82 protein-coding genes and 1 pseudogene (2 of these 83 running past the window's edge) are annotated in these 115,343 nt (G+C 61.7%); 39 read left to right on the plus strand and 44 right to left on the minus strand.

What is annotated here, in order from left to right; genetic code table 11:
• Positions 1-623, plus strand: partial view of an RtcB family protein gene (locus tag N688_RS09395; protein ID WP_052889040.1) — the final stretch only. It extends 841 nt beyond the left edge of the window; 623 of the gene's 1,464 nt are visible here — the last part of the coding sequence; the start codon falls outside the window, past its left edge; its stop codon occupies positions 621-623.
• Positions 624-725: 102 nt separating this feature from the next.
• Here N688_RS09395 and N688_RS09400 read toward each other — a convergent pair whose 3' ends face one another.
• Positions 726-2,213 carry a glycosyltransferase 87 family protein gene (locus N688_RS09400; RefSeq protein ID WP_052889041.1) on the minus strand — a complete coding sequence of 496 codons (1,488 nt, stop codon included), beginning with the start codon at positions 2,211-2,213 and terminating at the stop codon, positions 726-728.
• Positions 2,214-2,586: 373 nt separating this feature from the next.
• Here N688_RS09400 and N688_RS09405 point away from each other — a divergent pair, with 373 nt between their 5' ends.
• The 3 genes from N688_RS09405 (at position 2,587) to N688_RS09415 (ending at position 5,838) form a co-directional block, all read left to right on the plus strand.
• Positions 2,587-3,087, plus strand: coding sequence for a redoxin domain-containing protein (locus N688_RS09405; protein WP_052889042.1), 501 nt, complete (start codon positions 2,587-2,589; stop codon positions 3,085-3,087).
• A 487-nt stretch (positions 3,088-3,574) separates the two neighbouring features.
• On the plus strand, positions 3,575-5,020 hold the full coding sequence (locus N688_RS09410) for an NfeD family protein (RefSeq protein ID WP_052889043.1): 1,446 nt from the start codon (positions 3,575-3,577) through the stop codon (positions 5,018-5,020).
• Entirely contained in the window at positions 4,999-5,838 is an 840-nt protein-coding gene (locus N688_RS09415; protein ID WP_052889044.1) for a slipin family protein, read from the plus strand. The genes N688_RS09410 and N688_RS09415 overlap by 22 nt, the downstream gene beginning before the upstream one ends.
• A 171-nt stretch (positions 5,839-6,009) precedes the next feature.
• Here the strand turns inward: N688_RS09415 and N688_RS09420 are convergent, their stop codons facing one another.
• Positions 6,010-6,669: an orotate phosphoribosyltransferase gene (locus N688_RS09420; protein WP_052889045.1), complete on the minus strand. Its 660-nt coding sequence runs from the start codon at positions 6,667-6,669 to the stop codon at positions 6,010-6,012.
• Positions 6,670-7,839: 1,170 nt separating this feature from the next.
• Here N688_RS09420 and N688_RS09430 point away from each other — a divergent pair.
• Positions 7,840-9,837 carry an ABC-F family ATP-binding cassette domain-containing protein gene (locus tag N688_RS09430; RefSeq protein ID WP_052889047.1) on the plus strand — a complete coding sequence of 666 codons (1,998 nt, stop codon included), beginning with the start codon at positions 7,840-7,842 and terminating at the stop codon, positions 9,835-9,837.
• Between the two features lie 47 nt (positions 9,838-9,884).
• Here the strand turns inward: N688_RS09430 and N688_RS09435 are convergent, their stop codons facing one another.
• Positions 9,885-11,720 carry a caspase family protein gene (locus tag N688_RS09435; protein ID WP_052889048.1) on the minus strand — a complete coding sequence of 612 codons (1,836 nt, stop codon included), beginning with the start codon at positions 11,718-11,720 and terminating at the stop codon, positions 9,885-9,887.
• A 248-nt stretch (positions 11,721-11,968) separates the two neighbouring features.
• Between N688_RS09435 and coaE the strand changes: the two genes are divergently transcribed.
• Positions 11,969-12,586 (plus strand): dephospho-CoA kinase, encoded by a 618-nt coding sequence (coaE, locus tag N688_RS09440; RefSeq protein ID WP_052889049.1) that lies wholly within the window; start codon positions 11,969-11,971, stop codon positions 12,584-12,586.
• Between the two features lie 176 nt (positions 12,587-12,762).
• On the opposite strand, the gene N688_RS09445 is transcribed toward coaE, so the two are convergent.
• Together N688_RS09445 and N688_RS09450 are read right to left on the minus strand one after the other, a co-directional pair.
• The gene (locus tag N688_RS09445; protein WP_052889050.1) at positions 12,763-12,948 is read right to left on the minus strand and encodes a hypothetical protein; all 186 of its coding nucleotides are present in this window, start codon (positions 12,946-12,948) and stop codon (positions 12,763-12,765) included.
• A gap of 78 nt (positions 12,949-13,026) precedes the next feature.
• Complete coding sequence (locus N688_RS09450; protein ID WP_052889051.1) at positions 13,027-14,349, minus strand: TolB-like translocation protein; 1,323 nt, start codon at positions 14,347-14,349, stop codon at positions 13,027-13,029.
• A 267-nt stretch (positions 14,350-14,616) separates the two neighbouring features.
• Here N688_RS09450 and N688_RS09455 point away from each other — a divergent pair, with 267 nt between their 5' ends.
• Positions 14,617-14,919, plus strand: coding sequence for a GlsB/YeaQ/YmgE family stress response membrane protein (locus tag N688_RS09455; RefSeq protein WP_052889052.1), 303 nt, complete (start codon positions 14,617-14,619; stop codon positions 14,917-14,919).
• A 183-nt stretch (positions 14,920-15,102) separates the two neighbouring features.
• Here N688_RS09455 and N688_RS09460 read toward each other — a convergent pair whose 3' ends face one another.
• The gene (locus N688_RS09460) at positions 15,103-16,137 is read right to left on the minus strand and encodes an extracellular catalytic domain type 1 short-chain-length polyhydroxyalkanoate depolymerase (protein WP_052889053.1); all 1,035 of its coding nucleotides are present in this window, start codon (positions 16,135-16,137) and stop codon (positions 15,103-15,105) included.
• A gap of 356 nt (positions 16,138-16,493) precedes the next feature.
• Here N688_RS09460 and N688_RS09465 point away from each other — a divergent pair, with 356 nt between their 5' ends.
• Both N688_RS09465 and N688_RS09470 read left to right on the plus strand, forming a co-directional pair.
• Positions 16,494-18,371: an ATP-binding protein gene (locus tag N688_RS09465; protein WP_081838685.1), complete on the plus strand. Its 1,878-nt coding sequence runs from the start codon at positions 16,494-16,496 to the stop codon at positions 18,369-18,371.
• On the plus strand, positions 18,368-19,138 hold the full coding sequence (locus N688_RS09470; protein ID WP_052889055.1) for a response regulator transcription factor: 771 nt from the start codon (positions 18,368-18,370) through the stop codon (positions 19,136-19,138). The genes N688_RS09465 and N688_RS09470 overlap by 4 nt, the downstream gene beginning before the upstream one ends.
• A 306-nt stretch (positions 19,139-19,444) precedes the next feature.
• Here the strand turns inward: N688_RS09470 and N688_RS09475 are convergent, their stop codons facing one another.
• The 4 genes from N688_RS09475 to N688_RS09490 all read right to left on the minus strand — a co-directional run bounded on the left by N688_RS09475 (position 19,445) and on the right by N688_RS09490 (position 22,914).
• Positions 19,445-19,915 (minus strand): hypothetical protein, encoded by a 471-nt coding sequence (locus N688_RS09475; protein WP_052889056.1) that lies wholly within the window; start codon positions 19,913-19,915, stop codon positions 19,445-19,447.
• Between the two features lie 229 nt (positions 19,916-20,144).
• Positions 20,145-20,876 (minus strand): universal stress protein, encoded by a 732-nt coding sequence (locus N688_RS09480; RefSeq protein WP_052889057.1) that lies wholly within the window; start codon positions 20,874-20,876, stop codon positions 20,145-20,147.
• Positions 20,867-21,169: a TMEM128 family protein gene (locus N688_RS09485; protein ID WP_052889058.1), complete on the minus strand. Its 303-nt coding sequence runs from the start codon at positions 21,167-21,169 to the stop codon at positions 20,867-20,869. The genes N688_RS09480 and N688_RS09485 overlap by 10 nt, the downstream gene beginning before the upstream one ends.
• Complete coding sequence (locus N688_RS09490; RefSeq protein WP_052889059.1) at positions 21,166-22,914, minus strand: APC family permease; 1,749 nt, start codon at positions 22,912-22,914, stop codon at positions 21,166-21,168. The genes N688_RS09485 and N688_RS09490 overlap by 4 nt, the downstream gene beginning before the upstream one ends.
• A gap of 636 nt (positions 22,915-23,550) precedes the next feature.
• Here N688_RS09490 and N688_RS09495 point away from each other — a divergent pair.
• From N688_RS09495 to rsmG, 3 genes are all read left to right on the plus strand, one after another.
• Positions 23,551-24,954: a sigma 54-interacting transcriptional regulator gene (locus N688_RS09495; RefSeq protein WP_052889060.1), complete on the plus strand. Its 1,404-nt coding sequence runs from the start codon at positions 23,551-23,553 to the stop codon at positions 24,952-24,954.
• A 156-nt stretch (positions 24,955-25,110) separates the two neighbouring features.
• Positions 25,111-27,210, plus strand: a complete 2,100-nt coding sequence (locus tag N688_RS09500) for a VWA domain-containing protein (protein ID WP_052889061.1) — start codon at positions 25,111-25,113, stop codon at positions 27,208-27,210.
• Positions 27,210-27,965 carry a 16S rRNA (guanine(527)-N(7))-methyltransferase RsmG gene (rsmG, locus tag N688_RS09505; protein WP_052889062.1) on the plus strand — a complete coding sequence of 252 codons (756 nt, stop codon included), beginning with the start codon at positions 27,210-27,212 and terminating at the stop codon, positions 27,963-27,965. Before N688_RS09500 ends, rsmG begins: the two co-directional genes overlap by 1 nt.
• Before the next feature lie 78 nt (positions 27,966-28,043).
• Here rsmG and N688_RS09510 read toward each other — a convergent pair whose 3' ends face one another.
• Entirely contained in the window at positions 28,044-29,084 is a 1,041-nt protein-coding gene (locus N688_RS09510) for an alpha/beta hydrolase family protein (protein WP_052889063.1), read from the minus strand.
• Between the two features lie 497 nt (positions 29,085-29,581).
• Here N688_RS09510 and N688_RS09515 point away from each other — a divergent pair, with 497 nt between their 5' ends.
• From N688_RS09515 to N688_RS09530, 4 genes are all read left to right on the plus strand, one after another.
• A complete protein-coding gene (locus N688_RS09515; protein ID WP_052889064.1) occupies positions 29,582-30,472 on the plus strand; it encodes an FAD binding domain-containing protein in 891 nt (296 codons plus the stop codon).
• Positions 30,473-30,837: 365 nt separating this feature from the next.
• The gene (locus tag N688_RS09520; RefSeq protein WP_052889065.1) at positions 30,838-31,377 is read left to right on the plus strand and encodes a (2Fe-2S)-binding protein; all 540 of its coding nucleotides are present in this window, start codon (positions 30,838-30,840) and stop codon (positions 31,375-31,377) included.
• Positions 31,378-31,383: 6 nt separating this feature from the next.
• Entirely contained in the window at positions 31,384-33,777 is a 2,394-nt protein-coding gene (gene cutA / locus N688_RS09525) for an aerobic carbon-monoxide dehydrogenase large subunit (RefSeq protein WP_052889066.1), read from the plus strand.
• A gap of 139 nt (positions 33,778-33,916) precedes the next feature.
• Positions 33,917-35,119: a 3-keto-alpha-glucoside-1,2-lyase-like domain-containing protein gene (locus tag N688_RS09530; protein WP_162179524.1), complete on the plus strand. Its 1,203-nt coding sequence runs from the start codon at positions 33,917-33,919 to the stop codon at positions 35,117-35,119.
• A 116-nt stretch (positions 35,120-35,235) separates the two neighbouring features.
• On the opposite strand, the gene N688_RS09535 is transcribed toward N688_RS09530, so the two are convergent.
• From N688_RS09535 to N688_RS09545, 3 genes are all read right to left on the minus strand, one after another.
• Positions 35,236-37,176, minus strand: a complete 1,941-nt coding sequence (locus N688_RS09535) for a glycosyltransferase family protein (protein WP_052889068.1) — start codon at positions 37,174-37,176, stop codon at positions 35,236-35,238.
• A gap of 304 nt (positions 37,177-37,480) precedes the next feature.
• On the minus strand, positions 37,481-38,455 hold the full coding sequence (locus N688_RS09540; protein ID WP_052889069.1) for a threonine ammonia-lyase: 975 nt from the start codon (positions 38,453-38,455) through the stop codon (positions 37,481-37,483).
• Positions 38,456-38,764: 309 nt separating this feature from the next.
• Positions 38,765-40,171, minus strand: a complete 1,407-nt coding sequence (locus tag N688_RS09545; protein ID WP_081838688.1) for a solute carrier family 23 protein — start codon at positions 40,169-40,171, stop codon at positions 38,765-38,767.
• A gap of 555 nt (positions 40,172-40,726) precedes the next feature.
• Between N688_RS09545 and N688_RS23555 the strand changes: the two are divergent.
• Positions 40,727-41,338: pseudogene (locus tag N688_RS23555) on the plus strand (TetR/AcrR family transcriptional regulator); the annotation flags it as partial.
• Between the two features lie 43 nt (positions 41,339-41,381).
• On the opposite strand, the gene N688_RS09555 reads toward N688_RS23555, so the two are convergent.
• From N688_RS09555 to N688_RS09575, 5 genes are all read right to left on the minus strand, one after another.
• Positions 41,382-42,473 (minus strand): zinc-dependent alcohol dehydrogenase, encoded by a 1,092-nt coding sequence (locus N688_RS09555; protein WP_052889071.1) that lies wholly within the window; start codon positions 42,471-42,473, stop codon positions 41,382-41,384.
• A 195-nt stretch (positions 42,474-42,668) separates the two neighbouring features.
• Complete coding sequence (locus N688_RS09560) at positions 42,669-43,793, minus strand: mannosyl-3-phosphoglycerate synthase (RefSeq protein WP_052889072.1); 1,125 nt, start codon at positions 43,791-43,793, stop codon at positions 42,669-42,671.
• Positions 43,794-44,415: 622 nt separating this feature from the next.
• Positions 44,416-45,591: a hypothetical protein gene (locus N688_RS09565; protein WP_156025357.1), complete on the minus strand. Its 1,176-nt coding sequence runs from the start codon at positions 45,589-45,591 to the stop codon at positions 44,416-44,418.
• Positions 45,592-45,882: 291 nt separating this feature from the next.
• Positions 45,883-47,070: a glucosaminidase domain-containing protein gene (locus N688_RS09570; protein ID WP_081838690.1), complete on the minus strand. Its 1,188-nt coding sequence runs from the start codon at positions 47,068-47,070 to the stop codon at positions 45,883-45,885.
• Positions 47,071-47,183: 113 nt separating this feature from the next.
• Positions 47,184-48,971, minus strand: coding sequence for a glycosyltransferase family 39 protein (locus N688_RS09575; RefSeq protein WP_052889075.1), 1,788 nt, complete (start codon positions 48,969-48,971; stop codon positions 47,184-47,186).
• A gap of 293 nt (positions 48,972-49,264) precedes the next feature.
• On the opposite strand from N688_RS09575, the gene N688_RS09580 reads away from it, so the two are divergent.
• The gene (locus N688_RS09580; RefSeq protein ID WP_052889076.1) at positions 49,265-51,544 is read left to right on the plus strand and encodes a glycoside hydrolase family 3 N-terminal domain-containing protein; all 2,280 of its coding nucleotides are present in this window, start codon (positions 49,265-49,267) and stop codon (positions 51,542-51,544) included.
• Between the two features lie 142 nt (positions 51,545-51,686).
• Positions 51,687-53,258 carry a glycoside hydrolase family 43 protein gene (locus N688_RS09585; RefSeq protein WP_052889077.1) on the plus strand — a complete coding sequence of 524 codons (1,572 nt, stop codon included), beginning with the start codon at positions 51,687-51,689 and terminating at the stop codon, positions 53,256-53,258.
• Between the two features lie 119 nt (positions 53,259-53,377).
• Here N688_RS09585 and N688_RS09590 read toward each other — a convergent pair whose 3' ends face one another.
• The 4 genes from N688_RS09590 to N688_RS09605 all read right to left on the minus strand — a co-directional run bounded on the left by N688_RS09590 (position 53,378) and on the right by N688_RS09605 (position 61,406).
• Positions 53,378-55,321: a methyl-accepting chemotaxis protein gene (locus N688_RS09590; RefSeq protein ID WP_052889078.1), complete on the minus strand. Its 1,944-nt coding sequence runs from the start codon at positions 55,319-55,321 to the stop codon at positions 53,378-53,380.
• Positions 55,322-55,437: 116 nt separating this feature from the next.
• The gene (locus N688_RS09595; RefSeq protein WP_052889079.1) at positions 55,438-57,243 is read right to left on the minus strand and encodes an ABC transporter substrate-binding protein; all 1,806 of its coding nucleotides are present in this window, start codon (positions 57,241-57,243) and stop codon (positions 55,438-55,440) included.
• A 25-nt stretch (positions 57,244-57,268) separates the two neighbouring features.
• Positions 57,269-59,470, minus strand: a complete 2,202-nt coding sequence (locus N688_RS09600) for a methyl-accepting chemotaxis protein (RefSeq protein ID WP_052889080.1) — start codon at positions 59,468-59,470, stop codon at positions 57,269-57,271.
• Positions 59,471-59,834: 364 nt separating this feature from the next.
• The gene (locus N688_RS09605) at positions 59,835-61,406 is read right to left on the minus strand and encodes a serine/threonine protein kinase (protein WP_052889081.1); all 1,572 of its coding nucleotides are present in this window, start codon (positions 61,404-61,406) and stop codon (positions 59,835-59,837) included.
• Positions 61,407-61,905: 499 nt separating this feature from the next.
• Between N688_RS09605 and N688_RS09610 the strand changes: the two genes are divergently transcribed.
• Both N688_RS09610 and N688_RS09615 read left to right on the plus strand, forming a co-directional pair.
• Positions 61,906-63,051: a class II histone deacetylase gene (locus tag N688_RS09610; protein ID WP_052889082.1), complete on the plus strand. Its 1,146-nt coding sequence runs from the start codon at positions 61,906-61,908 to the stop codon at positions 63,049-63,051.
• A gap of 124 nt (positions 63,052-63,175) precedes the next feature.
• Positions 63,176-64,207 (plus strand): EamA family transporter, encoded by a 1,032-nt coding sequence (locus N688_RS09615; RefSeq protein ID WP_162179526.1) that lies wholly within the window; start codon positions 63,176-63,178, stop codon positions 64,205-64,207.
• Between the two features lie 82 nt (positions 64,208-64,289).
• Here the strand turns inward: N688_RS09615 and N688_RS09620 are convergent, their stop codons facing one another.
• Both N688_RS09620 and glgB read right to left on the minus strand, forming a co-directional pair.
• On the minus strand, positions 64,290-65,081 hold the full coding sequence (locus tag N688_RS09620) for an LOG family protein (protein ID WP_420341016.1): 792 nt from the start codon (positions 65,079-65,081) through the stop codon (positions 64,290-64,292).
• A 132-nt stretch (positions 65,082-65,213) separates the two neighbouring features.
• Positions 65,214-67,289 (minus strand): 1,4-alpha-glucan branching protein GlgB, encoded by a 2,076-nt coding sequence (gene glgB, locus N688_RS09625; RefSeq protein WP_202901880.1) that lies wholly within the window; start codon positions 67,287-67,289, stop codon positions 65,214-65,216.
• 510 nt (positions 67,290-67,799) lie between these two features.
• Between glgB and N688_RS09630 the strand changes: the two genes are divergently transcribed.
• The 4 genes from N688_RS09630 to N688_RS22755 all read left to right on the plus strand — a co-directional run bounded on the left by N688_RS09630 (position 67,800) and on the right by N688_RS22755 (position 71,537).
• The gene (locus N688_RS09630) at positions 67,800-68,159 is read left to right on the plus strand and encodes a TraR/DksA family transcriptional regulator (protein WP_052889084.1); all 360 of its coding nucleotides are present in this window, start codon (positions 67,800-67,802) and stop codon (positions 68,157-68,159) included.
• 381 nt (positions 68,160-68,540) lie between these two features.
• On the plus strand, positions 68,541-69,098 hold the full coding sequence (gene lspA / locus N688_RS09635) for a signal peptidase II (RefSeq protein ID WP_052889085.1): 558 nt from the start codon (positions 68,541-68,543) through the stop codon (positions 69,096-69,098).
• 37 nt (positions 69,099-69,135) lie between these two features.
• Positions 69,136-70,071, plus strand: coding sequence for an RluA family pseudouridine synthase (locus N688_RS09640; RefSeq protein WP_052891438.1), 936 nt, complete (start codon positions 69,136-69,138; stop codon positions 70,069-70,071).
• 593 nt (positions 70,072-70,664) lie between these two features.
• A complete protein-coding gene (locus N688_RS22755; RefSeq protein WP_156025358.1) occupies positions 70,665-71,537 on the plus strand; it encodes an FG-GAP repeat domain-containing protein in 873 nt (290 codons plus the stop codon).
• 500 nt (positions 71,538-72,037) lie between these two features.
• Here the strand turns inward: N688_RS22755 and N688_RS09650 are convergent, their stop codons facing one another.
• Positions 72,038-72,403, minus strand: coding sequence for an HU family DNA-binding protein (locus tag N688_RS09650; protein WP_052889087.1), 366 nt, complete (start codon positions 72,401-72,403; stop codon positions 72,038-72,040).
• A 297-nt stretch (positions 72,404-72,700) separates the two neighbouring features.
• On the opposite strand from N688_RS09650, the gene N688_RS09655 reads away from it, so the two are divergent.
• From N688_RS09655 to N688_RS09670, 4 genes are read left to right on the plus strand one after another with little or no spacing between them, the layout of a single operon-like run.
• Entirely contained in the window at positions 72,701-73,411 is a 711-nt protein-coding gene (locus tag N688_RS09655) for a GntR family transcriptional regulator (RefSeq protein WP_162179527.1), read from the plus strand.
• A 5-nt stretch (positions 73,412-73,416) separates the two neighbouring features.
• Positions 73,417-74,469 carry an ADP-ribosylglycohydrolase family protein gene (locus N688_RS09660; RefSeq protein ID WP_202901882.1) on the plus strand — a complete coding sequence of 351 codons (1,053 nt, stop codon included), beginning with the start codon at positions 73,417-73,419 and terminating at the stop codon, positions 74,467-74,469.
• Positions 74,466-75,947: a purine-cytosine permease family protein gene (locus N688_RS09665; protein WP_202901883.1), complete on the plus strand. Its 1,482-nt coding sequence runs from the start codon at positions 74,466-74,468 to the stop codon at positions 75,945-75,947. Before N688_RS09660 ends, N688_RS09665 begins: the two co-directional genes overlap by 4 nt.
• Entirely contained in the window at positions 75,944-76,915 is a 972-nt protein-coding gene (locus N688_RS09670) for a PfkB family carbohydrate kinase (protein WP_052889090.1), read from the plus strand. The genes N688_RS09665 and N688_RS09670 overlap by 4 nt, the downstream gene beginning before the upstream one ends.
• A 49-nt stretch (positions 76,916-76,964) precedes the next feature.
• Here N688_RS09670 and N688_RS09675 read toward each other — a convergent pair whose 3' ends face one another.
• Complete coding sequence (locus N688_RS09675) at positions 76,965-77,579, minus strand: SLOG cluster 4 domain-containing protein (RefSeq protein ID WP_052889091.1); 615 nt, start codon at positions 77,577-77,579, stop codon at positions 76,965-76,967.
• A gap of 75 nt (positions 77,580-77,654) precedes the next feature.
• Positions 77,655-78,842, minus strand: a complete 1,188-nt coding sequence (locus N688_RS09680) for a tyrosine-type recombinase/integrase (RefSeq protein ID WP_052889092.1) — start codon at positions 78,840-78,842, stop codon at positions 77,655-77,657.
• A 376-nt stretch (positions 78,843-79,218) separates the two neighbouring features.
• On the opposite strand from N688_RS09680, the gene N688_RS09685 reads away from it, so the two are divergent.
• The 5 genes from N688_RS09685 to N688_RS09705 all read left to right on the plus strand — a co-directional run bounded on the left by N688_RS09685 (position 79,219) and on the right by N688_RS09705 (position 85,463).
• On the plus strand, positions 79,219-79,860 hold the full coding sequence (locus N688_RS09685; RefSeq protein WP_052889093.1) for a hypothetical protein: 642 nt from the start codon (positions 79,219-79,221) through the stop codon (positions 79,858-79,860).
• A 104-nt stretch (positions 79,861-79,964) separates the two neighbouring features.
• Positions 79,965-81,107, plus strand: coding sequence for a hypothetical protein (locus N688_RS09690; protein ID WP_052889094.1), 1,143 nt, complete (start codon positions 79,965-79,967; stop codon positions 81,105-81,107).
• Between the two features lie 145 nt (positions 81,108-81,252).
• Positions 81,253-81,909 carry a hypothetical protein gene (locus N688_RS09695; protein WP_052889095.1) on the plus strand — a complete coding sequence of 219 codons (657 nt, stop codon included), beginning with the start codon at positions 81,253-81,255 and terminating at the stop codon, positions 81,907-81,909.
• Positions 81,910-82,041: 132 nt separating this feature from the next.
• Complete coding sequence (locus N688_RS09700) at positions 82,042-83,754, plus strand: tetratricopeptide repeat protein (protein ID WP_052889096.1); 1,713 nt, start codon at positions 82,042-82,044, stop codon at positions 83,752-83,754.
• 725 nt (positions 83,755-84,479) lie between these two features.
• On the plus strand, positions 84,480-85,463 hold the full coding sequence (locus N688_RS09705; protein ID WP_052889097.1) for an aldo/keto reductase: 984 nt from the start codon (positions 84,480-84,482) through the stop codon (positions 85,461-85,463).
• 55 nt (positions 85,464-85,518) lie between these two features.
• On the opposite strand, the gene N688_RS09710 is transcribed toward N688_RS09705, so the two are convergent.
• The 7 genes from N688_RS09710 to N688_RS23360 all read right to left on the minus strand — a co-directional run bounded on the left by N688_RS09710 (position 85,519) and on the right by N688_RS23360 (position 94,624).
• The gene (locus N688_RS09710; protein WP_052889098.1) at positions 85,519-86,661 is read right to left on the minus strand and encodes a phosphotransferase enzyme family protein; all 1,143 of its coding nucleotides are present in this window, start codon (positions 86,659-86,661) and stop codon (positions 85,519-85,521) included.
• 42 nt (positions 86,662-86,703) lie between these two features.
• Positions 86,704-87,588: a sulfurtransferase gene (locus N688_RS09715; protein WP_052889099.1), complete on the minus strand. Its 885-nt coding sequence runs from the start codon at positions 87,586-87,588 to the stop codon at positions 86,704-86,706.
• Positions 87,589-87,612: 24 nt separating this feature from the next.
• Positions 87,613-88,155 carry a DUF6391 domain-containing protein gene (locus N688_RS09720; protein WP_052889100.1) on the minus strand — a complete coding sequence of 181 codons (543 nt, stop codon included), beginning with the start codon at positions 88,153-88,155 and terminating at the stop codon, positions 87,613-87,615.
• Positions 88,156-88,258: 103 nt separating this feature from the next.
• On the minus strand, positions 88,259-89,815 hold the full coding sequence (locus tag N688_RS09725; protein WP_052889101.1) for an FHA domain-containing serine/threonine-protein kinase: 1,557 nt from the start codon (positions 89,813-89,815) through the stop codon (positions 88,259-88,261).
• A gap of 375 nt (positions 89,816-90,190) precedes the next feature.
• On the minus strand, positions 90,191-91,525 hold the full coding sequence (odhB, locus tag N688_RS09730; RefSeq protein WP_052891440.1) for a 2-oxoglutarate dehydrogenase complex dihydrolipoyllysine-residue succinyltransferase: 1,335 nt from the start codon (positions 91,523-91,525) through the stop codon (positions 90,191-90,193).
• 244 nt (positions 91,526-91,769) lie between these two features.
• Positions 91,770-94,208 carry a 2-oxoglutarate dehydrogenase E1 component gene (locus N688_RS09735; RefSeq protein ID WP_202901884.1) on the minus strand — a complete coding sequence of 813 codons (2,439 nt, stop codon included), beginning with the start codon at positions 94,206-94,208 and terminating at the stop codon, positions 91,770-91,772.
• Positions 94,130-94,624: a 2-oxoglutarate dehydrogenase E1 subunit family protein gene (locus tag N688_RS23360; protein ID WP_202901885.1), complete on the minus strand. Its 495-nt coding sequence runs from the start codon at positions 94,622-94,624 to the stop codon at positions 94,130-94,132. The genes N688_RS09735 and N688_RS23360 overlap by 79 nt, the downstream gene beginning before the upstream one ends.
• 652 nt (positions 94,625-95,276) lie before the next feature.
• Between N688_RS23360 and N688_RS09740 the strand changes: the two genes are divergently transcribed.
• The 4 genes from N688_RS09740 (at position 95,277) to N688_RS09755 (ending at position 102,334) form a co-directional block, all read left to right on the plus strand.
• Positions 95,277-96,032, plus strand: a complete 756-nt coding sequence (locus N688_RS09740) for an alanyl-tRNA editing protein (protein ID WP_052889102.1) — start codon at positions 95,277-95,279, stop codon at positions 96,030-96,032.
• A gap of 298 nt (positions 96,033-96,330) precedes the next feature.
• Positions 96,331-99,645, plus strand: a complete 3,315-nt coding sequence (gene ileS, locus N688_RS09745) for an isoleucine--tRNA ligase (protein WP_052889103.1) — start codon at positions 96,331-96,333, stop codon at positions 99,643-99,645.
• A gap of 198 nt (positions 99,646-99,843) precedes the next feature.
• The gene (locus N688_RS09750; protein ID WP_052889104.1) at positions 99,844-101,079 is read left to right on the plus strand and encodes a mannosyltransferase family protein; all 1,236 of its coding nucleotides are present in this window, start codon (positions 99,844-99,846) and stop codon (positions 101,077-101,079) included.
• A 262-nt stretch (positions 101,080-101,341) separates the two neighbouring features.
• Positions 101,342-102,334 (plus strand): HD domain-containing protein, encoded by a 993-nt coding sequence (locus N688_RS09755; protein WP_052889105.1) that lies wholly within the window; start codon positions 101,342-101,344, stop codon positions 102,332-102,334.
• 28 nt (positions 102,335-102,362) lie between these two features.
• Here N688_RS09755 and hisI read toward each other — a convergent pair whose 3' ends face one another.
• The 9 genes from hisI to argC all read right to left on the minus strand — a co-directional run bounded on the left by hisI (position 102,363) and on the right by argC (position 113,178).
• Positions 102,363-103,361, minus strand: coding sequence for a phosphoribosyl-AMP cyclohydrolase (hisI, locus tag N688_RS22310; protein ID WP_238321075.1), 999 nt, complete (start codon positions 103,359-103,361; stop codon positions 102,363-102,365).
• Positions 103,345-104,148 carry an imidazole glycerol phosphate synthase subunit HisF gene (hisF, locus tag N688_RS09765; protein WP_052889106.1) on the minus strand — a complete coding sequence of 268 codons (804 nt, stop codon included), beginning with the start codon at positions 104,146-104,148 and terminating at the stop codon, positions 103,345-103,347. Before hisF ends, hisI begins: the two co-directional genes overlap by 17 nt.
• Before the next feature lie 100 nt (positions 104,149-104,248).
• Positions 104,249-105,007 (minus strand): 1-(5-phosphoribosyl)-5-[(5-phosphoribosylamino)methylideneamino]imidazole-4-carboxamide isomerase, encoded by a 759-nt coding sequence (gene hisA, locus N688_RS09770; protein ID WP_052889107.1) that lies wholly within the window; start codon positions 105,005-105,007, stop codon positions 104,249-104,251.
• Positions 105,004-105,621, minus strand: coding sequence for an imidazole glycerol phosphate synthase subunit HisH (gene hisH, locus N688_RS09775; protein WP_052889108.1), 618 nt, complete (start codon positions 105,619-105,621; stop codon positions 105,004-105,006). The genes hisA and hisH overlap by 4 nt, the downstream gene beginning before the upstream one ends.
• A 78-nt stretch (positions 105,622-105,699) precedes the next feature.
• Positions 105,700-108,090, minus strand: coding sequence for an HAD family hydrolase (locus N688_RS09780; RefSeq protein WP_052889109.1), 2,391 nt, complete (start codon positions 108,088-108,090; stop codon positions 105,700-105,702).
• Positions 108,087-109,178 (minus strand): ATP phosphoribosyltransferase, encoded by a 1,092-nt coding sequence (gene hisG, locus N688_RS09785; protein WP_052889110.1) that lies wholly within the window; start codon positions 109,176-109,178, stop codon positions 108,087-108,089. The genes N688_RS09780 and hisG overlap by 4 nt, the downstream gene beginning before the upstream one ends.
• Entirely contained in the window at positions 109,175-110,701 is a 1,527-nt protein-coding gene (locus tag N688_RS09790) for a histidine--tRNA ligase (protein ID WP_052889111.1), read from the minus strand. Before N688_RS09790 ends, hisG begins: the two co-directional genes overlap by 4 nt.
• A gap of 283 nt (positions 110,702-110,984) precedes the next feature.
• A complete protein-coding gene (gene argB, locus N688_RS09795; RefSeq protein ID WP_052889112.1) occupies positions 110,985-111,875 on the minus strand; it encodes an acetylglutamate kinase in 891 nt (296 codons plus the stop codon).
• 214 nt (positions 111,876-112,089) lie between these two features.
• Positions 112,090-113,178 (minus strand): N-acetyl-gamma-glutamyl-phosphate reductase, encoded by a 1,089-nt coding sequence (gene argC, locus N688_RS09800; RefSeq protein ID WP_052889113.1) that lies wholly within the window; start codon positions 113,176-113,178, stop codon positions 112,090-112,092.
• Positions 113,179-114,153: 975 nt separating this feature from the next.
• On the opposite strand from argC, the gene N688_RS09805 reads away from it, so the two are divergent.
• On the plus strand, positions 114,154-115,343 hold the 5' portion of the coding sequence (locus N688_RS09805) for a cation diffusion facilitator family transporter (protein ID WP_052889114.1). It continues 325 nt past the right edge of the window; 1,190 of the gene's 1,515 nt are visible here — the first part of the coding sequence; its start codon is at positions 114,154-114,156; its stop codon lies off the right edge, out of view.

Below are 115,343 nucleotides of genomic sequence, written 5' to 3' on the forward strand. Positions count from 1 at the left end.
TCTCCCAGGAGGCGAAAGCCTATCTGGGGGCGATGGCCGCTGCGGCAAACTTCGCCTGGGCCAACCGCCAATTGCTGATGCACGGCGTGCGCCAGGCATTTTCCAGGGTTTTTGGGCGCCGGGCCCGGCCTGCGGAGATGCCACTCGTCTACGACGTGTGCCACAACATTGCGAAGATAGAAGAGTACCGCATCGACGGTCAGTTGCGGCGTGTCTGCGTCCATCGCAAAGGGGCGACGCGAGCCTTCCCCGCAGGGCATCCCGCCGTCCCCGAGAAGTATCGCGCCGTTGGCCAGCCGGTGCTGATCCCAGGTGACATGGGACGCTACTCATTCGTGCTGGTTGGGGCCCCTGGCTCAATGGAACAGAGCTTTGGGACGACCTGCCACGGTGCCGGACGCCAGCGCAGCCGCACGGCGGCCAAGAAGGCGATCAGCAGCAAAGACTTGATGGCCCAGCTGGAGGCAAAAGGCATCAGGGTACGAGTGCACAGCAGAGGTCTGCTGGCTGAAGAGGCTCCCCTGGCCTATAAGGACGCTGAGCAGGTAGTGCGCGTTGTCCACAACGCCGGCCTGGCCAGGCTTGTTGTTCGGCTGCGTCCCATTATCGTCGTCAAGGGATAAGCGGGCCGGCCTCCCCAACGACCGGATAGAGCGATGCAGCCGGGAAGAGGCAGCGCTGGATTGAGGACTGCCCCGCTTCCCGGCTGACTGGTTCGTCCCTCCTCAGCGGTACCTCTCTGCTTCTCGTATGGTTTCTGCTCTCTCCTCGATCTGAGCCGCCAGCCGTGGCTCACAGCGTCGGCGCAGCCCCAGCAAATTGAAGAGGTAGCCGATGGTGAGCAGCAAGAAGAGAAGGTTGCGCAGCTCGACCAGAGGAAGAAAACCCGGTACGCGCCAGACCTGGGTAGCATCCTGGACACGGGTATAAAGGAAGGGATAAATGAGCGAGGTCTGCAGGGCGATCAGCCCGAACCACAGCAACCAGCGGCGCTGCGTCGCCGTCAGATAGGCCACGAGCGGCATCAACCAGATCAGATACTGCGGGCTAAAGACTTTGCCCGTCGCCACGAAGATCAGCAGGGCCGCCAGGGCCGCCTCTGCAAAGGCCAGCCGTCCACGCGCACTCTGCCAGAGCACCAGCCCATAGCCGGCCAGCAGCGCCAGCGTACTGCCGAGCGAGACGGCAGGGACCAGGGGACTGAGCAGGTTAATCGAGCCGTAGGTATAGACGACGTGCACCGTCTGCCCGGCCAGGGCCGCCAGCCAGATCACCAGCGTACCACTAGACTCAATCTGCACAGGACGCTGAGCGAAATAAGCAAGCTGACTGGCCACCGCTCCCTGAAAGTCCAGCAGTGCAAAGACTCCCGTCGTTCCGAGCAGCAGCGCGAGACAGAGCAGCAGATTCCGCCAGTGGCAGCGCCGCAGCCACGAGAGCGCATGCATCACCCATCCTGAGATCCCTAGAGGAGTCCTGGCTGCTCCCTGCAGGCCGCTGCTGCTTGCTGCCCTCGCAGCCTGCTGCTCCGCAAAGAACAGCGGGGGCAAGAGCAGGAGGGGATAGATCTTCAACAGGATGGCCAGGGCCAGCGCGCCATAGGCTGCTCTCCAACGACGGCGCTCCGCGGCCAAGACACAGAGCAAAGTCAGGGCCGCTGGCACAAGATCAAAGCGCAACAAGGCGAGGCCCCACTCGCCCAGGAATAAGTAGCAGGTGAAGGCCAGGGCCGCCCCGCGTGGTCCCCAACGTAACAGGAGCCAGTAGATAAAGAGCGCAGCCAGCGCCATCAACAGCCCGAAAACGAGGGGATAGTAGGCCGTGGGCACAAGCAGGCCGGGGGTGAAGAGGATGAGCGTCAATGGAGGGTACTCGATGGGCAGCGTATGCAAAGGCGGTAGCTTCTCCACCTGAGCGGGCAAAAACGAGCAATCGATCTGGGGGGCTAGCGCATGAGCCTGGCCTCCGAACCAGAACGCCAGCGCATAGCACTCGTAGCGCGTCACGTCCGAGGTGGGCCAGACCATCTGCCAGGAAGAAAGTGCCAGCATGACCAGGAGCGCCAGCGCCAGCGGTAGGAAGGAGAGCGCTCCCCCGGTGGGATTAGCCAGGCGCTCTAGCCCGCGTCTGATTCCCTGGGTAACGCCCAAGAGAGCGGAGAGGGGGGTCTCCGCAGCGGGGAGGCCTCCCGAACTGCTGCGCACATTTGACATACCGTTCTCACCAGACTACAATTCGGAACAGCACCAGAGGGGAACCGCCCGACAAGGGGGCGGGCTTTCTTCCCAGAAGTACCTGACAACTGCCTGCCTTATCCCATCGGGAGGCATTGGGAGCGCAGTGCTCAGCTCGGGGCGCGCCCACTCTCCTCGCGTGTCGGCCTCGACCTCGCCTGATCAGCGCAGACCGAGGCCAGGGCCAGAGGTTCCTCGGGCAAGGCAGCTTGCACCAAGGATAGAGCAATGGCTCTGGTCTGTCAAGCAGCCTGGGGCAAGCATCCTGCCCGCTCGTCGCCCCAGCCCTCACCGGATGGGTCAGAGGCCGAAGCAATTATTGCACTGCTTGTGAGAGGAGGACCCAATTCAGATGGCTGAGTCCGCCCGTTCCTACACGAAGACACTCAAGATCGGCGATGTCGCTCCCGACTTTACCCTTAAAAGCCACGTCCGCGAAGACTGGCATCTAGCCGACTTCCGCGGCAAGAAAAACGTCGTTCTTGCTTTTGTGCCATTTGCTTTCAGCCGCGTCTGCTCAGCACAGCTGCCTTCCTATGAGCGCGAGCTGGAGCGCTTCCGGAGCGCCGACACCGAGGTTGTTGCCATCAGCATGGACAGCGTCTATGCCCTGGATGCCTGGTCACAGGCGATGCGCACCTCCTTTCCACTGCTCTCTGACTTCTATCCCCAGGGAGCCGTTGCCGACCTGTATGGAGTGCGCCATCCAGCAGGCATGGCAGAGCGCGCCGTCATCGTGATTGATAAAGAAGGCCTCATCCGTCACATCGAGGTCACCGCGAGTCCTTCCGACCTGCCTGATAACCAGAAGCTCTTCGAAGTCCTGCGCACGCTCCAGGCCCAGGCAAGCTAGCCCGGCCTGGAGCGTCCTCCTCCCAGTCAGCCGGCCAGTGGCTGCCGCCGGCACCTGCAAAGCGGCTCGGGCAGGCAGGCTGGCTGACTGGAGAGCGATCCCTCCGCCCTATTCCATCCACACAAGAGCAACCGGACGGAGCACATTGACGTACCGAAGAATTTGCGCTATCATCTCCTATAGCAATAAGCAATATCCCAGACCAGTCAGAGGAGGCGCGCACGGCCAGGGCGAACGCGACGCCAGCCGGGTCGGGTTGGCTCAGTCCCAGGCGTAGCGAGCGAATGAGGGAGCGGAGGGAGGTGAGAGGAACGCGAAGGGAAAGGGAAGGCCACAAAGAAAGCAGAAGGAGAGGTGACCGGTAGGCGGATCTCCCTCTTAGCTAAGCGCAGGCCCCTCTGGATCGAACTGGCCTGGAGCCTGGGATCGGCAGCAGCAGAGAGCTGCAGCAGGGCGCTGCAGTCTTCCACCACAAAGGACAGAAGCTATGGACATGCGCCATCATCGACGAGCGCCGAACGGCGTGCGGTCCCTGATGCTCGGGCTTGCCTCCCTGATCACGGTCCTCCTGGCTGGGGCAGGAACAGCCAGCCTGGGCGCACAACCCGCGTGGGCCGCCTCCCCACACGTTGATGTGGTCAACCTCAACAGCGACATCAACCCGGGCGCGGCGCGCTTCCTCCAGCAGGCCATTAGCACGGCAGCTAGCGATGGGGCCCAAGCGCTGGTCATTGTCATCGATACCCCAGGTGGTGATCTGGATTCCATGAAGCAGATCACCCAGGCTGAGCTGGCCAGCACGGTTCCCATTCTCTCCTATGTCTATCCGCCAGGGGCGCGCGCTGCCTCAGCGGGGGCCTTTGTAGCGCTCTCCGCTCCAATTGCTGCAATGGCTCCCACCACACGCATCGGCGCCTCCAGTCCAGTGAGCAGCACTGGTGGCAACCTCGATTCCACCCTGCTCAAGAAGATCGAGAATGACCTCGTTGCCCAGATCACCGGCACCCAGAACCGCTACGGACGCAACGCCACCCTGGCAGCGAAAATGGTCACCGAAGCCGCTTCCTACGATGATCAGACTGCTCTGCGCGAGCACATCGTCGACCTCGGCGCGCGCTCACTCTCCGAGCTGCTGCAGCGTGCCGACGGACGAAGCGTTACCCTGGCCTCCGGACGCAGCGTTGTGCTACACACAGCCAGAGCCGCTTTCGCGACCCTCAATCCGGGGCTGTTCGAGGCGCTCTATAGCTTTCTTCTCGACCCCAACGTGGTCTTTCTCCTCTTCATTATCGCACTGATTGGCCTCTACCTGGAGATCTCCCACCCTGGGGCCATTGTGCCCGGCGTCGTGGGAGGCATTGCTCTCATCCTCTTCCTGCTGGGGGCGGGATCACTCTCTCCCAACTGGACTGGCCTGCTGCTCATGGGTCTGGCCTTCGTCTTACTGGTTCTGGATGTCCGCCTTCCCTCGCATGGTGTCCTGACTGTGGGAGCGGTTATCTCGCTCATTATCGGCTCTTTGCTCTTCTTCAACAGCGATCAGGCGGAGCATGGTCCAGGAGTCACCCCCTGGATCGTCTACCTCATGGCGGGAGTTGTTGGTCTGCTCAGCCTGGCTCTGGTCAGCGTTGTTGTGCGGGCACAGCGCGAGCGCCGCCCCTCGGGAGTTGAGAGCATGATCGGGTCCCGCGCAGTCACGCTGACGCCGCTGACACCGAGTGGCAGAGTGAACTACTGCGGTGAGAATTGGGCCGCCAGCCTGGTTGAGCCGTATACTTCTCTCGATGAAGGCTGCGAAGTGACTATTGTAGCTGTCGAGGGCCTCCGCCTCTATGTCCGGCCAAGCCTGCCGCCGGCCCCACCCACCGACGGCACACCAACAGTCCCACCCTCAGAAAAGGAGGATTCCCCATGGGAAACTCTCTCGCTATAAGTGCCATTTTCGTCATTGGTCTCATTGTCGTGCTCATCTTGCTTTCTGGCCTGCGTGTCATCCAGCAGTATGAGCGCGGCGTCCTCTTTGTCCTTGGCAACCTGCGCGGCACGCGGGGTCCTGGCCTGTGCTGGATTCCCCCCGTGATCGCACGCCTGCTGAGAGTCGACCTGCGCATCGTTACCCTGACTGTACCCCCGCAGGAGGTCATTACCCGCGACAACGTCACCGTCAAGGTGACCGCTGTCATCTACTTCTACGTGGTCAATCCTGAAGCTGCCATTGTCAACGTCATGAACTACCTGCAGGCTACCACACAGATAGGCCAGACCACCTTGCGCAATGTCCTGGGACAGTCAGAGCTGGATGAGCTACTTGCCCAACGTAACAAGATCAACCGTGAGCTGCAGGCCATCATTGATGAGTTCACGGAGCGCTGGGGCGTCAAAGTGACTGCGGTCGAAATCAAAGATGTGGAACTGCCAGCAACTATGCAGCGTGCTATGGCCAAGCAGGCAGAGGCGGAGCGCGAGAAGCGCGCCAAGATCATCCATGCTGAAGGCGAGCTCCAAGCGGCCACGCAACTGGCCCAGGCAGCTAACATCATTGCCGCCGAGCCGGGTGCTCTGCAGCTGCGCTATCTCCAGACCCTGACCGAGATCGCGGTGGAAAAGAACTCGACCATCATTTTCCCACTGCCACTTGATCTCATCGAGCCGCTGCTCAGGACGCTGCATGCTGCTCGTGAGGGTCGGGCTGCACCAGCGCCCCAGGATGGTCCACGCCCTAGACCGGCCTCGCCTTACTCTCAGGGCTGAGCGAAGCGGCGCAGGGAGCAGCCAATAGCAGGCGAGAGACGAAGAGAAGAGGCCCTGGCCCACAACTCTACTGGCGCAAGCCCCCCGGCCTCTTCCTTCCCTTCGCCTTGCAGCGTGCTCTACGGTTGCTGGTCAGGTCCCACCTGGCGGCCTGCTACCAGTCCTCGCTGGCTACGACTGTCGCAGCTCTGCGCGCTTGCTTTGGAGATACTCGGAGCACACCCGATAGGTCTCTTCAGAGATCAGCCCGCGTGACATATAGTGATTGAGCATCACATCGAGCTTGAGGATGCTGATCAGATTATAGCCATGCTGACGAAGACGCTCGGTTGCTCCATGCTCGCGGTCGATCAGCACAATCACATCCTTGACCTTCAAACCGTGCTCTTCCAGCAGGGCTGCGGTCTCTAGCACACTGCCCCCCCGCGTGATCAGGTCATCGATAATCAGAGCGGTATCCCCCGGTGTGTAGCGACCCTCGATCCCTCGCTGGCCTGTCCCCTCGGGGCGAATACGTGCATAAATCAGCGGCGTGTTCGTCTCCAGTGAATAGGCCGTTGCCAGCAGCAGCCCGCCGACTGGCACGCCAGCAACCACGTTGAAGGGGTGAACGCGCGGACGCCGCAGCGACTGGGCGAGGCTGATCTCTTGCTGCATCAACTTGCTGGCTACGCGCAGCGCCAGCGGATTGCTGATCAGCACCTTGGGATTGACGAAGACTGGGGAACTCACTGCCGATTCGCTGACCGTGAAGTTCCCGAACTGGACTCCGTTCAGGTCGAATAGAGCCTGGGCTAGCCAGAGGTTATCAAGAGACTGCTCTTTGACCACGTGACATCCTTCCTTGCGACGAAGAGTTGGGTGGTAGGAGGATAAGATAGGCCTCTCGCTTGAGCACAGTATACCATACCACTAGAACAAGAAGGCAGAGGAGCAAGACATCGACCAGAGAAGAAGGCTCTCTGCTTGCCTGTTTCTTTGCCAGCCCTGCCTCCTCAATGAAAAAACTGTCATGCTACTGGCGCAATTCCCTCTATGTCCTCCCAGCTCTGTGAAAAAATATTCATCTAACTGAGCGCGCAGTTCATGCAGAGTTCATGACGACGAGCTATACTCTCTGACGTAGATGGTTGCCCGTGCCTTATGCAAGCACATGCATCTTTGGATATGGCGGCTGGAGAGGTGGCGAGGGATAGCGCTGGAAGCTGGGGCGAGGAGGATGCTGGATAGAGCTGGTTGGTAGTGGCCAGTGAGGTGGCGAGGGTTCGAGGATGCGCAGCGGCGTGGCAGGTGGGTGGGATAGATGGGACGAGAATGCGCTGTATAGGGCAAAAGTCCATGGCGCAGCGCGGGTCGTAGGGTGGAGAGAGGGACAAGAGAGCGAAATCACCGGCACCGAGGAAACGAGTAAGGGCAAGCAAAAACTGATCGCTATTTGGGCTTATCCCAAATGGGGACATGTGAGAGAACGGGTGGCAAGGGAGGAGACTGAGACAAGAGAGGTGGCATCGCTCACGGGCAATCTTCTTTTCAGCATGCGGCTGACTGGACACTGCTCTGATCGGTCCTCTCTGGACAATGCGCAGAGAAAAGGCTGTCGAGCATCCAGTCAGCCGCTCTATCTTTGGGGTGGTGAGACGGTGGCTTGCCGCGGGGGCTCTGCGTCTTTGCAAAAGGCGAGGGAGGAGAGGATCGCTGTGGACGCCTGAGAGTGCTTGCACCCGGCCTGCTTTTATGATACCCTGTCTCTGCCTGCTGATCCGGGCGGGACGCGACGCAGGACCTTCAGGAGAGGAGATACTTACTTACCCCCTCCACGGCTAAAGCCGGGGCCCCGACGCCAGGAAGGAATTGGTGGCGCGTCCACTTGGCCTGGCGGGGTTGTGCCTCGCTGGGGGGTGTGGATGGCCAGACCCTGTCGCGGCGGAGAGGGCCACTGCGCAGTGGCCTCACACTCCTACTCACTCGCTCACTCTCACTCAGAAGCAACTGCATAGCCCTATGCCACTGATTAGCGTCAATAGTCTCAGGAAAGTCTACGGCGCCGAGCAGATCTTTGCGAATGTAACCTTCCAGATCAACGAACAGGATCGCATTGGGCTGGTCGGCCCCAACGGGGCCGGTAAGTCCACCTTGTTAAAGCTCCTGGCTGGTTGCGAGGGACCAGACGAGGGCACCATTCTTGTCGCGCACGGGACCCGTGTCGGTTACCTCTCCCAGACGCTCGATCTACAACCAGAGCGGACCCTCCGCGAGGAGCTCCTGGCAGTCTTCGACTATCTGCGCTCCTGGGAGCAGGAGCTGCAGGCGCTGGCTCTGGCTATTGCCAGTGCCAGTGAGCGTGGCGACACCCTTGAACGCGAGCAGCTGCTGCAGCGCTACGCCGAGCTCCAGCTTCGCTTCGAGCATGCTGGTGGCTATACCTACGAGCAGCGCGTTCAGCAGGTGCTCGATGGCCTGGGCTTCAGCCGTGAGTTGCACGACCTGCCCGTTGCCCGGCTCAGCGGTGGTCAGCAGCGGCGAGCGGCCCTGGCTCGCCTGCTCCTTCAAGAACCCGACGTGCTCCTGCTGGACGAACCAACCAACCATCTTGATCTAGAAGCCCTGGAGTGGCTGGAGGATTATCTGCAGGCGTGGAAAGGGGCCCTGGTCGTCGTCGAGCATGACCGCTACTTCCTCGATAAGCTTGTCACCCGTATTCTGGAGCTGGCTTTTGGGCGCGTCGAGGAGTATCCCGGCAACTACAGCAAGTATCTCCAGCTGCGCGCCGAGCGCTTTGAACGCCGCCTGCAAGAGTACGAAGAGCAGCAGGAATTTATTCAGCGGACCGAGGAATTTATCCGTCGCTATAAAGCCGGTCAACGCAGCCGACAGGCCCGGGGACGGGAGAAGCTCCTCAGCCGTCTGGAACGTCTCGATCGTCCCCAGGAGTTCCAGGAGCTGCGCTTTGAGCTGAAGCCCTCGCAGGAAAGCGGGCGTATGGTGCTTTCTACCCACGGGCTGGTCGTCGGCTATCGCCAGCCTGGTCACGAACCGCGGGCGCTGGTGCGCCTGCCCGACCTGGAGATCACTCGTGGCGAGCGCATTGGCCTGCTTGGTCCCAATGGCGCCGGTAAGACGTCGCTGCTACGTACCCTCATTGGCCAGCTGCCGCCGCTGCGTGGCAAAGTGGCCCTCGGCCACAACGTCCACATCGGCTACTACTCGCAAACGCATGAGGACCTTGATCCTGCTCGTACAGTTCTAGATGAGATTCGTGATGTAGCGGCTCTGAGCGAGGAAAGTGCCCGGGCTTTGCTGGCGCGTTTCCTGTTCGAAGGCGATGATGTCTTCAAGGCCATTGGCAGCCTGAGCGGCGGCGAGCGCAGCCGCGTGGTGTTGGCCAAACTGACACTGCTGGGACCCAATTTCCTGGTGCTCGATGAGCCTACCAATCACCTTGATTTGCCCTCTCGCCAGTTCCTGGAGGAGGTTTTGACCACCTTCAGCGGTACCCTGCTCTTTGTCTCGCATGATCGCTACTTCATTGATCGCCTGGCGAGCAAGGTCTGGGTGGTCGTTGAGGGCTTACTGCTCTCCTATGAGGGCAACTACAGCGACTATCGCGCGCATCTCCAGCGCGAGCATGGGCGTCCGCTCGTCAGCGGGCGCGAAGAAGAAGGCGCTCACGCGCGCTCTCAGAAAGCGATTGGGCCAGAGACCACGCTCGCGGAGGTCGGGCCGGACCAGGTCGGGCGGCGTCCCGGTCGTGAGCGGCGCCGCCGGGTGGGGCAGCCACGTCCGCGCAGCCTGAGCGAGGTTGAGCAGGAGATCGAACAGCGCGAGCAGCGGGCACATGCGCTGGAGGAGGCCCTCAATGAGGCCGCCAGCAGAGGAGACGTCGCTGAATTGCAGCGGCTGACCAGCGACTACGAGGCAACCAGAGCAGAGCTAGAGCGGCTGCTTGCCGAATGGGAGCAGCTGGCGGAGAGCCAGGCCCAGGCTGAGGTTCCTCACTAAGGGCTGGTCTGGAGCCGCGAGCCACAGCGTCGCCCAGCCGAGCGGGCTTAGTGGCGGCGCACACCGCGCAGCCAGCCGCTCAGCAGCCCAACCAAAGCCAGCAGCAACGGCAAGACAGCCGCCATGCCGAACCAGAGCACAGCAAATTGGATGGCCGTGAAGCCGCGTGGGTCGGCCTCGACCAGCGCCGCCAGGCGCGTCCGTCCGCTCTGTGTCAAAAGCAGGTAGACTGGCAGTGCGGTAGCCAGCAGGCTCATCAGGGGGATGGGGAGAAAACGCCAGAAACCATCGAAATAGCAGCCGGAGAGCGCATTAGCAGAGAGGAGAGCCAGCCCCAGGCCCTCGATAGTCAACGGGAGGACCCCAGGCGCACCCGGATATTTGATAGCCAGCCAGGCCCCGAGCAATCCCAGTCCCAGGCCGATCACCTGCAGCACCAGGCTCATCAGCAAGGCCCGTCCCCGAGGACGAGAGCCTCGACCTCGCCCGGTAGGGCTGCCAGCCGTGGCGGGCGAGGTCGGCCCAGCGCTGGAGCTGAGCGAGGGCGCGCCAGCGGGCGAGGCTGGTGTCTGGGCAACTGCCATCTTGACCAGAATCGCCGATCTGATCGTCTGCGTCTCCGCATTGTGTGGATCAAGGGACAGCGAGCGTTCTACAGCCTGGAGGGCCTCCTCGAATTGTCCCAGGTTAGCCAGGAGAGCTGCGCGCATGCTCCAGGCCAGGGCGTTGCCTGGCTCCTGGTGCAGGACCTGCTCGACCGCCTGCATAGCCTCTGCAAAGCGGCCCGCCGTCCCGAGCAGCTGGCCCTTAAGAAGGAGCGCCTCGGTGTTGGTCGGCATCAGCTGCAGGACCTGCTCCAAATGGGAGAGGGCGTCAGCAGTCCGTTGTTGCTGGAGCAAGGCCCGTGCTTGTTGGAGCAGCAGTGCTGCCTGCTGCTCTGCGATTGATGCCGCCATCGGCAGGGCCGGCTGCTGAGGAGAGAGCTGAGCGATGCCGGTGGGAGCCTGGGGCGGGTGCGGCACCGCCTGCATGGCTGGCCTCGGGCCTATTGGCTGCTGCTGTAGACCGGGTTGATCACCGTCTGGGCCTATGCCGATCCTGGCTGCGGCTGCTGCCGGCGTCTCGGTCTTCTTCTCTTCACCTACCAGGACCACTGGCCCGAGGCCCTGACCAAAGAGTTGTGGGCGTTGCTGTTCGCCAAGGCTCTGTTGCAGGTAGAGGGCAAGGCGCTGAAAAATGATCTGCCCGCTGGTGGGATCTGCTGCTCCTCCGCACAATCCGAGCAGGAGACGATGGGTCAACATGCCTACGTTCTGCTCGCCTTGCTCGGGCGCGAACTCGTTCCCGCGACAGGAGCAGAGCAGAAAGCGGTTAGGCAGCTGCTGCAAGGCGGCCAGGAGCATGGGACCGGGCAGCGGTTTGCAATCGAAAGGCGAGGCGCGTCGCTGCCCCCAAAGGCGCCCTGTCTGGAAGCAGTCAAGGATACAAACAATGGCTCGCGCCGGACTGCGCCCGAGCAGCTGCAGTAGCGTCGTGGCGAGCTGCAGGCCGCTGGCGGGCTGCTGATAGAACGTATCTGCCAGTGCAAGGTACCCCTCAGCTCGCCCTTCATCGAGAAAAGCATGCCCGGCGAAGTAGAAGAAGAGCGTATCATCGGGACCTGCTGCTTGGAGGCAGAGCTGCGTGAGATACTGCTCGATGCGCTGCCGTGTGGCCTGCGCTCCGAGCAGCAGTTGCACGTCAGAGGAATTCCAGCGCCCTCCCCGGCTATTCATCAGCCAGTGCGCAATGGCCCTGGCATCTGTCTCGGCGTAACGAAGTGGTTGAAAGCAACTATCCTGGTACTGATTAATGCCGATCAGAAGGCCCAGGCGTCTGCCCATGCACGCTCCTTACTGTGATAGCAAAGATTGCGGAGTTATTGTACGATAAATTTCGCCAGCCTGGAAAGAAATGGCGTACGTCGGTACTTTTGGCAGGGTGAAGACAAAGGCTGGTCTGAGATCGGGCGAGAAGCTGCCAGGCCCAGATGAGGGGCCTGGCTTGCTCTGCTGCTATCGACTGAGTCGAAAGCCATTCCGGCAGGCACCTGCTTGCCTCGATCATCTTGCGAGAGGAGCATTGTGTCTCTATGCCTCGTGTCATTGGCCTAACAGGAAATATTGCCTGCGGCAAAACAACCGTGGGCAATATGCTGTTGGAACTGGGTGCCGAGCGCTACATTGATGCTGATGCCCTGGTCCACTCGCTCTATGAACCGGGCCAACCGGTTACGGCCAGCATTGCTCATGTTTTTGGCCCCTCCATTCTGACACCGGAAGGGCGAGTTGATCGTCGGGCCCTTGGTAATATCGTTTTCCGTGATCCCGAGGCCCTGCAACGGCTGGAAGCTATCGTTCACCCAGCGGTTGGCGCGGCCCTGCTGGGTGAGCTGAGCCAGGTCAGCCCCTCTGGCATCGCGGTGGTCGATGCCGTCAAGCTGCTGGAAGGAAAGACTGCCGCTCTCTGTCAGAGCAAATGGCTGGTCATCTGCTCGCCAGAGCAGGAGCTTCGCCGCCTGATGGAACGCAATCGGCTCAGCGAGGAGGAGGCCCTGGTGCGCCTGCGCGCTCAGCCTTCGGTCGAGCGACGTCTTCCGCTGGTCGACGAGGTGATCGATAACAGTGGCTCACTGGAGGAGACTCGTCGCCAGGTTGCTGGTGCCTTCGCTCGCTTCTGTCAACGTTTTCCTCCTGAAGGCGCCAGGTGAGGCGCGCTCTCCCTTCCCGCGAAGAGAACAGGAACATAGAGCCGGCCTTTCTGGCCGGCCTGCCCTCCTATCAGTCGGGCTGCTGTCCTGATCTCTGTCTGCTGTCCAGCCCGGCCAGGTAAGGTAGCCTGGCCTTGCTCAAGCGCTGCCCACCCAGGCCCGTGAGACTCTCCCGTCTAGAGTTCCTTATGCTGGTTCTCCAGTTTTCGATGAAGCTCTTCGATGCGCTCGATCACCTCATCGAGGGTCCGAAGCCCCAGTTCCTCCATGTCATCACGGATTGTTTCCAGAATCTCTAGCAGTTCGAGATCGTCATACTCTTCAGGCTCAAACTCTTCTTCCTGTTCAAGATCATCGGTCATAGTGATACTCCCTTCTGAAATTGCTGCTCCGGCTCAGCCGGCGGCAGGTGAACCACTTGCTCATTATAGCAATGGGGCCTAGAAGAGAAAAGAGACAGCGCTATCTTGATAGCTCCAGCCGACCTGAGTGATGGCACCGGTGGTCAGCAAGCGGGGAGCTGCCAGTGGTTGACCTTGGGCATCCACCGTTGCCAGGTACAGGCCGTTGCCCTCGCGAAGGAGACTTTTTCCCTGCCACCAGAGCCGTTCGCGTGTCAGGAAGAGAAAGCTCCGGCTATCGCTCCCCCAGAGGCTATTGGGCACAGGCGCTAACAGCGCGCTGACGGCTGGTAGCTGATTGCTGGCTGCGTTCATCGACCCCAGCGGCGTCCGGTCGCTCAAGAGCAGCTGCTGTCGTCCTGTCTGAACATCGACCAGCCACAGGCTATGGCGTCCATCGAGGAGTAAGAAGCGTCCGTCAGGTGACCAGAAGGGGACGCTATCGATCTCCGCACGGAGGCTCAGGCGAAGGCTTCCGTCGAGGTTGACAATGAGATAGCGGCCATCGGCTGTCAAGGCCAACACTTGCCGCCCACTGCTTGACCAGGCAAACTGTCGGCAGCTACAGGTGAGCAGCGTCCGTGTCTCGCCAGTTGGCTGCTGCAGGATCAAGGAGATCTGGCTTGCTGAGCCGTTGGGTACGGCAGAGATGGCGTAGAGAAGGGCTGGTTGCGTCTGGCGCGGCTGCCAGAGGACCCGCTCCAGCGTAGCTGGCAGTGGATGACCGGGCGGCAGGGTATGGGTGAGCCAGCGCTGCTCAGTGCCAGTGAGGTTAATGGTAAACAGGCCCTGGCGGTCGACTCCCACGATCCTCCCGCCAGCGCTGCTAAGCGAGGGAATGGCCAGGCTGGCCGGTAGCGTCCGCGTTGCGATGCCGCCGGGTTGGTCGTTTTGGGCCAACTCCCAACGTAGCAGGGATGTGTCTCCTCTGAGGGTGAGACGATAGAGAAGGCGGCTCCCCGTGGGGTCCCACCAGGCGTCGCTGATGCGCACGGCGGCACTGGAGAAGAAGATGGGAATGGGCGAGCCGCCATCAACGCCAACGGTATTTAAACCGGCAGGCACATCAGGCACCAGCCCGGTCTGAGAGTCTGCTTTGAGACGGCGTCCCGCTGTGCTCGCCGCGTAATCACTATCCAGCGTGCGGAACACCAGCAAGTGGTGATCGGGCGACCAGCCTACTCCCACCACGGGAGGGGTGTTGTCAACGACTTTATAGGCGCCGCTGCCGTCGGGATAGATGGTCCACAGCTGACCATCGCGCACAAAGGCGATTTGGGCCGTGCCGCTGTAGCCCGGGCTGCAAGCGCTTGGCCCCAGAGCAACCAGCGCGATACAGCTCAGCAGGACCAGAGTCACCATATGCCGCCTGCTGCAATTCATGCCCCAAAGTATAGCGCTCCCTCCTTTGCTCGTCAACCTCGTCTGGGGGGCCGCTGGGAGAGACGCCCTGGCTTCTCCCCTGAAGGACGAAGCTTGTATCCCTTTTTGATCCCTCCACCGTGTTAGGGATGGTGAGTGTGATTTGTGCCAGTCACCGAATAGGCAAGTAAAGTAGGCTACCGGGCATGAATTACCGTTCACCAGACTGAGTCTTCTTTTGTTCTACTCGAAGGAGGGACACCTATCATGACAGCAGCTTCACTTGTGCTTGCTGCCACCTTGAATCCTGGAGGCATCATCGCCTGGCTTATCATCGGTCTGATCGCAGGAGCGCTTGCCGGCTTTCTGGTCAAGGGAGGCGGCTTCGGTATCATCGGAGACATCATCGTTGGACTGATCGGGGCCTTTCTTGGTGGCCTCATCATGGATCTGCTGGCACCCGGCGCCAGCTTCGGCTTCTGGGGCAGTCTGGTTGTGGCCCTGATTGGAGCCTGCATCCTGATCTTTCTCCTGCGCCTCTTCTCTCGTGGGCGCGGCAGCACTGTCTAAGAGAGCAGCGTTGGCCTGCTTGAATGCTGACGTAACGGCTAGGGTCGCTTACCAATCGGCAGGCGAGTGAGTCTTGTTCCACTGATCAGGCAGGTGCACAGGCAAGCTCGCAAGGGTCTTGCCTGTGCACCTGCTCTTTGTACGAAGGCGGCAGCTCATGATCCTGCCGCTCTCCCTTCGTGATCAGGCCGCCTTGATACTGGGCAGTGGGTGATCCATGAAGAACTGCCAGATCACGGCTGTGGCGCTGAGGGTATGGGTTGTCTTCCCAAGGTAGGGGACGGGGATCGGCGAGCCAGGCCAGGTATGGCCGCCCCCCGTCACGCGGTAGTGGACCACCAGGCCCGGCGCGGTGCAGTGGGACCACGCTTCGCCGGTGATATCGCCCTGGGTCAGAAAGACCGTGGGTCCTTGCTGGCAGCCATCGCGCTTGGCCCACTCTTCCAGCCACTGTGGAATGGGTGGCAGACCCACGCTCGGCATTCCCTCATAAGGGACAATAAAATCGCCGGTCCCGTGAATCTCCAGGATAGGCACGCTCCGCTGAGGGTGGCAGCCCCCGGGCAGCGGGTAGAAAGCGCCCGAGACAGCTGCGAAGGCTGCGATTTGGGTCGAGAGGCGGCAGGCCAGCAATGCTGTCAGTCCCCCTCCATTCGAGAGGCCAGTGGCAAAAATGCGCCGCAGATCAAGACACCAGTCTCTTTCCAGCGTCTGGAGTAAGTCACTCGTGAAGCGCACATCATCGACGGGCGTGGGATGGGGACCATAGGCGTTCCAGCCAGTCTTGCCGTCCGGGGCCAGGACCCCATCAGGATAGGCCACCAGAAAATCGTCGCGGTCTGCCAGCGAAGAAAAACCCGTATAGGTCTCCTGCTGCTTGCCATTGCTTCCGTGACCGTGAAAATTGAGCACGAGAGGCAGGGGCTGATCCGGCTGGTAGCCTGGGGGGATATGCAGGCGATAGCTGCGAGTGACCCCGCCTGACTGCAGGGTCTCCACCAGGGTTGTACCGCGGGCCGGGGCAGGTTGTCCGCAGCCTGGGCTCTTCTGGCTCGCCACCGTCGGAGCCGTTGTCGCCTGGTCGCTGTTCCTGCTCTGTGAGCTTCCACTACCACTGAGCGTGCCTGAAGCATTGTTCCCTTGACAGCCACTCAGCAGCACCAGCAAGAGGAAGATCCCCCACGTCACACAAGTGACCCTCCAACGAGCTTGTTGCATCAGCGTTGCTCCTTTGCCTTGAGTTCTCATAGAGAGAGCGCGCCGGGTGGCTCCGCTCTGCCCTCCCCCTTAGAAAAGACGCCCCAGCCGGCTCCATCTGGCGGATGCCCTGGGCGATCAGGCTGAGCCTCTGCCTCCGCTCATCCCCGGCTCGGCTGAACTGACACCAGTCCCGCTTGTCCCCCCTATCTGTTAGCAGGGAAGCAAGCAAAGCATTATAATAAAGGGAAGCGTCAAGCAGGGAGAGATCCCTCCCTGCCCCACTGGAGGAACGGGAGCTGTATTCCGGCCCGGCACGGGTGAGGTAGCTCTGGGGCCGTGCCTGCGCCTGGTGCAGAGCAAGAGGCATCGCGACCATGAGAGAGCAACGCCGTTCGAGTGACCACTTTCCACCGTTATTGGAGCGACCGCAGCGTAGCTGGCGACGCCTGCTGGTAGATACCCTGTTGGCCTGTTCTGCCGCGGGGCTGGTCACTGCTGTGATCTATACCTGCGCGCTCTATCCGCGCATTCCGAATATTTCACTGCTCTATCTCCTCGTGGTACTGGCGCTGGCCAGCACACGTGGCCTCTACGCTGCGGTGCTGACTTCCGTTCTGGCCTTCCTTTTTTTTGACTACTTCCTGGTTCAGCCGCTCTACAGTCTGACTGTGAACCGTTTCGAAGAGTGGCTTGCCCTCTTCGTCTTTCTCACCGCTGCCATCATTACCGGGCAGATGACCAACGCGCTGCGCAGGCAGGCGGACGAAGCCCGGAGGCGTGAGCGGGAGACACGCATTCTCTATGATCTGGTGCGAGCAGCCAACCATGAAGAGGACTTCCAGCACCAGCTGACCATTGTGACGCAGGCCGTTGTCCAGGTCTTTGCTTCCTGGGGTGTCTGCGACTGCGTGCTGCTCCTGCCCAATGAGCAAGGACGACTGGAAGTACTTGCGAGTGCGCGCATGCCGCGGGAGCGGCTCCGGCTCTCATCGGATGAGCAGGCCACCGCGGCCTGGGTCATGGCCAATGGTCAGGCTGCCGAGCTTCACGATGTGCCCCTGGAGGGAAGTGGACCCTATGGGCGGGGCCTGCGCGCTACCCTGCAGAGTTCCCTGCGTGGCTGGAGCCGACGCCGCTATGCCCGGCTGCTGCCGCTCAAGACGAGCGGGCGCGTCTTGGGCGTGCTCCTGCTCCTCATGGAAGAGGCCGAGTGGCCACACCTGGGGCGAGTCAGGACCTGGCAGCCACGCCTCAATGGATCGGCAGCGGTCCTAGAGGGACCTTTCTTCTCAGCTTTTCTGGATCAGGCCGCGGCGATCATCGAGCGCGCTCGTCTGAGACAAGAGGGCCTGCAGCTAGAGCTGCTGCGTCAGACCGATGCACTGCGCACAGCCCTCCTCTCTTCCGTTTCGCATGACCTGCGCACTCCCCTGGCTTCCATCAAAGCGGCGGCCAGTAGTCTCCTGCAGGAAGACATTGTCTGGGACGAGGAGAGCCGCCGCAGTTTTGCCCTCACCATCGAGCGCGAGGCCGACCGTCTCAACCGCCTCGTCGAGAATCTGCTCGACATGTCGCGCATCGAGGGCGGTGCTCTCAAGCCTGAGAAGGAGTGGTATCCTCTTGACGAATTGATTCACGATGTCCTGCTGCAACTGCAGCCGCTGCTGCAGCAGCGCCCGGTACAGGTTGACCTGGAGGAGAACCTGCCGCCCGTGCCGGTCGACTATCTGCAGCTCAGTCAGGTGCTCACGAACCTGATTGAAAACGCTGTGCGCCATACCCCTGCCAGCAGCCCGATTGAGATCAAGGCCAGAAGTGGCAACGGATACATGCAGGTCAGTGTCGCTGATCGCGGGCCTGGCATTCCCTCCGCTGATCTAGAGCGCATCTTCGACAAATTCTATCGTGTGAGGCGCGCAGGCGGTCCAGGCAGCGGGAGCGGACGCGCTAGCGGCACCGGCCTTGGCCTGGCTGTCTGCAAGGGTCTGATTGAGGCCCACGGGGGGCGCATTTGGGCCGAGAACCGTCAAGGCGGTGGCGCCATCTTCCACTTTACCTTACCGCTCAGCGACCAGGAGCAGGAGAGCGCGGGGGAGCAAGCCGATATCCCTGTCCCTCCTCTACCAGAAGGAGCCAGGCCAACGACCTCGCCTGTGGTGGCGCCTGCCTCGAACGAAGAGAGGGCAGAGACGAGTAATCTGGCTCGTCTTGGTAAGAGAGAGCAGAAGGAGGAGGAACGATCACGTTCATGAATGCAACAGGAGGGGCACGTATCCTGGTGGTCGATGATGAGATCGAGATTGTCCGCGCGCTCCAGCGCAGCCTTAGCGCCTACGGCTATGAAGTCTATGCCGCCAGCAGCGGAGAAGAGGCCCTCGAAGCGCTTGGCCACTTTCGTCCAGATGTCATGCTGCTGGATCTGGGACTGCCAGGGATCAGCGGGCTGGAGGTCTGTAAGCGTGTGCGTGCTCACTCGAATCTCCCGATCATCGTTCTCTCAGTCAAAGACAGTGAGCGTGATAAGGTGCTGGCTCTCGATCTGGGGGCCGATGATTACGTCGCCAAGCCCTTTGGTATGAACGAAGTGCTAGCCCGTATTCGGGTGGCGCTGCGTCACGCAGCGCCGCTGCAGGGAGGGACAGCCGCTATCTTCAAGGCCGGCCCGCTATGGATTGACTTTGCGCGTCGGCTGGTGCAGCTCAACGGCAAAGAGGTGAAGCTTACACCAACAGAATACGAGCTACTCAAGGTCCTGGTGCAGAACAGAGGCAAGATTATGACGCGCCAGATGCTCCTGACCCGTGTCTGGGGAAGCGGCTATGGAGGCGAGGCTCACTACTTGCACGTCTACATTGGGCAGCTCCGACGCAAGATCGAGCCGGACCCAGCTCATCCTCGCTTTATTCTCACCATCTCCGGTGTTGGCTATCGTTTCTCTGCTGAAGAAGAGACAGCAGGCGAAGAAGCAGAGGAAGGGAAAGAAAAGACCAGCGACAGGGGGAAGCCTGCAGGGGAATAGGTAACCTGGCGCGCCTTCAATCCTACCTGATTCCGGGCAGATAGCCTTTTCGGCGTCGGGCGTACCAGCACAGAGACAACCCAGGAGCAAGAGAGACCCTGAGAGCCGTCGAGCGCTCTCCACAGCCCTTGTTATGAAGGAAGCGATAGCCCTGGCCAGAGCAAGACGACGCAGCAGGTAATCACTCTTCGGGCCTGGGAGGCTCTTCCTGGTCCTGCCTGTCTGTTTCTCTGTTCTATCTCCCTGCAGACTTCCCAATATCTGATGCCACCTGTGTAGGACACCAGAGAGGCTCTTCAGAGCCTCTTAGATGCTCACCCAGATCAGCGGCCAGGCATTCTGGACGCTGCCCTGCACATAGAAGCCATCGTTCGCCTTCTCCAGCAGGAACGAATAGTATCCGGCACCACCGGTCACCGTCACTGTGCCGCCGGCCTCGGGCAGCCAGACCGTTCCAATGGGCACATCATTCAGATAGAGAGTCAGCAGCATAGCATAGCCGGGGCGATAGTTGTAGGAAGTAAAGACCCACTGGTGCGTCCCAGCATCCAGGTAGTACTCGTCAGTGCGTGTCACTGCCGCAAAACTATAGCCGAAGCTATAGTGCTGATCGGGGCTATTATAATAGAGACGTGAGCGGAGGACAGGCAGCTGCGCCCGTGTCGCCGTAGCTGGCTTATGGGCCAGGGCAGCGGCCTGGGCATGAGCTGGCAACAAAAACCAGCAGGAGACAACCATTGTCAGGGCAACACTCAAGGCAAGAACCCAGCGTTTCATCAACTGCACTCCTTTCCAGCATTCCCAGCTAGCTTGCGGTATCTGCCAGAGCTTGTAGCCCCTGTTGAACAGAGAACTACTAGTGTAATTATAACACGTCTTTGCAAGATATCAAAGTGATTGATATCTATTTATCGATGTATCTTTTATGCTTGAATATCACCCAGGTGCCCGCCCGGTTTGCCTTGCGGCGGGCGGGCACGACTTGAAGAAAGGGGATGTCAGGAACCTAACGGCTGCTGCCGCTCAGCTCCTGGAAAGCCTCATGAGTGGGGCTGCGTTGCCCAGTCCCAGTCTCCTCTGCGGTGGCGGGGTGTTGGGAGAGCTGAGCAGGCTCCTGCTCGTGGTGGAGAGGGAGGCGAGCGCCGCTCAGTACCAGCACCTCGCACGGAGCATGCTTCAGCACGTACTCGACAGCGGGATCAATCTGCTGCAGGCTGCCGCGTACCCGCACGGGGTAGTTGGCCACAATGATCAGGTCGGCGGCGATCTGCGTCGCCTCATAAACGATAGCCGGACCGGCCTGTCGGGCCTTGAGCACCCGCACCGTGAGTGCTGAGGCTGAGGGCGTCTGGCGGGCCACCGAGCGTGCGCGCTCGACCAGGGCCTGGACGCGCGCCTCCTCTGCGCCCAGGGTTGCATCTAGGGGCAGCATAAAGGGCACCTCAATCACGGCCAACGCCCAGACACTCCCATTGCGATGGCGAGCCATCTGCAGGGCCAGGGCCAGGGCCCGATCGGTCTCCTCACTACAGCGCAGCAGCGGCACCAGAATCCGTGTCATCTTATTAATCGATCGCACGGCCCGGCTGGCGGTACGGCTCAACTCAGTCTCTGGAGGCAGGTGAAGCATCCAGCCGAGAACCCCTATGATTGAGGACGCAAAGAGGAGCGCGATGACTACCCCGGCGGGAGTAATCACGGGGGGATTTATCGGAGTAGCTACCAGCATCACCAACATGAAGGCCCTCCTCTCCGTTGGCGGGCTGGGGCCAGGTGTCGGAGAGGGAGCAGCTGGAGGCGGACCACTCCCAGTGCCACAAAGGCCAGGCCCAGCAGCACCAGCGTCCAGGCCTGCCAGCCCAGCCAGAGTGCCCGCAAGCTCATGATCATTCCCAAGGGAATAAAGAGGACGCTGACCATCTGGCGGTAGCGTCCCCGCCAGTTGCGGCTGTTCTGCATCCTCTGCTCTTGTCCCTCACCTGTCTGAGCGATACGAGCGTGCGCTCTCTCTCGGCTGCGGCGTCCACTCATCCTTCTCTCCTTTGCTCCTCTTCACGAGCCATTGTCGTTGTACGTCGACCATTGCTCCGGCTCTCCTGGGGGGAGAGCGGTATCGACACCACGCGAGTGGGAGGCGCAGCCAGAGGCGCCCGTGGTTCTTCGCCTGCCAGGTGGCGTTGACGCGCCAGATTCTCGCGCAGTTCCTCGACCAGGTCATACTCCTCGGCATCCGCATAGACAGCCAGTTGTTCCGCGGGCCAGTCGCGGGGCACGCTGCCAAAGATCGGCAGACCCGAGCGCTTGCGATGCCAGACATAAACCAGCAAGCCCAGCAGCAGCCAGCCCGGTCCGGCGAGCCGTCCGATCGCGTGTGTCAACACCACCATCACCAGCATACTGCTGATCCCCAGCAAGCCCAGAATGCCGACCACTGGCAGCAAGCGGCTCTCGCCGTCCTTCCCGCGGAAGCGAATATTCAGCGGTACCTTGAAAGGGCGCGGCGTCCAGGGATCGACGAAACGCAGCACCAGCAAGGAGATGAAGACCAGAATATAAGCCGTCGCAGCCCCGAAGGCGTACATATTGCCCAGCACGTCGTAGGCATTGGGCGAGAGACCCGCCAGCCACAGCTCCAGCAGGGCAAAGCCAGAGAAGATCACCAGTGTACGCACAGGCGTGCGGAACTTCGGGTGCACTCGTGCCAGTTGCCGCGGCAGCAGGTCGTAGCGTGCCATCGAATAGGTGATACGCGAAGAGCCGAACACGCCTGCGTTCGACGAGATCAATACCAGGGTGGCCCCTAGCAGGGCCACGTAGGGGCCGGCGACCAGCCCGAGAAAAGGAATATGGCTGGCGAGCCAGGCGATGGGATCTCCGTTGTGCTCGGCGAAAGACTGCCAGGGCAGCATCGCCAGTCCCAGGTTTGAGAAGGCCAGGGCGTAGATCAGCACCGTTAAGATCAGGGCGAGCGAAGTGCGCGGCACCACCTTGCCGGGCCGAATCGTCTCCTGGCTGGCCTGACTAATCGATTCCAGGCCCACAAAGGAGATGATTGCCAGGGACGCCCCATAGGCCAGATGATAGGGATTGGGCCAGGACTGCGTCATCTGGCGCAGCAAGAGCTGTGGATCAAAGGCGAACAGGAAGCCAAAGAAGAGGATCGTTGACTCGCTAATCACATCCAGGGCGCCCAGCAGCTCGTTGAAGCGCGAAGACTCGCGCACCCCGATAATATTGAGGATCGTCAACAGGACGACGAAGATGGTTGCTTCCAGAATGAGCCACGGCTGAACACCAGGCAGGGTCAGCCCTCCCAGGTGCAGGTCAACGCGCGTATTCAGGACCGGCACGAAGAAATTGATGTAGCCAGCGGAAGCCAGAGCGAAGAGCGAAATGTCGATAGTAAAATCCAGCAGGACGGCCCAGCCAGCCACAAAGCCCCAGAAATCGCCCAGGCCGCGTAACACATAGAACTGGCCACCGCCAGCCATTGGGTAAGCAGCCGCTAACTCGGTGTAGGCCAGGCCAACCATCACATAGACCAGGCCGGCGAAAAGAAAGGCCACATTGGTCGCGCCCTGGGCCGCGGCCATCACGATGCCCAGAGCCACATAGACATCGGCCCCCACGTCGGCGTAGCCCCAGGTGTAGGAACCCCAGATCCCCACCGCGCGCCTGAGTCCCGGCCCCACGCTCTCCTGGGTCGCTGTGGGAGTAGTGTGCGTATCGGCCTCAGCAGAGGCGAGCGGCGCTCGCGCTGACTGATTGCCGAGCATGAGACTTCCCTCCTTCTCTGCAGGGCGAGGCCACGGGGTCTGGCTGATCTGTCCTCTCTTCACGGCGCTCCCAGCTGGACCAGTTCCCATCTGATCCAGCTGGGAGCGCCGTGTCTCAGCCCCTGCAGTCTTGTCCTGTGAGCGTTATCCTCATTATAGAAGCGCCTGTCTCAAGGAAGCCTCAAGAAAAAGCAGCTCCTGCTCAAAAGCAGCTCAAGATAGGCGCCTTTTCCCCGGACCGTCTGCGCACTGCCGTTGCCCTTGCGCTTTCTTTCTCCAGAAGATAGAATAGGATAGGTTCCACACGTTTTCCTGGTGAGTGGGCGTCTGGAGAACCCCGGGCCCGTAGCCAGCCGACAGGGCGGGGCGCGATGCGCTGTGGGGTCTCTGCCCCGTTGCCAGCCAGTCTGTCTGCCTGAGTCACTCGACCAAGCAAGGGCATTGGCGGCGGGCGGCAACGCAACGGCTGCCTTCGACCGGCTGCTTGCAGCAGCGATGCTCCTTAGCTGGAGCAGCCAGCGCATTGGCCCACGTTGCGCCACCCATGAGCGCGGCCTTGGGCCGAGTCGAGAGAGCAAGCGCCGGAGGCGCAGAGCGCACACGTAACCACCCCCGAGAAAGGTAGCTTAGAGCGGAATGACCATCACAACACAACCGCGCACAATCGGAGAACTGCGTGAAAGTGGCTACAGAGTCCTCTCCGTCAAAGAAGAGATGCGCAAAAATCTCATCGAGAAAATTCGCAAAGGGGAGGAGCTGTTTCCCGGGATCATCGGCTACGAGGACACGGTGATCCCTCAGATTGAGAACGCGATCCTTTCCGGCCAGGACATCATCTTCCTCGGCGAACGTGGTCAGGCCAAGACGCGCATGGCGCGCAGCCTGGTGAATCTGCTTGACGAGGAGATTCCGGTCATTGCTGGCTGTGAAATCAACGATAACCCCTACGCGCCAATTTGCAAGGCGTGCCGCGATAAGGTAGCAGAGCAAGGCGACAAGGTAGAAATTGCCTGGCTCCCGCGGGATCGCCGCTACAGTGAGAAGTTGGCCACACCAGATATCACCATCTCCGACCTCATCGGTGAGGTCGATCCCGTGCGCGTTGCCGAAGGGCGCTATCTCTCGGACGAGCTGACCATTCACTATGGCCTGATCCCACGTACCAATCGCGGCATCTTCTGTATCAACGAGCTGCCCGATCTGGCCGAGCGCATTCAGGTCGGTCTGCTCAATATCATGGAAGAGCGCGATGTCCAGATCCGCGGGTATAAGATCCGGCTGCCGCTCGATGTCTATGTGGTCGCCAGTGCCAACCCCGAGGACTATACCAATCGAGGGCGGATCATTACGCCGCTGAAGGACCGCATCGGGTCCGAGATTCGCACCCACTATCCGCTCGAGATCGAGCACGAGATTCAGATTATGGAGGCGGAGAGCAGCCGCTTCCCATCCGACGGGCTGGAGGTTGTGGTGCCGCGCTTCATCAAGGAGATCGTGGCCACGGTGACCCACCTGGCGCGGCGCAGCAGCGACATCAGCCAGCGCTCTGGCGTCAGTGTCCGTGTCTCGATCACCAACTATGAGAACGTGGTGAGCAACGCCTGTCGCCGGGCCCTCCGGCTGGGCGAGCGCGTAGCAGCGCCGCGTGTGAGCGATCTCTCGGCCATCATCGCCTCAACCAGCGGCAAGATCGAGCTAGATACAGTTGGCGAGGTTAAGGAGGAGCGCGTCGTTGGGCGCCTGATCAACGGGGCGGTAGTGGAGGTCTTTGGCCAGTACTTTGAGCCGCGCGAGTTCGATCAGCTCCTGGCTGGCTTTGAGCGCGGCCTGAGTGTGCAGGTCGGTGACGACCTGCCTGCGATGGAATATGTCAATCAGCTCTCGCGCGTCGGCGGGCTGAGCAAGGCCATCGATAAGCTGCAGGCTCGCGGGCATCCCGCGACCATCGCTTCGGCGGTCGAGTTTATCCTTGAGGGCCTCCACCTGAATCGCCGCCTCAATAAAGACGAGATGAGTGGCAAGATCCGTTATCGACGCTAAGAGGCTCACTATGGCTTCCCCTCTCCTGTTGGGGGCCGCCGCTGATCCGGCTAACTGGTCTGCGTCTGCGCCTATGGGCGAGCAGCAGTGGCCTGCCGGCGGTGCCCTCGCCCCAGCTGAAACTGGGGGGCAGCGGGGAGCAGAGGGAGATTTCCCATGTTGAAGCGCTTTTTCCGAACCCGCTACGGCTACTCGCGCTGGGATGGTACCCAAGAGATCGAGGGTCTGGATGCCGATGACATCATGCGCGCCCTCGCAGATGACTACCTGGAGCAGGGCGATCTCCAGCAGGCCCTGCGCCGCCTGATGCAGGACGGTATGCAGCTGCCCGACGGGAGGCGCAATCTCGGTCTGCGCGAACTGCTGGAGCGGCTGCGCGCTCAGCGTAGCCAACTGCTCAATCGCTATAATATGGCCTCCGGCGTCATGGATGATCTGCGCCAGAAACTGGAGGAGATTAAGCAGCTGGAGCGTGAGGGGATCGAGCGCCGTCTTAAAGAGGCTCAGGAGCTGGCCGAGGCCGAGCAGACCCGCCAGCCCGAGGCCGGAACTCCGTCCCAGCCTGGCGAGGATAGTGCCGGGAGCGACGCCCTGACGCCCGAGCAGAAGCGCCGTATGCTGGAGACTATCGCCCAGCGCAAAAGGCAGTACCTGGAGAACCTGCCTCACGATCTGCCAGGGCAGATTAAGGCCCTCTCCGAGTATGATTTCATGGAGGAGGCGGCACGCGAGAAGTTCAATGAGCTGCTGGAGAGCCTGCGACAGCAGATGATGCAGCAGTTTTTTGAGGGCATGCAGCAATCGCTGCAGAGCATGACGCCGGAGGATATCGCTCGCCTGCGCGAGATGATCCGCGAGCTGAATCGCATGCTGCGCGAACGACAGCAGGGCCTCAATCCAGATTTCGATTCCTTCATGGAGAAGTATGGCGAGTACTTCCCTGGAGTAAATACGCTCGATGATCTCATCGAGCAGATGCAGCAGCGTATGGCCGCCATGCAGGCGCTGATGGAAAACCTCTCGCCGGAGCAGCGCCAGGAGCTGGCGAACCTCATGGAGCAGCTCATCAGCGACGACCGCATCCGGGTGGATTTGATGGAGCTGGCCCAGAATCTGCAGGCTCTGGCTCCCCTGGATGATTACCGTATGCGCTTCCCCTTCCGTGGCAGCGAACCCCTGCCGTTCAACGAGGCTCTACGCATGATGGGCCGGTTGCAGCAGATGGAGGGCCTGGAGGAGCAGCTCCAGCAGGCACGGCGCCTGGATGACCTGGAGGCCATCGATAGCCAGAAGGTGCGCGAGCTGCTTGGCTCTGAGGAGTATCGTTCACTGGAAGAGCTGAAGGAACTGATGAGGGTCCTGGAGGAGGCCGGCTATATTCAAAAGAAAGGGAACCGCTGGGAGCTGACTGCGCGCGCCATCCGCAAGATTGGCCAGAAGGCCCTCCAGGACATCTTTGACAAGCTCAAGCGCGACGGCTTCGGGCGTCACGTCAGCCCCTTCCGCGGCCCCGGCGGCGAGCGCACTGACGAGAGCAAGCGCTATGAGTTCGGCGACCCCTTCCTGCTGGACCTGCAAAAGACGGTCATGAATGCCGTCTATCGCAATGGTACCGGTACGCCCATCCGGCTCTCTCGGGAGGACTTCGAGGTCTATCGCACGGAGTTCACGACGCAGTCATCAACGGTGCTCATGCTCGATATGAGTATGAGTATGATCTATAATGGCTGCCAGCAGGCAGCCAAGAAGGTAGCGGTGGCCCTGGAGAGCCTGATTCGCTCGCAGTTCCCGCGCGACAACCTCTACATCGTCGGTTTCGCGTTCGTGGCACGTGAGTATAAGCCGGAAGAACTCATCGAGATCGGGCGCTACGATCATAGCCAGGGGACGAATCTGGCCCACGGCTTGATGCTGGCTCGCCAGTTGCTCTCACGCCATCACGGCGTCAACAAGCAGATTATCCTGGTCACTGATGGAGGCCCGACGGTCTGGTACGAAGAGGAGCTGGGTGGCTGGCAATTCGCCTACCCTCCCAATCCCTGGGCCGAGCAGCAGGCACTGCTAGAGGTTCAGCGCTGTACCCGTGAGGGGATCACGATTAACACCTTCATGCTCGAAGATGATCGCTGGATGGTCAGCTTCGTCAATCAGATGGCTGAGATCAACCACGGGCGCACCTTCTACGCCGATAAGAACAACCTGGGTGAGTACCTGCTGGTCGATTACCTCAATAGCAAACGCAAGCGGATCTCGTGATGACCGAGGCAGAGGAGACGCTGCAAGCCTTTGTACAGCAGCTCTATGCGCAGACGCCCGAGGCGTCCGCACAAGCTGCAAAGGCCCTGATATGGTTCTTGCACTATCGTGCGGAGCTGCTGCGCTGGAATGAGCGCGTGAATCTGACCGCGATTGTCGATCCCGAGGAAGTGCTGACGCGGCACTTCCTCGATTCGTTAGCGATCCTGACAGCGATCGATCCCCCAGCCTGTCGCCTGCTGGACATCGGCAGCGGCGCGGGCTTCCCCGGTCTGCCGCTCAAGATCGTGCGTCCTGCCTGGGCGGTCACCTTACTGGAGGCGACCGCCCGTAAGGTGGCCTTTCTGCGTCATGTCTGCCAGGTGCTGGGGTTGCAGGGAGTGACGGTTGTGCATGGACGGGCCGAGCAATTGGGGCATGATCAGCGCTACCGCGGCTCCTTCGATCTGGTAACGGCGCGAGCAGTGGCGGCCCTGCCGGTTGTGTTGGAGTACGCGGCCCCCTACTGCCGGGTAGGCGGCACCATCGTCCTGCCCCGTAAGGGCGATAGCCCCGAGGAGATGGCACAGGGCCTACGGGCAGCTGAGCAGCTGGGCCTGACGCTTGAGGCCCAGCTACCGATCTCTTTGCCCGGTCTCGACGATGGGCGCTATCTGCTCCTCTGGCGTCAGCATCAGCCCTGTCCACCGCATTTTCCTCGCAGCAACGCCGCCATTCTCAAGCGCCCTGCCGGTGAGCGTCTCGGTGGGTGCTGAGGGGCGGCCTGGCTGACCGTTCCCCTCAGCACCTACGCGAGGTACAAGGAAAGGAAACGCAGAAACGCAAACAAAAGCTCATTTGAGCTTTGAAGGGAGGGGTGTCTTGCTCAAAAGCGCGTTGTTGATCGCCTGTGCTACCGCCTGCTGGATCAGGTAGCCGGTCAGCGAGTGGGGATCAGCAGGATTATTCTGGACCGGCGTGCAGATCACTGCCTGCCCGGGAGGCCCGGGAAAGAGCGGGGCAAGCGCAGGAACAAGCGCGACAATATCGTTAGGGTCGTAGAAATTCTGCCAGGTTGCAACATTCGATGGAAAGGGGTGCTTTTGCCCAGGTGCCACCGGCGGTAGCAGCTCCTGGTAGATGAAAGGGCTCAGTCCCAGAGGTGACCCCAGGGTGATGAAGGCCGTAATCGGAATCTCGCGATGGGTGTTGAGGACGTCGTAGGCGACGACCGTTCCCAGGCTGTGGGCTACCACGATGATCGAGCGACCCGCTTGCTGGCGTAGAAGCGCGAGCAGACGCCCCATGACCTGGGTTCGTAGCGCGGTGTTGTGCAGGTAGAGATCGACATCGCTGACAAAGAGTCGCAGCAGCTCGCGGGGAGCGCCAAGGATGTGCTCTAGTCCCTGCAGAATGTGCACCAGGAGTGAGTGAAGCCAGACAAGGCCCCCCCCAGCATGAGGGGTGATCGCTTGTGGGGCCTGCTCTCCCTCAACACTTCCGCTCCCCATCAGTCCGCGCCGGCTCGCTTCGCGCAGAATCGCCCGCGCGACATTGATCTGGTAGAGCGGGTCTGCTGCTGTGTGGGCTGTGAGCTGAGCGGTCTGCTGCGCACTCGGGGCCGGTTGCCCTCGATAGCTGCTTGTTTCGCTTGGCCAGAGGGCTGCCGCGGTCCAGCGCTGACCAGCTGTCCCCCCACTTGCCGGGGGAATGACCGCATCCGGGAGAAAGAGGTCGCCGTAGAAGGCCAACAGGATGCGCTCACGCCCGATCGCGACTGGCGCAGGGAGCCTTCCCAGACCCTCCAGTATTCCTCCCTGAAAGTCAGCCAGAATCTGGTCCTTCAAGTGCCACTGTTCGCTTCTTCCATGCACACAGACGATAACGCTATCCACTACTCGTTCTCCTTTTTCTAATGCTTAGGCAAGCAACCGCGCCACGTAAATGTAAATACTCTCTTATTCTATTGTACTGATTCGCAAACATATACATATGCAAAAGCAGTGAAAGTCGAGAGAGGAGAAGATGTCGGGAGAAGGGTACAGTGTTGCAGGAAAGCGGTGGTCAAGGGGTGGTGAGCTGTGAGGCTTGACAGCGATTGGGAATGGGGGTACTCTTTTGGGTATTCCCTCACCCTTTCAAGCCGGGTCAGCGCTGGGAGCGAGGCAAGAAGAGAGAGAAAGCGCTGGCTGGCCCGGCCCCAACCCTGGGTTCAGGTGAGTCAGGACCTGAGCCGGCCAGCAGGCGGCAGACTGGGTCTGGCGGCCCGGAGCTGGCTGGCGCGCCCCCTGGGCAAAGCGATCCGCACGCAGGGGCGAAGTCGTTGGCGTTCTCTGAAGTCACACTCGAAGGAGAGAGCGCGAAACGATTAAGACACTGGGAGCAAGCAGCGATGAAACCACCACGCTTTCAATATTGCGCGCCGCGCCTCCTTGACGACGCGCTGGATTTGCTGGACCGCACTGCGGAGGAAGCGAAGGTCCTGGCGGGCGGTCAGAGCCTGATGCCGCTCTTGAACATGCGCCTGGCCAGACCAGCCTATCTGCTAGACATTAACCATATTTCGGAGTTGCACTACATTGAGGAGGAGACAGACTATCTCGCGATTGGGGCCGTGACCCGGCAGCGGCAGGTTGAGCGCTCAGCCCTTGTGCAGCAGAAGCATCCGTTGCTGGTTGAGGTTATCCGCCATATCGGCCACTTTCAGATTCGCAATCGTGGGACCGTAGCAGGCAGCATCGCCCATGCTGATCCGGCGGCAGAGCTGCCTGCCCTGCTGGTCTGTCTGGATGGCATGGTGGTGGCGCAGAGCGCACGCGGCGAGCGCCTGTTGCCGGCGGCTGACTTTTTCCAAGGCTATCTGACCACCGAGCTGCGGCCTGATGAGATGGTGACCGAGGTGCGTTTCCCCTGGTTGCCTCCGGCTGCCGGCTGGGCCTTTGCAGAGTTCGCGCGCCGCTCGGGTGATTATGCGCTTGCTGGGGCCATTGTGGTGCTGACAGCGGGACCTGATGGGCGCTGTAGCTCGGCCCGCTTGAGCTATCTGGGGGTGGCCCCTGTGCCGCAGCGCGCCGTCGCGGTGGAGAGGCTGCTGGTTGGTAGCTCCCTGGACGCGGCCACTCTGGAGGAGGCTGCGGCAGCGGCTCGCGCACTTGTCAGCGAGGAGATGCAGGATATTCACGCCACCGCTGAGTACCGACGCGAACTCGTCGCAGAGCTGACACGCCAGCTGTTGCCTCTGGCCTGGTCGCGCTGCTCCCAGGCTCGTCCTGGGCCAGTTTGAGGTGAAGCCTTTCTCTGCGAGAGGCATGCTCTCCGGTGTCCGTGGCAGGCTGTCCAGCATCTCACAGGCCCCGTCAAGGGGCCGTTCCTCTTCTCTGTTCTTTTTCTTGCATGCGCTCAATCCATCAGCCAATCGGCCAATCAGTGAAGAGCCCGCGAAAGGCCAGGACAAGACGGCAGGTCATGGCCTTGTCTCACGAGCGTCCGCACGCGGCCTGCGCGAGAGTGAGCAGATGAGACCTTGCTCAGGCATCAAGCGGGTCGGGCAGCGAGCAGTCAGGCTATCTCTCCAGCCTGCGCAGTGGGCGCGGCGATCGTTTCAGCCGGCTGGCGGTCTGGCTAGTAACGAGAAAGAGGTTGTTGCCTATGTATGCCTTCGAAGAGCCTGGGTCTCCTCCACAGTTCTGTGAGGAGTATGATCTGACGGTGACAGTCAATGGCTGTCTCTATCAGCGCCGTATCCCGGTGCGCATGCTCCTGTCAGATTTCTTGCGCCATGAACTGCATCTGACCGGGACCCATGTGGGATGCGAGCATGGCGTGTGCGGCTGCTGTACGGTGCTGCTCAACGGGGAGGCTGTACGCTCGTGCCTGCTGCTGGCTGTGCAGGTCGATAACATGGCTCTGACCACTATCGAGGGGCTGGCGGGCAGTGCCGAGGAGCTGCATCCGATCCAGCGGGCCTTTCAGGAGAAGCATGCGCTTCAGTGCGGCTTCTGTACCCCTGGTTTCATTATGTCGATCCACGCGTTCCTCCACGAGCATCCTGACCCGGACGAGCGCGAGATTCGCCAGGGATTAGCGGGGAATCTCTGCCGTTGCACGGGTTATCAAAACATTGTCGAGGCGGTCAAGTTGGCTGCCCACTATCTGCGCAGCTCTCAGTCTCAGAGGGAGGAGGCTTAAGTGCCTATGGGAACACGCTGGTTTGGTGCTCCGGTTCAGCGCACCGAGGACCCGCGCTTGCTGCGTGGGCGGGGAACCTACGTCGATGATATCGCTTTGCCAGAAATGGTGCATGCCGCTGTTCTGCGCAGCCCCTATGCTCATGCCCGTATCAGGCACATCGACGCCTCGGCGGCGCGTGCCCTGCCTGGCGTGCACCTGGTTTTGACGGCGGAGGATCTGGGCGAGCTGTTGGAGCCATCGCCCCTATTGGTGCCTCACCCGGCGCTGACGCAGCCGCGCACCCAGCTCCCCCTGGCCCGCGATGAGGTGCATTATGCTGGGGCCGCCGTGGCTTTTGTGGTCGCCGAGGATCGCTATCTGGCTGAGGACGCGCTGGAGCTGATCGACGTTGACTACGAGCCACTGCCAGTCGTGGCCAGCCTGGAGCAAGCGGTGGCTGAGGGGGGGCCGCTGGTCCATGCCGATGTGCCCGGCAACGTAGCGGCGCACCTGGTGCAACGGGTTGGCGATCCCGAGGGAGTCATGGCTTCCGCTCCTCATGTGCTGCGCGAGCGCTTTGTGATGGAGCGCGGTTCGGCTATGCCAATGGAAGGCCGTGGGGTAGTCGCCCGCTGGGATCCCCATGAGGGCATGCTGACCTGTTGGATGTCAACGCAGGGACCGATCCCCATCCGCAATGGCCTGGCGGCGATGTTCCGCTTGCCGGAGCATAAGGTGCGCGTCGTGGCTCCCGATGTGGGTGGGGGCTTTGGTACCAAGATTATGATGTTCTACCCGGAGGAGATCCTGACACCGCTGGCGGCGCTGCGGCTGGGGCGTCCAGTGAAGTGGATCGAAGACCGCGCCGAGCATTTCCTCTCGGCCAACCAGGAGCGGGGCCAGATCCATGACGTGGAATATGCCTTTAATGATGAGGGCATCCTGCTGGCGGTCCGCGATGTCTTCTTGCACGACACCGGGGCCTATACGCCCTATGGCATCATTGTCCCGATTATTACAGCCTGCACCCTGCCCGGCCCCTATCGCTTGCGCCATTATTATAGCGAGTTCACGGTCCTCTATACCAACAAGGTGCCGGTCAGTCCGTATCGTGGCGCAGGTCGCCCCCACGCGGTTTTTGTCATGGAGCGCATCATGGACCGCATTGCGGAGGAGCTGGGACTTGATCCGCTGGAGGTGCGCAGCCGCAACTTTATTCGGCCCGATGAGTTCCCCTGGGATGTCGGCCTGGTCTATCAAGACGGCGGGCCAACGATCTACGACAGTGGCAACTACCAGGCCGGCCTGGAGCGCCTCAAGGAGGCCCTGGGCTACGAACAGTTTCGCGCAGAGCAGCGCCGGGCGCGCGAGGAGGGGCGCTATCTGGGGGTAGGAGTTGCCTGCTATGTCGAGGGCACGGGGATCGGTCCGTACGAGGGGGCCCAGGTGCGCGTCGAGTCGGATGGACGGGTCTATGTCTCGACGGGCGTGACGACCCAGGGACAGGCCCATCAGACGACCTTCGCCCAAATCGTGGCTGACCAGCTGGGGGTTGACCCACGGGATGTACTGGTGACGACCGGAGATTCGCAAGCCTTCTACTGGGGCGTTGGCACCTTCGCCAGTCGGGCCGCCACAGTGGCCGGTTCGGCGATCCACCTGGCGGCGGTCAAGGTCCGTGAGAAGGCCAAGCAGATAGCGGCGGACCTCTTTGAAGCCTCGCCGGAGGATATCGAGCTGGCCGATGGCAAGGTCTTTGTGCGTGATGCGCCTCAGCGGGCACTGACCCTTGGTCAGGTGGCCATCGCCTCGAATCCCCTGCGCTATTCGTATGGAGAGAATGCCCGCAAGCTGATGCAGATGCAGCTGGCAGGGCCGCGTCCTGGTCCGGCGCTGCCGGAGGAACGTGGTGGCCCGGGGCTGGAAGCAACGGCGTTCTATAGCCCCCCGCGCGGTACCTTTGCCAGTGGAGCGCATGGGGCCATTGTGGAGGTTGATCCACGGACAGGCCTGGTCACGTTCCTCAAGTATGTGGCTGTCCACGACTGCGGACGAGTGATCAACCCGCTGGTGGTTGAGGGTCAGGTGCATGGAGGCGTGGCCCAGGGGATCGGCGGCGCCTTCTACGAGCGCCTCGTCTTCAATGAAGAGGGGCAGCTGCTCAACGGCAGCTTTATGGATTACTTGCTGCCGACGGTCGAGGAGATCCCTCCACTGCAGGTCGAGCATGTAGAGACCCCCTCACCGCTCAATCCGCTGGGCGTGAAGGGGGCAGGTGAAGCCGGCACCATTCCGGTGGCGGCCCTCTTTGCCTCGGCCCTCGACGACGCCCTGGCCCCCTTCGGCCTGCGCATCCGTGAGATGCCTCTCGATCCCTGTCGTTTGCTGCAGCTGCTCAGAGAGCGTCAGAATACTTGAAGCGCATGGATCGTGTGAGATACCGCGATTTGTGAAAAATTACCGGTAGACATTCAGGCGGCGATATGCGATACTCAACGTGGCTAGCCATGCGTGTGAGCCGAGTATGCCAACCAAGAAGAGTGGAGGGTCCTATCTCATGTCCTCAATGTATCCTCCGTATGGAGGAGGGGCCGCAGGTCAGCTCTGTCAGCGCTGTAGGATGCCGTTAGCACCCAACGAGGTCTATTGCAGTAACTGCGGATACTATAATGCACCTGCCAGCAACCAGCCGGCGCCATCGAATCCGGGGACGCCCTGGGGAGAAGGAGCGGGAGGCTATCCGCCGACAATCTATGGTCAGCCATATCCTGGCGGTGGGACGCCTTCGCAGTGGGGTCAGGCGGCGACTCCTGCCTCGACGCCTCCGCCGCCGTCCGCGCCGGGCTACTATGGAGATGTGCCGTCCGCGACACCTCCACCACCGGGGTACTCCTTTCCTGACCAGGGCAGTGCTCCGCCCTATTCTGCTTCGGCCCCAGGCAGCTACCCCCAGGCAGGGGGGTATCAGGTACCACCCCTACCTCCTTCCCAGCCGCCTGAGCGACCTCGCAGGGGGCCGAATTTCGGCCTGATTGCCCTGATTGTGGTCGTGGTCCTGGTGCTGGTGCTTGGCGGGATCGGCGTTTTCGCCCTCACGCATCGCGGTGGGGGAGGAACCACGGGCACCCAGACCCCAACGCCTGCCCAGGGCACTAGCGCCCCGACTGCTACGCCGCTGTTCAGCGACAATTTTGCGAATAACAACCACGGCTGGGACCTGACCAGTGTGCCGGGGCGTTACTCAGTCAAGCTCGGGAACGGACAGCTGCTTCTGGAAGAAGATAACAATCGCATCCTGCCAGAGTTTGTGCCTGGCAAAACCTTCGATGACTTCAGGTTGGACGTAGACGCCGCCATTACCAAGGGAACACAGGAGAACAGTGGCTTCGGGATCTATATCCGCGCCTCGGCCAACCAGAATACTGAGCTGGCGACCTACTACCGCTTCGCGATGTATGGCGATTCAACCTACGCCATCTTTAAAGGCGTCGTTGATTCCTCGGGTCAGCCACTCGATGACCAGAAGCTGGTGGGCTATCTGTCGACCACGGCTCTCAAGCCGATTGGCCAGGTCAATCACGTTGAGATCGTTGCCAAGGGGTCGACGATGACGCTCTCGGTGAATGGTCAGGTGCTCAACAGCGTGACCGATACCAGCTATAAGAGTGGCTCGATCGCCCTCTATGTCTCGAATCTACCCGATACGCCCAAGGGCGTGGTGGTGGCCTACTCGAATCTGGCGATCTATCCTGCTGCCTGAGCTGGCAGGAGTTGTACCCTGCCGCTCCAGGTAGCTGACAACGGCAGGGGACTTGGGAGCTGGTAAGCTGGCCAGCCTTGGTGGCAGAAGCTGACACCGTCCTGGGCCTTGACCATTCAGGTTCTGCCTTCAGGGTCGGCGCCGTTGGCTGCTGAAGGTGAGGCTGGTGGTGAAGGTGCAGGCCGAGGCTGGTAGACGAGGTAGCCAACAACCTGGTAGAGGCGATAGGTCTGCCTGGCCTCGGGAGAGGAGAGTACATGTTGTTGGAAAAAGCTGGCCTGCTGACGTCCCGTAGCGGCATCGAGTAACCCTTTGGCAACGGGAAAGACGTAGGCGGGTGCAGGCGCGCTCTCGACGATTTGGCGGTACGGTCCATAGCGGTTAAAGCCTGGTTGTAGTTTGGAGTCGAGCACGCTGCAGATGATCTGTTCCCGGCTCAGGAAGACGAGCCAATTGCAGGTCCAGTATTCAGAGTAGACCCGTGTGGCTCCAATAGCTTCTAACTCGCGAATTAAGGCCAGACGCCGCTGGTAGTCGGCCTGGGAGGCGGGAATGTCCGCAAAGGTGCGAGCGGTTCCGACCAGGAAGGTCGCTCCTACTAGCGACAAGAGAAGTATCGGCGGAAGAGCCGTGACCATTCTGGCCCCGTGGTCACGGGCGCCGGTGCTGGCGGGACGAAATGGCCACCTGGTCTGGCGAAGGTTTTCCAGGGCGTGGGCGCTCCGCTGCCAGAGCGGCCAGAGCAGTACCGGAAGAGTCACCAGGGCACAGGTCAAGTAGCGGAAGGTGGTATCCGGCGAGACGGCGGCTACGGGCGCCGCGGCATAAAGGAAGAGCGTCAGGCCAACGCTCGCCAGCAAGGCCAGTTGTGCACACAGGCGTATTGCCTCCTCGCGGGCCGCTCCAGCCTCCAGCGGCTTTGGCTCGGTGCGCCCCAGATGGAGGTGAGGCCAGCAGTGACCGGGCCAGGGTAGTGACAAAGCATGGGTCCACCGGAGTCGCTGCAGGCGGCGTAAACAGAACAGGGCTGCCAGCAAGGCGAGCACCACATAGGCGAGTCCCCAGCCCATCTGCGCCGAGACGCAGAGCCAGGTCGACGGCGTCGGCCAGTCCCAGGGAGGAACAGCACTGAGCGGACAGCGTGGCTGGTAGCCTGTGGCCCATGGCAGTGCGATAAAGAAAGTCCCACTGAGCTGATGCAGCCAGGTCAGATGGTAAGCGGCTAACTGATCGGCGCCGCCGTGATGGATAGATAAGAGCACAGCTAATGAGTTCTGGCTAAAAGGGGCTGTCAGATTGTAGTAGAGCAGCGGCTCAGCTCCGATCACTGTCCCCAGGAGCAGGCTCAGACCCGCGCGCCCCCACAGCTCGCGCCCGCAGAAAAGCACCAGCAGCACCAGAGCTGCCAGCACGAAGGGGCCGATCAGAAAGTCAATCCACAAGGCCAGACCGATACTCATCCCAAGCAGGACATACACCGCCAGCCGCCTCCAGGAGGCTGATCGGCGCTGCGCGCTGCTGGCAGAGAAGGAGAGTGCCAGCCAGGTAGCGAGCAGCAGAATCAGAGGGGCGAACATCAGCATCTCGGGGTATTCTCCCACCGCACGCAGCTGGAGAAAGAGCAGGTCCCCCGAGCCAAAAGTAAAGAGCAGCAGGCAGGCCAGGGCAAAAGCTCGACCGTAGAGAAGGCGCACCAGACCATAGCTGCTCAGCAGGAAGCCGGCGACAAATGGCAGCAAGGCCAGGCGCAAGGTGAAGAGCGAAGGGCCAAAGAGGCGGAAGAGGGGCGCAGCCACATATCCTTCAACCGGTCCCATATAGGGCAAGCCATAGAAGAAGATAGGGTGGTCACCCTGGAAAGCGACGTGCAGCGCCACCAGGCCCATATTAGCCTCATCGCTGTTGGTGACGGGCCAGGGGGAGCGAATCAGCAGGAAGCGGAGCGTCAGAGCCAGCAGCAGGGTCAGTGCCACGGCGAGCCATTCCAAGACAGAGCGAGAGAGGCCTCTGGTGTGCTGAGGACGCTGCACTGGGACGGCGAGCTGATGTGTGAGCATCGTTCTTTCCGGATCTCCGTTGCTGAAGATGGTAGGAGCTGAGCAGGAGCAACCTGGCAGGCCAGAAGCGGATGCTCCAGCGAGCCGGCCCAGCCAGCGTCTGCCCTCTGCCATGTCCCTCCCAAGAAAAGAGGAACGAGTCTCAGTGGAAGTGAGTCACGCCCCCGTACCCTGCTCCTGGAAGGCTCGGCCCATTCCGTCCAGAGCCGCGGCGCTGGCCTCAAGAGGGCGACCAGGCCCATCCCTGTCTGCGGCGGAGAAGAGAAGGAAGGAAGCGAGCCGAAGAGAGCCAGCCAGCTCCAGATTAGGGCCAGTCGCTCAGGGCCTGAGCATAGAGCGCCGGATCAACGTTGCCGCCGCTCACAATGCAGCAGACACGCTGACCACGGAAGCGCTCCGGCTGGAGCAGCAAGGCTCCCAGGGCCAGAGCACCTGTCGGCTCAACCTTCAGATTTGCCAGCAAGAAGAGACGGCGCAGCGCATCCAGCGTTACCTCATCCGGGACCTCGATGATCTCCTCCACTCCCTGGCGGATGATCTCCCAGTTGAGTCGCCCCAACGAGAGGGTGCGCGCCCCATCAGCAACCGTCTCCGGCTCCATCTCGTTCGTGAGCAGTTGTCCACTGTGCAGCGAGCGAGCGGCATCGTTGCCAGGTAGCGGCTCTGCCCCAATGATGCGTGTCGGACGTCCAAGAAGGTCACGAGCAATGATCTGACCTGAGATCAGTCCACCACCGCCGACCGGCACCAGCAGCACATCGACCTCTGCCTGGCGCAGAATCTCCTGTCCGAGGGTCGAATTCCCCACGACCACGCGGTAGTCGTCGTAGGCTGGGGCAATGAAAGCCTCGGGCTGCTTGCGGGCCAACTGTGCCACGCGCTCCTGACGGCTAACACGGCGAACATCGGTCAGCTCGACTCTCCCCCCGTAGGCCCGGACGGCCTCAATCTTCACATGGGCCGCGGTCGAAGGCATAACGATCGTCGCCTCTTTTCCCAGTAAGCGTGCCGCATAGGCCACGGCCTGACCAAAGTTACCAGAGGAGGCAGTGATAATCTGCCGCTGAGGAACACTGGCCAGCAGATGGTAGGCAGCACGAAATTTAAAGCTGCCCGTATATTGAAAGGTCTCACTGGCAAGCAGCAGCTGACAGCCTAGAGCCTCGGAGAGGCGGGGAGCGGGCAGTAGGAGCGTAGGACGCAGATAACGCGGCAACCTTTGCCACACCTCTTCAACGTAAGTAGGAGTCAGCTCGGGTGCCAGATCATAGCGGTGCATAGCAGGTGTCTGCTTCTTTCCTGGGCAAGATTGTCAAGCGGCTCATGCATGGCCGAAAGCAACAACTAAAGGAGCGCCGCCCCAATGGCCTTCCTTCCCTGCCAGGTGGCAGGATGGGATCGCAGCAAAGTGTCTCTACGGCGCTCCTTTGGTCATTGTACCATTGCAGATCTGCGGAAGACAAGGCGCCTCCACCGTATCGGCGTGGGCAGGCACAAACCTTCTCCTCCTCGCGTGAATGGAGGGGGGAGCAAAGGCAAGAGGCTGCCCTGGGGCCAAGTCTTGCGAACCAGCCGAGCCGGGGCCGGGTTACGAACCCTGCTCCGGTGGCTCTGGCTCCAGGGAGCGCTCTCCGGCTGGACTCAGGCCCACAGCGGCGTCTGCTGTCACCGCCTCCTCCGGCTCTGGCGCTGGCTCGCGCAGAATCTGGTAGAGGATAATTGACCCAAACGTGGCCACGCCAATGGCGCTCAGCTGGAAGCTTCCAATAGTCAGCGCCAGATTCCCAGCCCCCACGATCAGCGCAAAGGCCACGGTAATCAGATTGCGGCTCTTCGAAAAATCCACGCGGTTCTCGACCCAGATACGACCGCCGGTGGCGGCAATCAGACCGAAGAGCACGATCGCCAGCCCGCCAATCACGCCGGAGGGGATGGTCATGATCAAGGCGCCGAACTTCGGGCAGAAGCCCAGCAAGATGGCCACGATAGCAGCAATAATGAAGATAGCAGTAGAATAGATACGAGTAACGGCCATGACCCCAATATTCTCGGCGTAGGTTGTCACTCCGGTACCACCGCCGAAACCGGCGACGATCGTAGCAAGGGCATCGCCAAGGAAGGCGCGGCCCAGGTAGCGATCAAGATTACGCCCAGTCATGGCCGCTACAGCCTTGACGTGGCCAGTATTCTCCGCGACCAGAATGACCGCCACTGGGGCGATCAATGCGATGGCTCCGGGTGAAAACGTGGGCGTTGAGAAGTGAGGCAAGCCGACCCAGCTCGCCTTTTCCAGTCCTGAGAAATCGATAGGCTTGCCCAGATGCAGACCATTAGCGAACAGCAGGTAGATCAGATAACCGATGATACCGCCGAGCAGAATGGGCAAACGGCGCAAGGGACTGGGGAGGAAAACGGCCACAAACGCGACCGCCAGCACGGTGATGAGGCCCATCCAGGTATCGAAGGCTGAGCCGCTGACATCGCTCACGGCCACTGGGGCCAGGTTGAGCCCAATGACTGCGACGACAGCACCGGTTACAACGGGGGGCATCAAGATATCGATCCAGCGATAGCCGGCGGCGATCACGATCAAGGCAATGATGCCGTAGACTACCCCCGCGGCAATGATGCCGCCCAGAGCAACCCCGATGTTGGGATTGAGACCCGGACCGTGGAAGCCGCTGGCGAAGCCAGTAGCTGCCAGCACCACTGCGATAAATGAAAAGCTAGAGCCAAGGTAGCTCGGCACTCGCCCGCCCACGACCAGGAAGAACAAGAGTGTGCCAATCCCAGAGAAGAAGATCGCCGTGTTCGGATCGAAGCCCATCAAAATTGGAGCCAGCACGGTCGAGCCAAACATAGCCAGCACATGCTGCAGCCCCACCAGGATAGATTGCCCCCAGGGAAGACGCTCATCGGGCGCAATAATCCCTTCGGTCTTGAGCGTCCAACCGCTGAAATAGCCGCGTTTCTCCGCGGTGTCGCCTGTTGCCATGCGGAAAACCCTCCTCATAGGAACAGTTGGCCAAAGGTGGATGCCAGAATCGCTAGAGAGAAAAAAGAGGGTAGTTTGTTGAATGTGCTACCCAGGGTGTGAGCGAAACGCTGGGGTGATTGACTGAGGTTCAGACCAGATCGGTGGGACAATCCGTGAGCGCTATGGCCTCCTTTCTGGCACCTGCGCGGCAGGCCGGTGCAGCTGACCGAGGTGACTGACCGCAAACCGAGCAGGCAGGGCCTATTTCCCTAGATTATACCCTATTCTGGCCCCAAATGCGAGATGGCGCCTGGAGGCGCGAGTCAGCAGTCTGGCTGGCAGCAGGAAGGCCCAAGGCTTTCTGACCAGAGCGAGAGGAAGGGGGCGAGAGGGGGCCGAGAGAGCTGCGGCTCTTCCCTGGCTCCTGTGCTCTGGGCAGGTCTGGGCTGCTCTGCTAGAATAGGGGCAAAGCCTGGGCAAGAGAGAGGACAAGGGCATTGTGCCCCAGGCGCCAGCGGCTGCCGGCGGAGCGCCGCCGGGCCGTATGTCTGGGCAGGACAGGCAGAGAAGGGCATGAAGCCATCTCGTGATCAGCAGCCAGAGAGGAAGGATCGAAACACCGTGAGAAACAGCCAGCTCAAGCGACAGAGCAGCGAGGCGCCGAGTGGCCAGGTCAGCCACAGCGAACCCCGCTCCGTCAGAGAGGCCATCCTGGCCGCCGCCGTCGAGCTATTTGCGCGCTACGGCTACCATGCGGCCCCACTACGCGACATTGCCCGTATGGCCGGCATTCAGGCAGCCAGCATCTACTATCACTATGCGAACAAGCAGGCGCTGCTTGTGGAAATCATGGAGACCTACATGCGTCACCTGAACGCCAACCTGGAGCGCATCATACGGGAGCAACCGGGGCCGCTGGAGCGGCTACGGGAGGCCATTGCCAACCATGTTCGTCTCCACACCAGCTTTAAGAACGAATTCTTCATCATTGACACTGAGATTCGCGCGCTGGAAGGGACCAACCGTGACTATATTATTGCCCTGCGTGACCACTATGAGCACCTGATTCAGGAAATCCTGCACGATGGCATGGAGCGGGGGATCTTCAAGCGGAGCGACATCAAGGTCACCTCCTATGCCCTGATTGCCATGTGCACTGAAGTCGCCACCTGGTTCCATCCGGGCGGGCGACTCAGCGTACAGCAGGTCATAGATCTCTACAGTCAGCTCATTCTGCAGGGTCTGCTCTGCGAAGGAGATCCCGAGCGAAGTCTGGTGGAATCAGTGCATACTTTACTCCCTGCTTCTGGAGCAGCAGGTGAAGAGCCGTCACGGTCTCAGCCAGAGGGAAGCGAGCCGTGATGAGGGCCTCGACGGGGATCTGCCCACTGGCGATCAGCTCCAGAGCGCGTGCGAAGTACGTAGGGGTATGATGAAAGACCCCTTTGAGGGTAAGCTCATCGTAGTGCAGCGGGCGGGTCTCCAGGGAGATGCGTGTGCTAGAGGCGCAGCCCCCGAAGAAGTTGACCAGGCCGCCGCGGCGCACCACAGAGGTCGCCAGTTCCCAGGTCTCGGGGGTTCCCACGGCCTCGATGACCACATCGGCCCCGCGTCCCTCGGGAGTGGCCTCCCGGAGCAGGGCGCGCTGCTCCTCAGCGGAGAGGGAACCGGTCTCGAAGACCTGCGCAGCGCCGAAATGGCGGGCCAGGGCCAGGCGTTGCTCGCCGTGCCCGCTGACCAGGACCCTGGCCCCTGCCAATCGGGCGGCTGCCGTCAGCAGCAGGCCCAGGGGGCCAGCGCCAATGATCAGCACCGTATCACCGGGCTGGATCTCGCTCTCCTCGATTCCATGCAGGGCGCAAGCCAGCGGCTCCGTCAGAGCTGCCGCCGTAAACGAGAGGCCCTGTGGCAGACGATAGAGATTGCGCTGCACAATGCGAGCAGGAACCAGCAGATACTCGGCGTAGGCTCCAGTCAGTAACAGCAGATCCTCGCAAAGGCTATAGCGACCGCGGCGGCAGTAGAAACAGCGGTCGCAGGGGGCGGAGTTGGCCGCCACCACGGCATCGCCCTCCTTCCAGCCCTGGACTCCTGGGCCGACAGCGGCCACAATGCCAGCGGCCTCATGGCCAAAGCCTGCGGGAGGATGTTTGAACAAGAGAGGATGGCCGCGCACATACGTCTTGACATCGGTACCACACGTAGTAGCCGCCGCGATCTGCAAAACCAGCTCGCCGGGACCTGGCTCAGGAATAGGGCGCTCCTCCAGCCGCACATCGCCCGGCGCATAGAACATCGCTGCCAACATCTGTCCAGGCATAGCGTGTGACTTCCTTCCTTACCTCTCACGTTGCAGCTCGTTTCATTGTGGCCTTTCGAAAGAGAGCCTGTCAAGGGGCGAGCGGGGGCCAGTACTCCCGCCCCGACAGGCGCACGTTCCCAACTGCCGGACGCCGGGTCGCCGGTCAGCCCTCCGATGCCCTCACGCGCCAGCCGGGCCAGCAGACGAAGAGAGCTAGCTCAGAGACGTCTCCAGGAGGCTGTCGCTGCCACGGCCAGCACTTTCGACAGGCTCCAGCAAGCGGTAGCGATCCGGGAGATCCTCTTCGCCGCTGAGGTCCAGATCCTGCAGAGCAGGATAGACCAGCGGAGGAGTCAACGTCAGCTCCAGCTCCTCGCAGGTACGTAGCAGGGCCTGCTCCACCTGGAGCGGGAGCTGCTCTTGAAAGAGCAGGAGAGAGCCGAGGCTCGTCGCGATCATCTCGCGGATGTGTTCCTCATCGCGCTTGGTATGGAAGTGGGGGCTGTGAGAATGATACTGCTGCAGCAGCGCTGCCATAGGGGTGGGATGAAAGGGGCTGGCCTTGGAAAGCAGATCGAGGAGCAAGAAGGTTTCTACGGCGAAACCAGAGGCGAAACGCAAGGTTTGCGCTGTCATCAAAGTCATCCCCTGCTCTCCAGCATTAGGGGAGGTAATCGTCTCTGAAAGACCAGACCAGGACTGGCAGAGGAGGGAGATAATCGGTGAGACCACGCTCGTGCAGCGGCCAGCGCTGGCCTCGACCAGCATGCCATTACGCAGGCCGGGCTTGGCAGCCCAGCAGATGCGAATATTATGCAAGGTCCCACTGGCATGGTAGGCGTAAGTCGTATGGGCGGCCATGAACAGGCGGCCCATCGCCAGTGTATACTCCAGCAAGGCGCAGGGGACCAGGTTATCGGCGTCATAGAAAATGAGCCAGCGGGGAAAACGCAGCAGGTGCGCCAGCAGCGTTCCGAGATACATGCCTTCCCCCTTCCCATCGCGCACATGGCCACTGCTATCCAGAATGTGGGCTACGCCGTGGGCGCGCAGCAGTGTGGCCAGAACCTCGTCCTTCTGGTGCACCACGAACAGCTGACGGTGGGAGGCCAACCGGGCCCGTAGGCCCAACCTGAGCATCTCATACTCCTCTGGGGGGCAGTTGGTCACGACAATGATCGGACTGTCCGCCGGCAGATACCAGAGTACTCCGGCCAGCGTCTCCAGGCTCTCGGACTTGTGGGAGATGATGAAGGCGGTGTGGGCCAGAAAATGGGAAAGATCGTGGAGGTTGTGCTCTTCGAGAAGATGGGCAAATCGGATGGTGTCAATGAGCATATCGCTTGCTTTTCCTTTCTAATCGAGAGGAGTTGCGTCTGTCGCGACCGGAAAGATTCGACCATCTGTAGAGAAAAGACGCACGGAGGAGGGCTTTCATCTCAGGGAGGTGGGCAAGAGAACGGAAAGGCCCGGACGGGGCCGGTCCCGGCTCTGTTCACGACCGCTAAGAGAATGAGCCACTCCACCGGGCACCGCCATTCTGCTTCAGAGGCGAGGGCGGTGCCCCAACCCTAGCTAGCACCCTCGCTAGCCAGCCAGAAGGGAACTCTGCCGTACAGTAATACGTTCGCTTCCCGGAAGGCGCGCCGCTTGCTGGCTCAAAGTACTACTGCCTGCTTGTATGGGTGACCAGGCGGAGAGGCAGAGCAATCAGACAGCAGGGAAAACAAGAACCAGACCTGTACGGCTTTGTACACATGCGCTACTCGTGCGCCCCAGGGGGGACATAAAGGCCCCAAGAGCGCGGCCTGGGGTGCCGAGAGAGGACGAGGTAAGCATCCGGCAAGGGTGCGAGGCTGCTGCCCGCGGTGGGCAGGCGCCGGGCCAGGAGCCGGATGGGGAGAAAGGAGACAGGTGCTGTCTCAGCTCCCTCCTTCCTTCCCAGCTGACTTCGCTCAGATCAGAGCGAGCCGTCGTGACTATCGAAGCCGACGGAGGGGGGACTGGGAGAGAAGTGCTCCAAGAATCGGTAGAGGCGTCGTAATTGGCGCTCGTGTTCTCCTTGTTGCTGTTCGACGTTCAAATAAAGCTGTGAGAGCAACTCATAGCGCTGGGTCTGCTCATTGAGCCGCAGCAGCAGTGTTCCCAGCTGCTCCTGTTGGCCGGCCAGCACCCCCAGCAGCTCCTGTTGCTCCTCCTGTTGGACTTGCCGGCGCTCCTCCAGCTCGCGTTCGAGATAGTTGAGCTGAAGCCCCTGCTGATCTTGCCGGTCGTGCTGTTGTTCCATGCGCTGGCGCTGTTCGGCGACCTGAGCCGTGAGAAAGGTCATCTGCTGGGTGAGCTGCCCCAGGGTATGCGCCATCTGCTCTTGCTGGAGGCGCTGCTCCGCCAGTTGTGTAGTCAGATGCAGCATCTCTCGTGTCAGCTGCTCGTGGACTTCGACCTCCTGCTGCACATGAGTTGTAAGGGCCTCGATCTGCTGACGGAGCAACGCGAGCGTCTGCAGCCACTGTTCGCTCGTTTGCTGCAAGCGCGTCGTCAGCTCTTCAAGCTGCTGCTCCAGCTCAGTCTGACGGGTGCTGGTCTGGATCTGGAGGGCGGCGATTTCATCCTCGAAGGAGGTTTGCAGCCGGGTCAGGGCCTCATCGACAGAGAGACGCTCTTGCGCAGAGGCCTCTTGCTGCTGTTGAAAACGGGCCTCTAGTCGGCTGCGCAAGCGCTCTAACGCCTCATGCTGGCGCAGTGACTGTTCGCGGATCAGCCTGCGCAGGGCGGCCACCTCATGTGTGACAAACTCGGGAGAGACCGGGTGGACCTCCTGGGCGGCTCCCGTGGCTGGTCGCTCGGGTGATGAGCGTTGCTCAGGCTGACCAACTTCCCTTCTGGCCGGGGCAGGAGTTGGCACGCTGCTTGCCGGTGCGGCAACGCTGGTGTTGAGCAAGGCCAGATCGCTGGCGCGGATCAGAGGAAGCTGGCTTCTCCCCTCTGACGAGTGGCGACGTACTGGCAAGAGACCCTGGCTGATCCAGCGTTCGATGGTCGCCTCGCTCTGTCCGCTTGTACGAGCAGCCTGGCTAATGGTGAGCCAGCGATCTTCGGGGCTGGCCAGCTCATCGACGAGTTGTTCCTGCTTCACGGCTTCTTCTGTCCTTGCAGGCGAGTATTCCTCTGTGTGTTCCTCGAACATGAAAGCAACTGCCTCCAGCTATCCGCTGGTCTCAGTATATGTTGCCAGCCCGGGGACGTCAACAGCAGAAGGCAGGAAGCCGCTCTCGACTAGTACGAGTGGCTAGTTGAGATCATGAAAGGAGAAGAAAGGCTGGCCCAGGCCAGTGAAGCCTGGGCCGAGGCAGGAGACAGGCGCGGGCACAAGCGCCAATCGCTCGTCGGCCCTCCCTCCCGCCAGGGACAGGAGGCTTGCCCCTGTTCAATTCTGCCCGGCCTGCTTACTCTGCTGGCGCCAGAGCGTGACCTGGCGCTCAACCATCTGGATAAAGGTTTTCACGACCAGGGGGTCACGACTCTGGGTATAGGCGGGGACCAGCTGCCCAACGGTGGTGAGACCCTGCTGGTCCAGGTAGTAGTCATGTACATAACGGAACCAGTCGCGGATGCCGTCCTCCCAGCTCTGATAGCTCCGGTAGCCACTCAGGGAGCGGCAGCGACAATCAGCAGTGACAGGGGCGTGCAACAGGCCAGGCGAGTGAGTGACGCGGCCCAGCCCCACGGTGCCGAAGGTGCTATCGTGCAGGAAGAAGGCCAGGGCATAGACGGGGTCGATGCCGGTCTGTTTGCCACTCTCGTAGATGAGTTGGGCATCGCTGGCCAACGGTGACTGATAGTGAGTCAGCAAACTCGCGATGAAATCGACTGTGACCGTGGGGTGTCCCTGGAGTGGGTAACCATCGGCAGGGTAGGGCGTGGCAGTGGCACTGCCGCTGGCTGAGGGCACGACTGCCGTGGGTGTAGGCACCGGTGTCAGCTGTTGGCCTGTGCCGCTCGTTGTCGGGGAAACGCCGCTGACCGGGCCAAAGAGCCGTACCTGCTCGTTGCGCCAGGTATCGACAGCCGTCTCCACTGCCCGAATGTAGCCCGCCACGTCATTGTGATCCGCCGCTGGCGCATAGCGCGGAATGATCTCCTCGACAGTGCTCAGCCCCCAGCTCTCAATGTAGACAGTGCGGATGAGTCGATACCAGGCGATGAAGCCGGCTTCCCAGCTAGGGAAAGCGGCAAATCCATCGATGCAGGCAGCATCGGGGATGCAGCGCAGGTTGCCCAGCGACAGTGTTGTCCGGGCGATCCCTGCTGTTCCAAAGGTGCTTTCGTGGAAGAAGAAAGCCAGGGCATAGACCGGGTCGATCCCATACTGGATGCCATCGTCGTAGAGGGCCTGGCCTTTGCCGGCTGCTGGTGAGTGATAGCTCGTGAGCACGAGGTCGATCAGTGCAGGGCTGACAGAGGGTGGTCCCGCCAGGACATAGACACTGGCTGGCTGCGGCGCGGCCCGCAGTGTTGCGCTCTCCGAGGCAAGGGAGGCAACGCTAAAGAGGAGAAGCAGAAGGCCAACAATGAGAATTTTGCTGATCCGCTGCATGCGTCTACCTTTCATCATAGCCTCTCTTCCCCTAATGATACCCTATTTCACTCAGAAAAGGCAGCCCCCTTGTGACTTTCTCCCCGCCATAAATTGACCTGCGGCGGGGGGACGGGGACGAGCAAGCCTGGTCAGGGTCGTCCCTGGCGTAGATAGAGCACAAAGCCAGGAAGGTTCACACGCTGGTAGTGGCGGCTGGTAAGGAGATGGGCCTGACTGCTGAGCAAAGGGAACTCTCCATTCTGGGCGTCGCTGAAAAGATAGGCGGCCTGGGGGTCAGCACTGACTTCCTCGTAATAGGGTGGGTAGCGCACCAGGTCATTGCGCGTCAGCCAGGGATTGATGGTAGCGCAGATCACCTGCTCCTGGCTCACGAAGGTCAGGCGGTCGCAGATCCAGTAGCCGGAATAGACGTGGTGAATGTCCCAACGCGCCAGGGTGATTGCCAGATCGACGTATTGCTGCTGACGGGTGGTGGCAGCGGGGATGTCAGCGAAGTTAGCCAGTGTCCCCCCCAGAAAGGCCAGGAAGAGCAGCGTTAGCATCGTTCCGGCGAGCAGGCACTGGGCACGGGCGCGGTCAGCTGTGGGTGTGAGCGTTGGTGGCCGGTCCTGGCCCTGGAGGGCGTGGGTGGTGACGGGGCGCAGGCTCTGTTGAAGGAGAGCGACCAGAGGCCAGATGAGGGCTGGCGTTACGATCAGCAGGCCCACCAGGTAGCGCATGCTCTGTGGGCGCTGTGCTGCTGTCAAGCTGGAGGTGTAGCTCAGCAGGGTGATGAGGCCTGCGAGCAGCAGAAGCAGGCGACTGGCATGCAGGGCCAGCCGCTCTCGCTTTGCTCGTTGCAGAGGCCAGCCTTCTTGCGAGAACAGCCGGAGCCTCCAGAGCGGACGCAGGGAGAGAAAGAGAGCGCTGGCCAGAAGGGAGAGGTAGGCCAGGCTCCAGCCGCCATAGAGTGCAGCGCAGCTCAGGCTCTCTCCGTGCTTCCAGCCATAGAAGGGCAGTGCTTCCAAAGGGCAGGTTGGGGTCATGCCGGTCGCCAGGGGGAGGCTGTAAAGAAAAGTGCCGGCCAGCTTCTTGAGCCAGAGCTGCAGGCCCGTGGGGGGAACTCCGGGGTAGCGGTTCTGACTGTAAAGGGCCAGGAAAATGCTGAGCGAATCCTGGCCGGGGGGAGCCTGCAGGTTATAGAGAATTAAGGGGAAGGCGCCGAGTGCCAGACCGGTCAGCAGGAGTAAGGGCAGGGCCGGGCGCCTCAACCACTCGCGCCAACTAAAGAGGACCAGTAAGATAGCTGAGCAGCAGAGGAAAGGCAGGACGAGCCAATGACTCCACAGGCCCAGGCCCGCCACCAATCCCCAGGCAAAAGAAGCCAGCAGACGGCTCCCGCTCCGGACCCAGGGTGCTCTTGGCTCTGCCGGTTGAGTTTGGGCCAGCCAGGTCGCCAGGAGCATGGCCAGAGTGCCAAAAGCCAGCGTCTCTACGGCCCCCCCAACGGCGCGCATTTCGGGCGTCAAGATATAGCGAGGTGCCAGACAGAGGAGGGCCAGCGAGAGGAGGGCCACCAGGCGCCCATAGAGCAGTCGTGCGAGCTGGTAGAGGGCGAGCGCGAAAAGGAGGAGAAAGACCAGCATGGCCAGGCGCAGTGAAAGCAAGGAAGCGCCAAAGAGGCGAAAGAAGACGGCGGCCACATAGGCTTCGCCGGCTCCCATATAGTTCTGCCCATAATAGAAGATAGGCCAGTCCTGGCCGCGAGCGATATGGAGGGCCATCAACCCCATCGTCCCTTCCTCGCTGTCGGTGCCGGGCCAGCCAGCAAGGCTGAAACCCAGGCGTATTCCCAGCATGGTGACGACGAGGGCTGGAGCGGCGATCAGACGCGCTGCTCTCCACTGCTGGATGCGCAAGATCGACAAAGAAGCCATCGTTTCTCTCTCGAGAGAAGAGGCGGGCAACACCTGCCTGTCTGGTCCGGAGGCAGGACTCACCTTTTGGCTCACTACTTCAGGTGGCTCCATTCTAGATGACGGGTGATATGTTGCCTAGACGGTTGGACAAAAAATACTGGCCTTAGCGGGATTGCTCTCCTTGTCTCCCAGCTTGACCGTAGCGAGGCAAGGCGGGGGTGATTGACTGGGGGCGACCGCGAGATTTTGGCGGGCCAATTCAGCTATACTGTCTCGTATCAAGGCTGATGACGGAGGAGAAGAAGCTGACCATGAGCCGAGATGAACACGCTGGGCAGGTCCAACAACGGATCGATGCGCTGTTGGCCTCGATGACCCTTGAAGAAAAAGCCGGGCAACTCACGCAGTATTTCTACTTTCCAGGCTTCACGCTCCAGAGCGCCTTTGTAGAGGAGGAGATCCGCGCCGGGCGGGTCGGGAGCCTGCTGTTTGTGGCCGACCCGGCTCAGATCAATCGACTCCAGCGTCTTGCGGTTGAAGAGAGTCGCCTTGGTATCCCGCTGCTCTTCGGCTTCGATGTCATTCATGGCCTGCGCACCATCTTCCCCGTGCCGCTCGGGCTGGCGGCCTCCTGGGACCCGACGCTGGTTGAGCAGGTGCAGACGGTGGCGGCACGTGAGGCGCGGGCGGTTGGTATTCACTGGGCCTTTGCTCCAATGGTGGATATTGCTCGTGATCCGCGCTGGGGCCGCATCGTCGAGGGGGCCGGCGAAGATCCCTATCTGGGGGCGCGCCTGGCTGCTGCTCACGTACGTGGCTTTCAAGGTGAGGGAGCTGGAGCAGCCGAGCGTATTCTGGCGGGGCCGAAGCACTTCGTTGGCTATGGGGCGGCGCTTGGCGGGCGCGACTACGATGAAGTCAATCTCTCTGAGAGTGAGCTGCGAAACGTCTATCTGCCGCCGTTTGCGGCGGCAGTGGAGGCGGGAGCAGAAAACATCATGAGTTCCTATGTGGGGATCAATGGGGTGCCAGCGGCGGCAGATCGCCGGCTGCTCACTGAGGTGCTACGAAACGAACTGGGCTTCCGAGGCTTTGTGGTGAGCGACGCCAATGCGGTGATCGACCTGACCACCCACGGTTTGACGCGCGACGATCGCGACGCGGCTCTGCGGGCGCTGCAGGCTGGCCTGGATATGGAGATGTCCCTGGGGGTGCAGTTTGCGGGCGAGACTGGTCCGGCGGCACGCCCGGCGGCCTTTGCAACGCTGCCGGAGGTGGTGCGGGCTGGCCAGGTTGACGAGCGTCTGCTCGACGAGGCGGTGAGGCGGGTGCTGGCCCTCAAGTTCCGTCTGGGCCTCTTTGAGCAACCGTATGTCGACGAGGCGCGTGCCAGCCTGGTCCTGGGAGCGCCTGCTCACCGTGAACTGGCGCGTGTGGCTGCTGAGCGCTCGGCGGTACTACTGCGCAATGAGGGGATCTTGCCCCTCGATCGCGCGGCGCTGCGCCGGCTGGCTGTCATTGGGCCGCTGGCGGTGGATAAGCGGGCGACCCTTGGTCCGTGGGTGTTTGTACCGGATCTGGAGCGTACGGTCACCCTGCTGGAGGGACTCCAGCAGATGGCAGGCCCCACTCTGCAGGTCGACTATGCGCCGGGGGTGCCGCTGCCAACCCGACCTATTCCCTCGCCGTTTGCGGCTCTCGACCAGCTCGCTGCCGACTCTTCCCTAGCGGGGGAGCCGCCATTTGATGAGCGGGCGGAGTTCGAGCGAGCTATTGCCCTGGCCCGTTCTGCCGATGTGGCCGTGCTCGTGCTGGGCGAGGCGGCGGACATGAGTGGTGAAGCGGCATCGCGCTCAACGCTCGATCTGCCGGGCCGTCAGTTGGAGCTGTTGGAAGCGGTGGCCGAGACTGGGACGCCGCTGGTTCTGGTGCTGCTCTGTGGCCGGCCTCTTGACCTGCGTCGGGTGGTTGAGCGGACGGCGGCCATCCTGGTAGCCTGGCACCCTGGCAGCGAAGGAGGCAATGCGGTGGCCAGGTTGCTCTTTGGTGAGGTAGCGCCTGGGGGAAAACTGCCCGTGAGCTGGCCGCGCAGCGTGGGGCAGGTGCCCTTGATCTATGCGCATTTGCGCTCGCACCAGCCGCAGACGAGTGGTCTGCGTTACTGGGAAGAGGAGAGCACGCCCCTCTATCCTTTCGGCTTTGGCCTCAGCTATGGCGAGGTGGAGTACAGCGATCTCCAACTGAGCGCTCGCACAATCGGCCTCCACGATACGCTGGAAGCCAGCGTGGTGCTTCACAATCGCTCACAGCGTCCTCTCGAAGAGGTGGCGCAGCTTTATCTGCATCAGCGCTATGGGCGGGCAGCCCGTCCGGTGCGTGAGCTAAAGGCCTTCGAGCGTGTAAGCCTGGCCCCAGGAGAAAGACGCACGCTCCATTTCATCCTTGGACCAGAGGCGCGGCGCTACTGGAGCGCTGCAGCGGGGGCCTTTGTTCTCGATGAGTCCGTCTTTGACGTTTGGGTGGGCGGCTCGTCGCTGGCCTCCTTGCACGCCGAGTTCAGTGTGCAGGCTGACGGTCGGGCCGACTCCTGATCCTGTTCAGAGAGAAAGCCAGCGATGGTATAGCCCGTGGGCGCTGATCCCCAGTCCTGGGATAGCCTCGGGACAGCTTCCCCAGAGGGGGTCAGCGCTCAGGCCAGCGTTTGCTGATAGCTTACGGAAGGCGAGGGAGACGATGCAGGTACAGAATCCGATTATTTCCGGTTTCCATCCCGACCCCAGCGTCTGCCGCGTCGGTGACGACTACTACCTGGTGACCAGCTCCTTCGAATATGTCCCTGGCGTGCCGGTTTTTCACAGCCGCGACCTGGCCCACTGGCAGTGCATTGGCTACTGTCTCACCCGTCCTGAGCAGCTTCCCCTGCCGCGGAGCGAGCCGTCGCTCGGGATCTTTGCCCCTACCATCCGCTTCCACCAGGGCATCTTCTACCTGGTCACCACGAACATGGACCTGTATGAAGAGAGAGGAGGGCGTTGCAGCTTCTACGTCACTGCCCGCGACCCGCGCGGTCCCTGGTCCGATCCGGTCTGGCTTGAGCAAGGGGGAATCGATCCGTCGCTCTTCTTTGACGACGATGGCCGTGTCTATCTGACAAGCACCGCCGAGGGTGAGGAGCAGGCTATCCAGCAGAGTGAGATCGATCCGGCTACAGGCAAGCTCTTGAGGGGGCCGCGTCTCCTCTGGCGAGGCACTGGTGGCGCCTATCCTGAAGGGCCGCATCTCTATAAGATCGCTGGTCGCTATTACCTGATGATCGCCGAAGGAGGCACCTCCTACGGCCACATGGAGACACTGGCCCGTGGCCCAACCCCGTGGGGACCGTGGGAGGCCTGTCCCCACAACCCCATTGTGAGTCATCGCAGCCTGCTCAGCCCGATTCAGGCCACTGGCCATGCCGACCTGGTGCAGGCCCAAGATGGCAGTTGGTGGCTCGTCTGTCTGGGAGTGAGGCCGCAGCCCTTCACCGGACTCCATCATCTAGGGCGAGAAACCTTCCTCGCCCCAGTGGTCTGGGACAGCGACGGCTGGCCCCACGTCGGTGAGAAGGGACAGATCAGGCTCACCCTTGACGGGCCACAGCTTCCCTCTGTGCCCTGGCCTGCTCCCACCACGCGCGATGACTTTGATCAGCCCACCCTTGGCCTCGACTGGAACTTCCTGCGCTGGCCCCCGCCCGGCAGCTGGTCGCTGACCGCTCGTCCAGGCTTCTTGCGTCTGCTCGGGAACGCTGCCACGCTGGATCAAGGCTTTGGGGTGGCCTTCGTAGGGAGGCGGCAGGAGCACGGGCAGTGCACCGTGTCCACCCGACTCGAATTTGCATCCCAGCAGGAGGGACATGAAGCCGGCCTGGCTGTCTGGATGAACTGCAAGCACCACTATGAAATCGCCGTCGTCCGCCAGAACGGGGGGCGCTGGGTCATCGTGCGTCAGCGCCTTGGGGGCCTGGCGGTCATCGTCGCTCGCGAACAGGTGGAGGCCGGACCGGTCACGCTGAGCGTCAGAGCCATTCAGCCGACGCAGCCGGCGTTTAGCGCCTCCTCTCATTATCTCTTCTCGTATTCCCAGGGCGAAGGAGGGGCGCGCGAGCTGGTCCGGGGCGAAGCCCGCTATCTGGCGTCAGAGATCGCCGGCGGCTTCACCGGCGTCTACTTCGCCCTCTATGCGACGACCAACGGGGGGACTGGTACCACAGTCGCCGACTTCGACTGGTTCGAGTACCTGCCCTCTCCAGACTTTGCCTCCTGAATAAAATCAGCGACCGGGTCGTGGCCAGTCGCGGGACCAGAGGAGCAGAGGCTTGAGCTTCCACTCCTTGCTGGTCCCACCTCGACCGTCGTTCTCTCCAGGCAAAGGCTCCGCCCTGCTCAGGCGGTGCTGCCCTCGCGCAGGCGGAAGACCTCAACCGAGCGGCGCAAGTACTCGACCCGCTGCGCCAGCGCCTCCACATGCTGTGAGGCCTGGCGCGTGTTCGCATTCATCTGGCGCGTTGCCTGAGAGAGGCGCTGCATAATCTGCACAATCGACGTAAACGCTTGCAGCTGCCGGGCTGCCATATCCGTAATACGCTCAATCTCGCGTGCCTGCAACTCGACAGCAGCTGAAATCGTCTCCAGCGCGGAGTCAGCCTCCTGAGCACGCTCTGCCCCGGAGGCGCTTTCTTGCTCTGTTGTGCGCATCGAACTGGTCACGGCGCTGATATCCTGTCGCACGCCCTCGACGATCTGGACGATCGAGCGAGCCTGACTATTGGCACGCTCGGCCAGGCGTTGGATATCTGCCGCGACGGCCCCGAACCCGCGCACCGACTCCCCTTCGTAGGCGACCAGAGTCGCTGCATCCCGGGCCAGGCGGTTCGTCTGCTCAACAATGGCCGAGATCACCTCGACGGTACTGTTAATGGCACGCGAATGCTCATCGAGCTTCTCGACCTTGGTGGCAGTGGCCTGCACATTCTCATAGATACGTTTCAGCCCCTCAAGCACTTGCTGAACAGCCTGTCGACCCTGGCGCACATGCTGGAGCGACTCGTGAGTACTTGTCTGGAGCATATGGGCACGATCGGCGATATGGTGGCTCGATGAGGCCATATGCTCGATCTCGCGGGTCGCGCGGGCAATCTGTTGCAGTTGCTGATCACCCGTTTCCACCAGGCGGGCCAGGGCATCGACCACAACGGTCGTCGAGATGGCCACCTCGCGTGCTGCCCCTTTGACGCGCATGACCAGGCTGCTCAGCTCGGCCAGCATGTAGTTAAAAGCATTGGCAATAATCTGCAGCGTCCCGCCGGTCATGCGAGCGCGTCCGCTCAAGTTACCCTGGCTGACCCCGCTGACATCGCCCACCAGGGCCTCAATCTGCTTCTGCAAGGCATTACGCTGAGCTTGAATCTCCTGAATCAGGCGCACCATATGGTCGAGCATACTATTGAGCGAGCGCGCCACCAGAGCGATCTCATCACGGCCCGAAACCGAGGCCCGAACACTGGTATCGCCACGGGCAATACGGCGCGTCAGGCGAGCCAACTGACCCAGGGGGCGCGCAATCGTCCAATAGACAAAGGTCCCGACCAGCAAAACAACCGTGATAATCAGGATGGCGGCCAGCGCGATCTCAATCGCCGTCTGCGTGGCCTGGGGTCCAGTGACCTCGACCACCTTATCGCCTACGGTCTCCGTGAGGTCGACAAGATGCTTCCAATCATTTTCCAGGGGGGTATAGGCACTATTGGCCTGTTGTAGCAGCTGGGTTGTCTTGCCTGTCGTGCTCGAGGACTGCAGCGCAGCCAGCTCGCGATCTTGGGCCTGCAGGTAGTGCTCCCACTCACCTGACAGGATACGCTGCAGCGTCTGCTGTTGGTCGCTGGCCAGACCGCGGGTACTGCTCTCGCTCTCGAGCAAGGTACGGATAGGGGTCATCTGCGGTGAAGTGGCCAGCAAGTAACTGCGCTGGTAGCTTGTCAGGCCCTGGGCAAAGCTCGACTCCAGGGTCTTGATCTCAGCAGTCAGGCGCTGGCGCAGGGCGGCCAGATCCGTGTTGGGGGCCCCGGCGATCGTCGTTGATACGAAGGTCTGGGCCTGCAACGCGATCAGGTCGGCGTGCATATGTTGTAAGTTTGCCAGCTGCGTGGTGACTACGTGGACGGCGTCAGTACTGACCTGAACCGCCTCGCTGCGGCCATTGAGCGTATCGATATAGGCGCGTCCGAGCAGCCAGAGGATGAGGCCCGGGATCACCGCCACCAACATGGCTGCCAGGAAGAGGCGCCGCACAATGGGCGCCTGCGAGATCCATCTCATCGAAACCATCATGCTCACATTCCCTTCTTGCTTTGCGGCATTGCTTCGTCCTCAACACAGGGACCTGGGTCGGGATGAGACACGTGGGCCGCTTGGACCACGTGGATCACTCGGACCGCTCAGAGCAGTCAGACATGGTGCAAAGCGAGAGCCACTTGCTCATTATCGGGATAGCTATAGGGGGAAGGCACGGCGTAGGGGTTGTGCTCATCGGGCCATCCCACAAAGCGGGCCGTTGTATACTCGTACCAGTTGACGCTGTAGAGCAAGGGAATCGAGGGTAACTGCTCCACCATAATGCGCTGCAATCCATTGAGAGCCTGCTGCTGGACAGCGGGGTCGGTCGAGTGAGCATACTGAGCCAGCAGCTGATCGGTCGTGGGATCGCTCCAGCGCTCCCAGTTTGAGGGAGCAGATTTCCCGATCGGCGCCGTGTTAGTGCTATCGAGCAAAGCATCGTACAGATAGTAAGGAGAAGGGCCGCTATTGGTCCAGGAGATCGCACTCTCGAAGGAACCTAGCTGCAGATCCGAGATATAGGTATTGAGCGAGAGGGGCTTGACAGTGACCGAGATGCCGATCGCGGCCAGATCCTGGGCCATCAACTTGCAGTCCTTCTCCCAGTCGGTCCAACCGGAGACGACTTCCATACTGAAAGCCAGCTGCCGGCCCTCACGATCCACAAAGATGCCATCGCTTCCCCGCACAAAGCCGGCCCCTTCCAGTAAGCGGATGGCCCGGGCCCGATCGACCTGGAACGAGAGCGAGCGATACTGCGGAGCCAGGAAGGAGCGGTAGGCAGGCAGGACGATGCCCGTTGGATGAGGCGGTGGCTCATAGCCATTCTCCCCCTCTTTTGAGAGACGCTCGCGGTTGATCGCCAGACTGATGGCCTGGCGCACAGGGAGGAGATTAAAGGGATAGCGAGCCGTATTGAGATAGAGCATGACGATGGCGATAGGTGGCAGCCAGTAGCGATTGTGGGCTGGATCGCGCCCCACAAAGCTCTGAAGATTCGAGCTAAAGAGGCCAGTCCAGTCGATGGAGCCCTGGGCCAGAAGCAGATCGGCACTGGCGTTAGAGACGTAAGCCGGATAACGCAGCTGGCTGATATAGGGCTTGCCAGGCTGCCAGTAGTGCGGATTACGCTCCAGGATGTAGAGCGTCGGATCAAACGACTTCAGCACAAAAGGGCCAGTGCCAATTGGATTGGGATTAGCCTCATGGACGGGATCTTTGAAGTGCTCCCAGATATGGCGCGGCACGATGTAGGTCTGGCCGCCGATGTACCACTCCTCTGGAAACGATGGTTGCTTGAAGGTCACGACCACGCGAGAAGGATCGGGGGCTGCCACTTCCTTAACAGTCGTCCAGATGCTATGGAGATCGAGGGCAGGAAAGCGATGGAGCAGATTCAGTGTAAAGACCACATCGTCGCTCGTAAAAGGCTGACCGTCGCTCCACTCGACTCCGCGACGCAGCTGGAAGGTCAGCGTCTTGAGGTCACTGGACCAGGAGAAGCCAGTCGCTAACCAGGGCTTCACCTGCCCGGTCTCCTGATTAAAGAAGAGCAAGGTCTCGTAGATCATCCCTTTGGTACCGCTGAGCGTCGAATTATCGGCGGCGAAGGGATTGAAGAAGCGTTGGAAGCGTCCATAGGGGCCGGGCACAATGGTCAAAGCCCCTCCGTACTTGATCTGCGACCCTGGCTGGGCGCTACTGCCGGGCATACTGCCAGGCACACAAGCTGTCATCACCAGCAGCAGCGCCACAGCCAGCGTCAAGAGCCAGAGGGCCAGTGAGAGCTGACGCCTGTCACGGTGTTGCCTCTCCCAGAGCGGGCAGGGGCCAGGCGAGGAGCTGCCCCTGGGAGAGAGTGTAAGACGATGCGACTGGCAGGTAGGGCGAGCATGAGCAGGGACAGCGATGGGCATGGTGCATCCTCCTTGACATCAGATCCTACTGATAGGACTCACCATCGGGTGCTTGTGGCGGCTGCGGGACCCACAACTGAGAAGAAGGCAAAGGGGTGTGAGGGCTGGACCCAGCGAGCCCTGTCGGTGGCAGAGGGGTCACCGCTCCAGCGGGAGGTAAAGGGGCCTGGGGCGGGAGAGGGAGCAACCCAGGCTGAGACTGGCCAAGCGAGGCACTGACAGGCCGCGTACCTGAGCCAAGTGGGGAGATCGAACCCGTTGTTGTCAGGCTGCGACGCTCACTTGCAACCGAGATCGGAGTAGCTGCAGCTGACTGCTCGCGCGAGACCTTGAAGGCATCGACAGAGACTCGCAGATGCTCAACCAACGAGGCCAGACGCTGCATATGATGAGTGGCCTCACTCAGCCGGGCCTTGTTCGTTTGCGTCAGATCGGCCACATACTGCATAATCTGGACTGCTGCCGTGGCCAGCTCCATCTGTCTGGTCACCAGGCTGGTGATATCGGCGATATCACGGGCCTGGCGCTCAACGGTGGCAAAAATGCCCTCCAGGGTCCGCTCGACATCCTGAGAGACCTTGCTTTCCAGCGTGGTCTCGCGCTGGGTGCGCTCCATAGAAGTCGCCGCCTCAGCAATATCCTCCTGAGCGCTGCGCACAATGCGCGCGATGTTATTGGCCTCCAGCTTGGCCTGCTCAGCCAGCCGCCGAATGCGCACGGCTACCGTGCCAAACTCTTTGCGTCCCTCGCCGGCCATCGCCGCCTGGATAGCCGAATCGAGAGCGAGGCGATGAGTCTGATAGGCCAGACTGAAAATGACCTCCACGATATCGTTAATCTCCTGCGAACGCTCTCCGAGGCTGCGCACGCGCTGTGTCGTTGCTTGCACATGGGCGTGAATATGACCGAGGCGATTGATCGCGTCCCAGGTGGCCTGATGTCCGCCAGTAGCGCTACGCTGCGTGTCCTGGGCGATGCCTTCGAGAATCTGGGCAAGCTGCGCTACCTCCTGACTTGCCAGGGCCATCTGCTCCACGCCGCCTGCTGCTTCACTGATCTGCTGAATCTGAAATTCCCCGATCTGGCTGAGGTGGGTCATCTGCTCCAGAGTCAGCCGGGTAGAGGTCTCTACCTCGCGGGCCACCTGCTTGATACGAAGCACCAGCCCCTCCAGCTCGCTGATCATATAGTTGAAAGAGGAGGCGAGCACGCCCAGCACATCGCCGGTCACATCGGCGCGGATGCGCAGATCACCCTCGCCAACTCCCTTTACTTCGCTCGCCAGGTTCCCGATGCGCGTCTGCAGGAGATCGCGCTGCTGCTGGGTGTTCTCCATCAGTTGGACAATGGTGTCGAGCATGGTATTCATCGAGGCGGCTACGTGGGCGATCTCGTCGCGCCCGCTTAGCCTGGCGCGCGCCATCGTATCGCCAGCGCTAATGCGTCGGGTCAGCTGGATGAGCTGGCGCAGAGGGCGGCTGATCGTCAGGTTGACAAGGTAGCCAATCGTGAAGACAAAGAGCATGGACAGGGGGATAGCGGTTACCGTTCCAATCAACATCGGGACGGTCTGCGAAGGACCAACGCGCACAACCTCAGTATTGACTCGCTCGGCAATGTCTACGATGCGTTGCCAGCTTGCTAACAGCGGGGTATAGAGCTGATCAGCCTTCTGGAGGAGCTTGGCGGCCTGGGCCAGAGGCATGCGCGTGTCGAGGCCGATCAAAAGGTCATCCTGCGCGGCCTTGTACTGGGGCCATTGATGCTCCAAAATAAGGTCCAGTAGCTGCTGTTGCTCGCGAATAATGGGGGTGTGCGGGTCATTATCGAGCAGAATCTGCCGAATGTCGGCCATCGCCGGGGCGGTGGCGAGCTGGTATTGTTCCTGATAAGCCACACTGTCAACATCAAAGCTCCCTTCGATGCTGAGCACCTGAAGAATGACTTCTTCTTCGGCGCGCGTCACGGTGGCGTCGCTGGTGCTATTGGTGGTGACACTTGGTAGGAGGGCCACAAGCAGAGCATGCATGCTCTGCAGACGCGCTAGCTCGGTGGTGGTGATCTTGATGGTCTGGTTACTAATCAAGACCGCTTGCCTTCCCGACTCCAGGGCATGAAAGTAGATACTGCTGAGGAAGACAATAGCAATAAAGGGGATGATGGTTGCCCAGGCGAAGGTAGCAAAGAGCCGTAGGGAAATCGGCGTGTTACTGATCCATCTCGGCATCTTCCTGGCCTCCTCTCTTGCGCTCGGCTCCGTCGCGCCTCTCTCTGCTGCTTGCAGGACCACACGCGGTCATGGGTCATGACATCAAACGCTGCCGGCGATGTTGAGCTAAGTATACAATACCAGTAGTCATAGAATTCCTAAATGGTCGATTACTCACCTGAATTTCTTACCGACATTCTTCTCTACATTGTTACGGTACCGGTACCGTAACAATATCAGAAATCGATCTATAGTGCAAAGACAGGACTCATGCTCCGGCGAGGAGCGCGAGCCGTGGTATGCGCAGTGTGGGCAACGTTGTAGAGGGGGAGAGTGGTGGGCGAGGGGGGGGAAGCCTGGTCTGCTGATGAGGCAGCGGTCGTCAGCCGCGCGGGGGGAGGGGGGGCTGGAGTGGTAATAGGAGGAGGGCGCCGGGCAGGGGGAGCGGAAGGCTGCCGGCGCTGTGGGCGGAGGCAATCAGGAAGAGGAAGACAAAGACCAGAAGCAGCACTGCCAGAGCAATGGCTGTCAACAGGATCGCCGTCCGCAAGCTCAGGCCCTTCTCGGGCAGGGAGAGCGGCCATCCTTGAGGGGGGGCAGCGGAGGCAGCAGCAGATCTGCGCCGTGGGCGTATTGATCCTGCCTGGCCGCTGGCGTCGCTGACGACTGGGGGGGCCGTTGGGGAAGCGGCCTGAACGCGAGTTGAAGGAAGCACCAGGCGTTGTGGTTGCCCCTGGCTGGTCAGACTGCCGGCGCGTGGCGAACGGATCGAAGCACCTGCGGCCTGGGGGTTGCTCCAGCCGCAGCGAGGGCAGCCTGGCTGAGAAGAGGCCAGTGGCATCTGGCAGACTGGACAGCTAACGCCGGGTGTGCTGGTGCGGGCCTGCTGGTGCAGATCCTCGTAGAGCTGGGGCAGATCTGGCTGCGTCTTATGAGGATCAACTGCGCGTCCTCTCTCCGCGGTAGGAGCAGGCGGCTCCTGGCGCGCTACTTGTAAGTGCTCCAGGACCAGTCTCAGCTCGGCCTTGAATTCTGCCACCGATTGATAGCGTTCCGTAGGTTTGAGCGCCATTGCTCGCTGGATAATGGCATTGAGTCGCTGCAGAATCTCCGGCGGGAGCACGGCGAGCTGAGCTACGTGACGCGGCATGCGTGCCCCGCGCGAAGGGCGCGCGGCCTCGAAGCGGAAAGATTTGCCCGCCTTCTCTTCGGCCAGCAGACGGGTCAGCAGCTCCTGAAGCGAAGGCAGGCCAGCATGTCCCTGCTGGAGCGCCTGATTGCGGGCCGAAACGCTGGCTGGCTCTTGCATCGTCAAGGCGAAATACAGTGTTCCACCCAGGGCATAGACATCGGAGCGGGGGTCGGTGCCGCTCCCGCCGGGATACTGTTCGGGCGGAGCATAGCCGGGCGTACCTTGATGGCGGGCGAAGAAGAGCGTGCGTGCTCCGTCAGCCACTGCCTTCGCATTGCCCAGGTCGACCAGATAAGCGGTCCCATCGGACGTGATGCGGATATTGTCGGGCTTGATATCGCGATGGATCACCGGCGGCTGCTGACTGTGGAGAAACTGGACGGCGTCGCAGATCGCCAGCAGCCAGCCCAGAATCACAGGTAAAGGAATAGCCTCATCACGCTGGCGGGCCAGGCGCAGCTGTTCGGTCAGGTCGCGCCCTTCGATGTAGCTCAGCACAACATAGTAGCGTCCGCGCTCGCTGAAGGCATCGATGAAGCTGGGCAAATGGGGATGGTGGAGGCGGCTGAGTACGCGCGCCTCATGCTGGAGCTGTGCCTGGCCACTGGCACCGGTGACCAGATATTCTTTCACCGCACAAGGTTGATTGCTGCGCAGGTCCACTGCCAGGTAGACATGGCCGAAGCCGCCGCTGCCCAGGGCCCGCTCAATGCGGTACTGGCCACGCATGATCGTCCCCGGCGGGATGGTTTCGATCATCATAAGTGCTCTCTCTTCCTCCAGTTATCGCTCGGCTAAGAATAAGGGAGAGGCGGCGCCCCATGAGGCCCCGCTGCATTATAACACTCCCGTCGCGCCACTGTCATGAACACGCGCTACAATGGCTAGCTCGCTGGCAGGGAGAGACAAGCAAGCGTACAGTGACCGCCAGGAGCAAAGAAGGAGCCATGTCCTCCAAGATTCTCCTGGAGAGAGAAACGCCCTTCTCCCCCTTTTCTTGCCGATGGACTTCTCCCTGGGGGCAGCGGTGCTGTGCTGAGCCATCCTGTGTAGCTGCTCTGCCGCCTGGCTCAGCCAGTGCACCGAGATACCTGCCCATTGGCTGGTGCTGAGGTGACCTGAACGTGCTATGCTAGAGATATTCCCTTTTTCTTATTTTCTTGTTGTCCCAGTCGCAGCCGGTTGCTCGACTGTTCCTGAAGCAGCCGGTGGGCGAGCCTTCTGACCTGACCTGACCTGACCTGAAAGGTGGGGTGAACGAATGTCTGCGGCGAACTTGACCAGTGGTTTCCTCTTTGATGAGCGCTTTCTGGCCCACGACGCTGGGGTTGAAACCATTGTGCAGATGCGCGAGGGGGGCTTTGAGCTGGACCCCGAGCCGCATCCTTCGGATCTCACCATTACCAGGCGCACCTGGCAATTCTTAGAGCGTGCCGGCCTGCTGGGGCGCATGCGGTCTCTGGAGGCGCGACCTGCCCGTGAGGAAGAATTGCTCGCCTATCACACGCGCCCCTATCTCAATGGCTTGCAAGCTCATGCAGCGGGCGGCCCGCGGCAAGGAGACTGGGGCGAAATCGATGAAGACACGCCAGTGAGCGCCAGCTCGCTAGAGGCAGCGGTATGGGCAGCTGGTGGGGCCTGTCAGGCGGTGGAGGCTGTGATGCGCGGCGAGGTAGGTAATGCCTACGCTCTCCTGCGGCCTCCTGGTCACCATGCGGAGCGTGAGCGGGCCCTGGGCTATTGCATCTTCAATAACGCGGTCATTGCTGCCGAGTACGCGCGCCGCAGGTATGGGCTGGAGCGCATTCTGATTATCGACTGGGATGTCCACCACGGCAATGGAACCCAGCAGGCTTTCTATGCGGACCCGGGGGTCCTCTTTCTTTCTCTGCACCAGCACAACTGGTATCCCCGTCACTCGGGTGAGCTGGAGCAAGTTGGCACGGGCGCGGGCGTTGGCTACACCGTCAATATTCCCCTGCCACCGGGGACGGGTGACCGTGGCTACATTGCAGCCTTTGAGCAGCTGGTGCTGCCGATCGGCCTGCACTATCGCCCGCAGCTCATCCTCGTCTCGGCGGGGCAAGATGCGAGCTGGCTCGATCCGCTGGCGCAAATGATGCTCACCCGGGCCGGCTATCGGCGCCTGGCTGAGCTGGTGGTTGCCCTGGCAGGGGAGGTCTGTGCCGGTCGCCTGGTGGTCCTGCAAGAGGGAGGCTACAGTCGGGCGTACGTTCCCTACTGCACCGCGGCGATCGTTGAGGCCTTGCTTGGGGTCGACCTTGGCATTGTCGACCTCTATGCTGGTGCCTGGGAGCTAGAGCGCAGCGCGACCATCTTTACGCGCGCGACGCGCCAGGCTCTGGAGCAGGCCCGGCGCTGGCACCGTCAATGGTGGCCGCTATGAGATGAGCTATGGCGGCAGAGAGAGGGAGGCTGCAGAAGAGCAACCCGCCCGGGTGCTGAGCGCGAGCGGGGGGAGCACCTGGGTTGCGGCGGAGGAGATGACATGGCTGAGAAAGGATGATCAAGTGTTGGACACGAAAGGTGAGGGGCGCGGGCGCCTCCGGGGCTATCTGTTGGTGGGTATAGCCTCGCTCCTCTTTGGCCTCAATGGAAACCTGGCGCGCAAACTGTTCGATGAAAGCGTGTTGACGCCGCTGACACTGGTGGAATGGCGCATGCTCATCGGGGGGGCATGTCTGCTGATTTTACTGGGGGTGGTCCAGCGGGGGAAAGTGCTGCCACCGCCTCGAAGCTGGGGCTGGCTGCTGGCCCTGGGCCTGGCGATGGCGGCGGTGACCTATAGCTACTTCATGGCGATTAGCCGCTTGCCGGTGGCCATTGCCCTGGTGATCCAGTTCAGCACACCGGCCTGGCTGGTGCTCGGTGGGGCGCTCTGGCGACGCCGCTGGCCGGCGCTGCCGGTCCTGGGGGCCTTGCTCCTGGCGGGAAGTGGCCTGGTGCTGGTGACGGGAGCCTGGCAACAGCGATTCCTGCGGCTGGACCCCCTGGGGCTGTTCTATGCCGTGCTCTCGATTCTCTCCTTTGCCGCCTACCTGCTGCTGGGGCGACGCATCGGGCGTGTGCTACCGGCCCTGAGCGCCACGACCTGGGGGGCGATTATCGCCGCCCTCTTCTGGCTGTTCGTGCAGCCGCCCTGGCGCATGCCGCTGGCCAGCCTGCAACCGAGCCTATGGCCAGCACTGGCGGCGGTTGGGGTCCTGGGCATGGCGCTGCCGTTCCTGGGCGAGCTGGCGGCCCTGCGCTATCTGGACGCGGGCAGGGTGGGCATCGCTGCGATGCTAGAGCTGGTTGCTGGCAGCGCCATCGCCTACGTCTGGCTTGGCGAAGCCTTGACCCTTGATCAGCTCCTCGGCGGTCTGCTTGTTATGCTCGGAGTGGGGCTGCTTCATTACGAGGAGCTACGTCGTCAGACTGGCCACTCCTTCCCACAACCAGCGCTACCGCCAGCCAGCGCGGAGGAAGGAGAGAGCGGTCAGCCAGGTCGAGGGGGGGAGGGCCCGCGTGACCTGGCTGTCGGTCAGATATCCGAGGGCTAGAGCGGATCAGGAACGGCGCGGTTGAGGAGAGGGAAGGGGCCAGCCGAGGCTAGAGGAGTGGCCGTCGGGAGCCGGGGAAGACTCAGCGAATCGACTTCTCGCGATTCGGGTCCTCGCGCTCCTGACGGTAGGTCTCGTAGGCTTCGCGCACCAGACGGCAGATTTCCTGGGGATCATCTGAGACGCGGAGCAGCTCGGCATCGCCTGGGGAGATCTTGCCCTCGGCCAGCATGGTGTGGTGTAGCCAGTGCAGCAAGCCGCCCCAGTAGCGAGAGTCATAGAGAATCACCGGGAAATGGCTGACCTTGCGCGTCTGTATCAGTGTCAGGGCCTCGAACAACTCATCCATTGTTCCAAAGCCGCCCGGGAAGATCACGAAGGCGTTGGAGTACTTCACGAACATGGTCTTGCGGACCATGAAGTAGCGAAAGTCGATTGAGATATCCAGGTAAGGGTTGGAGGCCTGCTCGAAAGGCAGCTCGATATTGCAGCCAATGGAGAGATTGCCCCCTTCCTGGGCCCCCTTGTTAGCGGCCTCCATCACACCTGGCCCTCCCCCGGTGATAATCGCGAAACCAGCCTGAGCCAGCAGGCGAGCGGTCTCGACAGCGGCGGCGTAAGCGGGATCAGTGGGCCGTGTGCGGGCCGAGCCGAAGATGGCCACTGCTGGAGGAATATGGGCCAGGGCATCGAAGCCATTGACAAACTCGCTCATGATGCGAAAGACCCGCCAGGGGTCAGTGATGGTAAAGTCAAAATGGAGCGCGCGCTCCAGAGCGTGCTCGTCGGCCTGGATCTGCTCGCTCGGAGGTGGCTCCGAAGGACTCACTAGCGGGCGGGTTGGGCGCGTCAGCAGACGCTCATCCTCGGTCATGGGCCGGCGCTTGCTCTGGAACGAGCGGAAGCGCTCCTCCACCTTGCGATTCCGCTGATGAAGCTGGTTTCCTTTCGGTGACTGGTGCTGCGACGGTGAATGATTGTGATTGCGACTCATCGTCCTTCTTCCTCACGAATAGTGCGGTCCCTCTGCTTCTTGCTCTGGATACTGGCCGGGCTGGCTGGCGTCTGCTGCAGCCGCGGCGGAGGGCGAGCCGAAGGGGCGCCACTTCAAGACAATGGTGGAGAGCGGCGGCAACGTCAGCACAATGGACTGTGGGCAGGACTGCCAGGCGATGGGGGCGCTGGGTAGCGGCTGAGGATTACCGAGGCCACTGCCACCGTAGCACAGCTCATCGCTATTGAGTACCTCGTAGTACTCGCCGACCAAAGGGGCCCCAACGCGGTAGCCGAAGCGCGGTACTGGTGTAAAGTTACAGATAAAGATGAGCGTTTCCTCTGGGCGCCCACTGCGGCGTTGGAAAGAAATGACGCTGTTCTCGCTATCGTGGCAATCGATCCAGGCAAAGCCCTCCGGCTCGCAGTCCAGGCTGCTCAAGGCTGGCTCCTGCACATAGAGGCGATTCAGGGCGCGTACGAAGTCGCGCAGCTGAGCATGGTGTGGGTCGCTGGGTGGTTCCAGCAGGTGCCAGTCGAGGCTCTCACGATAGTTCCACTCGCGCCACTGGCCAAACTCGCCGCCCATGAAGAGCAGTTTCTTGCCCGGGTGCCCCCACATGTAGCCCAAGAAGGCGCGCAAGTTGGCAAAACGTTGCCAGAGGTCGCCTGGCATCTTGGTCAACAGCGACCCTTTCATATGGACCACCTCATCGTGAGAGAGGGGCAGCACGAAGTTCTCGGAGAAAGCGTATGTCAGAGAGAACGTAATATTAGTGTGATGATAGCGGCGATAGATGGGATCAAGGCGCATATATTCAAGCATATCATGCATCCAGCCCATATTCCACTTCATGCTGAAGCCCAGTCCTCCGACATAGGTGGGGCGTGAAACCAGCGGCCAGGCAGTAGACTCCTCGGCGATGGTCAGAGCGCCCAGCTCCTCGGCGTAGACGGCCTCATTGAGTTGGCGCAAGAACTCGATGGCCTCCAGATGTTCGCGTCCGCCGTAGCGATTCGGGACCCACTCGCCGGGGCCGCGCATATAGTCCAGATAGAGCATGGAGGCCACGGCATCGACGCGCAGCCCATCGATATGGTACTCGCGTAGCCAAAAGAGCGCGTTGGCGATCAAAAAATTGCGCACCTCACTGCGACCGTAGTTGAAGACCAGGGTTCCCCACTCGCGATGTTCCCCCTTGCGGGGATCAGCGTACTCGTAGAGGGGGGTCCCATCGAAGAGGCGCAAGCCGTGGGCGTCCCTGGGGAAGTGGGACGGCACCCAATCGAGGATGACGCCAATACCCTGCTGATGGAGATAATCGACAAAGTACTGGAAATCCTCCGGGCTGCCGTAGCGACTGGTGGGGGCATAGTAGCCAGTCACCTGGTAGCCCCACGAGCCATCAAACGGGTGCTCCGCGATCGGCAGCAGCTCGACGTGGGTGAAACCCAGATCTTTGACGTAGGCAGCCAGGGCATGCGCCAGCTCGCGATAGGTCAAGAAGCGATCCTCTTCAACGGCGCCGGGGCGGTGGCGCTCGGGGACGTGGCGCCAGGAGCCGAGATGCACCTCATAGATCGAGAGGGGAGCAGAGAGGCGCTGGTGCTCAGCTCGCTGGTGTATCCACTCCTCGTCGTGCCAGCGATAGCGATGCAGATCGGCGACGATGCTGGCGGTCGCAGGGCGCAGCTCAGCAGCAAAGGCGTAGGGATCGGCCTTCTCCAGCACCTGCTGGTTCACCCGTGAAACAATCGCGTATTTGTAGAGCGCACCCACCTGCACGCCGGGGACAAAGCACTCCCAGACGCCCAGCTCGCGGTGACGGAGCTGCATGGGGTGGGCGAAGCGGTTCCAGCCGTTGAAGTCGCCAATGACCGAGACAGCCTCGGCATTGGGGGCCCAGGTCGCAAAGTGCACCCCGCTGACCCCGTTGACCAGGCGTGGGTGAGCGCCCATCTTGTCGTAGAGGCGATACTCCCGACCCTGCCCAAAGAGGTAGAGATCAAACTCACTGAAGAGCGAGGGGACTGACTGATGGTTGGTCGGCTGTTGGGCGTTCGCTCCATCCTCAGAGACTGTTGACATGGCCTTGCATTCCATCCAGGCGCGAGATTGGTTCCAGCTCAATGCTGCTTCTTGGTGGTCGTGGCGCTCCTTATCCAGAGCACAGAGAACAATTCTAGCATAACACAAAAGGCAAGAGAGGGCCTTCCTTCTTTCTCTCTAGCTTTCTCTCTTGCCGGGACTCGGAGCTGAGGGCCTGGCTGGAGAGCGGCCAACAAGGCTCGGAGGCCAGGAGAGAACGACTTGCCTTCCTCGGGATTTGATGTACAATTTGAGGACATGTGAGTGATTCGGAGGCGACAACCTCTGTTGAGAGGTCGGCTACTCGCTCCCCAGATGAAGCAAGCGGAAGGGGATCAGCGCTCTGCTGAGGGAGAGAGGGCGCGCCTGCGGGAGGAAGGCCAGGATCATGAGCGAGCGATGAAGCAAGCACACATCAGAGTTTGCGCTGTCTGGTTGGCGAGCCAGTGATAGGGGGAGGTCGGTGGCTGGTTTTCAGGAGCATAGCATGATCACAAAGGAGGCCAAGTCATGAGCATCGACCTGGCAAAAATGAAAGCATTGCTGGAGGCAAAACGTGACGAGCTGCGGGAGGATATCGCCCGGTTGACCGCTCCTGCGGCCCCGGTGGAGTTGTTGCCCCAGGATAATGAGGACTCAGCGACCGAGATTCAGACCTATCAGCAGGAGCAGTCAATCCTCGAAAACGAACAGGCCCTACTGGCCGAGGTCGAAGCGGCCCTGGCCCGCATTGAGGAGGGGACCTATGGGCGATGTGTGAGCTGCGGGCGTCCCATTCCGGAGAAGCGCCTGGAGGCTATTCCGTGGGCAGCGCGGGATGTGCAGTGCGAGTCTCAGCGCCAGGCTGGCCGTGAGAGCTTCGCGGGCTAGCCTTCGTACAGTGCAGCGGCAATGCCCTGGCCTCTCAGGCCCCACATGCAATCTCGGCGTAGCAGACCTTGCCCGCTGTGCTGGTTACTGGGCCGAGAGGGGGAGGCCAGAGCGGCAGCTCAGCTGGCGTGCCCGTGACCGTCAAGGAGCGGTTCCTGCATCCTGCAGAATGTCTGCGAGCCTGCTTGCGGGACGCTCCTTTTCAAGTGAGAAAAAATCGGCTACAATACAAGAGTCCTCACGAACGCACGTCCAAAGAAAGACCGGTGGAACGAAAAGCCAGTCCTCAGCAGAGGAGGGCGAGGGCAACTTCTCTAGAGCGTTAGGTGCCTGAAGAAAAGGCTGGAGCGAACGAGAGCAAGAAAGGAAGAACGAAGAGCAGTGAGCGCGCGTCGCGCACGTCTCTATGATCTGCTAGCCCTGCTGGTGATGGCCCTGGTTGTTGGCCTTGACCAGTGGACCAAGGCGCTGGTAGTCAGCTATCTGAGTCCTCCCGATAGCGGACGGATGGTTCCGCTGCTGGGTGACTATCTCTCCCTCTATTATACCCGCAATAGCGGAGCGGCCTTCGGGCTGTTTGCCAACAGTGTGGTCCTGGCGGGCCTGATTGCCGTGGCCGTTGCAGTCGTCATCACGCTCTATCTGCGCGGCTTGAACTCGGGGCCGCTGAGCTACAAGCTGGTCTTCGGCCTGATTATCGGCGGGGCAGTAGGCAACCTCATTGATCGTGTGCGGCATGGCGGCTACGTGGTTGATTTTATTCTCTTCCGCATTCCTCAGATCGGTTTCCGGTTCGCGGTCTTTAACCTGGCCGATGCGGCCATCACGGTGGGGGTTGTCCTGTTGCTCTTGCTGATGGTGACGGGGGCACTCCCGCGGACCGCTGGTTCCGATGAGCTGGCCACGAGGCAGCAGAGGAGGGAGCATGTCAGCCACTGAATCTATCTTCTCTCACCCCCAGCCAAAGCAAGAAGCCATGTCAGCAGATCGCCATGAAGTGCGCAGGTACGAGATCGGTCCCCAAGAGGCCGGCCAGCGTCTGGATCGCTCTGTGCAACAACAGCTGGCACCGCTCTCGCGGACAGCGGTGCAGCGTCTCATCGACGAAGGGGCGGTGCTCGTGAATGGGGAGCGCGAGAAGGCGGGCTATGCCCTGCGGGCCGGAGATGTGGTCGAGATTCTCTGGCAGCAGCCCCAGCGTTTGACGCAGGTGGCGCCGCGGGCCTTACCGTTAGAGATCCTCTACGAAGACGGTGACCTGCTGGTAGTCAATAAGGCTGCTGGCATGGTGGTGCATCCTGCTCCTGGCCATGAAGAGGACACGCTGGTCAATGCCTTGCTGGCCTATTGCCCTCAGCTACGCGAGGTTGGCAGTGGGGAGCGTCCTGGCCTGGTCCATCGCCTGGATAAGGATACTTCGGGGCTGCTGTTGGTGGCCAAGCACCAGCAGGCCCTGACCGCCTTGGCCGAAATGATGCAACGGCGCCAGATCCACAAGCGCTATCTGGCCTTGGTAGTAGGCCAGGTGCCGCTGGACCAGGGCACCATCGAGGCCCCCATTGGACGCGACCCGCGCAATCGCCAGCTGATGACGGTGACAGCCCACCACAGCCGCGAGGCGCGCACCCATTTCCGGATCGTGCGCCGTTTCGCGCAGCATACGCTCTTATCGGTTGAGCCGGAGACAGGTCGCACCCATCAGATTCGCGTGCATCTGAAGGCTATCGGCTACCCTGTGGCAGGCGATCCGGTCTATGGGCGCAGCGGCCACCGCTTGCCGGGCCTGACGCGCCAGTTCCTGCATGCCGCGCAGCTGATTCTGCCCCATCCAATGACCGGGGCAACACTGAAGCTAGAGGCCCCGCTCCCCACTGATCTGCAAGCCGTTCTGGCCAGAGAAGAGTTGCTCTGAGAGCAGATGATTCGGCTTGCCAGGCGCTCTCGTGCCCTCCGGCTCACCCCCTGGAAAGTTGCTTATAGGCCCCTGGCAAAAAGCAGGGGGGGATGCTACACTATCCTCAGCGAAGGGAGTCGGGCTTCCCTCACCTGAGTGAGTGAGTGAGTGAGTGAGTGAGAAGCCACGGCTGGCCAGGCCGGTGGATTCAGCGCCGCTCGTAGCGCGAGCGCCCATCTCGTGCCTTGACCTTGGACTTCGCCCTATCCATCCATGATGCGATTGCTTCCGGTGGCAGCGCCTCGGCAGGAGCTCCTCGCCTCGATCAGCTCGCCGTGAGCGCGTGCCTCGCCCTACTACTCAAATCGGTGAGACGGATACAGCACTAGCGTTCTTGCTCCTCCTGATGATTGCTCATAGGAAGCTCTTCTCGTCCCTCTTGACTTGAACTTATGTTCTATGTTACTCTGGCAGGAGAAGAAGAGAAGGGCCGACCGGCGGAAGCTGGAGACCGTGCTCCGACCGCTGTCGCTATTTCTGAGGCACTGTCCCTGGCAGTGCGAGCTTGTCTGAGAGACTGACGCTTGACGAGACGAAAGGAGAACCAGGCCATGCCTGTACTTGAAGCAACTGACAGGCTCACTCCCAAGAGTGCCCTGCGTCATCGTCCTCTGCAATCAGAGAGCGGGTCGGAGCGAGCAGCCGGATCAACGGGGGCGGCGGAACCAGTGGTGCAGCGGGCCTCGCGTCCGCGTCCGACGTTGGCCGATGTAGCGTCCGAAGAGATTGCGGAGTGGAGGCGGGTCGAGGGTGAAGGAGAACGCCGAACCGGGTCGAGGCGCTCACTCAGGGGGCCAGGTCGGACGACGGGCGGATCGCGTGGAGCCTCCACAGCGGCTGCTGCCACCACGACAGCAGCTCCTGGCGGGCAGCGCGGCCCGGTGGCAAGCTCTGCTCCAGTCCGGGAGGGGAAGACCACGGCTGGGCGGCAGCCGCAGATGCGCCGCTGGTTCCGGGCTCACCCATTGCTCTATCTTGGATTGGGTATGCTCTGCATGCTCCTCCTCTGGTGCGTGTTACTGCCGCTGGTCTCCTGGGGTCAGACGACCCTGGATGATCTGCGCTACGGTCGTCCGCGGACCTTCCAGATCGATGCTTTTGTGGGCCACAATGAAGCGGCGGGGATTCCAAGCCACTTCATCGCGCTCAATCTGAATGGGCATATCGAGATCATTGAACTGCCAGGAGGTGATCCAGCTCATGCCCGCATCTATGGTGGTCCCCAGCTCTATGACCCAGATGCTGATTTGGTACCGGTGACCCTCAGTTTTGCCGATGTCAATGGCGATCGCAGGCCGGATATGCTGGTGCACTTCCAGAGCACGCGGCTGGTCTTCATCAACGATGGCAACGCCTTCCGTCCGCTGCGCCCTGATGAGCGACCCGCTGTGCTCCAGTATCTCGAGCGCCATCCCAATCTCTAGAAGCAGGAAGCCGTCCCTGCCAGAGGGGCCACCGCGGGAACGAGAGAAGGGACCGCTGTCGCGAGCTGCTGGCGTTGTGGTGTCAAGGGCAGCTCACGGCAGCCAGTCCCTTCGTCCCGGCCTGGGTATGAGTATGGGCTTGGCCGCAGCGCCTGGGCTCCACTCAGCCCGGTACGCTGCGCTGAGGCAGTGCCAGGCTGGGGAAGCGTCCGGCCAGCTCAGCCGTAGATTCGCCCTATCGATCTGTGCGCTGACGCTGACCTCGATGTCCACCCAGGCTTGGCGATCAGAGGTCGAGGTCAGTCAGTCCAGTCGGCTACTACGGAACCGGACCTGCCGACTCGTCAACAAACTCCTGATAGGCTCATTGACAGCCTCGTGCGTGCATTGGCCGTCTGGCCAATCGGACCGCTGGCAAGGTCCGGGGAGCTGGTTCTCTCTTCCGGCAGTGTGGAAGGTGAGACAAGCGTAGAGAACCGCGGGAGGGGAGGGAGGGCACGTTAGTGGTGTCGCCGCTCTCCCTGCCGCTCGCTCTCCCCATGTGCTCGTCCTTGCTGCCCCCTGGCCGCCTGAGCCAGGACAGCCCCCACGGAGAAGCCGACTCGTTTGCGCGCGGGAATAGTAATCTGCTGCCCCCCACGGATGGATTTGACCTTGCGCGGAGCAACGGTGCGCAAGCTCCAGGTGCCGAAGCCCATCAGACGCACCTCGTGCCCACGGGCCAACTCCTCGCGCACGACCTCGGTGAAGGCGTCGATCACTTTGCCCGTCTCCTTGAGACTGAGGCCGGCCCTGGCCGCCGTCTGGTGAATCAGCTCGTCTTTGCCAATGACACTGTGATGCTTTTCAGACGAGACAGTGGTCATATCGGTTATTCCCTCCTTGTGCTAACGAAATGGCGCTGCTGAAGGCCCAGTGCGCCGCAGGGCGCCCCTTCACAACGCTGCTTGACGCAACACACGTTCCCGGTTTCGGTGAGCGTCTTTGGTCTCTCAGCGACTCACCATGCTGCCGCATTGTGTATGGGAATGGTGTTACCATCCATTTCCACTATACAGAGCCTCACCAAATACCGCAGGAGAAAGCTCCTAGCATTCCCCTTGACATACTAGACAGGAATAGCTACACTTGTCTACAAGATGTCTAGACAGAATAGAGCCTATGTGCAAATCTGTGCTGCCCTTGAGGAGGAGATCCGCAGCGGACGCCTGCCGACAGGCCAGCGACTACCGGGTGAGTATGAGCTGGCGCGGCGCTTCGGAGTCAGTCGCATGACCGTGCGGCAAGCGCTGGCGGAGTTAGCGCGTAAACAGCTGATTCAGACGCGAGCAGGCTCGGGCAGCTATATTACCTTTGATCACCGGCCCCTGGACTGGAGCCAGGGCTGGTCTCGGGCGCTGACGCGCCAGGGGGCACAGGTCACGACGCGCGTGCTCTACTTTGGAGCAGTGGTCGACCCCGAGCTGCGGGAGCGCCTGCAGGTAGAGGCGGAGCGTTTCATTGCGCTGGACCGCCTGCGTCTGCTGGAGGGACGCGAGCCGATCTCGCTGGAGCGCAGCCGCATGCCCCTGACGGAGCAGACGAGCGCTTTGTTAGATATTGATTTCGCCCATGAGTCGCTGATGGAGGTGCTGACGGGGCGCTTAGGACTGGTACCTGCGACTGGAGAAGAGTGGGTAGAAGTGACGCGCCTGCGCACTGAGGAGGCTCATCTCTTGGGGAAGGCAATTGGGGAGGCATTCTTACTGAGCCGGCGTGTAACGCGCGATTGCACGGGGCAGGTGATCGAGCATGTCGTCAGTTTGCTGGACCCGTTGCATTTCCGCCTCTATATGACCTTTGATCTGAGTGCGAACGAGCGACAGCGGAGGTAACAGCCATGTATGAAGCGCGCGCAGCAGCGAGATGCGACCAGCCGGAGATGGTGCGCCGGGCGCAGGGGACCTTGCTGGGTCTGGCCATTGGTGATGCCCTGGGGATGCCGACGCAGATGCTGCCCCGACCGGTGGTGGCCCGGCTTTTTCCGGCCCTGGAAGGTTTTGCCTCTGGACCTCCGCAGAACGCTATCAGTGCCGGCCAGCCAGCGGGCCGGGTGACTGACGACACCCAGCAGGCTCTCCTCGTAGCGCGCCTGCTGGTGGAAGGTCGGGGCCATCTTGAGAGCGCGCGGTTCGTGGAGGAGTTGCTCCGCTGGGCCGAGCAGGCAGAAGCCGACGGCAGCGAGCAACTTGGGCCATCGTCGCGGCGAGCTTTGGAAGCGGTACGGCAGGGAACGGCACCAGAGGACGCCGGGCGGCGGGGCGATACGAATGGGGCTGCTATGCGCATTGCGCCTGTGGGGATCGCCGTGCCTCTGGAGCCGGTAGAGCGTTTTCTAGAACGAGTGGAGGAGGTCTGTCGTCCGACGCACTTTACAGGTCTGGGGATCAGTGGGGCGGCGGCGGTGGCGGCGGTTATCAGTGCAGGTCTGGCGGGGGCAAGCTTTGGGGAGGCGGTCAACGAGGCGCGGCGGGTGGCGCGTCTGGGGCAGGAACGTGGGGCCTATGTGGCGGGGGCCTCGGTGGCGGAGCGGCTGGTCTGGGCTATGGACCTGGTGAGCCAATTGGATGAGAAGAGTGCCCAGGATGCGATTGTAGATCTGGTTGGAACGGGAGTAGCGACACAGGAGGCAGTGCCGGCGGCCTTTGCCATTGCGATGCGCTGGCGGAGCGATCCCTGGCGAGCCTGTCTGGTGGCGGCTCGCCTCGGGGGTGACAGCGATACCATTGCGGCGCTGGTGGGGGCTATGCTTGGTGCCTGCTCTGGTCTGGAGGTTTTCCCGGTCGAGGCACGCACCACGGTGGTGCAGGTCAATGCGTTAGACATCGACGGGTTGGTCAGCGAGCTCTTGGCTTTGCGGACCCGCTTGCAACAAGAGGAGGTACGCTTGTGAGCGTGCAACAACAGCTACAGCCGGAAGCTGATCGTCCTTGGGCGATTGAACTGCACGGGATCGAGCCCATTGGGGACGATGAGCGTCACGGTGCGCCCACTGAACTATTTTGGGTCTGGTTTGCCGCCAATATTGGAATCCTGGGAATCGTCTACGGTGGTATCTTGACTGCTGCTGGCCTCAATCTCTGGCAGAGCCTGCTGGTTGCTGTGGTCGGCTCCGCGGGGTCATTTGTGCTCGTTGGCGTGTTGAGTGTAGCTGGCAAGTGGGGGGGCGCGCCTATGCTAACATTATCACGCGCTCCTTTTGGGACACGCGGCAATGTGGGGCCGACGCTCGTCAGCTGGATCAGTCTGGTCGGCTGGGAAACGGTGACGGTGATTACGGCTGCCTATGCGCTGCTCGGGTTGCTGGGGCTGCTGGGGCTGCCCGCGACCCCTGCCTGGACGCTAGTCAGTCTAGTGGTAGTGGCGCTGCTGGTGGTGCTCTTCGGCCTGCTTGGTCATGCCACGCTGGTCTGGATTCAACAGGCGGCGACCTGGATCTTTGGCCTGCTGACCCTGGTGGTGGTGCTCTTCTTGCTGGCAAAGACGGACTGGGCTAAGGCGCTGGCGGCTCCGCCAGGCCCTTGGGATAGTGGAGTGCTGGCAACGTTAAGCATTGTGATTGCCGGGACGGGCATCGGCTGGGCAAACGCCGGCGCGGACTATACCCGCTATCTGCCGCGGGCGAGCAGTGGCCGGGCCATTGTCGGCTGGACGGTGCTGGGCGCCACCCTCCCGCTAGTGGTGCTGATGATGACAGGGGTGTTTCTGTCGGGCCGCTTGCCCGATTTGACGAGCGCGACGAATCCGATTACGGCCATTGGCCAGGAGCTACCACCCTGGATGGCGGCCCCTTATCTACTGACGGCGGTCGGTGGCCTGATCGCCTCGGCAGATCTGTCGATCTATTCCTCGGGGCTGAATCTGCTCGCGCTGGGGGTGAGGCTCGAGCGCTACAAGACGGTGCTGATCGACGGGGTGCTGATGGTAGTGGGGGCCGCCTACGTGATGCTGGTGGCCCAGGATTTCTTCGGGCCGTTCGAGAGTTTTCTGCAGCTGCTCTCGGATGGACTGACAGCCTGGGCGGCGGTCTTCCTGGTCGACATGCTCCTGCGTCGTGGCTATGACGCGCAGAGCCTGGTAGAGACCGGGTCCCGGAGCCGCTACTATTATCGCGCTGGGGTGAACTGGCGCGCGATAGTAGCCTGGCTGCTTGGCATTGGCGTTGGCCTGCTCTTTACGGTCTCGCCCTGGTTTACCGGTCCCCTGGCACGGGGGATCTTTGCCTCTAGCAGTCTGGGCTATCTGTTGGGCTTCGTGGTGAGCGCACTTGTGTACTGGCTGCTGGTACTGGTGAGCAGACGGGAGGTGATACTGGAGGCCGCAGAGGCCAAGCCGGCTTCGGAGTTGCCGGGAGGAGGGGGATCAGCATGAGCCGGCTGCGATTGCGACCCAGGCGGCTGGTGCTGGTGGGCAGTGTGCTGGTGGATCTCTTGCTCTATGTGGAGCGCCTGCCGGAGCGCGGTGGCGATCTGCTGGCGGAGCGCACGCTGCAGGCGGTGGGAGGAGGTTTCAATGTCCTGATTGGGGCGCTGCGGCTGGGGCTGCCGGCGGCCTATGCGGGTCGCATTGGGGATGGGCCGATGGGGCAGCGGGTGCGCGCTGAGTTAGCGGCGGTGGGCATCCCGGTGCTGCTGCCCCCGGTGGAAGGGCGAGACACTGGCTTTGATATTGGGTTGGTTGAACCGGATGGTGAACGGACGTTTGTGACGGCGCCAGGGGTGGAGGCAGAGCTGAGTCCGTCTGAGCTGGAAGGGCTGGCCTTGCAGGAAGGAGATGCGGTCTATGTCTCGGGCTATGATCTCTGCTACCCCCTCTCGGGAGCGGCTCTTGAGGCCTGGTTGCCGGGTTTAGCGCCTGGTTGCCTGCTGGTGCTGGACCCGGGGCCGCTGGTTACTGCCATTCCGAGGTCGCGGCTGGAGCGGGTCTTATGCCGGGTGGACGTCCTGAGTTTGAACGCGCGTGAGCTGCGGCTGCTGGCTGGAGAGGAGGAGCCAGCCCGGGGGGCGGCGCTCCTGCGTGCCTGGGTAGCTCCGCAGGGCATTGTTGTGGCGCGGGTGGGGGCTGAGGGCTGCTGGCTGGTGAGCGCTGAGGGGGCGCCGTCCAGGATTGCAGCCAGGCCAGCGCGAGCCGTGGTGGATACGACGGGGGCAGGCGACGCGCATGTGGCGGCTCTTCTGGCAGCGCTGGCGCGGGGTCGGAGCCTTGAGGAGGCAGCCTATGAGGCCAATGTGGCTGCTTCGCTGGCTGTGGAGCGTGCTGGGCCGGCGACGACTCCAACGCGGGCCGAGCTGGAGATGGCCCTGGCGGAGGGTGGCAAGAGAGGAAGCGCGGGGGAATAAACTTCCCCTGGCGCCGATCTCTTTGCACACCCTTGCTTCCTTTCCTGTGTCACTGCTGGTGCTGCCCGGTGCTGGCTTCCTCCAGACACTGCAGGACGAGCGAGAGCAGCTTCGTCGGGTCCTCTGCGAAAAGGACCGGCGAGGCTGTTTTTTTGCGCAAGCGGGGATACCAGGTGGGCAGCTCATTGGCCAGGCCGCCGCTGCCGACAAGGACGCCAATGGGTTTCCCCTCATAAATGAGGTTGGTAAATTCGTTGAGGGTACCCCAGCCGCCGCTGATGATGAGGCCGGCGTCACTGTTAACGGTTGAGATGACGTTACGGTATTTGAGGCGTGCCCCCCAGTCGCGGTCGGGCGTTGCCGGAGCCAGGCCGAAGAGATCGTGGTAGCCAGGAGGAACGTAGATGAGGCGGTGGTAGATGCCGACGTCGTCCCGAGGATAGGCGCGGCGGTGCTCGTCAAGATTGAGCGCCGGGGTAAAGCCCCAGACCTCGGCCCCGCGCTCGAAGGCGGCGCGGGCGACGGCATAGGGCATCCCACTGCAGGCACCGGTGATGACGATGCAGCCGCGTTCAGCCAGAGCCTGGCCCAGCTGGCGGGCCAGGCTGAGGGCGTGCTCGCTCTCGACGATGTTGGAGCCGTAGACGCCAATTTTGTAGGACATCGTTCCCTGCCCTCCTCCTTTTGCTGTTGTCTGTTGAATGGTTAGACTTTCTCGGTCTTGCCACTGCTTGCTATTTTAGTCTTCTGGCCCTGGAGAAGGAAACAGGCCCTCGTTGGCGATCTCGGAGGCGACGTAGTAGCGCAGGACCATCGCGGGCGAGTTCCAACCACCAGCTTGCTGAAGCTGAGCCAGATTGCGCTGGCGGCTGGCATGGTAGGTTGCCCAGTAGTGGCGGCAGTCGTGGGGAGAGAGGTGGTCGATACCAAGCTGGTCGCCGAGGTCTTTGAGCAGGTACTCGACCAGGCGTGCGCTGATGTGGCGGCCTTTGTACCCGGGGAACAGATAGCGCTCGCTGGCGACGTCGGGCAGGTAGGCGCGCAGGGCCTGAAGGCAATCGGCAGAGAGGCGATGCGTCTGCTCTTTGTCGACCTTTTCGCGGTAGAAGCGCAGCAGGCCACGACTGAGCCGAACATCTTTGACCTGGAGAGCTACGAGCTCGCCGACACGTAGCCCCAGGTCGAGAAGGAGACAGAGGATGACGCGGGCACGCCGCCCCTGGGGGGTGCTGAGGTCGTGGCAGCCTTTGAGCCAGGCCGCCTGCTCCTCGGTCAGGAGGTTCGGCTCGGCTTTTTTGGCGCCGCGTCGGGTGATGGCCCGCTGGCGGTCGATCTGGCGCCCTTCCTTGTGACGGTAGCCCTGGACGCGGCTGATGCGATAGAGTTCCTCCTGAGAGAGGACGCCGGCGTCGGCGGCCAGACGGCAGTAGCGCTTGAGGGTGGAGAGACGCACGTTCATGGTGTCGATGGCGTAGCCCTGGCGCTCCATCCAGCTCAGGAAGAGCTGGATCAGGCCAGCGCTGACAAAGCGCCAGGTCGAGGCTTCGAGAAAGAGGGCCTGGGTAAGGGTGGCGACGTCTGTTTGCAGGCTGACCCCAGTGGCACGAGCTCCGGCCTCCAGGCAGAAGGTGGCGAAGGCTTTGAGATCCCAGAGCTGGCGAATGCGGGTGTTGTGGGCCTGCCGCCGATGATAGCGGGCAAACACCTCGTGCTGGGCATAGAGATCGGCCATGTCGGCGATGCGTCGCAGTAGGTCCAGATCTTCCCCCGCCAGGGCGCCCAGGCCCTCGCCCGTGCCTTCCTCTTCAGGAGCAGGTGGTGTTCCCTGTCGCTCGCGTACGACCCCAACCAGGACAGGCTGCGCCAACGGGAGCAGGGCTGCTGCCTTCTGGTCGGAGAGGTGGGAGGCCGTTTTCTTCCTGCTCATATTGCTCTCTATTCTTTCAAAATATATTTTTGTGCTTATATGGATTGTAAAACGTAAAGAGAAGATTTGTCAAGGGCTGATTGCTGAGAAATCAGTCAGGCGAAGCCCTGCCACCAGTCCGGTCCACAGAGACTGCTTGCTGCTCGCGATGCGACGTGCGGGAGGCTCTAGGGCGTGCATCAGGCTCAGGTGCAAGGCGGACCAGCGGTATTCTGGAGAAGATTGGTTAAGGGGAGGTGGCCTGTTGGGGGGCAGGTAGGCAACAGTGGAGTAACGATGAGCTGTCAAAGAGGGACTTGACCCCAGGCATTGATAGAGGTATGCTAGCGCCTAGAGTGAGTATAGTGTGTAAAAGATAGTTGGAGGAGTTAACAACGTGAGACCAGAAGACTCTGATAACAGCGGTTCTGCCGATGGGAACATTAAAGTCTGGCCTGGCACGTGGACAGATGCTTCTCACACGGTGAGCTTTGGAAACCAGAAGAATGAGGATATTCAGGCGGCAGTCATGCTGGCGCTCAACGGTGTCATTGACGCGCTCAACGCCTTCTCCTTTCTCCAGGGGGCAGTGAATCTGGCGAATGCTCTGTCCGACTTCTCTGACAATCTCGGGTTGTCTCTTGGGTGTGTTGCTGTCGACTTAAGCGTCGTTGCCAGTGGTCTGCTGGGAGCTGCTCAGGCTTTCGCGGGGCAGGATCAGACGTTGGCCAACATGTGGGCCGATCTGCAGAAGCAATTGCCTTACTTTACGACAGGAACGACCCTGACGCCGACGGTGGTGTCCACCTTTAGCCCGCTGACCATCCACCCAGCGTATCAGCCAGATCCGATTAGCAGTTTTTTTTCGCAGGCCTGGCACACGGTGACTAGTTGGGCGAGCGATGCTCACGACTGGGTCTACTCCCACGTCTCTTCCGCTGGCGCTCCCCCGTGGGCGGCAAGCGCAACCGCTGCCTTGGCCGCGGGGGTAGTCTTTGTGGGTGTGCTCATTCTTGCTCCAAAGCCGGGACTTCTCTAAGCCTGAGTTCGCCGATTCCATTTCCATGCCGTCTCTGGGCCTGCCGACTCCTTATTCCACGTTCTGCTTGTTGTTTCTCGAAGCCACATGAGAGGAGCAGTAGAATGGTTGAAGCACCTGTGCCTCCTCCGCTCGTGACGGTTTCCTATCCGGAGGTGCCGTCCGATCTGGCAACCAGGCTGAGTGATTTGATCACAACCCTTCAGACCAGCAGCGGCCAGCTGCAGGGTTTCTCTGGCCGGATGCAGGATTTTATCAACCAGGTGCACAAGGCCGTCGAGTACGTGGCAAGCATTTCCGAGGGACATAGTACGCAAGCCTTGCTAGAGACCTGGCTGCTTTCTCTCAACGATAGCTCGCAGTCTCACGGCGGTATGGGCGACGTGGCCTCGCACCTGAGCAGTCCTCTCTTATCCCTCCAGGAGCAGGTCCAGACCGTTCAGAGTGGTATGAGTCTCATCACGGATCTGCAGACCAATAGCGGGCGAGTGCCGAGAACGGTGGCTTCTGACGTACAGAAGGATATTGACGATTTTAACAATGCGCTCAATACTATCAGTATAGCTCTGGATGGAGCTGCAAAGCTCATCAAGGCCCTTAATGATGCCTGGCCACGTACCTGCGCTACAGGTTTTACGCCGGGCAACCGCTACCCAACGTTTGCGCCTGGTTCCTTTGACCAGCATATGATGAGGATGAGCGGAGACCTCTCTGGGGCCTTCAACAGCTCTGCTGGTCAGAGGATTATCAACAAGCTTGGCGAAGAAGAAGGTCAGACGCTCATTGCGCTGGCTCAGGCGAATGGTGCTGATCTGGACCGGGTCGCCCAATTTGTTGACCAGGGAGCAGACCCTCAGCTGATCGATTGCTGGATTCAAGGGGGGCATCCTGCCGATGTCGGCAACGTGGGGGCGCTGCGAGAGTTCTATGTCAAGTCTCATCTTGATACCCTGATTCCAGACTACGGCGGCGGTGTGCAAGAGCAGGTGAAGCTCTCCGTGCAAGGGGCGAGTGCCAAGGCAGATTTTGTGACGAGCAAGGCTATTATTGAAGTATCAGGGGGCCCTCGCCTGAGTGCTAAGCTGCTGAATGACAAAATGAAGCAGTTCTCCGTCTATAGTAAAATCGCTGCCCAGACGGGAAGGCGGGTCTACTTCCTGTGGGATAAGAGCTCGGGTGCACCAGTCCCTCCAGAGCTGCAGAGGCAGGCGGCGCGTTGGGGTGTGACGATTGTCGAGTTCCCCTAAGAACGGGGTGGTGACTGTCTGCCTGGCCTGGTGTGCTGTGAGGACCAGGTCGCCGCTCCACTGGGCAACCTGTTGGCCCTTGCTGGAGCGAGCAGTCCATCTGCAGGCGCGAATCAGGAATGTGAGAACAGAGGGAGGTACAAGTATGGGGGATACATTGAACAGCACCTTTGAGCTGCAGACGGAGAGAGGGGAGCTGTTTTGGTGGCCGTTACTGTTCGAGGCGCTCAGCTGGCACGGCTTTCATTTTACCGCGCCGGGCAAGCCCGCCGGGGTGGGCTACTACTTCTACCGGTCCTACGTGCAGGAGGAGGACAGCGACTTTGTGTGTAGCTCCTTCCGCGAATTGTGGGAGAGGATCGTGGATCGCCAGGCCCAGGTCATGGTGTCGCTGTGGTCCTCTTGTGCTGATCCTTTTCCCCTGGATCTTCTGATCGCTTCGAAGGGGGACGCTGCCACTCTCAGCGTCTCGCTGGGGTGCGATGATGCGTATCTGGGGTCGGATGAGATCGATCCCGAGACGGTCAAAGAACGGCTCCGGCTGCTCTGGGAGTGCTCCAAGACGCTCTTTGTGGTCTGCCAGCCCTGTCGTGGGGAACTGAGCTGGGGAGAGGCAGCTCCTGGCACACCGGCACTGGCGAGCTTCGGGCAGCCGCTGGAGGTGTCTGAAGAGGCGCGGCATTGGTGGCGGCTGCAGGTGCAGGAGCAGGTGTTGCCAGGCGGCGAGCGGATCTTTGTGGCGCAGCCCTGGTACGTGAGGAGGCGACAAGGAGAACTGGCCTACTGGCCTTTGGAGGACTAAGGGGAACGGAGGCCGCCGATGGTTGGAGATCATCCTGGAGATAGTCAAGCGAGGGGTCAGAGCGGCGAGGGCGCGAGCCCATCCGCCGCAGTTGATCTTCTCTGCGCAAGGTCTGAGCAACTCCTGAGCGACGTGCATGCGGCTCTGCGCAGCTGCCATGTGGCTCTGCTGACCGGTCTGGCCGGCAGCGGTAAGACGACGCTGGGCCGCGCCTATGTGCGCCGCTTCGGCGCACAGTATTCGTCGGTGATCTGGCTTGATGCGCTTGCTCCTGAAACACTGGTCGCTGATCTGCTGGCTCACTCTGAGGTCCTTCCGTCGGTGAGGGAGGGATTAGGCAAGGGAGTAGAAGGCATTCGGCAGATCATTGAGGCGCTCCTGACGGTAGATGGTCTGTTGCTGGTGCTTGATCACGCAACACTGACAAGCGAGGGGTTGCCTATGGCCAGCGAGCGCTTCCCCAAGGGTACGGTGCTGGTCCTGACTCAGGACCAACTACCGGCCTCTGTAGCGGCGGGCTTCGAGCTCAAGCCGTTGGAGGCAGAGGATGGCGCTATCCTGCTCTTGGGTCAGGCTGGCCTGCTGACGGCGGCGGCCTCACTGCAGGAAGCTCAGGCTCAGGAAGCTCCGGGGGAGCGCCAGCGGCTTGCTCTGGAGATCTCCCGTGAGCTGGTGGGTTCCCCTCTAGCCCTGACGCTGGCGGCTGGGTATCTGGCGCTGACCGGTTGCTCGCTTGAGTGCTATCTTTCTGCTTGCCGGAGTGATCCCTTGCGGCTCTCTGATGCCGGCGATCGCCATGCCGCCGCTGCCAGGGTCGCCTGTCATCTGCTGCTGGTGCATCTGGAAAGGGCTGACCCTGATGCTCTGCGCTTGCTTGAGGCTTGCGCGCTCTTTGCTCCTCCCCCGGTGCCTCGGGCGGTGCTTCAGCAGGATACGCTTCTCCAGGCTGTCTTTGGCACGCAGGGGGCCGCCGGAGAGGAGCGCTTCCAGCATGCCCTCCATACCCTATTGACGGGGCGACTCTTGAGCGCAGTGCAGGTGCCAGGCAACTATGAGGCCTTGGACCTGCATCCGTTGCTGCGCGAGCTTGTTCTGCAGGCCCTTTCTCAGCAACGAGAGGTCATCCTGCGGGAAGCGATTGCGGCTGCTTGTCTCTGTCTGGCTGAGGCTTCAGGCCCTCCGAGCGCTTCGTCGTTGGCGCTCTGGTTCCGGCTGGCCGCGTGCATTCGCGAAGGAGCCGCTGCTGATGAGCGGCTGCTCCTCTCGGGAGAGCAAACGGCAGATGCCTACGCCTGGGCTGCCTCTCTGCTGGGAGCGCAGGCGTATTTCAGTGCCGCTGAGTCGCTGTTGCGCCAGGCAGTCATGATCTGGGAGCAGGTGGCCACCGATGCCACCCTCGCTAAGATAGCTGGCGCTTGTCTGTATGTAGGAGTGTTTAATACCTACCTCCAACGCTATACGCTTGCTGAAAGGTATGCCCAGCGGGCGCTGACGATAACAGAACAGCTCTCCTCAGTATCGCCTCTACGCCTGCTCGACTGCATTATGACCCTGGCCTGGATTTGCGAGATGGCTGGCAAGCCCGCTGAGGCCCGGCGCTTCTATCAGAGAGCCTGCGCATTTGGAGACGCAGCTGGCCTGCGGACTCACCCTCTGTATCTGGCAGCACTGCGGGCCACCCGGCGAGGCTCTCCAGGGGAGCCAGAGGAGCGGGAGACTCTTCCGATAGATAACTCACCGTACTCAGGCTTCGAGACATCCGCCGAAGCAGAGCAAGATGCGCCACCAGCAGTCAACCCTCCGTATACGGGCTTCGATCCCCCTGAAACACCAGATATCTTATAGTCTAGACTGCCGCAGCGGGCCCACTCGTCAGCAAGGTGCACGCTCTGCTGTACTCGCTCTCTCGCCATGCTGGTAACCCGCACTGAGGGGGCTTGCTGATGCCTGTGTGAGTCTGGCAGAGCAGGAGGGTGTAGCAGGGGTCGGAGAGAGGGCGGAGGCAAGGAGGCATACGGAGAATCGACTCTTGCTTGCGTTGCCCCAGGAGGCCAGAGGCTGCAGGCAGAAGCTCCCCGCCTCGATTGCATGGCAGGCGGAGACCAGGTATCCACTCGGTCTACCAAACTGACCCTCTGTCGGATGAAGCAGGGGATTCCCAAGGCTCGGCCTGAAACCACCAAAGGGCAAGGCGGAGAAGGACTACGGGATTAAATTTCGTATTTTCCCGACTAATACGAAATTGGGGACGGGCCGTAGAAACGCCTCCTTGCCTCCACGCCATCGCTGCCACCGCCATCGCCAGCCGCCTGCTTCGGGGCCGTCTTTGGGCGCAGTAACAGCCAGCCCGGAGTCAGCCGAGACCCAACCTGCTTGCTGCCCGCTGCCCTCTCCTCAGCGCCAGGCAGACTGGCCAGTACTGATGGCGCTGCTGACCGGGTCTGCAGAATCGGCCAAAGATCAACCAGGATTTGCCTGGGTCCCTGGCCTCCCGGAGCGCTATACTTGCTTGTGGAGAGCAATGCCACCCACAGAGGAATAGAAAGACAAGAAAAATACTGAGGTGAATTATGCAATACACTCGATTAGGAAAGACCGGTCTGGAGGTCTCGCGTATCTGCCTCGGCTGCATGAGCTTTGGCGATTCCACGCGCTGGATTCATCCCTGGGTCCTTGATGAAGAGCAGAGCCGGCAGATCATCAAGCGGGCCCTTGACCTGGGCATCAACTTCTTTGATACCGCCAACATCTATTCGCTTGGGGCCAGCGAAGAAATCCTTGGGCGTGCCCTCAAAGACTTTGCCAGACGGGACGAGGTTGTCATTGCCACGAAGGTTTTCTTTCGGATGCGTGAGGGACCTAACGGAGCCGGCCTGTCGCGCAAAGCCATTTTCAGCGAAGTCGACCATAGTCTCCAGCGCCTGGGAACCGATTACATCGATCTCTATCAGATTCATCGCTGGGACTATCAGACCCCGATTGAGGAAACAATGGAAGCGCTCAACGATCTCGTTCGGGCAGGCAAGGTGCGCTACATCGGGGCTTCAGCCATGTACGCCTGGCAATTCCAGAAAGCCCTGTTCGTGGCAGAGCGGCATGGCTGGACGCGCTTCGTCTCCATGCAGAACCATCTCAACCTCATCTACCGTGAAGAGGAGCGTGAGATGCTACCGCTCTGCCGCGCCGAGGGCATCGGCGTGATCCCTTACAGTCCCCTGGCGTCTGGCAGGCTGGCCCGCGAGGTCTCACAGCAGCCGACCAAGCGCGCGGAAACGGACCAGGTCGCCCGGATCAAGTACGACGCCACTGCCGAGGCTGATCAGCGTATCATCGATCGCGTCGGAGAGCTTGCTGGCAAACGCGGCCTCGCACGGGCCCAGATTGCCCTGGCCTGGCTTCTGCAGAAGGAGCCGGTGACTGCTCCTATTGTTGGGGCCACCAGGGTCAGTCAGCTGGAAGAGGCCGTCGGCGCCCTCGATGTCCACCTAAGTGCCGAGGACATTGCCTACCTGGAAGGGCCGTACGTGCCGCATCCTGTCGTTGGCCCGGAGTAAGTCGGAACGGCACTGCCACGGCCAGAGCGCCACGGGAGGAAGTCGCTGTGCCCGCTCAACCGGTGGCGGCTTCCTCCCACAGCTCGGCCAGCCACCGTCGCGCGCGCCGTAGCCAGCTCGGCCAGGCACTCGCCCAGGCCAGCCGTTCCAGCAACTCATCGATCTCCTCCTGACGCCCGACCTCATCCAGCTCCACCCCTTCGGCAAAGAAGAGATCCTCCAGAGGACCATTGATTGTCAGAATCGGTACCGTCACCGTCAGCGCCTCTGCCAGACAGGCGGCCTCCTGCCCCTGGGGACGCGCGCGCACCCCATAGCCACGCAGAAAGGCCCGGGCCCGCTCTGGCTCCAGTCCTCGGGCCACCAGCGGGCGCGTCTCTCCCGTCGCAGGTTGCCAATCCAGGGCACTGAAGGCAAAGAGGGCTGCCGCCACCTCCAGAATACGCTTCTCCCAGCGCGAAGCATAGAAACCAGCGACCGAGCAAACTCCCCGGGCGTCGAAGCGCAAATTGAGGGCCTGGTAATCGCCGTGAATGTGTAGCTCAGGCAGCCCACGAGCTGCCCCGAGCGTCATCATCGCCGCAGGCAGCACCGCTTCCCACTGCTCGACCCATGTCTGCAAGGCGCTGGCAATTGCTCCCACCTGGCAGTGCTCAGCACGCTCGCGGGCCAGATTGAGCCAGCCCTCTACCAGGCCGCCAGCCTGCAACTCCGAAGGCCAGCGGTGCTGCGGACCCGGAAAGCGGAGCGAGGCCTCGTGGAGCTGCGCCAGCATACCGCCCGCGGCCTCCACCCAGCGCAGCCCCCGCGGTCCCGCGCTGGCGAAGTCCTCCCCACCTGCCCACTGCTGCAGTTCAAAGCGCTCCTCCCCCAGAGCCAGGCAGTAGGTCCCCGTCGGGGTCTGGCGCAGCGCAGGCACGGGTAAACCTGCCAGGCGCAAAAAGCGCTGAAAGCGATAGCAATGCTCACCATCCTCGCCTGCCGGACCCTCGGGGCGCAGGCGCAACAGATAGCGCTCACCCTCGATCTCCAGCAGCATGCCCAGCGGCTCGGGGCTATAAGGAGACGTCAACAGGCCCAGGGACTGCCAGGATGAGAGGCCGAACCCCTCCATGATCCGCTCCAGATCAAAAGGGGTCTGCGTAGCCCCTTCCCAATGCTCGCCCCCACCAGCATCAGCGGAGAAAAACCCCTCCATCAGCACGCCTCACGAAACAGCACATAGAGCCGCACTACAGCACTACACTTCTGTAGGGAGATCAGGACGGACCCCCCATTCGTTCCAGGAGCCATCGTAATTGGTCAGATGAGGATACCCCAGCAATGCCAGGCTAAAGAGCACCACTGTCGCCGCCACGCCGCCATTGCAGTAAGCGATCACCTGTTCCTCTGGGTGCACACCGGCGCGGGCAAAGACAGCCGCTAACTCCTCGTTGCTGCGAAACTGGCCCGTCTGAGGATCAACCAGCTCCTCACGCGGAATATTGATCGCTCCCGGAATATGCCCCCGACGACCCGGCTGGCGCACCACCTGACCACTGTACTGCCCCACATCGCGAGCATCAATAACACGTACTCCTGCCCGCCCCAGAGCCGCCAGCACCTCCTCCGCCGTCGCCCGCAGCTCCGGCTGCACCCGTGGCGTAAAGATCGCCGGCGGGAACTGCGGCACCTCCGTCGTCAGCGGACGCCCCTCACGCAGCCAACGCGGGAAGCCTCCGTTCAGTACCCGTACCTCGCGATGGCCATAGTAGGTCAGCGCCCACCACAGGCGCGTGGCAAACTGCGAGGCCGGATGCGCATCATAGGCCACCACCACATGCTCATCCCCTATGCCTAACCGTCCCAGCACCTCCGCAAAGCGCTCCGGCGGCGCCACCTGTGCCTTCACCTCGCTCGCGGGATCAACGATATCGCTCGTCCAGTCAAGATAAACCGCGCCCGGAATGTGCCCTTGCTCGTACTCAGCGCGCGCCCCCTCATAGACCGCCTCCTGCTCGCCAGCCCCACGCTCGACAGTGCGCACATAGCCACGCATATCCACAATACGTAGCCGGGGATCGCGCAAGTGCTCCTCCAGCCAGGCCGGCTCAACCAGCAAGCGCTCGCGCTGCTCACTCATCATTGTCACCAAGCCTCCTTTCTCCCATCACCAGGAGAACAACCGAGCCGCCTCCGGGTTCTCCGTACTCACAAAATGGGCCGGCGTTCCCAGCACCTCGAAGCGCTTCACCCCAGTGATGCGCATGGACTGCGAGGGCGTCTGAGTTGTCAGATAGCGCTGCACTGTCAAGCCCAGAGGTCGCGCCAGAACCAGGGCCGCCGTCGTCGCCAGAACCACATTGTTGAACGTATTGAAAGGGCGTCGCATACGCGCCACCGTCATCGCCGACAGCCCGCTCAGCAAGCCTGCCACCGCCAGATTCGTGCCGCAACGCTCATGGACCGCCAGCTCCGGCTGCGTCGTGCGCAACAAGTGTAGCGCCTCCTCAGCCGCCGGCAGCACCTCCTCAGTCGGCACATCGCCAAAAACCAGAAAGCCCAGCGCCGATGACACCCCAGAGAAACGCACCTCCGGAAACTTACGGCTCAGCAGCACAATAGTGGCATGCTCCAGCGCATGATTCTGACGTACAGCGCTGCCCAGCAGCAACTGCTGCATGACAGCATTCAAGGGATTCAACGAAGCCATCACTTGTCACCCTTTCCGGGCGAGCAACAGACCAATCAGCCTGAGCAGGAGTCGAATCCGCCAGGCGACGGTGTCCGTCCCGCCTTCTGGGAACCACGTTCCTTTACTTATACTTATAAACTATATGAAAGATCAAGCGTTCATCGCCGAGCTGGATCACATCGCCATCGCGCAGCACCGTCTGCTGAATACGCTCGCCATTCACCAGCGTACCATTGGCACTCTGCAGATCCTCCAGGTACCAGAAGCCGTTATCGAACCACAACCGGGCATGGCGACGCGAGACAGTACGACCGGCAATAATAAAGTCATTGCCATTGGTGCGCCCGATCGTTGTCACATCCTGGTGGAAGCGGAAAGAGCGACCAGCCAGCGGTCCACTCTGCAGAGTCAAGCTGGCCAGCACCACGCGCCCCTGAGCATCGACATAACAATCCTTGGCCGCCTTCCGATCGGCCAGCTCATAGCCGCAAGTCGTACAGAACAGGCGCGTACTCGGGTTAGGAGTGCCGCAGCGGAAACACGACAGCGTCACCGTCGGGAATGGCGTTCCCGACGTGGCACGGGGTGCCAACGACTCCCCCTGGCCCTGGCCAGAGGTGAAGCCGCCCCCAGCGCCTGTGGCGGCGGGCGTACCATAAGCAGGAGCGGACTGCGGTCTGGCTCCAGGGGTAGCCGGCCACGCCCCCAGTTGAGGTGAAAGCAAGGTAGAGGCCGACCCACTGCCTTCGGGCGATGGAGGAGCCACTGTTGACAACCGCCAGACGCGCGGCAGCGGGAGGCGAGCCGCATTCATCGCTGCTGCCAGAGCCTCCGCCATCTCCTCGATCGACTGGTAGCGATCAACGGGTGCCTTGGCCGTCATCTTCACCACGACCTGCTCAATCACTGCCGGCACACCTGCCTGATGCAGCGGCTCAACCGGCAGCGGTTCCTGCAAATGCTTGAGCGTCACACTGACCGGATTCTCTGCGCTGAAAGGCACCCGTCCCGTCAGGCATTCAAAGAAGACGATCCCCAGGGAGTAGATATCGCTGCGCTGATCGACAGCCTGGCCTGTACTCTGCTCTGGAGACATATACTGTGGCGTCCCAATGCCCACCCCGGCCCGTGTCAGGTGCGTTGTCCCCTCCAAGATCTTGGCGATCCCAAAATCAGAGAGCAAGAGGTGGCCATCGCGACGCAAGAGCATATTACTTGGCTTCACATCACGATGGACAATGTTATGGCTATGAGCACAGCGCAGTCCCTCCGCTGCCTGCAGCAAGAAGTCAACGGCCTCCACCAGGGACAGCGAGCGAGCCTTCAAGCGCTCCCGCAAGGTGCCGCCGTCAACATACTCCATGACAATATAGGCAATCTTCTCTTGCTCGCCGAAGTCGTGGATCTGAACAATATGGGGATTCACCAGCTTGGCGACCGAACGGGCCTCCTGCTCAAAGCGCTTGACAAAGACGGGATCATGGGCATAGCGAGCTGGAAGCACTTTGACCGCCACATAGCGGTCGAGCGAGGGTTGATAGGCCTTAAAGACCGCAGCCATCCCGCCCGCGCCAAGCGGCTCTACGATACGGAATTGACCCAGGGACCGCCCAACGAGGGCCTGGAGATCATCGGCATGCCCTTTTTGCCGAGCATAGGGATTCTCTGGTGGTTGCATAACCGGCTCATTTCCTCAATTCCTGCCATCAGTCGAACGACTCCAGAGCGCCCCCTCTCCCCCTCTCCCCAGCCAGTCAGGCTTGTCCGCTCCGGCCTCCCTCGCTCCCCGACAAGATACGGTACGGGCAGGGTCCTTCTCCTCTCCCCCACCTCCTTGTCAGCAAGGCGGACCAGGTACGGACAGCACAGCTCTGATTATCGCCTAACAGGCTGTCCCTGTCAATCGAAGCAAACACCCTGCCTGCGGCGCTGAGCTATCCGTCCGGCTGTCTCCTCCCCACGCCCGCCTCCCGCAAGTGGAGATGGACAGCCCGGTTGCCGGGCTGTCCCTTCCCAACCTGCCCCCTCCGTCACGTACAGGCATGTCTGTCAGCTATCCTTCCAGCAGCAGCCGCTCCGGATCTTCCAGGAGTTCCTTGATCCGGACCAGGAACTGCACAGCCTCACGGCCATCGACCACGCGATGGTCATAGGAGAGCGCCACATACATCATAGGACGCACGACCACCTGTCCATCGACCACCACGGGACGCTCCTGGACCTTGTGCATTCCCAGGATGCCTACCTGGGGGCCATTGAGGATCGGCGTCGAAAGCAGCGAGCCGAAGACCCCGCCGTTGGTGATGGTGAAGGTCCCTCCCTGGAGATCCGCCAGCGTGAGCTCATTGCTGCGCGCCCGCCGCGCCAGCTCCGCAATCTCCCGCTCGATCTCCACAAAGCTCTTACGATCAGCATCGCGCACCACGGGCACGATCAGCCCCTCATCCGTACTCACGGCGATGCCAATGTCGTAGTAGTACTTGACCAGCAGCTCGCGCCCCTGCAGTTCCGCATTCAGATAGGGGAAAGCCTTGAGCGCTCCCACAACTGCCTTCGTGAAAAAGGACATAAAGCCCAGCGAGATACCATAGCGCTGCTTGAATTCCTCGCGGTGACGTGCCCGCACGGCCAGAATAGCGCTCATGTCAACCTCATTGAAGGTGGTTAACATAGCCGCCGTATGCTGGGCCTCCACCAGACGCTGGGCGATGGTCAGACGCCGACGCGAGAGCCGAATGCGCTCCTCCCGCCGCGGCTCCGAGGTCAGCAGCGGCGGCGGCTCCAAGGCTGGCCCCGCCGTCGCGCTTGCTCCATCCCCTCGACCTGGAGGCGCAGTCACCGTGGCTGGTGCTGCAGACTGCGATGGCTGCCACTGCGGCTGAGCCTGGCCTTGCTGGAGCGCCTGCTGCTCCAGATAGTGCAGGACATCGTCCTTGGTCACTCGCCCATGCGGACTGCTGCTCTTGACCTGCGAGAGATCAATGTTGTACTCAGCGGCAATGCGACGCGCCAGCGGAGAAGGAGGACGTTGCCCATCGGCAAGACGCGAAGCCGACGGTGTGCTCTCGGGCTGAACCTCTGCCTGCACCTGCCGGGATGGGGCCGATTCCTCACGCGAGGTCGACACAGCACGCTCCCCTGTCGCAGCAGCGGCCTCCTCGAGATGAGCCAGAACCTCACCAACCGCCACATCCTCTCCCTCACGCTTCAGAATCTCCGTCAACACCCCGTCATGATCCGCAGTCACCTCAACGCTCACCTTGTCGGTCTCCAGCTCCGCCAGCACTTCGCCCTGACGGACCTGCTCCCCCTCGCGCTTATGCCAGCGCGCCACCGTGGCCTCAACCACCGATTCGCCCAGGGTAGGAACACGAATATCTATCGCCATTTTCTCATTCTGCCTTTCCTGCTGCAGTGCTGACTGCTGCTTTTGATGAGTGCAGAGCCTTCCTCTCAGGGGCTGAAGAAAGCCAAAGGCGAGCCAGCGCACTGGCGCTCTTCGCGCACGCTGGCCTCTCCTGGCCTATTATAGCATTGCCAGGCATGGCCTGCCCGTACGCCCTAACCGACGTGGTGCAACTCGGCACAGCTCAGCGCAGCTCGCCTGGCTTCCTTCGCCCCTCGCGTCGACGCTAGCGTCGACGCTTGCCTACTGGCGTTTCAGGAGCGCGCTTCTCGATCAGAGAGCCGCCCTCGCCGAGCAGAGCCTCCTCGATCAAAGCGCGTTGCTCGGCCTCATAGCGATCCATAAAGCCGGTGGCCGGGCTGGCGCTCTCGGGGCGCGCCAGCACCCGCAGCACTGCCTGGGGCGTGGGGAGCGAGACGAGCAACCGTTGTAGACGGGGCATCATATACGTCCAGGCTCCCATATTGAGCGGCTCTTCCTGGACCCAGACCAGTTCTTGCAAGGACGGGTAGCCACTCAACACCTGCAGCAACTCCTCGGCAGGCAGAGGATAAAGCTGCTCCACGCGCACCACTGCCACGTCGCTAGCCTGGACCCGCTGCTCGCTCGCCAGCAGATCGATGGCCATCTTCCCACTGCACAACAACACCCGGCGGATAGTCTGGGCCCGTTGCCTTGCCTCAGCATCGTCGAGCACTGGCTGGAAGCGCCCGGTCGTGAGCTCCTCCAGCCTTGCCGCCGCCAGCGGATGGCGTAGCAGACTCTTGGGCGTCAGGGCCACCAGTGGCAATGGATGATGCTGGAGACTATGCGCCTGCTGACGCAGCAGATGGTAGTATTGGGCTGCCGTCGAGCAATTGGTCACGCGCCAGTTATGGCCTGCCGAAAGCTGCAAGAAGCGCTCCAGGCGCGCACTCGAATGGTCTGGCCCCTGGCCCTCATAGCCATGAGGCAGCAGCAGCACCACCGAAGACTGCTGGCGCCACTTGGCGCGTCCCGCAGCAATGAACTGATCGATCATAACCTGAGCCACATTAGCGAAGTCGCCGTACTGGGCCTCCCAGAGCACGAGCGCCTCCGGCGCATGCACGCTGTAGCCATACTCGAAGCCTAGCACCGCCGTCTCCGTGAGCGGACTATTGTAGATGGCGAAGCTGGCCTGGGCCTGTGAGAGATGCTGCAGTGGCACATAGCGCTCGCCCGTATGGCTATCGTGCAAGACCGCATGGCGCTGGCTGAAGGTGCCCCGCTCAGAATCCTGGCCACTGAGGCGAATGGGGACACCGTCGGCCAGGATCGAGGCGAAGGCCAGGGCCTCGGCATGGCCCCAATCGATACTATCCTGCTCTAGCGCATCGGCACGACGCTGCAACACGCGAGCCAGGCGCGGATGCACAGTAAAGCCCTGGGGCCAGCGCAGCAACTCGCGATTGAATTGGCGCAGCTGGTCTGCCGAAACGGGTGGAGCTGGCTCCAACTCCACCGCCAGGCCGTTCTGGCCATTGCCTCCCAGCTGCTCGAAGCGTCGCGGGTCCTCGTCCACCTCCTGCTTCGCCCGCCGCAGTGTCGCAAAGGCCTCCTCCACCATCTGCTCGCACTCCTGGGCCGTCACCACTTCCTGCTCCTGCAGGCGCCGGGCATACAGCTCGCGCACTGTCGGATGAGCACGGATCAACTCATACAGCTGCGGCTGAGTAAAGGCCGGCTCATCGCCTTCGTTATGGCCCCAGCGCCGATAGCCCACCAGCTCAATCAGGATATCCTTGTGAAACTCATCGCGGTAGGCGTGGGCCAGGCGAATGGCTGTCAGCGCGGCCTCGGGATCGTCAGCGTTGACATGGATGATGGGAATACTGAAGCCCTTGGCCAGGTCGCTGGCGAAGAGCGTCGAACGGCTCTCCTGGGGTTCCGTGGTAAAGCCCAGCTGGTTATTGAGAATAATGTGGATGGTTCCCCCGACCGAATAGCCCTGCAGATGCCAGAGGTTCAGCGTCTCCGCGACCACCCCCTCGCCCGGGAAGGCGGCATCGCCGTGGATCAGGATCGGCAGGGTGCCATCCAGTTCCTGACGTGGCTCCCCGGCTCGGTCGCGATACTCCTGGGCCGCGCGCGTCATCCCCTCCACCACCGGATTCACAAACTCCAGATGGCTGGGATTGGGCGCCAGGATGATCTTGAGAGCCAGCGAGCGCTCACCACCCAGCAGATGCTCCGCGCCAAGATGATATTTCACATCGCCGCTCCAGCCGAAGCCGAAGGTATCGGTCAGTGGCACTCCCTCCTCGTGGCGCGTGTGGGCAAACTCCGCCAGAATAGCCTGATAGGACTTTCCCAGGACATGAGCCAGCACGTTCAGACGCCCCCGGTGGGCCATACCAATGATGACCTCGCGCGTCTCCGACTCCAGCGCACAGCGGATCAGCTCATCAAGCATCGGCACCAGGACATCGCAGCCCTCGATCGAGAAACGCTTCTGGCCGGGATAGGTCTGGTGCAGGAACCGCTCAAAGACCTCCACCTGGGTCAGCCGCTGCAGTAACTGGCGGCTGACCTGGGGGCTGAGGCGGCGCTGGAAGAGCTGCAGCCCTACGGCATCGCGCAGCCAGAGACGCTCATGGGGGCTCTTGACCTGGTCAAACTCGTAGCTGATGGTTCCTGAATACATGGCCCGCAGACGCTGGATGGCCTCCAGAGCATGGCGCGCCCCTCGGCGGCATGCCCACCAACCACACAGGCGGGCAGCTGGGTCAGGTCCTCTTCGCTGAGGCCATGACTCTCGGGCAATAAGGCAGGATCACCCTGCGGCGGGCGCCCAAGAGGATCAAGCTGAGCCGCCAGGTGACCCCGCTCGCGAATGGCATGAGCCAGCGCCACCGCCGCTACCACCTTCTCTACAGCAAACGGCACCCCCTCTGCCTTCCCCGAAGCCGGGGTCCCCCCTTCCTCGACGATCACCGGCCTCCAGCGAGCAAAGATGGCGCGCGTCTTCTCGTCTACTGCCGAGGGATCAGTCCGATAACGTTCATACAGATCGAGCACATAGCCTGCATTTGGACCATAAAATGTCTGTAAATTATCCATCGGTTTCCTTTATGCGGCTTGACACAGAGTGATGAATATGGCATACTCAACGCGGTAGCCTCTATCCACCGAGAGTAAAGACAAGCACTGTCCAGACAAGATGCGAAGAGGGAGCCAGTAGGCCGCTTCCCTGGTTACAGAGAGTCCGGGCCAGGTGAGAGCCGGATGCTAAGGAGCAGGCCGAAGATCACTCCTGAGCAGCTAGCAGAACGCGCAAGCGAGTAGAGCTAGCCGGCGCCTCTCCGTTACCAGAGAGGGCCGCCTGTCTCAACCTCTCGATGAGTGATCCCGCCTCCACCCCGAGCCGCGTCGCGGCAACGGTCTTCAGTCGAGTCGGGCGGCACGTCTGAGCGCCTGACGGAAGAGACAAGCAGAACAAGCTCATGCGTGCCACGCTGGCCCGATCAGACTGAGGGCGGGGGACCGACAAATAGTATATCACATCGAGGGAGATGGCGGCATGGAGCGAGTCGCGACGAGTGCCAGATAGGCCAGTGCAGATCGGTTGACGGCTGAAGTGGAATGGGCGCACTTCCCTGGACTGGCTCGCTAGCGGTGCCCGGTCGTGACTAATGCGGGTGGTACCACGGGAAGCCCTCTCGTCCTGCGCGGATGAGAGGTTTTTTTTCATACGGAGATCGGAGCTTGCAGGATGAAGACGAAGCTGATCTACCTGGAGAATAGCTATACCTTTGAATGCAGCGCCAAAGTCGTTGCCGCGGAGGGCGATGAGCTGGCCCTCGATGCCACCGTCTTCTATCCCGGCGGCGGAGGCCAGATGGCCGACCGCGGTACGCTCTCCTGGGATCACGGGCGCCAGCAGGCCAGCGTCATTGCCCTCCGCAAGCAGGGAGAGACGGTCTGGCACCTGCTCGATAGTCCTCCCCCTCCCGTGGACACTGAGGTAACGGCGCGCATCGACTGGGATTTCCGCTATCGCATGATGCGCACTCATACCGCTCTCCATTTGCTCTGCGGCGTGATCTGGCAGGAGTTCCGCGTCCCGGTGACCGGCGGCCAGATGTATCCCGACCGGGCGCGCATGGACTTCGCGATGGAGGGCCTGACCAGGGAACGCCTGGCTTTTATTGAACAGCGCGTCAATGAGGCCATCGAGGCCGATCTGCCTATTCGGGTCTATACCCTGCCGCGCGAGAAAGCCTTTGCCATCCCCGACTTGATCCGTACACGCAGCAACTTGTTGCCCCCAGACCTGGAGGAGGTGCGGATCGTGGAAATCGTCGGTCTCGATCTACAGGCCGATGGCGGAACCCATGTTCGCCATACCAAAGAGGTTGGCGGCATTCGCATTGTCCGGGCCGAAAACAAGGGGCGGCTCAATAAGCGCCTGGAGATCCAGCTTGTTGATGAGCCACCTGGCTCCGACCCCAACGCGACTTTCCCATGAGGCCGCTGGCAGAATGGCCTCTTGCCCGCTCACGTTCCCGCTTCGGCCCTGCGCCGGCGAGCCAAGCCGCTCGCCTGAGTGTGCGGGTCATCCTCTGGACCGCGGGAACGCTGCCATAGTTGGCTGGGACCTCACACAGGAGCTGGCCCCTCAGCAGGGAGAAGGAAGCGGACAACGCGCATAAGCCATCAGAGCAACGGAGCAACAAGGAAGCACCAAAGCCAGACTTGGCTCAGCCAAGTCCTGCCGATGCCGGATAAGGCAAGGCAATCTCTCAGTGAGCGAGGAGGAAGCTGACGTGTCAGGTGAAGCAAGCGTCTTTCGGCCAGTGATCGCGGCTGACCGTGTTGACTACCCTGCGCTGGAGCACGAGATTCAGCGCTGGTGGGATGAGCACGACGTGCTCCAGCACTACTTGCATCGCAACGATCACAGCGACAAGCAATATTCGTTTCTCGATGGCCCAATGACGGCGAACAACCCGATGGGAGTCCATCACGCCTGGGGCCGCACCTATAAGGACCTCTTCCAGCGCTTCAAAACCATGCAGGGCTATCGGCAGCGTTATCAGAACGGCTTCGACTGCCAGGGCCTGTGGGTTGAGGTCAATGTCGAGCAGGAGCTGGGTCTCAAGAACAAGCGGGAGATCGAGGAGTTTGGCATCGCGCGCTTTGTCGAGCTGTGCAAGGAGCGCGTCTTCCGCTTCTCCCGCCGCATCACCGAGCAGTCGATCCGGCTGGGCTACTGGATGGACTGGGGCAACGACTACTATACGCTCTCCGATGAGAATAACTATACGATCTGGCACTTCCTGAAGCGCTGCCACGAGCGTGGCTTGATCTACAAGGGGCACGATGTCATGACCTGGTGCCCACGCTGCGGCACCGGCATCTCCAATATGGAGACGCTTTCGGAGGACTGGCATGAGATTAGCCATCTGAGCCTGTATGTGCTCCTCCCGCTGGCCGAGCGCTCCGGCGAGTACCTGCTGGTCTGGACGACCACTCCCTGGACGCTGGCCGCTAATGTGGCCGCCGCCGTCCATCCCGAACTGACCTATGTCAAGGTCGAGCAAGATGGCCAGATCTTCTATCTGGCGGAGGAGCGCCTGAATCTGCTCCGCGAGCTGCGCGGACGCGATAAGGGCGAGTATCGCGTTCTCGAGCGCCTCAAGGGCGAGCAGTTGGTGGGTTGGAGCTATCGCGGTCCTTTCGATGAGCTGCCTGCCGCTCAGGGCGTCAGCCATCGCGTCATTCCCTGGAAGGAGGTCAGCGCCAGCGAGGGAACGGGCATCGTACACATCGCCCCAGGCTGCGGTCGCGAGGACTTCGCGCTCTCGAAGGAGTTCGATCTAGCCGTTCTGGCCCCAGTCGATGAGTTCGGTGTCTATGTTGAGGGCTACAACTGGCTCACCGGTCAGTCGGTCTTGGAAGTGGCGCGGCCTGTCGCCGAGAATCTGGCTCAGAAAGGCCTCCTCTATCGCTCGCAGAACTATCGCCACCGCTATCCAGTCTGCTGGCGCTGCAAGACCGAGCTGATTTTCCGCCTGGTCGATGAGTGGTATATCTCGATGGAGCAGCTGCGCTACGAGATCATGGAGGTTGCCCGCCAGGTCACCTGGATTCCTGCTTTCGGCCTGGAGCGCGAGCTGGACTGGCTGCGCAATATGGACGACTGGATGATCTCGAAGAAGCGCTATTGGGGGCTGGCGCTGCCAATCTACGAATGCCAGCAGTGCGGCACCTTCGAGGTCATCGGCAGTAAGGAGGAGCTGCGCGAGCGGGCTGTCGAGGGATGGGAGGAGTTCGAAGGCCATTCTCCCCATCGTCCCTGGGTCGATGCCATCAAGATCCGCTGCCAACAGTGCGGCTCCCTGGTCTCTCGCATCAAAGATGTGGGCAACCCCTGGCTGGATGCCGGCATCGTCTCGTTCTCAACGCTGGATTATCGCCACAACCGCGACTACTGGCGCCAGTGGTTCCCTGCGGACTTCGTGACGGAGTCCTTCCCAGGCCAGTTCAAGAACTGGTTCTACGCTCTGCTGGTGATGAGCACGGTTCTGGAAAAGACAACACCCTTTAAGACTCTGCTCGGTTACGCGACGGTCCTCGATGAGGACGGAGAGATCATGCATAAGTCGAAGGGGAATGCTATCGACTTCGACGACGCCGCCGAGCGCGTGGGCGCCGATACCATGCGCTGGCTCTATACCAGCCAGGACCCTGAGCAGAACCTGCGCTTTCCACGTATTCCTACCCGCGAGGATGTCGAGCGGGCCGCCCGCGAGGGGGTTCCCGTGCGCCTGAGCGAGAAGTGGATGCTGGTGCGGCGCTCCCTCGATAAGGTCTGGAATATCTACTGGTTCTTTGTGACCTACGCCAATATCGACGGCTTCAATCCCACGCGCTACCAGCTGGCGGTAGAGCGCCGTAGCGATCTGGATCGCTGGATTCTCTCAGAGCTGCAGCAGACGATTCTGGAGGTAACCGCCGGCCTGGAGCGCTACGATAGCGCCCACGCCACGGAGGCCCTGCAAGACTTTATTGAGTATCTGTCAAACTGGTACCTGCGCCGCAGCCGTGAGCGCATCTGGAAGTCTGAACTGGATGACGATAAGCTCGGCGCTTATCTGACGCTCTACGAATGCCTGACAACGCTGGTGACCCTGCTGGCTCCTTTCGTGCCCTTCTTCGCGGAGAGCCTCTATCAGAACCTGGTGCGCAGTGTTCAGCAGGAGGCACCGCTCAGCGTCCATCTCTGCGATTGGCCCCAGGCCCGCCAGGAGCTCATCGATGAGACGCTGACGCACGATACGCATCTGGTGATGCGCGTCGTTGGCCTGGGCCGCGCCGCCCGCGAGAAGGCACAGATCCGCGTGCGCCAGCCACTCAATACGCTCTATGTGCGCCTGCCGTCGCAGGCCGATCAGGAGGCGGTACTACGCCTGAAGGATCAGGTGCTGGAGGAGCTGAATATCAAGCGCCTGGAGTTGCTCAGCGACGATAGTGAGATGCTGGCCTATACCCTGCGCGCCCAGGCTCGTGTCCTGGGACCGAAGTATGGGCCGCTGGTGCAGAAGATTCTGGCAACGCTCAAGGGCCTGGATGCCCAGGCTGCCAGCGGGGCCGCCCGCCAGTTGCGCGAAGAGGGGGCCTTAACGCTGACGATCGAGGGCCGCGAGATCACTTTGACACCAGATGAGGTGGAGGTGATCGCTACAGCCCGCCCTGGCTATGTCACCGCCGAGGAGCGCGGCGCGGTAGTGGTTCTGGAGACAACGATCACGCCCGAACTGCGCGAGGAGGGGGTGATCCGCGATTTGACCCACTATATCCAGGACATGCGGAAGCGGGCCAATCTCAAGATTGAGGACCATATCCAGCTGACCCTCTGCACAGATGAGGAGCTGGCTGCAATGGTGCAGCGCCATACCGCCGAGATCCAAGAGGAGACGCTCGCCGACAGCTTGCACGTCGCAACGACTCCGCTCGCTGATCCGCTGCCCGGCGAACTCTATCGAGAGACGCTCTCGCCTGCCTCACCGCGCAAGCTGGAGAGCTACACGGTCCAGGTGACGATCTCAACCTCGCCATCCTCAGCGGCCAGGCCCTAGCCCGACTGCTTCTCCTGAAGCAAGGGGCTGTCACTGGCCTGGCTTGCTGGCCCACTCTGCCTGCGCAGGATCGCTCACAAGGCAGGTCAATATAGCCTGATCGGTTCAGCTCAGTACCAGACCGCTGCCTCAACCGTTCCTAAGCAACGGTGAGCCAAGCTCAACTATGTCATATTGGTATGGTCTGGGAACACTGCAATGGGTACGCTGCGATCTGCGTGGAAAGAGGCGGCTTGGGTCTTTGGACTCAGCCGCCTCTTGCTGCTCTTGATCACCTATGTGGGGGGGGTCCTGCTCCGCCCCAAAAATATGGCCTCGATCCCCTGTGTGCAGAACGGGCTGCGCTTCTGCCTGCTCGGCTGGTACCACTGGGATGCTGATGCCTTCGGGCGCATCGCTCATGTGGGCTATCGCTCCGTGGCCGATGTGGCCTTTTTCCCGTTCTGGCCCTGGCTGATCCGCCTCGGCGCCGCCGCCCTGGGCAACCGTTTCCCGCTCTCGTTCCTCCTGTCCGAGCTCCTGCTATCGAATCTCTTCTTCTTCGCTGCTCTGGTGGCCTTCTACGTTCTGGCCCGGGAGGGGCTCCATTTCGATCCGGCCCAGGCTCGTAAGGCGCTCTGGTATCTGACGTTCTATGCCTACGGGATCTTTTTCTTCGCTGGCTATAGCGAGTCTCTTTTCCTCTTGCTCACGCTGACGATCTTTCTTCTCCTACAGGGAACAGCGCTATGGCGCTGGTGGCTGGCGGGTTTGTTGGGTTGCATTGCCGCGTTAACGCGCTCGACGGCAATTGTGCTGCTAGTACCTTTCCTGTTCTTCTATGTTGAACGCTTCTGGGGAGCTGACTCGCTGGCGGCAGCGGCGGCTCCTGGAGAGATCGCTCAGGCTTCAGCTCAGCGCTGGCGCCTGTGGCTGCGCCGTTTGTTGGCTGGCTTGCCGGCTCTCCTGATCCCGGCGGCTCTGGCTGCCTACATGGGCTATCTCGGGCTGCGTTTCGGTGATCCCTTCATCTACAGCCGCATGGAGCGTACGGTCTGGGGACGGCAGTTTGAATTTCCCCTGGTGGCCTTCGGGCCGGCTCTGGGAGCCTTGCTGACTGGCCCTTTACATACCGAGATGGCAGTGCGCAATCTGATGGATCTGCTCTTTACCCTGCTCCCGCTGGGAGTGCTGGCGGCCGGCTGGCGTCAGATGCCCGTGGCGTATCGCTTCTTCTCGCTGGCGCTGGCGCTCTTCGCTCTCTGCTTTCCGCTGGTGGCAGGCGAGACGCTGGCTTCGCAGCCACGCTATATGATGATGGCCTTCCCGCTCTTCCTGGTGTTGGCCCGCTGGAGCAAGCGCTTCCCCAGCCTCGACCTGGTCTACGGCGGGTTCTGTGCTCCTCTGTTTGCGCTGAATGCTTTGCTCTTTACGCTGCATTACTGGGTTGCTTAATTCGTACGCCAGGTCCTTTTTGGCAGGCCGGCTGATTGCCAACCGGCCTGCCGCTGCTGGCAGCCTGCTTGGCTGGCCTGGTAAAAGAAGGCGCAAGGTGCTATAGTTACAGTACCTCTGCTCTCCTGCCAGCTCCCCGGCTCGCCCAGGGGAAAAGCCTCGATAGGAGCGGAGGAAGGAGTCCGGGCGGGTCGCCAGAGATGATGAAGGAAGGCTGGCGGACAAGGGCAAGCAGCGCAAGCGTGGAAGGAGCAGCAAGAGCGTGGCCGAAGAACTGATCCGTGATCCGTTGCTGGGTGAGCAGCGACTCAGCGAGCCTGTATTGCTGGCGGTGCTCAACTCAGCACCGCTGCAGCGCTTGAAGGGGATCCATCAAGCTGGAGCCTCCTATCTGGTGCGCGCGGGACGCGATACGACGCGCTACGAGCACTCTCTGGGGGTAATGCTGCTGATTCGCCGCCTCGGCGGAGGGCTAGAGGAGCAGCTGGCCGGCCTGTTACATGATGTCTCCCACACTGCCTTCTCTCACGTGGCAGACTATTTGTTTGCTTGCTACGGTGAGGACTATCATGAGCAACACCTGCGCCAGGTGATTGAGCGCTCGGGCCTGTCTGCGCTGCTGCGTTCCTTGGGGCTGGACCTTGGGCGGATTCTGGCGTTTGAGCGCTGGCCGCTTTTAGAGCAGCCGACTCCTGAATTGTGCGCCGATCGGGTGGATTACACGCTCCGCGATCTGTGGCATGCAGGCTACCTGACACACGCGGAGGTGGAGAGCTTTCTGCAGGCGCTTCGCGTGCGCGAGGGGCGCATAGTGGTGGCCGGACGAGAAGCAGCGATCTGGTTTGTGCGACAATATGTGCGTCTGGTGACGGACCTGTTTATGCATCCTTTGGAGATGTTCGCCGACTATCAGCTGGCACGGGCTTTGCGCCTGGCTTTGGATGAGGGCCTGCTGCGCGAGGCGGATCTGTTTCTGGAAGATGCCGAGCTGCTCACCCGCCTCCGTCACTCGGCCCACCCGGCGATCGCCCGCTGCCTGAGTCTGCTGCAGCCCGGCCTGGAGGTGGTGGAGGTCTCGGCAGATCAACCTTTTGACATCTATGCCCGGGTGAAGCCGCGGATGGTCGATCCGCTGGTGCTGTTGGAAGATGGGCGGCTGGTCCGCTGCTCGGCACTCGATGGCGACCTGGCGGCACTGCAGCAGGTGGTGTTGCACAAGGCCAAACGTGGCAGCTATCTGCGCCTCCGCAGCTGAACCAGCATCTAGCCGGACTTCCCTGGCTTTAGGAGACCAGGCCTTTGCGGCGCATTTGCTCCAGGTCGTCGCGTGCTGGCTCCAGAGGGCTGAGGCCAGCCAGGGCGCAGGCCCGTCCGATGAGAGAAAAGCCGAGCTGCAGGCCCTCGATGAGGTGGGCACGCTCGGTGCTGGCGAGGGCACTCAAGCAGGCTTGCTGCTGTTCGACGGCCTGTTCCTCTTCGACAGGCAGGCGGTAGCCTTCCAGCAGTGCCTGATGAGGAAGGAACGCCTCATATGGCAGTCGGTAGGTGGCAGCCAGCAGCATCAGCCAGTAGCCGACCTGGCTGCCCTCCAGAATGATGTCGGCTTGCGGCTCCCGATGGCGATGGGTCCCCAGGAGCACACCCGCCAGCTCCTGCAACTCATCGGCCAGTCGTCCGAGAAGATAGGTCGGATTGGGCTCCTGGAGCAGGCGCGAGGTATGCGATTGCTCGCTCAGATCATGGTCGCGCAGGTACTGGTAGGCCGTGTAGAGCTGGCGTAGTAGCGTCTCCAGTTGCCCGCCGACGGTCGCGTCTATCTCAGCACTCCCCACCTGGTCGGCCCCTCTCTGCTCATGCGCGCTTGCCCCCTCTGGCGGGGCTGCCGGCTCTGGCTGCGACTGCAAGGTGGTGAGACCATAGACCGCCTCTGGGTCGAAGACGCGGGTCGCAACCACCTCATAACGATCGTCAGGGAGCAGACGCCGATAATAGCAGCTGCGGTAGCCTTCGTGACAGGCGGCTCCACCCTGTTGGACAACGCGGATGAGCAGGCTGTTCTCCTCGCAATTGACGAAGATGGCGCGTACCTGCTGGGTGTGCCCCGACTGCTCGCCCTTGCGCCAGATGGCCTGGCGCGAGCGACTATAGAAGTGGGTATAGCCGGTCTCGCGCGTCAGGCGGAGAGCCTCCTCATTCATGAAGGCCACCATCAGCACCTCATTGCTCTCATCATCCTGAATTACCGCCGGAATCAGGCCCTGGCGGTCAAACCTGAGCGTCATTGTGGCTCTCCTCCTCTGCCTCATCCCAGCGCACGGCCACCCCGCGCTGGCGCAGATAGCGCTTGGCATCGGCGATGCGATGCTGACCAAAGTGGAAAATGGAGGCGGCGAGCACGGCATCGGCGCCCCCGCTGGTCAGTCCTTCATACAAATGCTCAAGGGTTCCTACACCGCCCGAAGCGATCACGGGCACGTTGACGGCCTGGGCAATGCGAGCGGTCAGGGTGAGATCATAGCCCTGCTGTGTTCCATCGCGATCCATACTGGTCAGCAGGATCTCGCCCGCGCCCAGCTCGACGCCGCGGCAGGCCCATTCAACAGCGTCGAGGCCCGTTGGCGTGCGCCCTCCATGAATATAGACCTCGTAGCCGCTGGGCATGGCAGGATTGCTGCGGGCATCGATGGCGAGCACGATGCACTGGGCCCCAAACTGCTCGGCTCCCGCCCGCAGCAGCTCGGGCTGCTGCACCGCTGCCGTGTTTAGCGAGGTCTTATCGGCCCCTGCTCCCAGCGTGGCACGAATGTCCTCGACACTACGGATGCCCCCGCCGACCGTCACTGGAATAAAGACCTGCTCAGCCGTTCGGGCGACCACATCGAGCATGGTCTTGCGCTGCTCATAGGAGGCCGTGATGTCGAGAAAGACCAGTTCGTCGGCTCCTTCACTATTATAGAAAGCCGCCAACTCGACCGGGTCGCCGGCGTCGCGCAGGTTGAGGAAGTTGACCCCCTTCACAACGCGCCCGGCGTCCACATCCAGACAGGGAATGATTCGTTTTGTTAACATCGATCGCTGCCCCTTCCTGTGCTCTGCTCCACTACGCAGCACCTGGCTCGCCGTCGATCTGACGTGAGGCGCAGGGTCAGGGTTCGTCTGGCCTGCTGAATCAGGCGCCGGCCTCCGCCGTCGGTTCGCAGGCCGCAGCGCAGGCCAGGGCCGCCGCCAGCTCCACATCTCCCGTATAGAGGGCCTTGCCAATGATGACCCCCTCGACTCCCAGACGGGCCAGCGAGCGGATATCTTCCAGCGAGCGTACGCCCCCGGAAGCAATCACGGCTCGCGCTGGCTGGGCCTGTTTCACCACCTCTAACATGGCCTGTAGCGCCTCCAGATTCGGCCCGCCCAGTGTTCCATCGCGAGCGATATCGGTATAGATAAAGCGTGCTACTCCCAGTGTACACAGCTGGGCGGCCAACGCTACGGCGGTGATGGCTTCCGTCTGCTGCCAGCCGGCGATCGCCACCAGGCCGGCCCGGGCATCCAATCCCACCGCGATGCGCTCTCCCCAGCGCTTCACGGCCTCAGCAACCAGGGTGGGCTGGCGCACTGCGCTGGTCCCCAGTACTACCCGCTCGATGCCGAGGGAGAGCACGCGCTCGATGCTGGCCAGATCGCGCAGGCCGCCGCCTAGCTCGATCTGCAGCGTGGTCGCGGCCCGAATCCGCTCCACTGTGGCCAGATTGACTGGCTGTCCCTGGGCGGCGCCATCCAAGTCAACCAGGTGCAGCCAGCGGGCCCCGGCCTCCTGCCAGCGCTGAGCCACTGCCACCGGGTCGTGGCTGTAAACCGTGGCCTGGCGATAGTCGCCCTGGTAGAGACGGACACAGTGTCCGTCGTGTAGATCAATGGCAGGCAAGATGATCATGGAACACGCTCCCCCACCCAGCGCACGAAGTTTGCCAGCAGGCGCAGCCCCATTGCTCCGCTCTTCTCGGGATGGAACTGCGTTCCCCACAGGTGGTCGCTGACAATGACGCTGCAATAGGGTGTACCGTAGTCGGTGACAGCAGCCACCCCAGAAGGATCACGCGGCTCAACATAATAGGAATGGGCGAAGTAGAAGAAGGCTCCGTCAGGTATTCCTTTAAATATAGGCAGGTCCGGGCGCAGTGGCTGTACCTGGTTCCAGCCCATGTGCGGAATCTTGGGTCCCTGGGGAATGCGCCGCACCTCACCGGCGAAGAGGCGTAAGCCCTCAACTTCGCCTTCGGCGTGGTGCTCAGCTAGCAGTTGCATCCCCAGGCAGATGCCCAGGAAAGGCTGCCCGTGGGCCGTGGCCTCGCGAATAGCCTCATCGAGGCCAGCGGCCTTCAGGCGCTGCATGGCGGCCCCACCGGAGCCAACACCCGGCAGCACCACAGCTCGCGCGCGTGCCACCGTGGCCGGATCGGCGGTCACCACTGCCTGGGCCCCGACATGCTCCAGAGCCTTCTGAATACTGCGCAGATTGCCAGCCCCGTAGTCAATAATAGCGATCATAGTCGTCGCTCTTCCTCTTCTCTCCTCAAACTGTCCAGCAGCTCTTCAACAGACCTCTCTCGCGCGCCAGCGATGAACTCAGGCGCCATCTTCTGCACCGGCTGCCAGCAACTCAGGCCAGGGCAGCAGGCCAAGATTGCCGAGGGCCACCGCCTGGGCCAGCCCCAGCCAGCAGACCGTTGTCGGGATGCGCCCGCGATCCAGGAGATTGATGGTCAACAACGGGCAGCAGAGCAGCGCCAGCGCCAGCCAGCGCTCCCAGTCGGTGGGCAAGGCCCCCTCATCCTTTAGCCAGGCAAGCAGAGGGCGCAGCAAGGTTCGTAGCTTTGTGGCCAGAATCGCCTGACGAATGGGGGCCGGCTGATAGCTATGGGTGACCTCAAGGCGCTCGCCATCCGAGCCGCGGCGCAGGACGACGCTCAGCGTCAGGGTCGAAGCTGTCTCTCGGGGAAAGTACATCCAGCTGGCGAAGACGTTGTGGTAGAGCGGCTTGACCACATCCAGCAGTGCGGCATGCCGCCCCGCGAAAGCTGGATCGAAGTAGAGATAGTCGCGTTCGTGCTCCAGAAAGACGTTACCGAAGTGGGCATCTCCATGCCCGATGATCGTCATCGCCGCCTGCCGTGGATGGAGTCGCTCCTGTGCTTCCTCCAGCAGCTCGCCCAGAGTGCGCGAGAACAATTCCCCATTGACTACCCAACGGCACCGGAGCAGATCCTCAAAGCGCAGTTCGTCCTGACTGAGGCCAGCCGGCCCTAGCAAGGGAAGGGCCTGACCACGGTAGAAGCTGCTGAGACGCCCGCCGGTCAGGCGGTGCCAGAAGAGCTGATGGACCGGCGCCGTGGCATGCTCATCTGCACTGCTGAAGCGCCCAGTTGCACGGTAAATCTCCAGCAAGCGCTCACAAGCGCGGCGTTCGGCGGCCACGAGGGTCTCCGTCGAGATCGGAGCGGGGGCCCCTGTCTCGACGGCGCGCATCAGATCGAACATGACCGGCCAGCGCACCAGCGGATAAATGACCATCTGGCGCCCCTCCTGGCGGACCACGCGCAGGGGCAGCACCATATTGTAGCCCGCCTCGTGCAGCAGCTCGGCATGGTAATACTCGGAGAGCGTGCCCTGCTCCTCCACATGCGTCTTGAAAAAGTAGCGCTCGCCGTCCTGCTCGTAGGTGCCATTGAAGGAATTGAGCGAGACAGGCCGCGGCGTTAGCGTCACCTGCTCAGTCAACAGATCGAGCTGACGCACAAACCACAGACGCAGCAGACGCTCGGCCTTGGCCCGGGCCTCAAACTGCAAACGCTGGATGGTCTCCAGGCGCTCCACCTCGGCCAGGAGCGACGGCAGATGACGCACATCCTCAATCACAAAATCCGGCTCGCAGGCCAGCAAGCGTCGTCGGGCCTCCTCGCTGCGTGCCCCGCTCAGGGTCGCCACTGTCACAGCGCCAGCGGCCCGCCCACCGAGCATATCGCCCGACGAATCGCCGACCACGATGAAGGGTGGCTTGTTGCGAGCCAGCTCGTCGGCGGAGGGGCCGCGTTGGTCGAGGGCGTAGAGAAACTGGAACGGGTGCGGCTTGCCCAGCAGGGTGGTATCGCCCCGGAGCCGCAGCGCGGCCTCCGCAGTCTCGACAGCGTCATAGGTACAGATGTGTTCGGCCTCGAAGCGCGAGAGCAGATCATAGGCTTGCAGCGGCAGCGCGGCCTCCTGATAAACCCGCCCTGTTGCCAGACCCAGCGCGTAGCCCGACGCACGCAGGGTATCTAACGTTTCCCTGAGCGTTTCGGGAGGCAGCAATGGGCGCTCAAAAGAGATACAGCCCGATTTGCCTGTCTGAGCAGGAGGGTGGCCATAGGTACGGCTGTAGAGCGCCTCCCCAAGGTACCATTCCTGGAAAAGCGAGCGGCAGAAATCCCAAAAAGGGCTGAGGCGCGAAAAGACCCCCTCGATAGGGAGGCCCAGTCTGGAGCTGGCAAAAGCATCATAGCGATTGAGCAGGTCCAGCCCAACGGCGCCAGCGAAGAGGGCTTCAGCAAAGGGAGGACCACCCGTTGGCAAGAGCTGGCACTCCTGGCCAAAGGCAGCGCGTTGAAGGGCCAGCGCCTCCCGCAAACGGGCCAACCACCCTTCTTCCCAGGGCTGCAGCGGCAGGAGTGGCTCGCGGGTGGTGGGCGGTAGCTGCTCCAGGAGGGCAATCAGGCGCCAGCAGACCGCCGCATAGCAGGTGTCCCAGTTCGAGTTGAGCGCCAGGGCCTTGTAGAGAAGGATCTCCTCCTCCGGCAGCGTGGCCCGGCTCAGGCGACGACTCTCCTCGGGGTCGGTCACCGGCGCGTAGCCGCTCTGACCCGTCACATTCCAATAGCGAGGGCTGTAGAGCAACTCATGGAGCGTCAGACCTGCTGCATCCCAATAGGCTTCTTCGCTAGTGATGACCCCATCCAAATCAAAGACAATCAGCGTCTTCACTGTCGTCGTGCCATCCTCTCGCTCAGCAAGCGCAGACTGGCCGGCTCCTGACCAAAACGATACGCCAGGGGCGTCACATCGATATGCTCGGCGCCCACACTGCGCAAAGCCGTAATAATCTCCACCAGGTCGGCCACCGCTGTCCCCATCTGCAGCACGCCCGAGACCCGGCAGCGCTGGGCCTGGGGATCGTCCGTCGATTCTGAACTGCCAATATGGTATTCGAAGCCTGGCACCAGCCGCTTTAAATGCATGCTCAGGAGCGAGCGCACCTCTTCGCCACTGCCCGGTACATAGGCCGTCAGCAAGACACGGTTGCGCGCCTGCAGACGGGCATTGATCAGCTCCAGAAGCACACGCGCCACCCTCTGGGCCTGGGGGTCCTGGCTCAGTAAGCGCACATTGCCAATCAGACATGCCTGGGAACGCAGTACCACGCCATCCTCAAGCAACTTGAGGTGATTCTCGCGTAGCGTCGTGCCTGTCTCCGTCAGATCGACGATCAGGTCGGCAGCCCCCGTCAAAGGCGCGGCCTCTAAGGCACCGTGGGGAGTCACGATGCGGCAGTGAGAGATGCCCTGGCGACGCAGGAACTGTCGTGTCAGCGTCGGGTACTTGGTCGCGATCCGCAGCCCGCGCCTCTTATGCTCCTGGTAATAGCCGGCCAGATGCCAGAGGTCGGCACAGGTATTGACATCAATCCACGTCTCAGGAACCGCGACCACCAGGCGGCAGGAGCCATAGCCGAGATCGCGCTCCAGGACCACCAAATTGTCGTCACCCTCTTCGTCTTCGTCTGGCTCCTCAGCGTGGCCGCGGAACTCGGCCAGGAGATCATAGCCCGTAATCCCCAGAATAGCATCCCCATCGTGCACCAGAGCTGGAATGTCGGCAGCGCGCTGAAAGACCACCTCCAGCTCCGGCAAACTGCTGATGCGTGCCAGGTACTGACGTGGGTTACTTCGCTGCACCTTCAGGCCGCATTCAGCCAGGAAGGTCAGGGTGGCCCCTTCCAGCGTCCCCTTGCCGGGTAAGGCCAGGCGCAGCTGAGCCAATCGTGACCCGGCAGTCGCTCGCGACTCGCTCATGCGCTATAGCCTCCTTCCCGCAAGGCTGCGGCCAGGTCATGGTCAGCGACCAGGCATTCGCTGCCCGAGAGCAGATCGTGCAGCTTTACCGTATTGGTCTGGCGTTCCTCTTCACCGACAATGAGCGCCAGCCGGAAACCGCGCCGCGCGGCCTGGCGCAGAGCGTTGCTGACTCCACGAGCGTTCATATCCAGCTCTGCAATGATACCGCCCTCGCGGCGTGCCAGACGCGCCACACGACCAGCATAAGCCAGATCCTGCTTGCTAACGGGGATCACCAGCGCCTGCGTCCGCGCCGTCTGGGGCCACTGGCTGGCAGGCATCAAAGAGATGAGCCGCTCCAGGCCAAAGGCGAAGCCGCAGGCGTTGACCGCGCGCGTCCCTCCGACGGCCTCAACGAGATGGTCATAGCGTCCTCCGCCGCACAACTGCAGGTCAAGGCCCTCGTCATCGCTGGCATGGATCTCGAAAAGCAAGCCCGTATAGTAACTCACTCCGCGCCCCAGGGCCAGATTGAGCGTAATCTGCCGACGGTCGATCCCCGTCACCTCCATCAGCGTGGTCACCAATTGCTCTAGCTCCGCCAGCGGGTCGTCATCAAGCTGATAGCTTTGGAGCAATTGGCGCAGCTCCTGGAAGACTTCGGGCGGTGGACCGGCCAGGGCGCGCAACTTGCGCAAAAACTCCAGGGCGCTAAAAACCAGTGTCCGCTGCTCGCTGCGCCCGATTTTCCAGAGAAAGCGCTCGGCAATCTCGCGACGGCTGTCCTCATCGCCAAAGGGCAGGCTGAAGCTGTTCAGCAGCGCCGCCACCAGCTGGTTTGACCCGTCGGAGCTGGCCAGGCGTCGCCATCGACCAGCCTCACTGGCCGGTAGCGCTGGGTTGGGCACCTGCTCTGGATAGAGGGCCTCCAGGCGGGCCTGAGCTGCTTGCTCCCCCTCTGGCGAACGACTGATCTGCTCCATCAGACTCAAGAGGAGACGCGCCGTCTGGGCATCCAGGTGCAGACGCTCGACAAAGTTGCTGACGACGCCGACGTGCCCCAACTCAAGGCGGTAGCGGGCGATGCCCAGCTCATGCAAAATATCGCAGGCCAACTGCACGATCTCCCCATCCCCGCGCAGCGGCTGCCCGCCGAAGAGTTCAATGCCCAGCTGCGTGTACTGACGATAGCGTCCCCGTCCTGGCGCCTCGTAGCGGAAGACTGGACCGACGTACTGAAAGCGCAGTGGCAGGGGGGACTGTTGATACTGCTCTAAATACAGGCGACAAATGGAAGCGGTGTATTCCGGCCTGAGACACAGCTCACGCTGGTGGAGCTGGAAGGCATAGAGATTCTGCCAGGCCTCCTGCCCGAAGCTCGCCTGGAAGAGGTCGCTGCGCTCCAGCACCGGCGTATCCACCGGCTCATAGCCGGCCCTCTCTAACAGAGCGCGCACGCGTCCCACCACCTGCGTCTGCTGACGGTAAGCCTCGGGCAACAGATCATGCATCCCGCGCAGGCGCTCAATACGCTTCTTCATAGAAACTCTCGTTCCCCTCATAGAGTCATGCCCGGTTCCTGGTCCACCGTAACGCCAAACCATGCCTGCTGACCGGCGGACCGCTCCAGGCCCGGCCCGGGGTACCCCGCGCCAGGGAGCGCGAGGGCGCCATCGCTGTTCATCCTCCCAAGACCGGCAGCCTGGGTCTCCCTCTGGGCAGGTGGATGCGCTCGCAGTCTCTCCTACCGCTGCTGCTCGTCCAGCGCATCCACCCAAGGCTCCGTCTGCTCCGATCAGCCAGAGCAGGCAGGGGACCATTGGCCTAGGCCGATGGCTGGCGTGTTCCGCGCACAATCATGGTGCCTGCCCCTTGGTCTGTGAACAGCTCGCGCAGCAGCACATGGGGTTCGCGCCCATCGACGATATGCACGCGAGGCACAGAGCGCAGGGCATCCAGGCAGGCTGCGACCTTGGGGATCATGCCGCCCTGGATCACGCCCTCATCGATCAAGCGCAGCGCCTCCTCCTCCGTCAGCTCCGAAATGAGGCTGCCGTCGGGGCGACAAATCCCTACCACATTGCTCAAGAAAATCAGCTTCTCGGCGTTGAGGGCGCCCGCCAGGTGGGCAGCAACCACATCAGCATTGATATTCAGACAGGTGCCGTCAGGCCCCTGGCCAAGGGGGGCAATAATCGGAATGTACCCCTGCTCGACCAGCACCTGGACCAGTGTGGGATCGACCTCCTCCACCTCGCCGACAAAGCCCAGACGCTTGTCCGCAACCCGCGCACGCACCAGGCCGGCATCGGTCCCGCACAGGCCGATAGCCTTGCCGCCCATCTGCGAAGCCATGAGGACCAACCCCTGATTGACCTGCCCCAGCAGGACCATCCGCACGACCTCCAGCGTCTGAGCATCGGTCACCCGCAGGCCATTTTCAAAGCGTGTAGGGATCTGCAAGCGCTTGAGCCACTCATTAATATAGGGGCCGCCTCCGTGCACCAGAACCGGCCTGGCGCCGAGGGCGCTGAGCCAAATAATATCCTGCAAGACCACCTGCTGGTGCTCCAGCGTGCTCCCCCCCAATTTTATCACAAGAATTTTCCCCTTGAGGTAATCGATATATGGAAGCGCCTCGCGTAAAACCTCGGCGATAAGATGATGATCGCTAATGATATCCCCGTCAGGTGTTCTTGAAAACGCAATAGCCATCTCTCTGCTAACTCCTCGTCAGACCGTCGTCAAACACGCTTCAGCCGGCTCCGGCAGCGCAGCAACGTTGCCTTGCCTGTCCTTGCATCGCTGGTGGGGCGCTCCTCCACTCTCCCCGCGGCCACCCGGCCACGCGCGGGCCTTGGGTTGGGCAGCCTGGGACGGCACCGGGCCGGAGTCCGGGAGGGAGAGCTTTCCCCCCTACGGAAGAGCGTCAAGGATAGATTGCTCCTCCCTGCAGGCCACAGCGCTCGTCGATGCCAAACATACAGTTGGCGTTCTGCAACGCCTGCCCGGAAGCTCCCTTGACCAGATTATCCAAACAGGACAGCACCAGCAGCCGCCCGCTGCGCTCATCCACGGTGACGTACAGCAGGCAGTGGTTGCTGCCATAGGTCCACTTGGTATGTGGCGGCTGATCGATCACATGCACAAATGGCTCGCCCGCATAATAGTCACGGTAGAGCGCCTGAACCTGGGAAGCAGTCGGCAGGCGGCCAGAATCATCAGGCCGCAGCTCGGCGTAGCACGTGGCCAGAATGCCTCGCGTCATAGGCGTCAGGTGGGGAACGAAGGTCAGGCGCAGGCCCGGCTCATAGGACTGGCCGGCGGCGCGGGCCGCAGTGTCTAGCTCTTGCACAATCTCGGGCCAGTGACGGTGTCCCCCGAGGCTATAGGCGCTCAGATCCTCATTGGCCTCGGCATAGTGGGTATCCAGGCGTAGGCCACGCCCGGCTCCGCTCACTCCCGACTTGGCATCGACGATGACGTCCCGGCTGACGAGACCCGCCGACAAAGCTGGCAGCAGGGCCAGAATGATCGCCGTCGCGTAGCAGCCGGGATTAGCCACCAGCTCTGTTGTACGAATACGCTCGCGATAGCGCTCACATAACCCATAGACAGCCTGCTCCAACAAGGCGGGAGCCGGATGCGTATGCTTATACCACTCCTGATAGAGGGAAGGATTGCGCAGGCGGAAATCGGCGGAGAGGTCGACCACCCGCGTACCGCGCTGCAGCAGGGCTTGCACGGCCTCAGCGGCAGCGGCGTGAGGGAGACAGACAAAGGCCAGCTCCGCGCTCTCTGGCTCCTCCGTAATCTCCAGCTTGGCCAGGTGGCGGGCCTCCTCCTGGCAGGCGCCCCCGGCCAAGGCATACAGCTGGGGAAAGACCTGACCCAGGCGCTGGCCAGCAGCGCTGCGTCCTGTCACCGACGTGACGCGAAAGTGAGGGTGATTGGCCAGCAGCCTCAGCAGCTCCAGACCGGTATAGCTGGTAACATTGAGAATCGAAACACTCACCATTGAAACGCGCTCCTGAACTCCTGGGCTGTGCGAGGAACGAGGGCTGCACACACACGCGCTGGCTGACTGGCCTGACGGTGGCCGAGCCACCTACCCGCCGGCCTCCAAGAAGCCAGCCGGTCAGAGAGAGACCAAATAAAAACGCCCTCGTCCCTGACCAACATGCATCGAAGGGACGAGAGCCGACAGAAACGCTCCCGCGGTACCACCCTGCTTGTCACCACCTGCAGCGCAGCCTCGGTCTGGCAGCGCAGCGACCTGCAGCTCCACTCTTCTCAGGCGCCAGCAGCACCTTTCTCGGCTGTCGCCTTTCCTGCTGCCTTGCTCTCTTCATTCACGAGGGCCTGGACCGTACCACGGTCCGGCCTGCCGTTGCCGCCTGATCCATTGTGGTCAGTTCGCCTCCTCCCGGGCCCTCCATCAGTCAGCAACGCGACGAACGTACCACTGCTGCAGTTCTGCTCATGCCAGCACCAGAGATTCCTCACCTCATCGTGATGAACTGTGCTGTGACCACTCTTGCCGGTTATCCTGCTGCGTGGGAACCACCCACCTGGCCTACTTGCCCACAGTTGAGCAGGCTACTCTTTCTGGAGAGAAAGAGGATGGCTGTCACCTGGGCTTTCTTCGGCCAGCCGCTCACGAACGGGTTCTGAGCCGACGCATCCCTGCCGAACTCTCACCGCTCTTCGGCTCGCTGTTGGCCGTCGGACTCATACTAGTTTCGCTCAACGCGGGACAGACTTGTATGCACTTGTTATTGTTCTTAAGGATAACAGCAGTGGCTGGCGTTGTCAACCACTGGATGAACGAGCTGTGGTTTTCCTTTCTTTCCTGCCCTTTCCTACTGAGCCGACAATCGGGTATATTACTGGGGGTGTGCCACCAGGTGGCAGCGGCGTCAGCCGCCGTGTCGCAGTTGGCCCACCCAGGTCCATCTTGAGCACCAACAGATGAGGATGAGGAATAAAACACATGTTAGCAGCACGAGAGGCGCATCGGGAGAAGATGCTTGTCGCGCTCTCCTCGGTGGGGGCGGCGGTTGGGCTGACCGCCTTGAAGCTCGTGGCTGGTTTGCTCAGCGGCAGTCTGGGTATCCTGGCTGAGGCGGCCCACTCCGGTCTGGACCTGGCAGCGGCCCTGATGACCTTTCTGGCCGTGCGGGTCGCTGACCGGCCCGCCGATGCCACCCATAACTATGGCCATGCCAAGATCGAGAACCTCTCAGCGCTCTTCGAGGCCATCCTGCTGCTGATCACTGCGCTCTGGATTATCTACGAAGCCCTGCGCCGTCTCATCCTGGGTGAAGGGCATGTTGAGGCAAGCATCCTGGCGCTGGTGGTAATGGCCATCTCGATTGCTGTCGACGTCACTCGCTCGCGGGCCTTGCTGCGCGTCGCCCGTCGTCTGGGTAGCCAGGCCCTGGAGGCCGATGCCCTCCACTTCAGCACCGATATCTGGAGCTCCGCCATTGTCATTGGGGGTCTGCTGGTCCTGCGCCTGGCGGAGGTCTGGCACCTGCCATCCTGGTTCAGACAAGCAGACGCCGTTGCTGCACTTGGTGTCTCCCTGATCGTGATCTACGTAGCCCTGCGTCTGGCACACGAAACGGTCGATGCCCTGCTCGATCGTGCTCCTGAAGAGCTCCTGCAGCGGCTGGAGGTGGCCATCCGGCAGGTGGAGGGAGTAAGCGAGCTGCGCCGGGTGCGTGTGCGTCGCGCCGGCAACAAGATTTTCGCCGATGTCGTGGTGGCGGCACCGCGCTCTTTCACTTTTGAGGAGACGCATGCCCTGAGCGAGCGCGTCGAGCAGGCCGCTATCACGGGGGTGCATGCTCATGCACCCCAGGCGGAGGCCGACGTCGTCGTTCATCTGGAGCCGGTAGCGACCGCCGAGGAGACGGTGCGCGAGCAGATTCACTATCTGGCTCAACAGCAAGGGATTCGGGCCCACGATATTCGCGTGCGCGAGGTAGGGGGCAAGCTGGAAGCTGACTTTGATATCGAAGTGGAAGCCGATATGGATCTCGCCAGCGCGCATGCGGCGGCCACACGCCTGGAAGAGGCAGTCTTGCGCGGCAACGCCCAGCTGCAGCGAGTCACCACTCACCTGGAGGCACCAACGGCGACGATCGAGCGCCGCCAGGACGTCACGAGCGATTACCC

It is taken from the genome of Thermogemmatispora carboxidivorans, from assembly GCF_000702505.1.
GTDB lineage: Bacteria > Chloroflexota > Ktedonobacteria > Ktedonobacterales > Ktedonobacteraceae > Thermogemmatispora > Thermogemmatispora carboxidivorans.

Coding starts and splice junctions, on each gene's coding strand:
- hisA (WP_052889107.1), bottom strand. CDS start 105,007: ATGATCATCTTGCCTGCCATTGATCTACACGACGGACACTGTGTCCGT.
- N688_RS09600 (WP_052889080.1), bottom strand. CDS start 59,470: ATGCCGAGATGGATCAGTAACACGCCGATTTCCCTACGGCTCTTTGCT.
- N688_RS09725 (WP_052889101.1), bottom strand. CDS start 89,815: ATGCAACCACCAGAGAATCCCTATGCTCGGCAAAAAGGGCATGCCGAT.
- N688_RS09400 (WP_052889041.1), bottom strand. CDS start 2,213: ATGTCAAATGTGCGCAGCAGTTCGGGAGGCCTCCCCGCTGCGGAGACC.
- N688_RS09735 (WP_202901884.1), bottom strand. CDS start 94,208: ATGTATTCAGGAACCATCAGCTACGAGTTTGACCAGGTCAAGAGCCCC.
- N688_RS09515 (WP_052889064.1), top strand. CDS start 29,582: ATGAAACCACCACGCTTTCAATATTGCGCGCCGCGCCTCCTTGACGAC.
- N688_RS09595 (WP_052889079.1), bottom strand. CDS start 57,243: ATGCCCATCGCTGTCCCTGCTCATGCTCGCCCTACCTGCCAGTCGCAT.
- N688_RS09580 (WP_052889076.1), top strand. CDS start 49,265: ATGAGCCGAGATGAACACGCTGGGCAGGTCCAACAACGGATCGATGCG.
- N688_RS09435 (WP_052889048.1), bottom strand. CDS start 11,720: ATGGGCAGACGCCTGGGCCTTCTGATCGGCATTAATCAGTACCAGGAT.
- N688_RS09455 (WP_052889052.1), top strand. CDS start 14,617: ATGACAGCAGCTTCACTTGTGCTTGCTGCCACCTTGAATCCTGGAGGC.
- N688_RS09675 (WP_052889091.1), bottom strand. CDS start 77,579: ATGTCCTACAAAATTGGCGTCTACGGCTCCAACATCGTCGAGAGCGAG.
- N688_RS09460 (WP_052889053.1), bottom strand. CDS start 16,137: ATGCAACAAGCTCGTTGGAGGGTCACTTGTGTGACGTGGGGGATCTTC.
- N688_RS09495 (WP_052889060.1), top strand. CDS start 23,551: ATGACCATCACAACACAACCGCGCACAATCGGAGAACTGCGTGAAAGT.
- argC (WP_052889113.1), bottom strand. CDS start 113,178: ATGGTGAGTGTTTCGATTCTCAATGTTACCAGCTATACCGGTCTGGAG.
- N688_RS09490 (WP_052889059.1), bottom strand. CDS start 22,914: ATGCTCGGCAATCAGTCAGCGCGAGCGCCGCTCGCCTCTGCTGAGGCC.
- N688_RS09485 (WP_052889058.1), bottom strand. CDS start 21,169: ATGAGTGGACGCCGCAGCCGAGAGAGAGCGCACGCTCGTATCGCTCAG.
- N688_RS09705 (WP_052889097.1), top strand. CDS start 84,480: ATGCAATACACTCGATTAGGAAAGACCGGTCTGGAGGTCTCGCGTATC.
- N688_RS09670 (WP_052889090.1), top strand. CDS start 75,944: ATGAGCCGGCTGCGATTGCGACCCAGGCGGCTGGTGCTGGTGGGCAGT.
- N688_RS09410 (WP_052889043.1), top strand. CDS start 3,575: ATGGACATGCGCCATCATCGACGAGCGCCGAACGGCGTGCGGTCCCTG.
- hisG (WP_052889110.1), bottom strand. CDS start 109,178: ATGAGCGAGTCGCGAGCGACTGCCGGGTCACGATTGGCTCAGCTGCGC.
- N688_RS09560 (WP_052889072.1), bottom strand. CDS start 43,793: ATGCTCATTGACACCATCCGATTTGCCCATCTTCTCGAAGAGCACAAC.
- N688_RS23360 (WP_202901885.1), bottom strand. CDS start 94,624: ATGGATAATTTACAGACATTTTATGGTCCAAATGCAGGCTATGTGCTC.
- N688_RS09480 (WP_052889057.1), bottom strand. CDS start 20,876: ATGTTGGTGATGCTGGTAGCTACTCCGATAAATCCCCCCGTGATTACT.
- N688_RS09570 (WP_081838690.1), bottom strand. CDS start 47,070: ATGATGAAAGGTAGACGCATGCAGCGGATCAGCAAAATTCTCATTGTT.
- N688_RS09465 (WP_081838685.1), top strand. CDS start 16,494: ATGAGAGAGCAACGCCGTTCGAGTGACCACTTTCCACCGTTATTGGAG.
- N688_RS09610 (WP_052889082.1), top strand. CDS start 61,906: ATGTCTGCGGCGAACTTGACCAGTGGTTTCCTCTTTGATGAGCGCTTT.
- hisF (WP_052889106.1), bottom strand. CDS start 104,148: ATGTTAACAAAACGAATCATTCCCTGTCTGGATGTGGACGCCGGGCGC.
- N688_RS09680 (WP_052889092.1), bottom strand. CDS start 78,842: ATGAGCAGGAAGAAAACGGCCTCCCACCTCTCCGACCAGAAGGCAGCA.
- cutA (WP_052889066.1), top strand. CDS start 31,384: ATGGGAACACGCTGGTTTGGTGCTCCGGTTCAGCGCACCGAGGACCCG.
- N688_RS09790 (WP_052889111.1), bottom strand. CDS start 110,701: ATGAAGAAGCGTATTGAGCGCCTGCGCGGGATGCATGATCTGTTGCCC.
- N688_RS09690 (WP_052889094.1), top strand. CDS start 79,965: ATGGTTGAAGCACCTGTGCCTCCTCCGCTCGTGACGGTTTCCTATCCG.
- N688_RS09740 (WP_052889102.1), top strand. CDS start 95,277: ATGAAGACGAAGCTGATCTACCTGGAGAATAGCTATACCTTTGAATGC.
- N688_RS09445 (WP_052889050.1), bottom strand. CDS start 12,948: ATGACCGATGATCTTGAACAGGAAGAAGAGTTTGAGCCTGAAGAGTAT.
- N688_RS09545 (WP_081838688.1), bottom strand. CDS start 40,171: ATGGCAACAGGCGACACCGCGGAGAAACGCGGCTATTTCAGCGGTTGG.
- coaE (WP_052889049.1), top strand. CDS start 11,969: ATGCCTCGTGTCATTGGCCTAACAGGAAATATTGCCTGCGGCAAAACA.
- N688_RS09475 (WP_052889056.1), bottom strand. CDS start 19,915: ATGAAACGCTGGGTTCTTGCCTTGAGTGTTGCCCTGACAATGGTTGTC.
- N688_RS09500 (WP_052889061.1), top strand. CDS start 25,111: ATGTTGAAGCGCTTTTTCCGAACCCGCTACGGCTACTCGCGCTGGGAT.
- N688_RS09605 (WP_052889081.1), bottom strand. CDS start 61,406: ATGATGATCGAAACCATCCCGCCGGGGACGATCATGCGTGGCCAGTAC.
- N688_RS09470 (WP_052889055.1), top strand. CDS start 18,368: ATGAATGCAACAGGAGGGGCACGTATCCTGGTGGTCGATGATGAGATC.
- N688_RS09590 (WP_052889078.1), bottom strand. CDS start 55,321: ATGATGGTTTCGATGAGATGGATCTCGCAGGCGCCCATTGTGCGGCGC.
- N688_RS09720 (WP_052889100.1), bottom strand. CDS start 88,155: ATGGCTTCGTTGAATCCCTTGAATGCTGTCATGCAGCAGTTGCTGCTG.
- N688_RS09405 (WP_052889042.1), top strand. CDS start 2,587: ATGGCTGAGTCCGCCCGTTCCTACACGAAGACACTCAAGATCGGCGAT.
- glgB (WP_202901880.1), bottom strand. CDS start 67,289: ATGTCAACAGTCTCTGAGGATGGAGCGAACGCCCAACAGCCGACCAAC.
- hisI (WP_238321075.1), bottom strand. CDS start 103,361: ATGACGCTCAGGTTTGACCGCCAGGGCCTGATTCCGGCGGTAATTCAG.
- N688_RS09430 (WP_052889047.1), top strand. CDS start 7,840: ATGCCACTGATTAGCGTCAATAGTCTCAGGAAAGTCTACGGCGCCGAG.
- odhB (WP_052891440.1), bottom strand. CDS start 91,525: ATGGCGATAGATATTCGTGTTCCTACCCTGGGCGAATCGGTGGTTGAG.
- N688_RS22755 (WP_156025358.1), top strand. CDS start 70,665: ATGCCTGTACTTGAAGCAACTGACAGGCTCACTCCCAAGAGTGCCCTG.
- N688_RS09750 (WP_052889104.1), top strand. CDS start 99,844: ATGGGTACGCTGCGATCTGCGTGGAAAGAGGCGGCTTGGGTCTTTGGA.
- N688_RS09650 (WP_052889087.1), bottom strand. CDS start 72,403: ATGACCACTGTCTCGTCTGAAAAGCATCACAGTGTCATTGGCAAAGAC.
- rsmG (WP_052889062.1), top strand. CDS start 27,210: ATGACCGAGGCAGAGGAGACGCTGCAAGCCTTTGTACAGCAGCTCTAT.
- N688_RS09695 (WP_052889095.1), top strand. CDS start 81,253: ATGGGGGATACATTGAACAGCACCTTTGAGCTGCAGACGGAGAGAGGG.
- N688_RS09530 (WP_162179524.1), top strand. CDS start 33,917: ATGTCCTCAATGTATCCTCCGTATGGAGGAGGGGCCGCAGGTCAGCTC.
- hisH (WP_052889108.1), bottom strand. CDS start 105,621: ATGATCGCTATTATTGACTACGGGGCTGGCAATCTGCGCAGTATTCAG.
- N688_RS09710 (WP_052889098.1), bottom strand. CDS start 86,661: ATGGAGGGGTTTTTCTCCGCTGATGCTGGTGGGGGCGAGCATTGGGAA.
- argB (WP_052889112.1), bottom strand. CDS start 111,875: ATGGCTATTGCGTTTTCAAGAACACCTGACGGGGATATCATTAGCGAT.
- N688_RS09555 (WP_052889071.1), bottom strand. CDS start 42,473: ATGCCTGGACAGATGTTGGCAGCGATGTTCTATGCGCCGGGCGATGTG.
- N688_RS09520 (WP_052889065.1), top strand. CDS start 30,838: ATGTATGCCTTCGAAGAGCCTGGGTCTCCTCCACAGTTCTGTGAGGAG.
- N688_RS09660 (WP_202901882.1), top strand. CDS start 73,417: ATGTATGAAGCGCGCGCAGCAGCGAGATGCGACCAGCCGGAGATGGTG.
- N688_RS09640 (WP_052891438.1), top strand. CDS start 69,136: ATGTCAGCAGATCGCCATGAAGTGCGCAGGTACGAGATCGGTCCCCAA.
- N688_RS09575 (WP_052889075.1), bottom strand. CDS start 48,971: ATGGCTTCTTTGTCGATCTTGCGCATCCAGCAGTGGAGAGCAGCGCGT.
- N688_RS09450 (WP_052889051.1), bottom strand. CDS start 14,349: ATGGTGACTCTGGTCCTGCTGAGCTGTATCGCGCTGGTTGCTCTGGGG.
- N688_RS09540 (WP_052889069.1), bottom strand. CDS start 38,455: ATGCACCGCTATGATCTGGCACCCGAGCTGACTCCTACTTACGTTGAA.
- N688_RS09715 (WP_052889099.1), bottom strand. CDS start 87,588: ATGATGAGTGAGCAGCGCGAGCGCTTGCTGGTTGAGCCGGCCTGGCTG.
- N688_RS09630 (WP_052889084.1), top strand. CDS start 67,800: ATGAGCATCGACCTGGCAAAAATGAAAGCATTGCTGGAGGCAAAACGT.
- N688_RS09535 (WP_052889068.1), bottom strand. CDS start 37,176: ATGCTCACACATCAGCTCGCCGTCCCAGTGCAGCGTCCTCAGCACACC.
- N688_RS09415 (WP_052889044.1), top strand. CDS start 4,999: ATGGGAAACTCTCTCGCTATAAGTGCCATTTTCGTCATTGGTCTCATT.
- N688_RS09585 (WP_052889077.1), top strand. CDS start 51,687: ATGCAGGTACAGAATCCGATTATTTCCGGTTTCCATCCCGACCCCAGC.
- N688_RS09620 (WP_420341016.1), bottom strand. CDS start 65,081: ATGACCGAGGATGAGCGTCTGCTGACGCGCCCAACCCGCCCGCTAGTG.